This is a genomic window from Pseudoalteromonas sp. Ld20, from assembly GCF_045064175.1.
Classification (GTDB): Bacteria; Pseudomonadota; Gammaproteobacteria; order Enterobacterales; family Alteromonadaceae; genus Pseudoalteromonas; species Pseudoalteromonas neustonica.
Genome location: NZ_JBISHB010000035.1, coordinates 1 through 115,343, shown reverse-complemented (window position 1 = coordinate 115,343; position 115,343 = coordinate 1). Strand labels below are relative to the sequence as shown.

General features: G+C 39.4%; 90 protein-coding genes, 26 tRNA genes and 4 pseudogenes (1 of these 120 running past the window's edge). 65 read left to right on the top strand and 55 right to left on the bottom strand.

Annotated features, from left to right (window positions below; all coding sequences use genetic code 11):
* The 5 genes from ACJJVX_RS12130 to ACJJVX_RS12110 all read right to left on the bottom strand — a co-directional run.
* A protein-coding gene (locus ACJJVX_RS12130; RefSeq protein ID WP_054455019.1) for a hypothetical protein crosses the window boundary here: on the bottom strand, window positions 1-541 show its 5' portion. It extends 476 nt beyond the left edge of the window; the window shows 541 of its 1,017 coding nt (coding positions 1-541); its start codon is at window positions 539-541; the stop codon falls past the left edge of the window.
* Between the two features lie 92 nt (window positions 542-633).
* A complete protein-coding gene (locus ACJJVX_RS12125) occupies window positions 634-1,308 on the bottom strand; it encodes a tRNA (adenine(22)-N(1))-methyltransferase (protein WP_405631636.1) in 675 nt (224 codons plus the stop codon).
* The gene (locus ACJJVX_RS12120; RefSeq protein WP_405631634.1) at window positions 1,309-2,244 is read right to left on the bottom strand and encodes a class I SAM-dependent methyltransferase; all 936 of its coding nucleotides are present in this window, start codon (window positions 2,242-2,244) and stop codon (window positions 1,309-1,311) included.
* On the bottom strand, window positions 2,237-4,237 hold the full coding sequence (gene uvrB / locus ACJJVX_RS12115) for an excinuclease ABC subunit UvrB (RefSeq protein WP_405631631.1): 2,001 nt from the start codon (window positions 4,235-4,237) through the stop codon (window positions 2,237-2,239). The genes ACJJVX_RS12120 and uvrB overlap by 8 nt, the downstream gene beginning before the upstream one ends.
* The gene (locus ACJJVX_RS12110; protein ID WP_054455013.1) at window positions 4,234-5,613 is read right to left on the bottom strand and encodes an MATE family efflux transporter; all 1,380 of its coding nucleotides are present in this window, start codon (window positions 5,611-5,613) and stop codon (window positions 4,234-4,236) included. Before ACJJVX_RS12110 ends, uvrB begins: the two co-directional genes overlap by 4 nt.
* A gap of 1,086 nt (window positions 5,614-6,699) precedes the next feature.
* Between ACJJVX_RS12110 and ACJJVX_RS12105 the strand changes: the two genes are divergently transcribed.
* The 13 genes from ACJJVX_RS12105 to ACJJVX_RS12045 all read left to right on the top strand — a co-directional run bounded on the left by ACJJVX_RS12105 (window position 6,700) and on the right by ACJJVX_RS12045 (window position 17,302).
* Window positions 6,700-6,776 (top strand) — tRNA-Asn (locus tag ACJJVX_RS12105).
* A 21-nt stretch (window positions 6,777-6,797) separates the two neighbouring features.
* Window positions 6,798-6,874: transfer RNA gene (locus tag ACJJVX_RS12100), tRNA-Asn, on the top strand.
* A 23-nt stretch (window positions 6,875-6,897) separates the two neighbouring features.
* Window positions 6,898-6,974 (top strand) — tRNA-Asn (locus tag ACJJVX_RS12095).
* Between the two features lie 21 nt (window positions 6,975-6,995).
* Window positions 6,996-7,072 (top strand) — tRNA-Asn (locus ACJJVX_RS12090).
* Between the two features lie 157 nt (window positions 7,073-7,229).
* On the top strand, window positions 7,230-9,173 hold the full coding sequence (locus ACJJVX_RS12085; RefSeq protein WP_054205713.1) for an EAL domain-containing protein: 1,944 nt from the start codon (window positions 7,230-7,232) through the stop codon (window positions 9,171-9,173).
* 818 nt (window positions 9,174-9,991) lie between these two features.
* On the top strand, window positions 9,992-10,573 hold the full coding sequence (gene rsxA / locus ACJJVX_RS12080) for an electron transport complex subunit RsxA (RefSeq protein WP_054205712.1): 582 nt from the start codon (window positions 9,992-9,994) through the stop codon (window positions 10,571-10,573).
* A 1-nt stretch (window position 10,574) separates the two neighbouring features.
* Window positions 10,575-11,129 carry an electron transport complex subunit RsxB gene (gene rsxB, locus ACJJVX_RS12075; protein WP_054205711.1) on the top strand — a complete coding sequence of 185 codons (555 nt, stop codon included), beginning with the start codon at window positions 10,575-10,577 and terminating at the stop codon, window positions 11,127-11,129.
* An 8-nt stretch (window positions 11,130-11,137) separates the two neighbouring features.
* Window positions 11,138-13,561 (top strand): electron transport complex subunit RsxC, encoded by a 2,424-nt coding sequence (gene rsxC / locus ACJJVX_RS12070; protein WP_405631628.1) that lies wholly within the window; start codon window positions 11,138-11,140, stop codon window positions 13,559-13,561.
* Window positions 13,558-14,616: an electron transport complex subunit RsxD gene (gene rsxD, locus ACJJVX_RS12065; RefSeq protein ID WP_054455009.1), complete on the top strand. Its 1,059-nt coding sequence runs from the start codon at window positions 13,558-13,560 to the stop codon at window positions 14,614-14,616. The genes rsxC and rsxD overlap by 4 nt, the downstream gene beginning before the upstream one ends.
* Window positions 14,613-15,251 (top strand): electron transport complex subunit RsxG, encoded by a 639-nt coding sequence (rsxG, locus tag ACJJVX_RS12060; RefSeq protein WP_054455007.1) that lies wholly within the window; start codon window positions 14,613-14,615, stop codon window positions 15,249-15,251. Before rsxD ends, rsxG begins: the two co-directional genes overlap by 4 nt.
* Window positions 15,248-15,958, top strand: a complete 711-nt coding sequence (locus ACJJVX_RS12055) for an electron transport complex subunit E (RefSeq protein WP_054455005.1) — start codon at window positions 15,248-15,250, stop codon at window positions 15,956-15,958. Before rsxG ends, ACJJVX_RS12055 begins: the two co-directional genes overlap by 4 nt.
* Window positions 15,959-15,994: 36 nt before the next feature.
* The gene (gene nth, locus ACJJVX_RS12050) at window positions 15,995-16,627 is read left to right on the top strand and encodes an endonuclease III (protein WP_054205706.1); all 633 of its coding nucleotides are present in this window, start codon (window positions 15,995-15,997) and stop codon (window positions 16,625-16,627) included.
* Between the two features lie 252 nt (window positions 16,628-16,879).
* Window positions 16,880-17,302, top strand: coding sequence for a hypothetical protein (locus tag ACJJVX_RS12045; protein ID WP_054205705.1), 423 nt, complete (start codon window positions 16,880-16,882; stop codon window positions 17,300-17,302).
* A gap of 474 nt (window positions 17,303-17,776) precedes the next feature.
* On the opposite strand, the gene ACJJVX_RS12040 is transcribed toward ACJJVX_RS12045, so the two are convergent.
* From ACJJVX_RS12040 to ACJJVX_RS12025, 4 genes are all read right to left on the bottom strand, one after another.
* Entirely contained in the window at window positions 17,777-18,505 is a 729-nt protein-coding gene (locus ACJJVX_RS12040) for a hypothetical protein (protein ID WP_404676414.1), read from the bottom strand.
* Window positions 18,502-18,918, bottom strand: a complete 417-nt coding sequence (locus ACJJVX_RS12035) for a hypothetical protein (RefSeq protein ID WP_404676415.1) — start codon at window positions 18,916-18,918, stop codon at window positions 18,502-18,504. Before ACJJVX_RS12035 ends, ACJJVX_RS12040 begins: the two co-directional genes overlap by 4 nt.
* A gap of 530 nt (window positions 18,919-19,448) precedes the next feature.
* Window positions 19,449-20,129 (bottom strand): hypothetical protein, encoded by a 681-nt coding sequence (locus ACJJVX_RS12030; protein WP_405631623.1) that lies wholly within the window; start codon window positions 20,127-20,129, stop codon window positions 19,449-19,451.
* Window positions 20,130-20,701: 572 nt separating this feature from the next.
* Window positions 20,702-21,676 carry a transposase gene (locus tag ACJJVX_RS12025; RefSeq protein ID WP_405631621.1) on the bottom strand — a complete coding sequence of 325 codons (975 nt, stop codon included), beginning with the start codon at window positions 21,674-21,676 and terminating at the stop codon, window positions 20,702-20,704.
* Between the two features lie 72 nt (window positions 21,677-21,748).
* Between ACJJVX_RS12025 and ACJJVX_RS12020 the strand changes: the two genes are divergently transcribed.
* From ACJJVX_RS12020 to ACJJVX_RS12010, 3 genes are all read left to right on the top strand, one after another.
* Window positions 21,749-21,925 carry a helix-turn-helix domain-containing protein gene (locus tag ACJJVX_RS12020; RefSeq protein WP_405631618.1) on the top strand — a complete coding sequence of 59 codons (177 nt, stop codon included), beginning with the start codon at window positions 21,749-21,751 and terminating at the stop codon, window positions 21,923-21,925.
* Between the two features lie 575 nt (window positions 21,926-22,500).
* Window positions 22,501-22,863: a hypothetical protein gene (locus ACJJVX_RS12015; RefSeq protein ID WP_405631616.1), complete on the top strand. Its 363-nt coding sequence runs from the start codon at window positions 22,501-22,503 to the stop codon at window positions 22,861-22,863.
* 27 nt (window positions 22,864-22,890) lie between these two features.
* Entirely contained in the window at window positions 22,891-23,193 is a 303-nt protein-coding gene (locus ACJJVX_RS12010; RefSeq protein ID WP_405631711.1) for a DUF6988 family protein, read from the top strand.
* Between the two features lie 200 nt (window positions 23,194-23,393).
* On the opposite strand, the gene ACJJVX_RS12005 is transcribed toward ACJJVX_RS12010, so the two are convergent.
* Entirely contained in the window at window positions 23,394-24,290 is an 897-nt protein-coding gene (locus ACJJVX_RS12005) for a MipA/OmpV family protein (RefSeq protein WP_054206915.1), read from the bottom strand.
* A gap of 474 nt (window positions 24,291-24,764) precedes the next feature.
* Here ACJJVX_RS12005 and ACJJVX_RS12000 point away from each other — a divergent pair.
* The 5 genes and pseudogenes from ACJJVX_RS12000 to ACJJVX_RS11980 all read left to right on the top strand — a co-directional run.
* Window positions 24,765-24,872: pseudogene (locus ACJJVX_RS12000) on the top strand (endonuclease III); the annotation flags it as partial.
* A 170-nt stretch (window positions 24,873-25,042) separates the two neighbouring features.
* A complete protein-coding gene (locus ACJJVX_RS11995) occupies window positions 25,043-26,953 on the top strand; it encodes an aminotransferase class V-fold PLP-dependent enzyme (RefSeq protein WP_054206916.1) in 1,911 nt (636 codons plus the stop codon).
* Between the two features lie 156 nt (window positions 26,954-27,109).
* Entirely contained in the window at window positions 27,110-28,159 is a 1,050-nt protein-coding gene (locus ACJJVX_RS11990; RefSeq protein ID WP_405631613.1) for a serine hydrolase domain-containing protein, read from the top strand.
* Window positions 28,160-28,212: 53 nt separating this feature from the next.
* The gene (gloA, locus tag ACJJVX_RS11985; protein WP_054206918.1) at window positions 28,213-28,611 is read left to right on the top strand and encodes a lactoylglutathione lyase; all 399 of its coding nucleotides are present in this window, start codon (window positions 28,213-28,215) and stop codon (window positions 28,609-28,611) included.
* Between the two features lie 440 nt (window positions 28,612-29,051).
* Window positions 29,052-30,266 (top strand): hemolysin-type calcium-binding protein, encoded by a 1,215-nt coding sequence (locus ACJJVX_RS11980; protein WP_405631610.1) that lies wholly within the window; start codon window positions 29,052-29,054, stop codon window positions 30,264-30,266.
* A gap of 251 nt (window positions 30,267-30,517) precedes the next feature.
* On the opposite strand, the gene ACJJVX_RS11975 is transcribed toward ACJJVX_RS11980, so the two are convergent.
* From ACJJVX_RS11975 to ACJJVX_RS11950, 6 genes are all read right to left on the bottom strand, one after another.
* Window positions 30,518-33,385, bottom strand: a complete 2,868-nt coding sequence (locus ACJJVX_RS11975; RefSeq protein WP_054455314.1) for a pitrilysin family protein — start codon at window positions 33,383-33,385, stop codon at window positions 30,518-30,520.
* Between the two features lie 832 nt (window positions 33,386-34,217).
* A tRNA-Glu gene (locus ACJJVX_RS11970) sits at window positions 34,218-34,293 on the bottom strand.
* Window positions 34,294-34,329: 36 nt separating this feature from the next.
* Window positions 34,330-34,402, bottom strand: a tRNA-Glu gene (locus ACJJVX_RS11965).
* A 93-nt stretch (window positions 34,403-34,495) separates the two neighbouring features.
* Window positions 34,496-34,571: transfer RNA gene (locus tag ACJJVX_RS11960), tRNA-Glu, on the bottom strand.
* Between the two features lie 144 nt (window positions 34,572-34,715).
* A tRNA-Glu gene (locus ACJJVX_RS11955) sits at window positions 34,716-34,791 on the bottom strand.
* A gap of 39 nt (window positions 34,792-34,830) precedes the next feature.
* Window positions 34,831-34,906: transfer RNA gene (locus ACJJVX_RS11950), tRNA-Ala, on the bottom strand.
* Window positions 34,907-35,743: 837 nt separating this feature from the next.
* Between ACJJVX_RS11950 and ACJJVX_RS11945 the strand changes: the two genes are divergently transcribed.
* The 10 genes from ACJJVX_RS11945 to ACJJVX_RS11900 all read left to right on the top strand — a co-directional run bounded on the left by ACJJVX_RS11945 (window position 35,744) and on the right by ACJJVX_RS11900 (window position 41,892).
* Window positions 35,744-35,819 (top strand) — tRNA-Val (locus ACJJVX_RS11945).
* A gap of 132 nt (window positions 35,820-35,951) precedes the next feature.
* Window positions 35,952-36,027: transfer RNA gene (locus ACJJVX_RS11940), tRNA-Val, on the top strand.
* Window positions 36,028-36,077: 50 nt separating this feature from the next.
* Window positions 36,078-36,153 (top strand) — tRNA-Val (locus ACJJVX_RS11935).
* A gap of 35 nt (window positions 36,154-36,188) precedes the next feature.
* Window positions 36,189-36,264, top strand: a tRNA-Val gene (locus tag ACJJVX_RS11930).
* 19 nt (window positions 36,265-36,283) lie between these two features.
* Window positions 36,284-36,359 (top strand) — tRNA-Val (locus tag ACJJVX_RS11925).
* 43 nt (window positions 36,360-36,402) lie between these two features.
* Window positions 36,403-36,478 (top strand) — tRNA-Val (locus ACJJVX_RS11920).
* A 20-nt stretch (window positions 36,479-36,498) separates the two neighbouring features.
* Window positions 36,499-36,574: transfer RNA gene (locus tag ACJJVX_RS11915), tRNA-Val, on the top strand.
* Between the two features lie 286 nt (window positions 36,575-36,860).
* A complete protein-coding gene (locus ACJJVX_RS11910) occupies window positions 36,861-38,498 on the top strand; it encodes a response regulator (RefSeq protein WP_054206430.1) in 1,638 nt (545 codons plus the stop codon).
* A 67-nt stretch (window positions 38,499-38,565) separates the two neighbouring features.
* Complete coding sequence (locus tag ACJJVX_RS11905; RefSeq protein WP_054206431.1) at window positions 38,566-39,933, top strand: extracellular solute-binding protein; 1,368 nt, start codon at window positions 38,566-38,568, stop codon at window positions 39,931-39,933.
* Window positions 39,934-39,936: 3 nt separating this feature from the next.
* Window positions 39,937-41,892 carry an ATP-binding protein gene (locus tag ACJJVX_RS11900; protein ID WP_342884247.1) on the top strand — a complete coding sequence of 652 codons (1,956 nt, stop codon included), beginning with the start codon at window positions 39,937-39,939 and terminating at the stop codon, window positions 41,890-41,892.
* 92 nt (window positions 41,893-41,984) lie between these two features.
* Here ACJJVX_RS11900 and msrB read toward each other — a convergent pair whose 3' ends face one another.
* The 8 genes from msrB to ACJJVX_RS11860 all read right to left on the bottom strand — a co-directional run bounded on the left by msrB (window position 41,985) and on the right by ACJJVX_RS11860 (window position 51,189).
* A complete protein-coding gene (msrB, locus tag ACJJVX_RS11895; RefSeq protein ID WP_054206433.1) occupies window positions 41,985-42,425 on the bottom strand; it encodes a peptide-methionine (R)-S-oxide reductase MsrB in 441 nt (146 codons plus the stop codon).
* A 12-nt stretch (window positions 42,426-42,437) separates the two neighbouring features.
* The gene (locus ACJJVX_RS11890) at window positions 42,438-42,944 is read right to left on the bottom strand and encodes a peptide-methionine (S)-S-oxide reductase (RefSeq protein WP_054455316.1); all 507 of its coding nucleotides are present in this window, start codon (window positions 42,942-42,944) and stop codon (window positions 42,438-42,440) included.
* A 66-nt stretch (window positions 42,945-43,010) separates the two neighbouring features.
* A complete protein-coding gene (locus tag ACJJVX_RS11885) occupies window positions 43,011-43,451 on the bottom strand; it encodes a hypothetical protein (protein ID WP_054455319.1) in 441 nt (146 codons plus the stop codon).
* Window positions 43,452-43,479: 28 nt separating this feature from the next.
* A complete protein-coding gene (locus ACJJVX_RS11880) occupies window positions 43,480-43,977 on the bottom strand; it encodes a DUF2919 domain-containing protein (protein ID WP_054455365.1) in 498 nt (165 codons plus the stop codon).
* A gap of 96 nt (window positions 43,978-44,073) precedes the next feature.
* Window positions 44,074-46,095: an NAD-dependent DNA ligase LigA gene (ligA, locus tag ACJJVX_RS11875; RefSeq protein ID WP_405631605.1), complete on the bottom strand. Its 2,022-nt coding sequence runs from the start codon at window positions 46,093-46,095 to the stop codon at window positions 44,074-44,076.
* Window positions 46,096-46,186: 91 nt separating this feature from the next.
* Complete coding sequence (gene zipA / locus ACJJVX_RS11870) at window positions 46,187-46,942, bottom strand: cell division protein ZipA (RefSeq protein WP_054206437.1); 756 nt, start codon at window positions 46,940-46,942, stop codon at window positions 46,187-46,189.
* 39 nt (window positions 46,943-46,981) lie between these two features.
* Window positions 46,982-50,377 carry a chromosome segregation SMC family protein gene (locus tag ACJJVX_RS11865; protein ID WP_405631602.1) on the bottom strand — a complete coding sequence of 1,132 codons (3,396 nt, stop codon included), beginning with the start codon at window positions 50,375-50,377 and terminating at the stop codon, window positions 46,982-46,984.
* 80 nt (window positions 50,378-50,457) lie between these two features.
* On the bottom strand, window positions 50,458-51,189 hold the full coding sequence (locus tag ACJJVX_RS11860) for an RNA methyltransferase (RefSeq protein ID WP_054206439.1): 732 nt from the start codon (window positions 51,187-51,189) through the stop codon (window positions 50,458-50,460).
* 199 nt (window positions 51,190-51,388) lie between these two features.
* On the opposite strand from ACJJVX_RS11860, the gene ACJJVX_RS11855 reads away from it, so the two are divergent.
* From ACJJVX_RS11855 to ACJJVX_RS11845, 3 genes are read left to right on the top strand one after another with little or no spacing between them, the layout of a single operon-like run.
* Window positions 51,389-52,477 carry a YjgN family protein gene (locus tag ACJJVX_RS11855; protein WP_405631599.1) on the top strand — a complete coding sequence of 363 codons (1,089 nt, stop codon included), beginning with the start codon at window positions 51,389-51,391 and terminating at the stop codon, window positions 52,475-52,477.
* The gene (locus ACJJVX_RS11850) at window positions 52,477-53,514 is read left to right on the top strand and encodes a M48 family metallopeptidase (protein ID WP_054206441.1); all 1,038 of its coding nucleotides are present in this window, start codon (window positions 52,477-52,479) and stop codon (window positions 53,512-53,514) included. Before ACJJVX_RS11855 ends, ACJJVX_RS11850 begins: the two co-directional genes overlap by 1 nt.
* Window positions 53,511-53,804: a hypothetical protein gene (locus ACJJVX_RS11845; protein ID WP_054206442.1), complete on the top strand. Its 294-nt coding sequence runs from the start codon at window positions 53,511-53,513 to the stop codon at window positions 53,802-53,804. Before ACJJVX_RS11850 ends, ACJJVX_RS11845 begins: the two co-directional genes overlap by 4 nt.
* 104 nt (window positions 53,805-53,908) lie before the next feature.
* On the opposite strand, the gene ACJJVX_RS11840 is transcribed toward ACJJVX_RS11845, so the two are convergent.
* From ACJJVX_RS11840 to ACJJVX_RS11825, 4 genes are all read right to left on the bottom strand, one after another.
* The gene (locus ACJJVX_RS11840; RefSeq protein ID WP_054206443.1) at window positions 53,909-54,280 is read right to left on the bottom strand and encodes a hypothetical protein; all 372 of its coding nucleotides are present in this window, start codon (window positions 54,278-54,280) and stop codon (window positions 53,909-53,911) included.
* A 153-nt stretch (window positions 54,281-54,433) separates the two neighbouring features.
* Window positions 54,434-55,357, bottom strand: a complete 924-nt coding sequence (speB, locus tag ACJJVX_RS11835; protein ID WP_054206444.1) for an agmatinase — start codon at window positions 55,355-55,357, stop codon at window positions 54,434-54,436.
* A 1-nt stretch (window position 55,358) separates the two neighbouring features.
* A complete protein-coding gene (gene speA, locus ACJJVX_RS11830; RefSeq protein WP_054206445.1) occupies window positions 55,359-57,275 on the bottom strand; it encodes a biosynthetic arginine decarboxylase in 1,917 nt (638 codons plus the stop codon).
* 624 nt (window positions 57,276-57,899) lie between these two features.
* The gene (locus ACJJVX_RS11825; protein WP_054206446.1) at window positions 57,900-58,367 is read right to left on the bottom strand and encodes a GNAT family N-acetyltransferase; all 468 of its coding nucleotides are present in this window, start codon (window positions 58,365-58,367) and stop codon (window positions 57,900-57,902) included.
* A gap of 253 nt (window positions 58,368-58,620) precedes the next feature.
* Here ACJJVX_RS11825 and ACJJVX_RS11820 point away from each other — a divergent pair, with 253 nt between their 5' ends.
* Window positions 58,621-60,021, top strand: a complete 1,401-nt coding sequence (locus tag ACJJVX_RS11820) for a hypothetical protein (RefSeq protein WP_405631596.1) — start codon at window positions 58,621-58,623, stop codon at window positions 60,019-60,021.
* 6 nt (window positions 60,022-60,027) lie between these two features.
* Here ACJJVX_RS11820 and ACJJVX_RS11815 read toward each other — a convergent pair whose 3' ends face one another.
* Both ACJJVX_RS11815 and ACJJVX_RS11810 read right to left on the bottom strand, forming a co-directional pair.
* Window positions 60,028-60,657 (bottom strand): sulfotransferase, encoded by a 630-nt coding sequence (locus tag ACJJVX_RS11815; RefSeq protein WP_082379070.1) that lies wholly within the window; start codon window positions 60,655-60,657, stop codon window positions 60,028-60,030.
* 75 nt (window positions 60,658-60,732) lie between these two features.
* Entirely contained in the window at window positions 60,733-60,966 is a 234-nt protein-coding gene (locus ACJJVX_RS11810; protein ID WP_405631594.1) for a hypothetical protein, read from the bottom strand.
* Window positions 60,967-61,210: 244 nt separating this feature from the next.
* On the opposite strand from ACJJVX_RS11810, the gene cysZ reads away from it, so the two are divergent.
* Window positions 61,211-61,918, top strand: coding sequence for a sulfate transporter CysZ (gene cysZ / locus ACJJVX_RS11805; protein ID WP_211842031.1), 708 nt, complete (start codon window positions 61,211-61,213; stop codon window positions 61,916-61,918).
* A 44-nt stretch (window positions 61,919-61,962) separates the two neighbouring features.
* Here cysZ and ACJJVX_RS11800 read toward each other — a convergent pair whose 3' ends face one another.
* The 13 genes from ACJJVX_RS11800 to hemA all read right to left on the bottom strand — a co-directional run bounded on the left by ACJJVX_RS11800 (window position 61,963) and on the right by hemA (window position 74,408).
* Complete coding sequence (locus ACJJVX_RS11800; protein WP_054206450.1) at window positions 61,963-62,316, bottom strand: YkgJ family cysteine cluster protein; 354 nt, start codon at window positions 62,314-62,316, stop codon at window positions 61,963-61,965.
* A 280-nt stretch (window positions 62,317-62,596) separates the two neighbouring features.
* Entirely contained in the window at window positions 62,597-63,682 is a 1,086-nt protein-coding gene (rlmM, locus tag ACJJVX_RS11795; RefSeq protein WP_054206451.1) for a 23S rRNA (cytidine(2498)-2'-O)-methyltransferase RlmM, read from the bottom strand.
* A gap of 64 nt (window positions 63,683-63,746) precedes the next feature.
* A complete protein-coding gene (locus ACJJVX_RS11790) occupies window positions 63,747-64,115 on the bottom strand; it encodes a DUF423 domain-containing protein (RefSeq protein ID WP_054206452.1) in 369 nt (122 codons plus the stop codon).
* Window positions 64,116-64,148: 33 nt separating this feature from the next.
* Window positions 64,149-64,784: an alpha/beta family hydrolase gene (locus ACJJVX_RS11785; protein WP_054206453.1), complete on the bottom strand. Its 636-nt coding sequence runs from the start codon at window positions 64,782-64,784 to the stop codon at window positions 64,149-64,151.
* A 1-nt stretch (window position 64,785) separates the two neighbouring features.
* Complete coding sequence (locus ACJJVX_RS11780) at window positions 64,786-65,682, bottom strand: transcriptional regulator GcvA (protein ID WP_054206454.1); 897 nt, start codon at window positions 65,680-65,682, stop codon at window positions 64,786-64,788.
* Between the two features lie 384 nt (window positions 65,683-66,066).
* Window positions 66,067-66,921 (bottom strand): 3-deoxy-8-phosphooctulonate synthase, encoded by an 855-nt coding sequence (kdsA, locus tag ACJJVX_RS11775; RefSeq protein ID WP_054206455.1) that lies wholly within the window; start codon window positions 66,919-66,921, stop codon window positions 66,067-66,069.
* A gap of 9 nt (window positions 66,922-66,930) precedes the next feature.
* The gene (locus ACJJVX_RS11770; RefSeq protein ID WP_054206456.1) at window positions 66,931-68,184 is read right to left on the bottom strand and encodes a DUF819 domain-containing protein; all 1,254 of its coding nucleotides are present in this window, start codon (window positions 68,182-68,184) and stop codon (window positions 66,931-66,933) included.
* A gap of 15 nt (window positions 68,185-68,199) precedes the next feature.
* Window positions 68,200-69,027, bottom strand: a complete 828-nt coding sequence (locus ACJJVX_RS11765; protein ID WP_054206457.1) for a tetratricopeptide repeat protein — start codon at window positions 69,025-69,027, stop codon at window positions 68,200-68,202.
* Window positions 69,028-69,203: 176 nt separating this feature from the next.
* Window positions 69,204-69,578, bottom strand: a complete 375-nt coding sequence (locus ACJJVX_RS11760; RefSeq protein ID WP_054206458.1) for a SirB2 family protein — start codon at window positions 69,576-69,578, stop codon at window positions 69,204-69,206.
* A gap of 43 nt (window positions 69,579-69,621) precedes the next feature.
* Entirely contained in the window at window positions 69,622-71,160 is a 1,539-nt protein-coding gene (locus ACJJVX_RS11755) for a response regulator (RefSeq protein WP_054206459.1), read from the bottom strand.
* A gap of 53 nt (window positions 71,161-71,213) precedes the next feature.
* A complete protein-coding gene (gene prmC / locus ACJJVX_RS11750; protein WP_054206460.1) occupies window positions 71,214-72,056 on the bottom strand; it encodes a peptide chain release factor N(5)-glutamine methyltransferase in 843 nt (280 codons plus the stop codon).
* Window positions 72,057-72,058: 2 nt separating this feature from the next.
* Window positions 72,059-73,144, bottom strand: a complete 1,086-nt coding sequence (gene prfA, locus ACJJVX_RS11745; RefSeq protein ID WP_054206461.1) for a peptide chain release factor 1 — start codon at window positions 73,142-73,144, stop codon at window positions 72,059-72,061.
* Window positions 73,145-73,151: 7 nt separating this feature from the next.
* Window positions 73,152-74,408, bottom strand: a complete 1,257-nt coding sequence (gene hemA, locus ACJJVX_RS11740; protein ID WP_054206462.1) for a glutamyl-tRNA reductase — start codon at window positions 74,406-74,408, stop codon at window positions 73,152-73,154.
* Between the two features lie 83 nt (window positions 74,409-74,491).
* Here hemA and lolB point away from each other — a divergent pair, with 83 nt between their 5' ends.
* From lolB to ACJJVX_RS11660, 16 genes are all read left to right on the top strand, one after another.
* The gene (gene lolB, locus ACJJVX_RS11735) at window positions 74,492-75,079 is read left to right on the top strand and encodes a lipoprotein insertase outer membrane protein LolB (RefSeq protein WP_405631589.1); all 588 of its coding nucleotides are present in this window, start codon (window positions 74,492-74,494) and stop codon (window positions 75,077-75,079) included.
* 1 nt (window position 75,080) lies between these two features.
* Window positions 75,081-75,938, top strand: a complete 858-nt coding sequence (gene ispE, locus ACJJVX_RS11730) for a 4-(cytidine 5'-diphospho)-2-C-methyl-D-erythritol kinase (protein ID WP_405631586.1) — start codon at window positions 75,081-75,083, stop codon at window positions 75,936-75,938.
* Window positions 75,939-76,037: 99 nt separating this feature from the next.
* Window positions 76,038-76,985, top strand: coding sequence for a ribose-phosphate pyrophosphokinase (locus ACJJVX_RS11725; RefSeq protein WP_054206464.1), 948 nt, complete (start codon window positions 76,038-76,040; stop codon window positions 76,983-76,985).
* A gap of 160 nt (window positions 76,986-77,145) precedes the next feature.
* Window positions 77,146-77,751, top strand: a complete 606-nt coding sequence (locus tag ACJJVX_RS11720) for a 50S ribosomal protein L25/general stress protein Ctc (RefSeq protein ID WP_054206465.1) — start codon at window positions 77,146-77,148, stop codon at window positions 77,749-77,751.
* Between the two features lie 16 nt (window positions 77,752-77,767).
* The gene (pth, locus tag ACJJVX_RS11715) at window positions 77,768-78,352 is read left to right on the top strand and encodes an aminoacyl-tRNA hydrolase (RefSeq protein ID WP_405631582.1); all 585 of its coding nucleotides are present in this window, start codon (window positions 77,768-77,770) and stop codon (window positions 78,350-78,352) included.
* A 54-nt stretch (window positions 78,353-78,406) separates the two neighbouring features.
* Entirely contained in the window at window positions 78,407-79,498 is a 1,092-nt protein-coding gene (gene ychF, locus ACJJVX_RS11710) for a redox-regulated ATPase YchF (protein WP_169326929.1), read from the top strand.
* Window positions 79,499-79,896: 398 nt separating this feature from the next.
* Window positions 79,897-79,973 (top strand) — tRNA-Met (locus ACJJVX_RS11705).
* Between the two features lie 64 nt (window positions 79,974-80,037).
* A tRNA-Leu gene (locus tag ACJJVX_RS11700) sits at window positions 80,038-80,122 on the top strand.
* Window positions 80,123-80,160: 38 nt separating this feature from the next.
* Window positions 80,161-80,235 (top strand) — tRNA-Gln (locus ACJJVX_RS11695).
* A 5-nt stretch (window positions 80,236-80,240) separates the two neighbouring features.
* A tRNA-Met gene (locus ACJJVX_RS11690) sits at window positions 80,241-80,317 on the top strand.
* A gap of 87 nt (window positions 80,318-80,404) precedes the next feature.
* Window positions 80,405-80,489: transfer RNA gene (locus ACJJVX_RS11685), tRNA-Leu, on the top strand.
* Between the two features lie 40 nt (window positions 80,490-80,529).
* Window positions 80,530-80,604 (top strand) — tRNA-Gln (locus ACJJVX_RS11680).
* Between the two features lie 45 nt (window positions 80,605-80,649).
* Window positions 80,650-80,734 (top strand) — tRNA-Leu (locus ACJJVX_RS11675).
* 40 nt (window positions 80,735-80,774) lie between these two features.
* Window positions 80,775-80,849, top strand: a tRNA-Gln gene (locus ACJJVX_RS11670).
* Between the two features lie 42 nt (window positions 80,850-80,891).
* Window positions 80,892-80,976 (top strand) — tRNA-Leu (locus ACJJVX_RS11665).
* A gap of 38 nt (window positions 80,977-81,014) precedes the next feature.
* Window positions 81,015-81,089: transfer RNA gene (locus ACJJVX_RS11660), tRNA-Gln, on the top strand.
* Between the two features lie 23 nt (window positions 81,090-81,112).
* Here ACJJVX_RS11660 and ACJJVX_RS11655 read toward each other — a convergent pair.
* Complete coding sequence (locus ACJJVX_RS11655; RefSeq protein ID WP_405631579.1) at window positions 81,113-82,681, bottom strand: putative bifunctional diguanylate cyclase/phosphodiesterase; 1,569 nt, start codon at window positions 82,679-82,681, stop codon at window positions 81,113-81,115.
* A gap of 226 nt (window positions 82,682-82,907) precedes the next feature.
* Window positions 82,908-84,077, bottom strand: coding sequence for an FAD-dependent monooxygenase (locus ACJJVX_RS11650; protein WP_054455338.1), 1,170 nt, complete (start codon window positions 84,075-84,077; stop codon window positions 82,908-82,910).
* Between the two features lie 268 nt (window positions 84,078-84,345).
* Between ACJJVX_RS11650 and miaB the strand changes: the two genes are divergently transcribed.
* From miaB to lnt, 5 genes are read left to right on the top strand one after another with little or no spacing between them, the layout of a single operon-like run.
* Window positions 84,346-85,791, top strand: coding sequence for a tRNA (N6-isopentenyl adenosine(37)-C2)-methylthiotransferase MiaB (miaB, locus tag ACJJVX_RS11645; protein ID WP_054455340.1), 1,446 nt, complete (start codon window positions 84,346-84,348; stop codon window positions 85,789-85,791).
* 49 nt (window positions 85,792-85,840) lie between these two features.
* On the top strand, window positions 85,841-86,902 hold the full coding sequence (locus ACJJVX_RS11640; protein WP_054455342.1) for a PhoH family protein: 1,062 nt from the start codon (window positions 85,841-85,843) through the stop codon (window positions 86,900-86,902).
* Between the two features lie 4 nt (window positions 86,903-86,906).
* Window positions 86,907-87,365, top strand: a complete 459-nt coding sequence (ybeY, locus tag ACJJVX_RS11635; RefSeq protein ID WP_054206472.1) for an rRNA maturation RNase YbeY — start codon at window positions 86,907-86,909, stop codon at window positions 87,363-87,365.
* A gap of 22 nt (window positions 87,366-87,387) precedes the next feature.
* Window positions 87,388-88,272: a CNNM family magnesium/cobalt transport protein CorC gene (gene corC / locus ACJJVX_RS11630; RefSeq protein WP_054206473.1), complete on the top strand. Its 885-nt coding sequence runs from the start codon at window positions 87,388-87,390 to the stop codon at window positions 88,270-88,272.
* Complete coding sequence (gene lnt / locus ACJJVX_RS11625; RefSeq protein ID WP_169326934.1) at window positions 88,253-89,842, top strand: apolipoprotein N-acyltransferase; 1,590 nt, start codon at window positions 88,253-88,255, stop codon at window positions 89,840-89,842. The genes corC and lnt overlap by 20 nt, the downstream gene beginning before the upstream one ends.
* A gap of 49 nt (window positions 89,843-89,891) precedes the next feature.
* Here the strand turns inward: lnt and ACJJVX_RS11620 are convergent, their stop codons facing one another.
* Both ACJJVX_RS11620 and ACJJVX_RS11615 read right to left on the bottom strand, forming a co-directional pair.
* Window positions 89,892-90,155, bottom strand: a complete 264-nt coding sequence (locus tag ACJJVX_RS11620; RefSeq protein WP_169326935.1) for a hypothetical protein — start codon at window positions 90,153-90,155, stop codon at window positions 89,892-89,894.
* A gap of 179 nt (window positions 90,156-90,334) precedes the next feature.
* Complete coding sequence (locus tag ACJJVX_RS11615) at window positions 90,335-91,051, bottom strand: enoyl-CoA hydratase/isomerase family protein (RefSeq protein ID WP_169326936.1); 717 nt, start codon at window positions 91,049-91,051, stop codon at window positions 90,335-90,337.
* Between the two features lie 234 nt (window positions 91,052-91,285).
* Here ACJJVX_RS11615 and ACJJVX_RS11610 point away from each other — a divergent pair, with 234 nt between their 5' ends.
* The 4 genes from ACJJVX_RS11610 (at window position 91,286) to ACJJVX_RS11595 (ending at window position 94,246) form a co-directional block, all read left to right on the top strand.
* Window positions 91,286-91,870, top strand: coding sequence for a hypothetical protein (locus ACJJVX_RS11610; RefSeq protein WP_405631573.1), 585 nt, complete (start codon window positions 91,286-91,288; stop codon window positions 91,868-91,870).
* Between the two features lie 27 nt (window positions 91,871-91,897).
* Entirely contained in the window at window positions 91,898-92,641 is a 744-nt protein-coding gene (locus tag ACJJVX_RS11605) for a hypothetical protein (protein ID WP_249118465.1), read from the top strand.
* On the top strand, window positions 92,638-93,306 hold the full coding sequence (locus tag ACJJVX_RS11600; protein ID WP_405631571.1) for a hypothetical protein: 669 nt from the start codon (window positions 92,638-92,640) through the stop codon (window positions 93,304-93,306). The genes ACJJVX_RS11605 and ACJJVX_RS11600 overlap by 4 nt, the downstream gene beginning before the upstream one ends.
* Before the next feature lie 286 nt (window positions 93,307-93,592).
* Window positions 93,593-94,246 carry an NAD(P)H-binding protein gene (locus ACJJVX_RS11595; protein ID WP_405631569.1) on the top strand — a complete coding sequence of 218 codons (654 nt, stop codon included), beginning with the start codon at window positions 93,593-93,595 and terminating at the stop codon, window positions 94,244-94,246.
* Window positions 94,247-94,454: 208 nt separating this feature from the next.
* Here the strand turns inward: ACJJVX_RS11595 and ACJJVX_RS11590 are convergent, their stop codons facing one another.
* The gene (locus ACJJVX_RS11590) at window positions 94,455-97,640 is read right to left on the bottom strand and encodes a PDZ domain-containing protein (protein ID WP_405631707.1); all 3,186 of its coding nucleotides are present in this window, start codon (window positions 97,638-97,640) and stop codon (window positions 94,455-94,457) included.
* A gap of 190 nt (window positions 97,641-97,830) precedes the next feature.
* Entirely contained in the window at window positions 97,831-98,568 is a 738-nt protein-coding gene (locus ACJJVX_RS11585; protein ID WP_054206479.1) for a hypothetical protein, read from the bottom strand.
* A gap of 98 nt (window positions 98,569-98,666) precedes the next feature.
* Between ACJJVX_RS11585 and ACJJVX_RS11580 the strand changes: the two genes are divergently transcribed.
* Window positions 98,667-99,194: a CIA30 family protein gene (locus ACJJVX_RS11580; protein WP_054206480.1), complete on the top strand. Its 528-nt coding sequence runs from the start codon at window positions 98,667-98,669 to the stop codon at window positions 99,192-99,194.
* A 544-nt stretch (window positions 99,195-99,738) separates the two neighbouring features.
* Here ACJJVX_RS11580 and ACJJVX_RS11575 read toward each other — a convergent pair.
* Together ACJJVX_RS11575 and ACJJVX_RS11570 are read right to left on the bottom strand one after the other, a co-directional pair.
* The gene (locus ACJJVX_RS11575) at window positions 99,739-101,247 is read right to left on the bottom strand and encodes a serine hydrolase domain-containing protein (protein ID WP_405631567.1); all 1,509 of its coding nucleotides are present in this window, start codon (window positions 101,245-101,247) and stop codon (window positions 99,739-99,741) included.
* A gap of 53 nt (window positions 101,248-101,300) precedes the next feature.
* Window positions 101,301-102,134, bottom strand: a complete 834-nt coding sequence (locus ACJJVX_RS11570; protein WP_405631565.1) for a helix-turn-helix domain-containing protein — start codon at window positions 102,132-102,134, stop codon at window positions 101,301-101,303.
* Between the two features lie 775 nt (window positions 102,135-102,909).
* Here ACJJVX_RS11570 and ACJJVX_RS11565 point away from each other — a divergent pair.
* The 3 genes from ACJJVX_RS11565 (at window position 102,910) to ACJJVX_RS11555 (ending at window position 109,713) form a co-directional block, all read left to right on the top strand.
* Window positions 102,910-104,376 (top strand): basic secretory protein-like protein, encoded by a 1,467-nt coding sequence (locus tag ACJJVX_RS11565; RefSeq protein WP_405631563.1) that lies wholly within the window; start codon window positions 102,910-102,912, stop codon window positions 104,374-104,376.
* A gap of 368 nt (window positions 104,377-104,744) precedes the next feature.
* The gene (locus ACJJVX_RS11560; protein WP_405631561.1) at window positions 104,745-107,576 is read left to right on the top strand and encodes a TonB-dependent receptor domain-containing protein; all 2,832 of its coding nucleotides are present in this window, start codon (window positions 104,745-104,747) and stop codon (window positions 107,574-107,576) included.
* 61 nt (window positions 107,577-107,637) lie between these two features.
* Window positions 107,638-109,713: a basic secretory protein-like protein gene (locus ACJJVX_RS11555; protein WP_054206485.1), complete on the top strand. Its 2,076-nt coding sequence runs from the start codon at window positions 107,638-107,640 to the stop codon at window positions 109,711-109,713.
* Between the two features lie 587 nt (window positions 109,714-110,300).
* Here the strand turns inward: ACJJVX_RS11555 and ACJJVX_RS11550 are convergent.
* From ACJJVX_RS11550 to ACJJVX_RS11535, 4 genes and pseudogenes are all read right to left on the bottom strand, one after another.
* Window positions 110,301-111,064, bottom strand: a pseudogene (locus ACJJVX_RS11550) (transposase); the annotation flags it as partial.
* A 201-nt stretch (window positions 111,065-111,265) separates the two neighbouring features.
* Window positions 111,266-112,043, bottom strand: a pseudogene (locus tag ACJJVX_RS11545) (transposase).
* 186 nt (window positions 112,044-112,229) lie between these two features.
* A pseudogene (locus ACJJVX_RS11540) lies at window positions 112,230-113,203 on the bottom strand (transposase).
* Window positions 113,204-113,377: 174 nt separating this feature from the next.
* The gene (locus ACJJVX_RS11535) at window positions 113,378-114,982 is read right to left on the bottom strand and encodes an SEC-C metal-binding domain-containing protein (protein ID WP_405631559.1); all 1,605 of its coding nucleotides are present in this window, start codon (window positions 114,980-114,982) and stop codon (window positions 113,378-113,380) included.
* Window positions 114,983-115,343 lie beyond the last annotated feature (361 nt).

Sequence of the window (115,343 nt, the reverse complement as noted above, 5' to 3'; positions counted from 1 at the left end):
GCGCGATAATGGCATCAATGTCATTAGCCGGATAATTTTGATTACAGATCAATTCCGAATTTTGCGCCATTAAAGGCAAATCATGATGGTTATTAAATGGCGTACTTAAACCACTTTCGTGTGTTAACTGAAAAAGTTCACGTACTTCGTGCTCTCTTGCAACTTTTAAAGCCAGCAAAGCAGTTTGAATGAGCTCTGACGTAGGCAAGTTTTCTTCAACATACCAACGCCTACCAAACAGCAGTTTTTTAGCTTTGTTGCCGCTTTGGTAATTATCAGGGCTAAGTATCGCAACTTGCAGATAAATTTGATTGTCTTTTTTTGCAGCAAGCACCCTAAAGTGAGCTGAAAATTCAATATTACTTAGTACTTCATTAACACTGTCGAGAGAGTGTTGGTAACGTAAAAAGTGCTGCGGTACAACCCAATTTTTATTAGCAAGTTGTACCAACGGTGCATATGAAATTGGCTGCTCAAAGCTTTGTGGCCATTTAGTGTTATTTTTTGGATGTGAACCAATCTGTGTGTTTTTATCGAGCATAAATAAACCAAATATATTTGCGCAAGGCAGGCGTAAATTATATGTACTCTACGAGAGTAATATGACAAATAGATCACACAAGACCTGTTATTTTAGGTTTTTAATTCAACTAATTGTTGATAATCATTGAGCACGTTTTGAAAATATACAGGGTCTTTATTTATCATACGTGTGTAATGCTTAATTAACTGGCAAAGATACATTCTATGAGCTGTGTTGTTTTCTTCCCACATAATTGTACCTGTTGAGCTAATAGGTTGTTCGCTTTCAAAACTAACGTGTAAAACTTCATAAAAACGTTTATTTTCTAATACTATTTGCTCTGTAGCTAAGCCTAAGCCTAATTTATGCAGCCCTTTTCTCAAGCTATAAGTATGATGTACTGGGCATAAAATAAAGCTTAATTTTGATAAATCATGATTGGTGTTATTTATTATTATTTGCTGTACTAACTTAAGCAATAATTCCCCTCCCACACCAGCAATAATAACAAGTTGCTTTGCTGAAGGAGTTAGTTCAAGACTGCCAACGTCCTGACACTTTACCTGCCACTGTTTAGCTGTTTGCGCGCAGCTAAAACGAGTTAATGTTTTGCTCAAGTCAGCCATTAATGCAGGCACAATATCAACAAAAATAATTTTATCCGCAAGATTGCGCTTTAAAATCGCCATACCTAAAAACCCATGATCACAGCAACAATCCCAAATGACATCGTAAGACTCTGTGATCAATGTGTTTATAGTATTAAGGCGGTTACTCAATTTCATCTATAGTGACGATTGCGACGTTTTATAGATCAACACTTTTAAGCTTCTATCACTGTCTACATCAACAAAACCTTGCGTAGGTGCTAAACGTTTAACAAACTCAATTGCACCTTGCGTATGCTCGCTAATGAGCATTTTAAACGACTCTTCGCTTAATTCTGGGCTGTTAGCGCATAACAATAGCTGCGTGTTGCTATTGAGTACCTCTGGCAAGCGACGCAATACTTTTTGATAATCTTTAGTGAGTATAAAGCTGCCTTTTTGAAAGCTGGGTGGATCAACAATAATTAAATCAAAAGGCCCTGCTTTTTTGAGCTTGCCAAACGATTTTAAAATATCGTGCGGTAAAAAACTTACGCCGCGATCAAAGCCATTTAATTGGTGATTTTGTTTGCCAGTGCGTAGCACTCCTTTATTCATATCCATGTTTACAACACTATCTGCACCACCATGCATTGCCGCCACTGAAAACCCACACGTGTACGAAAATAAGTTAAGCACCTTAGCGTGTTTACTCTGCGCTTGCACAAACTCTCGACCACTGCGCATATCAGGGAAAATACCGGTGTTTTGGCGGCTCATTAAGTCAACTAAAAAGGTGGCAGCGCCTTCTTTTACTGTATGCGGTTGTGGTAACTCGCCATATAACAAGCTGTTTTTTGTTTGCTGGCCTGCGCGCTGTTGAAACACCAGCGACGTAACGAGTTCTTTTGCGTGCGTTTGTGACCACTGCCATACAAGCTCGCTTAACTGCAATAATGTTTGATCATCCACTTCTTCATACGATACTAAAAATAAACATGGCGGATAAAAATCAATATTTAAATGACTTAATTGCGGCGTAGTGTGCCCACGGCCATGAAAAACACGGCAAAGTTCATTGTTTGCCAAAGGCGCACCTTCGAGTGCTGTAATAAGGGGTGTAAAATTATGCATTTTTAATTAACTGTTGTTGTAGTTCATGGATTTCATCACGTACAGATGCGGCTTTTTCAAATTCTAAGTCACTGGCATAGGCATGCATTTTTGCATCAAGTTGCTTGATTTGCACTGCAATCTCTTTAGCGCTTAGCACTTGTTTACTTTCTTTACGGATCAGTTTTAAATTGTCTTTTGGACCCGCTTGTTCGCCGGTATCCATAATATCGGTGATTGTCTTAATTAACGCTTGTGGCTCAAGGCCATGCTTTACATTATAAGCATGTTGGATCTCACGGCGGCGCTGCGTTTCGTCAATCGCTTTAGCCATTGATTTAGTCACGCGATCGCCATATAAAATTGCACGACCATTAAGATGACGAGCGGCACGGCCAATCGTTTGAATAATTGCGCGTGCTGAACGTAAAAAGCCTTCTTTATCTGCATCAAGTATCGCAACAAGCGACACTTCTGGCATATCTAAACCTTCTCGAAGTAAGTTAATGCCCACTAACACATCAAATACACCGGCCCTAAAATCACGAATTATCTCAATCCGCTCAACAGTATCTATATCCGAATGCAAGTAACGCACTTTTACATCATGCTCAGCAAGGTAATCGGTTAAATCTTCTGACATACGTTTAGTCAACGTAGTTACTAATACCCGTTCATCAATCTCAACGCGCTTGTATATCTCCGACAGTAAATCATCAACTTGTGTAGCTACTGGACGCACTTCAATTTGTGGGTCAAGTAAGCCCGTTGGGCGAATAACTTGCTCAGCAATGTCATCACCGCAGCGTTCAAGCTCAAAATCACCAGGGGTTGCTGAGACATAAATAGTTTGCGGTGCAATTGCTTCAAATTCTTCAAAACGCAGTGGTCGGTTATCCATTGCTGATGGCATACGAAAACCATATTCTACGAGGTTTTCTTTACGACTACGGTCGCCTTTATACATGGCGCCTATTTGCGACACTGTAACGTGGGACTCGTCGATGATCATCAATGCATCATCAGGTAAATAATCGAGTAAAGTTGGTGGTGGATCGCCCGGTGTACGCCCTGATAAATAGCGACTGTAGTTTTCTATGCCTGAGCAATAACCCAGCTCGGTCATCATTTCAATATCGTACTGAGTGCGTTGTGCAACTCGCTGCTCCTCGACTAACTTATTCGCACTGAGCAACTGCGCACGACGATCTTTTAATTCAGCCTTGATATGCTCAACCGCATCAAGAATTTTTTCTCTAGGTGTCACGTAGTGCGTTTTAGGATAGATAGTTGCACGGACAATGTGTTTCTCAACAGCGCCCGTTAATGGGTCAAAAATGCTCAAGCGTTCTATTTCATCATCAAACATTTCTACTCGTACTGCAAACGTGTCTGACTCCGCAGGGAAAATGTCCACAACTTCACCACGAACGCGATAAGTACCACGACTAAAATCAATATCGTTACGTGTATATTGAATTTCAGCTAAGCGACGCAGCATATCGCGCTGATCAACTTTTTCGCCTACTTTTAATAACAGCATCATCTTCATATATGATTTAGGATCGCCCAAACCATAAATAGCTGATACCGATGCCACAATAATCGTATCCCGGCGCTCTAATAACGCTTTTGTTGCACTGAGCCGCATTTGTTCTATGTGTTCGTTAATTGATGCATCTTTTTCAATAAATGTGTCACTTGAAACTACATACGCCTCAGGCTGATAGTAATCATAATACGATACAAAATATTCAACTGCGTTATGAGGAAAAAACTCTTTCATCTCGCCATATAGCTGCGCTGCTAACGTTTTATTATGTGCCATGATGATCGTTGGACGATTCAAATCACTTATTATGTTAGCCATTGTAAACGTTTTACCCGTGCCCGTTGCGCCTAACAAAGTTTGATGAGCAAGGCCAGCTTCTAGCCCTTCACACAACTGAGCAATCGCGCTTGGTTGGTCGCCACTAGGGGTAAACTTTGATACCAATTGAAAATGGTCACTCATGCATGGCACTCCTTAATTGGTTGATTACTTATTGCATTAAGCTCTTTCATAAACCATTTATATGCCACTATACCGGTAAAAACATTACCAATAGCTGCACCAATTAATAGCCCCTTCAGACCTGCAAGCTCATTACCTAAATAAGCAAAAGGGATATAAAATATAAATAATCTAATCACACTTAAAAACAATGCATTCATTGGTTTATGCAACGCGTTGAATGACGAATTTGATAAAATAATAACACCTTGAAAACCATAACTCAGCGGCAAAATATATATAAATAATTGTATAACATCGATAACCACTTGCTCTTTACCGAACAATTGACTGATTACCCCCGCGCATGCAATCAATACTAAATAAATAATAAATTGCCAGATCATCACAAACTTTAAAGTTGTTGTGTAAGCTTCTTTAACTCGTCCAAGTTTACCTGCTCCAAAGTTTTGGCTGATAAACGGCGGTAAAGTCATCGATAAAGCTAACACCACTAAACTAGCAATTGACTCAATCCGACTTCCGACCCCAAATGCCGCAACGGCCTCTGGCCCATGAAACGCCACAAGCATCGTCATGATCGCCATTGCAATAGGAGTAAGCATATTAGCGCCCGCTGCTGGTAATCCAATTTTTAAAATTTTACGAATTGAACTTATCGCAGTTTGTTTTTTTGCTTTTAAACTAAGAAGCCTTTTTTTTACGGCTAGTAAATATAAAATGATCACTACAGCCACAGACCACGCAATGACACTGGCTATTGCTGCGCCTTGAATACCTAGTGCGGGAATGGGTCCGAAACCAAAAATAAGCATTGGATCAAGCACCGCGTTAATCAGCCCTGCCCCGCCCATTACAATACTGGGTGTTGTTGTATCACCACTGGCCCTCAACACTGAGTTACCAACCATTGGCGTAATTAAAAATACACTACCAATAAACCAAACACTCATATAATCATGGATAAACGGCAATACCTGTTCACTGGCACCTAATAAAGTAAATATTGGATTGATCAGCACATAACCCAGCAACGATAAACACAACACCATTACCACTGCAATTAACAATGCCATGCTGGCATCAAAACGTGCTTCTTCTAATTTATTACTCCCCAGCGCTTTAGCAATAACAGCTGATGTACCAATGCCAAGCCCGATCGCCAAACTAATGACGGTAAACGTAACCGGAAAGGTAAAACTCACCGCAGCTAAGGGTTCTGTTCCAAGTAAACTAATAAAAAATGTATCAACGATATTAAACATCATTAACGTGATCATGCCGAATATCATCGGGATCGTCATTTTTTTCAATGTTGGTAATATGGGGGCATTTAATAAATCGGGAGATGTTTTGGTCTGCAAGGTTGCACGCATGAGAATAAATAAGCCTCTTTTACTAAGCAGACTATTTTAAAGCATCATCGCTTTGCAAGCCACGCATTTATACACTGAATGTAAATTGAGTTAGAAAACCGCTGATAAAGTAAGGAAAACTTACTTTTTTACGCCCTTCATAAATAAATTTGTATTAAACCCCTATTAAAACAATAAAAATACATTTAGATAACTAAAATTACAAAAACGCTGCGTGAAACGCTGATTTTTTACACAATAATTTTGTATATCAAATCGTCACGAATAAATTTACTCATCAAAGGCGCTACTTTTACAATGCTTTATTAAACCACTGTTTTATAAGCATTAAAAAAAACTGATTTTAATGCTTGATATCCTTACAGAGCCCTAGAACAGTAGTCCCGCAGATGTTCTTAAAGTTTCATAAACAGAGTTATCCACAGAAACCGTGGATAACTCTCTCAAAGCCGCATTTATAAAGGCTTCTGAAGCAACCTCAAATACTGCTCTATAACTTAGTTGGCAAATACTAACTTTAACAGAATTGACTTAAACAGCTCAAAAAACAAACTTAGCGTGTAAATACACTATCTTTGAGTCTCACTAAACCTCTTTTCTGTACACTCCATATAAGCTAGTTAGCTGTTTTTAAATATAACTACCACAATAATTTGAAATGAAAGCATGCCACCGCGTTACTAACGTATTTTTATTAAGGCTCTCTTTATTTTACTTGTTCATCTATAAATACAGTTCGGAACAAATCAAGAAGTTAATATTTAATCAATAAAAAGTACTGAACACATTATTTTAATTCTCATAGAAAAAGACTGATTTTATAAATTTGACTCCATTTAAGTATCCAAATAATCATTTACGTGATTATTCAATTATCGTGTTTGTTTAAATAACAGCCGCTTTTGTGGTTTTGCCTGTTTTTAAACCGCGGGTAACTAATCAATAAACAGGCAATCTCTGTCATAAAACCATCAGATCGAACATAAAAACATCGAATAGACTTCTTTTTTTAATTTATGACTTTTATGTGTTGACAGTTTGCGGCGCGGTCATTAATATTTCGCCCCGTTGAAAGGCATATACGCTTCCCCCTTAGCTCAGTTGGTTAGAGCGACGGACTGTTAATCCGCAGGTCCCCCGTTCGAGTCGGGGAGGGGGAGCCAAGTTTTTCAACCATAAACGATTCCCCCTTAGCTCAGTTGGTTAGAGCGACGGACTGTTAATCCGCAGGTCCCCCGTTCGAGTCGGGGAGGGGGAGCCAAGTTTATGTAATATGATTGTAGTTCCCCCTTAGCTCAGTTGGTTAGAGCGACGGACTGTTAATCCGCAGGTCCCCCGTTCGAGTCGGGGAGGGGGAGCCAAATCATATAAGTTATTGTAGTTCCCCCTTAGCTCAGTTGGTTAGAGCGACGGACTGTTAATCCGCAGGTCCCCCGTTCGAGTCGGGGAGGGGGAGCCAACTTAACTTGCACAAATCAAATAGACTTTCCTGTATAATTCCACTACCCTACACATATCAAATTAATACACTCTGTTAATCATACTGACAAGTATAAGAAATTTTGATTGATCAAGGATTTGACTCCTTCCCTTTTGGACGACTGAAAGACTAAGACATGGCTGGCTTTAAAAAACTTATATTTATACAATTGTTATCTTGGCTACTATTTGCAAGTGTTGGTGGTTACTTTATAGCTGCGGCCTTCGACGGTGCTGCAAGTAATGCCCAAAAGAAAGCACAACTCGTAGTTAGTAACTATATTAACTCTCATTCTATCTCTGAAATAAACCCAGAGAAAATTCAGCGCGCACTTGCTGATGGAAATACATTTTCTTCTTTTATATTGCGTGATTACGACGGTAAAGAAGTAATTAATATCCAATCCCCTATTCAACTACCCGCTTTTGCTAAATTTGTTGAATCAAGGTTTAATTCTATTCGGCCACAATTTGCCGTTAATAGCGCCGCTGACATCAAAGTAGAATTTACAATCAACGCTGTTAGCCTTGCTTCCCTGTTACAACAAGCCCTATTTATCGTTATTTTGATTTCAGGCATTGTAGCAATCATCCCTGTTATTTTTATGAAAGCGATGTTCAAACGCTTAAATAGAAATATCAGTATGACCGTAGCAGAAGTTATTGATGTTTATATTAATCAAAACCAAGTAGAAGCAGGTCTTGAAACAGCGATTGATAACAGTAAGATAAAACGACTGGGCGCAGATTTAATTCCGAGCTTTAATCGTTTATCTCACTTTTTACAAAGTAAACATGACGATATTGAAAATGCCGCTCATTCTATAAAACAAGAAGCATATAAAGATGTAGTAACTGAGCTGGGCAATCGTAATATGTTTGTAGAGTATTATGAAAAGAATATCGAAAGCAGTGAAAAGAGCACCTTTGGTTCGTTAGCCATGATACGTTGTAGTGAATTACAATCAATAAACCAAACACGCGGTTACCAAAGAGGTGATGAATACATCAAAGCTGTTGCTGATATTATCAAGCATATTAGTGGCACATACACTGACAGCAAAGTGTTTCGCTTAAATAGCTCTGATTTTGCGGTTGTTTTACCCAATGTCCCGCTTAAAGAATCTGAACGTTTTGGTGATAATTTACAATCACGCTTTACTCAATACCAACAAAACCAAGAACTAAGCTCGGTGGCAAACACAGGCATTGTTGGTTACGAGAAAGGTAAACCATTGGGAGAGTTACTCTCAATTGTAGATAATGCTATGAGCATGGCACAATCAAAACAAACAAATGCATGGCATGTACAGCGCGAAACTGATTTAGTAAATAATGTGAGTGCTGGTTTTGGTAATCAAAATTGGCGTAAAGTTATAAATGAAGTAATAGAAGCCGAACGTGTTCATTTAGTAATGCAAAATATAATGCCAATTGGTAAAAGTATTAAAGCCTATGCTGAAATACAAGTGCGTTTTAAAACCGCTGAAAACCAAGTTCTTCCTACGGCCTCATTTTTAGCGATGGCTGAAAAACTGGATATGGCGATTGAAATTGATCGTTTAATTATTGATACTTCTCTTGAAAAAATAAAAAGTCGTAATTTCTCTGAAAAATATTTTGGACTCAACGTTACTGCATCCAGTGCCCATAATGATCAATTTGTTATTTGGTTAGAAAGGCGCTTACTTAAAGAGACGAATATTGCTTCAAAGCTGGTATTTGAAGTCAGTGAGTTTGGCTTACAACAAAATATTAAAGCCAGTAAACGCTTTATTGATATGATACATCGTGTTGGTGCGCGTATTACAGTTGAGCGGTTTGGTGTTGGTTTAACCTCATTTAAATTTTTCCGTGATTTGAAACCTGATTTTATTAAAATGGATGCAAGTTATACTCGCGGCCTTGAAGAAGATAAAAACAATCAGTATTTCATGCGTTTAATGGTAGATTTAGCACACCGAATTGGGGTTAGCGTTTTCGCTGAAGGTGTTGAAAGCCAAGAAGAAAAACACATTGTTGAAACTTTATGTTTAGATGGCGTACAAGGTTATTACATCGAAAAACCAAAAGATATATAGAAACACCTTAAAAGATTCAACGCTTAGTTATATAAAAAGGGCTCCAGCATATGCAGAGCCCTTTTTGCTATCTCAGGCTTAAGATCCCCCTCTGTAGCAAAATCGTATCTAACTTTTAACGCACTCGTTAGCTTAATCCAATAGCTATACCCAAGCCACCTCAAGATGCGAGTTTCAGTTGGAATTAAAAGCAATTTAGGCAAGGCATTGATTGCAAATAATGGTTGTTCCCTTGTTAAAATCAATAACGCAGTATAAATTGCTTTTAAACCAACCCGTTGGGCGTTTCACAGGCGCTTACTCTCAGCGTTGTTACTTCTTAAAAGGGACTGCCATTGTTGCAAAGTAACGCCTTGATATTAAACACCTGTGAAACGCTGAAGTCTGCATCTTGAGATGGCTTGGGTATATCATAATTATCATATGCAACTGTTATATGAGTAATTAATAATCCCAGGGCAATTAATACCAATCGTGTAAGTTACTGACCACTTATAGCGACAAGTAAATACAGTGATAACAAGGCAGAAATTTTGACATGGTGTTGTTCTCGGCGATTGCTCCTGCATTGCTCTAACTCCTGCATCCATGCATTCGTACATGAAAAATTACTAACGCTGTTAGCGCTTTATTTAGCCCGCTAGAATGGTTAAATATTTAAGTCGATTGGTATAACCTGTGTAGGAACATGCTCATTGTATGAATAACTATGGTATGAAATTATATATTGCATTGGTTTTGTATATTTGCCTTCTACGTGTTGTTAAACAGCCAATAAAAAAGGATAATGTCGACGTTTATTATAGCTTGAGGCGAACATGACAGAATATGTCTTGCTGTTGATCGGCACTGTGTTGGTTAATAACTTTGTATTAGTACAGTTTTTAGGTTTATGCCCATTTATGGGGGTATCTGGCAAGCTAGATACCGCTATAGGCATGTCACTTGCAACCACTTTTGTATTAACTCTTGCCTCGGTAACAAGCTATTTAGTCAATCAATATATTTTGATCCCGCTTGATATTACCTTTTTGCGTACTATGAGCTTTATTTTAGTCATTGCTGTGGTCGTTCAATTTACTGAAATGGTAGTTAGAAAAACCAGCCCGACACTTTATCGCTTACTCGGTATATTTTTACCTTTGATCACCACCAACTGTGCGGTATTGGGTGTTGCCTTGCTAAACATCAAAGAAGATCACTCATTTTTACAATCAGCGGTATATGGCTTTGGTGCTGCCGTTGGCTTTTCTATGGTACTTGTTTTATTCGCAGCACTGCGTGAACGTTTGGCTGCTGCAGACGTACCTACCCCTTTTAAAGGCGCATCAATTGCCATGATCACAGCTGGTTTGATGTCTATGGCCTTTATGGGCTTTACAGGATTAGTGAAATTTTAACATGACCTTGTTTTATGCATTAATTGCGCTTGGTTCACTTGCGCTCATCTTTGGGTTGATATTAGGGTTTGCCGCTGTGCGCTTTCGTGTACAAAGTAACCCTATTGTAGAACAAATTGACACTATTTTACCGCAAACCCAGTGTGGTCAGTGTGGCTACCCGGGTTGTCGTCCTTATGCTGAAGCTATCGCCAACGGTGACGAGATTAATAAATGCCCTCCAGGTGGTGAGTCAACAGTAAAGAAACTAGCTGATTTAATGGGTGTTGAAGCCAAACCATTAGCTGGCGGCGAACAAGCTGAGCCGGTTAAAACTGTTGCCTATATTCGTGAGGATGAATGTATTGGTTGCACAAAGTGTATTCAAGCCTGCCCTGTAGATGCCATTGTTGGTGCTACACGCCAAATGCATACAGTGCTTATTGATGAATGTACTGGTTGCGACCTGTGTGTTGAACCCTGCCCTGTAGACTGTATTGATATGCTACCCATTGAGCAAACTAAGCAAAATTGGAAATGGCAGTTAAATACAATTGAAATCACGCAGGTAGATTAGGAAGCCACATGGAACAATTACTAAATCAAATAAAAAAAGGTAAAGTGTGGCCATTTCCAGGTGGGATCCACCCACCTGGGCAAAAAACACTGTCTAGCACACAGCCCATTACTCGCCTACCCCTGCCTGATAAACTTGTTGTGCCTCTTAAGCAACATATTGGTGCCAATGGACAACTTATAGTTGAAAAAGGCCAACGCGTATTAAAAGGACAAGCGCTTACACAACCTATCGCTAATTGGTCAGTACCTGTTCATGCACCTACATCAGGCGTGATAGAAGATATTTGCCACGCCCCATCTGCGCACCCTTCTGCACTGCCAGAACTCAGTGTAATTATAATACCAGATGGCGAAGATACCTGGTGTGAGCTGCATGTAGCTTCCGATCCGAGTAAATTATCGCATGAACAACTTATAGATATCATTCATCAAAGTGGTATTGCTGGTATGGGGGGAGCTGGTTTTCCTACTTACATCAAAGCCGATAGTAGAAAGGCCATTGAATATTTAGTTGTCAATGCTGTTGAATGTGAACCTTATATAACCGCTGACGATCTACTTATGCAAGAACACGCACAAGGGATCATTAACGGAATTGAAGTGATGCAGCAATTACTCACTCCAACCCTTACTATTGTTGGCATCGAAGATAATAAACCCGATGCAATTGCAGCGATGAAAAAAGCCGCACAGCACGCTGATAACATCATCGTTCAGACTGTGCCGACTATTTATCCGTCAGGCGGCGAAAAACAGCTGATTAAGTTGCTCACAAACAAAGAAGTACCTAGCGGTGGGATCCCTGCTGATATTGGCGTGCTCGTACAAAATGTGGGTACTTTATTCGCGATTAATCAAGCCGTTTATGAAGGTAAGCCACTTATAGAACGCGTGATCACCGTAACAGGTAATACGATTCATAAGCCCGGCAATGTCTGGGCACTCTTGGGCACAGAGATAAAACACTTACTCGACTGCCAAGGTTTCTCACCTGTACCACAGCAACGTGTTGTAATGGGTGGCCCAATGATGGGGTTTACATTACCCACCGTGCGTATTGGTGTAGTCAAAACGACCAACTGTATTTTAGCCCCTGATCATAATGAACTTGCAGAGCCCGGCCCTGAAAAAGCCTGCATTCGCTGCAGCGCATGTGCAGATGCTTGCCCTGCCTCTTTATTGCCTCAACAATTGCAGTGGTTTGCTAAATCTCAAGAGTACGACAAGTTAAAAGAGCACAACTTATTTGACTGTATTGAATGTGGCGCATGCGCCTATGTTTGCCCAAGTGAGATCCCTCTTGTTCAATACTATCGCGTTGCAAAAGCTGAAATTAAAGAAAAACAAGAAGAGCAAATTAAAGCTGAACGCGCAAAAGTACGTTTTGAATTGCGTAATGCCCGATTAGAACGCGAACAAGAAGCCCGAAAAAACCGCCATAAGCGTAAACCTGCCACCGAAAAATCAGCCGATGAAAAACAAAAGATAGCCGATGCGTTAGCTCGCGTAAGTAATAAGCCCGCAAAAGACGATGAAAAATCGGCTGTTGCCGCAGCAATTGCTCGCGCTAAAGCAAAAAAACAAGGCGATCAGCTAGAGCCTGATAATAGCGAAGTAGCAAAAGAGCGTGCCGCACGTAAAGAGCAAGCGCGCCTTTATAAAGAACAAAAAGCCGCTGATACTAATGAGGCTACACATTCAGATGCCCCTGTTGATGACAAAAAGTCTGCTGTGGCTGCCGCCATTGCTCGCGCTAAAGCTAAAAAAGCCGCACAAGCTGATGCATCAACAACTACCGGGGATGCTCCAGTTGATGATAAAAAAGCGGCTGTAGCTGCTGCCATTGCGCGCGCTAAAGCTAAAAAAGCCGCGCAAGCTGATGCATCAACAACGACCGAGGATGCTCCAGTTGATGATAAAAAAGCAGCTGTAGCTGCTGCCATTGCGCGTGCTAAAGCAAAAAAAGCCGCACAAGCAGAGCAACTCGCTGCATCAAAGAATAATAATACTGAAGAAACGACAGTAGAAAACACACCAGCGGATGACAAAAAAGCGGCCGTGGCCGCCGCCATTGCGCGTGCTAAAGCTAAAAAAGCCGCGCAAGCTGAGCAAATCGCTGCATCAGAAAAGGTAAATACTGAAGAAGAAACAGTAGAAAATACACCAGTGGATGATAAAAAAGCGGCAATAGCTGCTGCCATTGCACGTGCTAAAGCTAAAAAAGCCGCGAAGGAGCAAGCTGATGAGGCAAATCCTCAAACTGAGACAAGTGAAACATCCGCAACATTCGAGCAAAATATAGAAGCTCAAGCACCCGTAAAAGAAAAACCTGAATTAACAGCTCAAGAGAAGAAAAAAGCCGCTGTAGCTGCCGCCATTGCGCGTGCTAAAGCAAAAAAACTACTAAAAGAAGGAAGTGATAAGTCATGAAGCTAACTATGGCCAGCTCGCCCCATAGCCACAGCCATAAATCACTCAGCAGATTAATGCTCACAGTGATTTTAGCCTGCATTCCTGGACTTATTGCCCAACTGTATTTTTTTGGTACTGGTGTATTAATTCAACTTATTTTAGCGTTAGTGACCGTCAGTGTGTGTGAAGCTATCATTATGCGTATTCGCAAGCGCGCTATTTGGCCTGCACTTAGTGATGGTAGTGCATGGTTAACTGGCGTGTTGTTAGCCCTAAGCATTCCGCCATTAGCCCCATGGTGGGTAATTGTAATAGGTTGCTTTTTCGCTATCGTTATTGTCAAACAGCTTTATGGTGGCCTTGGTTTTAATTTATTTAACCCCGCTATGGCTGCGTATGTGCTATTGCTTATCTCTTTCCCTGTGCAAATGACAAGCTGGCTCCCCGTTAACGAATTACTTGGTAAATCAATCGACTTAAGCCAACAGCTAGCACTGATTTTTAATGGTTTTACGAGCAGTGGTTTCAGCCTAGATCAGATGCGTGTTGGCGTTGATGGCGTAACAATGGCCACACCGCTTGATACGATAAAAACCGACGTAGCCCACGGATTAACCGTGTCAGAGAGTATGCAAAACCCACTATTCAACCAATGGACAGGCCTTGGTTGGGGATGGGTTAACCTTGGTTTCTTAGTCGGTGGTTTATACCTAATTAAAGCAAAAATAATTAATTGGCATATTCCAGTTGGTATAATTGCCATGCTTAGCGTATGCAGTGCAATAGGGTATATCGCATCCCCTGGCACCGAGCCTGGAGTGGTATTTCATTTATTTAGTGGCGCGACAATGATGGGGGCTTTTTTTATTGCAACTGATCCCGTATCGGCCGCCACAACAAATCGCGGACGTTTAATTTACGGCGCATTTATTGGTTTATTGGTGTATTTAATTCGTACTTTTGGTGGTTTTCCTGATGCCATGGCGTTTGCCGTATTACTGCTTAATATGGCGGTACCATTAATTGATTACTACACCCAACCACGCACTTACGGACACGGGGTAAATAAATGATTTTATCGTCGATGGGAAAAAATGGCGCCATTTTAGCCTTGTTTGCACTGTTAACCACAGGTGCAGTCGCCACTATTTTTAGCTTAACCAAGGACAGCATTGCAGAGCAAGAGCGCAAACAGCTCTCATCACAACTGCAAGAAGTGCTTGATGCCCACTTATATGATAATGCCCTCTACGAAGATTGTGCACTAATCGAGAATGATTTACTCAGCGCACGTGACTCGCAAACCGTGTATCGCGCGCGTAAAAATGGCCAAAACATTGCACTCGTTATGCGCCACGTTACGCCTAAGGGTTATAGCGGAAATATAGATTTATTAACCGCGGTATTTGCCAATGGTGAAATCGCAGGCGTGCGTGTAACAAAGCATGAAGAAACGCCCGGTTTAGGGGATAAAATAGAACTTAGAAAATCACCGTGGATCACCGTTTTCAAAGACCAAACAGTGTTAAGCACCGACGATAAGCGTTGGGCCGTAAAAAAAGACGGTGGTAACTTCGACCAGTTTACAGGCGCTACCATCACCCCTCGCGCCGTTGTAGGTTCAGTGAAAGACGCAGTGCTATTCGCTCAACAACACTTTGATGACGTTTTTGCGGCAGAAAACGCATGCTTGGCAGGTCAACTATGAGTCAAACAAATAACCCGTTAAAAGAACTAATCAACGAAGGCATGTGGAAAAACAACCCCGCTCTCGTTCAACTTCTCGGTTTATGCCCATTACTGGCAGTCACCTCCACAATTACCAATGCGCTAGGGCTTGGCTTAGCCACATTACTGGTACTTGTGGGCTCAAACGTTACTATTTCAGCCGTGAGAAATTGGGTACCAAAAGATATTCGTATCCCTGTTTTTGTGATGATCATTGCTGCATTTGTAACGATTATTCAATTATTAATGAACGCATACACATTTGGTTTGTATCAGTCATTGGGGATCTTCATCCCATTGATTGTCACTAACTGCGCCATCATTGGCCGCGCTGAAGCGTATGCCTCTAAAAATCCTGTGCATTTATCAGCGTTTGACGGCCTAATGATGGGCTTAGGGTTTATGGTTGTGCTAGTTGTTTTAGGCGCCATGCGTGAATTAATCGGCCAAGGCACTCTATTTGATGGTGCTGATTTATTACTTGGCCCATGGGCATCCGTTTTACGTATTGAAATTTTTAGTTTTGATAACCAATTTTTGTTAGCTATTTTACCACCCGGCGCATTTTTAGGCTTAGGTTTACTGATCGCCGCTAAAAATGTGATTGACGCACAAATAAAATCAAAGCAAGTTGCTCCACCAGAGCCTGAAAAAGGGCCGCGAGCAAGGGTCACCAGTTTAACTTAAGGGGAAGCGCATTATTTTATAATGCGTTTAAGTTGCATGAATAAAGAAAAACGTCACCAAATACTCACGCGCCTGCGCGACGATAACCCACATCCAGAAACCGAGCTTGAATATTCAAGCCCGTTTGAGCTACTTGTTGCAGTAACGCTATCAGCGCAAGCAACCGATGTGGGCGTAAATAAAGCCACACGTAAGCTGTTTCCGGTTGCCAATACACCACAAGCTATTTTAGATTTAGGTCACGATACACTGCGTGATTACATTAAAACTATCGGTTTATTTAATTCAAAAGCCGCCAACGTTTATAAAATGTGTGAAATTCTCGTCAATCAACATAATAGTATTGTGCCTGAAAATCGCGAAGCCCTAGAAGCCCTACCCGGCGTTGGCCGTAAAACTGCGAATGTAGTGCTCAACACCGCCTTCGGCTGGCCCGTAATAGCGGTAGACACACATATTTTTCGTGTTTCAAACCGAACTAAACTCGCCATGGGTAAAGATGTAGTAGCCGTTGAGCAAAAGCTTGAAAAGGTAGTCCCAAAAGAGTTTAAAGTAGACGTGCATCATTGGCTGATTCTACACGGGCGTTATACCTGTGTAGCGCGTAAGCCAAAATGTGGCAGCTGTATTATTGAAGACTTGTGTGAGTTTAAAGATAAAGTAGAGTAAATTAGTGACTGCTTTGAGCGACAACCGGACGCTGAAAAATTCGTAGCAACATCCAAAATGCGAGACCCGTCATTGAAACTCTATCATTTGGTAAAAATGATATTCTTATTTTATAGGGACAATTGAAACCAACGACGAACATAAATCATCACTGGCTTTTAAAATTAAAAGGTACAACTCAGTTTAATATATGTAATTATTGAATAACGACCATTTTATAATGGAAATTTTTAGCTAATAAAGGATTGATGAATGGCTCTTCTACGAATTTTTTTCACTGTTATTTTTGTTATATCTATCTCAGGATGCATAGGTGCAGGTGTTGTGTACTCTTATGATGAGGAGGAGAGTGTTTCTTTAACTAAATCAGAAGTAAAAAAGCAATTTGGTGAACCTTTAAAAGTAAAATCTGACCAAAAGAAAGAAGTTTGGTATTACAAAGCCAAAGACGAAAGCGTTAATGGTTTTTTTATTGGCCTTGGTATACCATTACCGCTATTTATTTTTCTAGATGAAAAACTTATCGTTGAGTTTGAAGGCGAAACAGCAACAAAATTGATATATAAAAATTCACAGCAAAAAACAGTTGGCGCATTTTGCAAGTTTGTACCAGCTCTGCACCATGGTCCAAATACTTGGTCTTGCCATTTGGGTACTAAATCTGGAGTGGTCTAAGTAATATCTTCCGTTCATAATAGCGATATTATAAATCATGAAACTACTGGTCTTAGAATTGGATTAGTTGATTTTGCTCAGCTTTCACAATCGTCCGCTTCTGGCACTTAGCTGAACTTCGGCAAAGAGCGAATAGCAGGCGGCCGATAAACTCGTTTTTGGACAAAAACGTGTTAGAGTATTTATTCGGTAACGTGGCTGTAGAATAACTCCAACAGCCAAATTCAATTAAAAAACGAGTTCCTTTAATTAACTCTAAGCGCTTTTAAAGCATTAGGTAATGCATTTGGACCCCATAAAACAGGCTGTTTTTCTTAAAAAAGAGTAATTCTACAGCCGCAATGCCCTGTTAAGGTGTGAGTGTTCTGGTCAACTAATACCGATGCCGCCGTATACCACCTTAAACAACAAACACTACGCATAGTGAAAATGCCACGCGTTGCGAATCACTCTTAAACAGTTTGTTAGCAATCTTTATTTGCAAAACGATTTCTTAAAGTTGTTGTACCACTTTGTACTCCAAGACATTTGCTGACAAAGGAACAGTAACTCTTTTTCATCGTTTACATTATTCCTAGTTATTAGGTCATGAGTGGACTTATTGACAATTAAACCATTATTCAAATAGTGGGCAATTTGAGGATAGGCACTTTTGCTACGTATGTGTGAAAACTCAGCTGTCCTTATATTCAAATCATCTCCAGTCAACTCATCCTTAGTTATTTTATGGGCTTTGATTCTTATTGATTTTAGTCTTTTCAGCTTTTCTGAAGTTTGCTCATAGCGTCTAGCTCTAAGTTCTCGAGCTCGAGAACATCGGCGTGTCGCAACCAATAGCGCACAGGAATACTCCAAATAGTCTTCTGTATTTAGTTTCCCTGCGTAATTTACTCGCTCGTCCAAGTATTTACACAATGAAGAACCACTAACATAAATACCCCCATTTGTTGCTACAATTTTTTCATTTTTCTGCAGCTTTGAAACCCAGTATTTTGCGCTTCCCTTAGTGGTTCTAATTACTGTATGCAATTTGCTTGATTCAACCCAAACAGTACCCTCATCATTTATTATTCCAATTTTATCCCAAGCATTATCAATACCTTTTATGGTTTTAGAGTCTAAGTGCTCAAACTGCTCCATGCTTGGTTTTTTATACAACCCCTTAACGCTTTCACCCTTGAAAGGTAACAACTCACGCATCATTGCACCATTTCATTATAAATATCATTCAAAGCCCTTGTTGCTGCTTCTGAACGACTATCACTGCATACGTCAGGATGTATTGCTTTCATCACTTTATTTCTCCATCTTTTAGCAACAGACTTATCTTTATAATGATTAACATCTACTTCTAAAAAATCGAGCCTAATCTTTCCGGATGTGTATAAGAGTACAAAGATGTACTTATTACTTTCAGATATGAAATCTCCATCTACTTTTTTGGGTTCTGAAATGTACAAGGCGCGAAGAGATGTTATTTTATCGAATAGTTCACTCCACCCTCTTGCATTAATTGATGAAATATTTTCAAGGTCACAATTTATCTTTTCCTTTACTGATTTAAAACTTCCCAACTTCTTTAATGCTCTGAGTGAGTCGCAATCCCTCCAGTCCATTATTATCTCCTTACTATAAATACTGCTAACATTTTAGTATTTATGCTACACGCAGTTTGTGTTGCATATGCTATGGGAATTTGCTTTTTGGAGGCTCTCACTTTCCTAGCTAGTTTAATCAGCTTAGCCCTTGTTATGTAAACTTTTTCTGCATTGCTCAGCGCTTATTATATATTCATTACATCTAAATTGGCTAGATTAGCAATTATATTTGTTACACGTACAGATGCTGCTAGCCTGAGCAATTAAGCAGGTTAACTAATTGATTTTAAGCAGCTACCGAGTAGCTCACTCGTTCTGCTTTGGGTAACTTTCGTAGTTTTCTCAAAGTCGACCCAAGAGTATTTGCTCTGAATGATTTTGGGGCAAAGGCGAGTTGTATTTATAGCCCGTCGATGGACAGAAATCATTTAGGTTCATTGAAAACAGAAGTACTTATAATTGTTTCGTTTCACTTAAAAAATGAGTAAATCGGTACGGTTTTTCATATCCTATGCTAACCATAACAAAACCTAATATTTACGATTAAGTCACAACATAACCACTTCATTGTCTTTAAACCATGATTGGATTGCATTAGCTTTAACCGCTTCTGGATTATTAGTATATGCGACTATAGCCAGACTTTTTTCAGCCCGACTACATATTACATAAAACAGTCTTCTTGTTCTTAGAGGGGTAGAGTCTTTTCCGTCAGCTTCGTTTTTCATGTCAGTGCTACTCAGTGGTTCTGCACCAAGTAGCTTTTCATATTTAAAAAGAAAGCCTCCTGCACTGTCATCATCCAAAACAGCCATTACTCGGTCAAACTCCAAGCCTTTCACACCTTGATGGGTCGCAAAACCCGAACTTTCATTTATATAATTCGAGTAACTTTTAACGCTAGGCATTTTGGCTCGAAGAGCTAGCCCCCATGCTATATATTCTTTTTCTAACTCCTCTCGTTCCTCTTCCGAAAAGCTAGATATATCTGTATCCATATGTGTATTTAAACGTTCAGGAACATCCAGTAATCCACTTCTCGAGAAGTATTCTATGACTTCACGTAAAGTTAACTCTTCATTAATTAGTTTAAATTTAAACTTCTCAATACTGGTGTCTACCTTCTTTATACATTTAATAGGCTCTCTTACAAAGTCTGTGTTTGAGCTACTCATCATTGTTGAACCAAGTTTGATAAGCCTAGTAATTTCAAAATGCTTATCACTCACAATTGCCTCAACCAGAGGTAAAACAAGATTGATTATGAACTTAGGAACAGCGGTGACACCCATCCTAAAGTTATGAGTTAACCTGCTTAATTGCTCAGGCTAGTAGCGACTGTGCGTGGTGAAAATATCATTGCTTAACAGTTAAATATTAGGTTTAATAGGGACATAATAAACGCTGAGTAACGCAGAGATAGCTTAGATACACAGGCATGCCGATGAAATTGGCTTGATATAGCTTAGGTCATAAAAAGCCTTTCTATATATGTAAAGTCCATAGCATAAACAATACCAACGCGAACACACCGAGCAGGTAGCGCCTCAGTCCAACAAGCGATTATGCAACACAAACTGCGTGTTGCATAAACACTAAAGGGATTAAGGTGACACTCATCTTAATTATTTCTTGGAAAGAGCATAGCCCCCCCCCTGTAAAATCAGATATCAATGTTCTAAATATCTAAAATCACCACTGTATTCACTTTAATATAAGTACATCATCACCAAATCCTAAATTACAGGCATGCGAATTTCTGCCTAAGGGCAGTTTTTAACATTTGAATGTGTTTTTACAACTATGCGAGTAGTTTTTCGCAATTACTGAGGTTGCTGCGTCGTTTTCTGTTTAAATTTTCACAGTAACTTGTGTGTGATGACGGTCTACCAACTGCGCCATGAAATACGCGGGTAAAGTGTGTAGTGAGCTTTAACCAGTTTTCAGGGGAGATATTGATGCGCGCTAAAAGTGGTAAGTTCGCCTCTTCAATGTGGCCGCGTTTATCTTCACGCAAACATCGTCCTGTGAGCTCTACTAATTCTAAGTAAGATTTTAGCTCAAACGGTAATCCTTTTGCCATGTGTTGTCTGGGCATGCCTGCAAAGCGCAGGAGTTGTTTTGGTTGTTTGCCGTCCTTTGCACTTTCAATGCGTTTTTGTACGCTGGTGTGGGCTGACTCTTCAGGGATATTCGCCATTTTGGCTCTGATGGGGTTTAAATCGACATAAGCCATGCAAGCAGCTATGGCGGCTTCATCTAATAATGCGTGTGATTTGAATCTTCCCTCCCAGAATCGGCCTGTACAACCATCTTCTTTATTAGCTTTACGCGCAATGTCTTCATTTAATAGTCGCATAAACCAACTGATGCTTGCTAAGCGCTCTCGATATTGCTCAACCGTTTGGTTAAAAAATATGCGCTCTGTTTTACTTAGCTTTTCACCTTGCATGTATTTTTGAGTAAACAAAGTGCCCTTACAGAGTTTATGCCAGCGGATAATAATGGCTTTATCATTCAGCCTCTTTGCTTTTTTATCATCAACATAGAGCACTAAGTGCGTGTGGTTACTCATTACTGCATAAGCACATACATCAATACAAAATACCTTGGCTAGACTCAGTAGTTTCTCTTCAACCCACCCTCTGCGGTACTCATAAGACTTCCCTGTAAAGCGGTCTTCACCGCATAAAAATGCTCGGCGTACACAGCGAGAAATGCAATGATAGTATTTTGTATCAACCAAGCTTATTTGACGCTTTCTTGCGATAGCCATAGGACACCTTGTTTATTTTTCGCACTAATTAAAAGTTAGTGCAAAATATAAAAAATACAAACTTTAGAGTGGGTGTTATCTTTGTTAGCTAAGTACAGGCTTAGTAGGGTTTTAGATGAACTCGAATCCAACACCGTTAGTATCTTAGATATTGTTACCCGATTGGAATATGTTGATCAATCTCACCTTATTCGAGACTTTAAAGAAGTTTTAGGAATAACTCCAAACAGATACAGCAAACTAAAGTGAATTTTTTATATCCTATTAGGGTCAATATCTTTTTGCACACAGGCGTACTTCAGCAAAGAGCGAAAACCAGTCAGTCAAAAACTGTGATGCATGAAGTCAGTGTTTGTTTGTAGCTCTCTTTGATTTATCAATTGACCTTGCCCTCACTGTCGGGTTGGCATATTGCGGCTTTTTGGTGTGATGAATTTAGATGTGGCGATAAATAAAATAGCGCGGACGAGTTAGCAGCCTTGCTTTATCAAATCAACTAGTTAACCTGCTTAACTGCTCAGGCTAATAGCGACTGTGCATGAGAAAAATATCATTGCTTAACTGTTAAACATTAGGTTTAATGAACTCATAATAAACGCTGAGCAACGCAGGAATAGCTAAGATACGGCAGGCACGCCAATAAAATTGGCTAGATATCGGTTAGGTCATAAAAAGCCTTTCTATATATGTAAAGTCCATAGTATAAAGAACACCAACTCTGGCACACCGAGCAGGTAGCGCCTCAGTCCAACAAGCGATTATGCAACACAAACTGCGTGTCGCATAAATACTAAAATGTTATACACCTAGGAGAATAAGTGGTTATGAAGCGACCAATAAAAAGCATAATTTTTAGCACTGCTCAACTAGACTTGTATGACCGTAATGGAATCAAGTGGCTTCATGTTAACACCTATGGTGAAGGTCAAATGGTAAATATGTTTGACCTATCGAAAGCAAAAGTAGTAACAACTTTGCCACTTGAAACAAATACACTGGACTTGCCTTCATATTGGCAAATAAGCTCCAGTACTTTCACTGTTAAAATCAACTTGAAAAAACTAGAAAACTCCCTCATCAAAGGAAGTATCACTATTTTCTTGTTTGGGTTTTTACCAATGTACTGGTGTTTACTTTCGGGTAAGCAGAGTTTATTCAATCAGCTACGTGAGCTAAACAGTGTTTAATGTAATGGTTTATATCACTCCTTAGTAATAGAGCATCATCGAAGTATTATAGTCTTGTGTGAAAGGCAACTATATGGCTCAGCAGCAAGTTTATTATGTTGTGTTTTTGAGTCTTATGTTAAGGGGCTTTGGTTCGCAGAATTTGCAAATGAGTCTGACTTTGACAAGCTAAGAAGTGATGAGTTTAAAAAAGACTTTTTCAAAATGGTAAATGCATTAGAAAATAAAAATAATAATGGTCTAAAAACAGCAAAAGAACGTTATTGGCCTAATTTAAATAGTTTTACCCATTCTGGGACTGCCCAGTTATCTAGACGAAAGGAAATTTAAGATGACACCCATCTTAAGTTTTCATCGCCGTTAAGTGTTGTTTAAGGAATGTGTTCGCCTATCGATTTTTTTGGAGAAATAATGTTCATACGTGACCTTTTAGCTTAAATCTCACCTCGAACGTTCAACAGATCCTAGCTAATATGTTCATATGATAGATGAAGCCAAAAGGTGTTAGCTTCTTTACCAAGTCAACCTATCTACTTGGCTAGCAGAACACTCTTACCAACACGCCAAACTAATCCGACCCCAACACTGTAGGTAACATCCTTTTCAAATAGTGGACTGTCTTGATTTGCTGCGCCATGATGGAAATTGATACTACCTCCAGCAAAGCCCCTAATATTGTCATAAATAGGAAAGGATACTCCTGCAGATAGTTCGGCGCCTAAATAACCACTAGATGCATCAAAAGCAGCCCTATCAGTTGTAACAAATTCAGGAGACACACCGTAAAAATAATCTTGTAACTTGTCAGAAGCAAACACCAAGCTTAATGAGGCGTCCATTGCTGTATTGGTAAACAGTACGTTTCGTTGTTGGTAAGATATTTCCGGTTCGAATACATAACCACGGCTATCAATGGACTCAAAATCGGTTGAAAATACGCTACGTAATTGCAATCTTAAATTCAATCTGCCTTTCCCCCCTTTTGTAAAGTTGACATCTCTTAGCCGATAAATTAATTGCGGTCCAACTTCAAATAAAAAATCGAGCTCTGGCATACCATCACGAAGGGAGTTATTGTCAGCATCCGCAGCTAAGGCTCCATCTATGGACAAATCAAGTTCGAATTTCTGCTCTTCTACTACAACAGCTCTTGCACCTTCTTCTCCTATTCGAAAAGTATCTCCACGATAAATGAAATAAGGAAGTGCTAGCGGTGTAAAGTTTCGCTCCGATGACGAAGGGTAGTTAGGTGCGTCGATAACACCCGTGGCTAAACCATACTCCCATTTTGGTTGCGCCACATCCACATCTTCAAAGCCAGTATAACTGCGATCAGGTGATTCTGTCGTTTGAGCAATGGCTGTGAGATGAGTAATACAAAATAAAGATAGTGCTAATGAATAAGGTAAGTATTTTAAATATGACATTCGTTTCTCTAGATATAAGGAAATACCACTGCAGTCTAAATACATTGTACTTGGACATATTGAATAATTACGCCAAATGCATAACAAGTGAATTACCTACACCTTTAAGTCAGACAGACTAAGTGAAAAAATGATCTCGAAGAATCGAGGGGGTCAAACCTTGCCTTCAGACACCATATTACTGAGCAGCTTATCTGAGCTGATTTAAAACAACCGATAATGCTACTAAATACTGGTGCTAATTTGGTTGAATATTGTTTCGTTGAGTTTCGCTATCTTCAATCCAACCTACGTCGCTTAATTTAACACTCAGTAAACTTAATGCTTACGACTTACAGCATAAAGCTCTTATTGAGACATAAAGCTAAATCTAGACTTTATACATCACATTATTGACCGTGTGCTACTGACACAAATCAGCCTTGTGCAATTAGAGATATTTTATATCTACCTTAATCATTCTTTGGCTAGCTAACTAAAGCCGTAAATACGCATATTTCCCGTCTATTTAATCGTACCAAACTTGCTATGGATAAAGATGTTGCTGCGGTTGAACAAAAACTTGAAAAAGTTGTACATAAATAATTTAAAGCCGATGTGCACCATTGGCTCATACTCCATGGGCGTTACACCTGCGTGGCGTGTTACTGAAATAGCATAATTAATGAAACATTTTAAAAGTATTAATTTCACAAGTCTCAGTCCTTTAGTTATGCTGTTGAGCATTATGAAATTTTATTGCGAAAACGCCTATGTTACCTTTACTTCGTATCTTGTTAATTGAGCAAGACCCTGCCACCTTGCAAGAGCTTTCTACGAATTTGTCGAAAACGATCCCTAATTTTGAACGAAGTGATGTTCATATTGATATAATTGAACGCCTTGAACTTAAGCAAGCATTGGAATGTGTTGAGGAAGATGGTGATATTCAAGCCGTTGTTCTCAGTTGGGATGTACACAACAAAGTTGGCGAACGAACGTATAGCCGCTTTATCGAGCAGTTAAAAGGTATCCGTCTTGAATTGCCAGTTTATGTTATCGGCGACGATACGAAAGGACTGGAGATAGTCAACGAGTCGGGGGAGATCGAATCATTTTTCTTTAAAGATGAGGTGATTTCTGATCCAGAAGCGATTTTAGGTTATATGATCAACGACTTTGATGACCGAGCAGAGACCCCATTCTGGACGGCGTATCGCCGTTATGTTGGCGAATCTAACGACTCATGGCATACACCTGGACATAGTGGCGGTTCTAGTTTTAGAAACTCCCCTTATATCAAAGATTTTTATCAGTTTTATGGCCGCAATGTATTCGTTGGCGACCTATCCGTATCAGTTGATTCGTTAGGTTCATTGTCAGACAGCACCAATACGATTGGCCGTGCTCAGGAGTCCGCTGCGGCGACCTTTGAAGTTAAGCATACTTATTTCGTGACGAACGGGTCGTCAACCTCAAATAAAATCATCTTGCAGACACTGCTGCGCAAGGGCGATAAAGTGATTATCGACCGCAATTGTCATAAATCTGTGCATTATGGCATCTTGCAATCAGCTAGTTTCCCTATTTATTTGTCGAGCATTTTAAACCCTAAATATGGCATCTTCGCGCCGCCGTCGTTGGCCGACATTAAACAAGCGATAGAACAGAACACCGATGCTAAATTACTGGTTCTCACTGGTTGCACCTACGATGGCCTACTGAGCGATTTAAAACAAGTGGTAGAGTTTGCCCATCAACATGGTATTAAAGTGTTTATAGATGAAGCGTGGTTCGCTTACTCTCTTTTTCACCCTAGCTTACGTTATTATTCTGCTATCCATGCTGGGGCGGACTATATCACCCATTCAGCGCATAAAGTGGTATCGGCGTTTTCTCAGGCGTCTTATATTCATGTAAACGATCCTGATTTCGATGCCGATTTCTTTCGAGAAATTTACAGTATTTACGCCAGCACATCGCCAAAGTATCAGCTGATAGCGTCGCTTGACGTGTGCCAAAAGCAATTGGAGATGGAAGGCTATAAATTGCTTAATGCCTTGTTGAACCACGTGGAAGAATTTAAACAACAGATGGCCTCGCTCAACCACATTAAAGTGCTAGGTAAGCAAGACTTTATGGAAATATTTCCGCACTTTAGTGGTGATAACATGGGTCACGACCCACTAAAAATTCTCATCGACATTAGCGAATTACCTTATTCATTAAAAGATATTCATAAATTTCTGTTAGATGAAATTGGCCTAGAAATAGAGAAGTACACTCACAGCACCATCTTGGTTTTACTCACGCTTGGCGGCACGCGTTCAAAGATCATTCGTCTGTACAATGCGCTAAAGAAGCTCGACAGCGGTAAGGTAAAACTGTCAACATCGACGAGACGCTCTCGTTTACCAGAGAGTTTACCCGCCATAGATTTGGCGTGTATTCCAAGCGATGCTTTCTATGGAGAGCGCGAATCTGTGCCTATTAGCAAAAGCAACAACCGTATTTGTGCTGGCTTAGTTACGCCCTATCCACCGGGCATTCCACTGTTGGTTCCGGGTCAGCATATCACTGAAGATCATATAGAATATCTGAAGGAGTTGGCGGGACAAGGGTTGACAATTCAGGGGAGTTTTGAGGGCGAGATCTATGTTCTTAAGGGCAAGGTTAAGAAGTAAAGGTACCCTTTAACAATCACAACTCTTATAGCTGTGCAGCAGTGTCGTTAGGCATTGCTGCTACTAAGTTCGTGCCATCAATAGCTGCTAAAGCTATGCCTAGTACATTAAGTAACGTCACCCACACACTAAAATAATAAATGAAGCGGGAATACAATGATGCAATTAAAGAACAAAAAAACGCTCACACTTATGCGTATTACTGCTCTGATTGTTACCCTCACTAGCATATACTTTTTTGCCCCTTGGAAGTTTGCTTTATATTATTTATCCCCTTTGCCCACGACCGTTCAAGATCAAACAATCGATGCTATTGAGCAAGGGATGGATGGCATTATTGTCTATGTTCAAAAATCAGGGCAACAACCTGAATATTTTGTGCAAGGCTGGCATGATCGAGATAAAAAAATAGCTGCCTACGCTCACGCATTGTTTAAAATTGGCAGCATTCGTAAGCTGTATGACGCATCGGCATTAACTAAATTGGCTGGTGCTGGGCTTATTGATGTGGATAAAACCCTGGCTGACTATCTACCCTCGTTAAATGGCCGAATAGAAAACGCAGATAAAATCACACTGCGCATGATGGCACAACATCGCAGTGGTATAGCTAATTACACAGATACACCTAACTATGATTGGTCAGTTTCATACCCTGATCCCTTAGCCTTGATACTAGACACTCCTGCTGATTTTAGCCCCGATACTGATTACGGTTATTCAAATACCAATTACCTACTACTGCGTAGGATCATGTCTAATGTGCTGGGTTATGATCACAATCTATTTATTAAAGCTGAAATATTAGCTCCTAATGGCTTAACGAATACGTTTGCTTCTATTAATGACGTAAATATAGATCAGCTAATGAGTGGCTATTATGTTGGCTATAAGAATGATTTTAAAACACTTGATCAAGGCTATGTTGCTACTGCTAGCGATGTAGGTCGCTTTATACTTGCATTAAATAACGGCACACTTTTCACCTTTGAAGAGCAAGTATTATATGCTTCGCTTTACGAATATGAGCATACAGGCTGGGTTTTGGGGTATTCAAGCATTGCGCGTTATCATAAAGATATCGACACTGTTGTTGTGCAATTTATAAATACTAATGGTAATGATACTGTCATGCTCTCAGGTATTATTTATAATCGAATTATTGATATTTTAAGAACACGAAGAAGTCAGAGCTCTGAACTATAAGTTATGGATTTGGTGTTATTAAAATAATTTAAATACAAAATAAGGATGCTTAAATGCGTTTATTACATACCATGTTACGGGTCGCTGATTTAGACAAATCCATTGCGTTTTACACTCAAGTATTGGGCATGAAAGAATTACGTCGTGCTGATAACCAAGAATACCGTTACACGCTTGCCTTTGTAGGCTATGGCGATGAAAAAGATAACACTGTGTTAGAGCTAACCTACAACTGGGATACAAACAACTACGACTTAGGCAATGCATATGGTCATATCGCGATTGAGTTTGACGACATTTATAAAGCCTGCGCAGATATAAAAGCCGCTGGTGGTAATGTTAGCCGAGAGCCTGGCCCTGTAAAAGGTGGCACGACTGAAATTGCTTTTGTAAAAGATCCTGATGGCTACGCCATTGAGCTGATCCAAACAAAAGATAACACGACCCTTTGATTCAATCTGGTAAAGGTATTTACGTACCTTTACCTGTTCGCCTTAGTATAATTATACTAACAACTTATATAAGCATTGCACAAAACATCAAACTCAAGCAACTCTCACACCTACCCTACCCGCAACAGGTTAAGCAAAGTTCAACATTCTTTAGTTACTAATAATCAGTGTATATTAAACAGCCCACCCTAATGGCTCACTCGTTATTCTCCCTTGTTTAATTGCCTATAAAAACACACTATTCTTTTTATATTTTTTGCCCTCTCTAACCTACTGTTTCAGATAGAGTGTTTAGTCAAAAAATAAAATAAACCCTTATTATTGCGAAAACAACCATGTTTAACATTTGACCAACACTTAAAGATGCAACACAATAGTACTATATTAAGTAATTAAATTGTTAACAAAATCAGATTTATTAGTCTGACAGGAGAAATACCATGAAAAAACCAATCTTTAAGTTTGCAGCTCTACCTTTATTACTTGCGTCAACATTGACAATGGCCGGCCCTAACCTAGTTGCAAACGGTTCTTTCGAAGACACTGCAGACTTCTCTGGCTCTTGGAGCTTGTTAGATGATCTTTCTGGATGGCAGCGCTCAGCTAACGCTAAATTTGAAATCCAAACAAATGCACTTAATATTGTTGCAGCCCAACATGGTACTAAATACATCGAGCTTGACTCAACGGCTAACTACAGTGCATTTCAAACACTTGTTACTGAAGAAAACCACAGCTATGAAGTAAGCTTTTATTACTCAGCACGTATAAACGGTAACGAAACAACAAATGAAGCTGAAGTTTATTGGGATGGCCAGTTACTTGACACTCTAAATGCAACAACGAAAGGCTGGAAAAAATTCACGTACACTGTAAAAGCAAGCTCAACAGCAACTGAGCTGAAATTTGTAGGTGCGGGTGATTCTGATAAGCTGGGTGCATTTATTGATGATGTAAAAGTAACTGCAACATGCGCATCAGGCTTATACGGTATTAATAACTTTGGCTCTAACGAAGACGGGTTTGTTTACCATTTCGATACACAAGATAACACGTACTCTACTGTTGCCGGTTTATCTAATACAGCATCAAACATTGCATCACACGATGGCGTGTTGTACTTCATGGAGCAGTTAGATAAGTCGACTAAAGCGTCACAAATCCTGTCACTTGACCTTGCCACTAACGAACAAGCACTTGTTGCATCTGCTACGTCATACCCTATCTACCGCTCTGCAATGAGCGCTGATGGCATGAACTTACGTGCAACGAGCAAAACGTACATGTATGACTTTAATATCGAAACGGGTGATAAAACAGTTTTGGGTAAATTAACATTCTCTGGTGATTCGTTCGCTGATGGTGATATCGCTTACTCTGCTGATAACAACGTATTGTATGTATTAACGGGTAAAGCGTTGTATACCCTTGATGAAGGCGCTATGGAACTTGCATTAGTGGGTGAGCATGGCGTTGCACAAGCATCCGGTATTGCTATTGCCACTGACGGAACTATCTATGTATCTGGTCGTGTAAAAGGTGAAAATGCAAACATCTTCAAACTAGACCAAAATACAGCGGTAGCAACTTTTGTAATGGCTGGCCCTTCACACGTTAATGACTTAACATTTGTTGATGGTAACTATTGTAACTAATACACGCCCTGTTCATCACTAAGCCAGTCTATGACTGGCTTTTTTGTGCTTACTATAAATCGCTTTCGAGCTAATCTCCTTATACGGTAGTAATCCCTCTAATCTTAATACGATTAGGATAAGTTTTTGTCACTTAAGTTTAGGTAATAAAAAAGCAGCGAAAGGCTGCCTTTTTATTACTGTACCCAAGTCACCTCAAGATGCAGAATTCGCATATTGAGGTGGTTTAGGTATACGAATGACTACTTAGTTTAAAAAGTATAATCAACTACTTTCATACCCAGTTTTTCTAGCTGAGGTTTAAGTGTCTTAGCATCGCCTACTACTAAGTAAACCATCTCTTTGGTATTTAAATGCTTTGCAGCCAACGCGTTAATTTCGTCTTTGCTTATTGTGCTTACGATCTCATTACGGTCTTTAACAAAGCTTGGCTGTAAATCATGTTCCAATATCTGAGCAAGGAAACCTAGCTTAGCATTAGGTGTTTCATATTTTAGCGCATCTTTTTGATTGATCGCTTGACGCATAAAGCTCAACTCATCATCTGTAATACCATTTTGAGCATAATTATTTAGCTCATTAGTAAATTCAACAATAGAGGCTGCTGTAGAGTCTGCACGTACTGCAGCAGATGCTGTAAAACCACCTGATGTTGCATCGCCCCAAAAACGCGTACGTGCACCGTAGGTGTAACCTTTATCTTCGCGTAAATTTAAGTTTATACGACTATTAAAATTGCCACCAATTGCAAAGTTCATTAGGTTAGATTTAAAGAACTCACCAGTTATGTCTTCAATCATACCGCGCTTACCAATGCGAATTTCAGACTGAGGTGCATCTGGTTTATCTACTAAGTAGATTACATTTCCTGCAATTTTTGGCTCTTCAAACTTAGCTGTAGATACAGGCGCTTTGCCTTGCCAATTATCTAGCGTATTTTTGATTTTGCCTTGTAATGCAGATTGATCTAAATCAGATACTACGATTACTTCACTGCCCTGAGGTTTAAAGTTTGATTGATAAAACCCTTTTACATCATCAAGGTTAATAGCGGCTAAACTTTCTAACGTGCCACCATTTGGCAATGCTGCAATGCTATTGCCATAAAGCAATTTACTGTACGCGTTACTTGCTAAATAACCTGCATCTTTCATTGCATGTTGAATGTTCTGAATGCTTTGTTGTTTGTTACGATTAAAATCATCTTCACTAAAAGCTGGATTAAATAACTTCTCTTCAACCAAAGCTAAAGTCGCATCAAGGTTTTTTGTTAAGCTTGAAACAAATATATTTGTGTGCGTGCTATTTGCAGAGATACGAATGCTGCTTCCAAGTTTTTCAAGCGCGTTACTCATTTCCTCTGTTGTATAATTTTGTGTTGATTCACTTAACAATGCGGCGGTCACAGAAGCAAGACCCACTTTTTTAGCTTGCTCGTTATATTGGCCACCAGGCACTTTAATAAGTAAAGAAGTCGTTGGCGTTTCAGTACTTTGAGTTCCTAATACCGCAATCCCATTGTTGGTCGTGGTTTGCCATAATGTAGGTACATCCACAGCTGGGTTTTTACCTGCCGTTGGTTGTTTACTTCTATCAAATGTATCAACTGCCTTACGAGCAACTAAGTCGTCTGCACTTGTTGATGATGGACCACCGAAATCATGAGAAATTGGAGTGAAATTATCTTTAGCTGCAATTAACTGAGGTTGCCCTTCAGGCACTACACTCATGATCACTGCAAATTTGTCTTTAACATATTCATTAAATACACGCATTACATCCGCTTTTGTAACGCTATTATAGCGAGCGATGTCATCTTTAATGTAATTAGGGTTACCCGTGAAGGTTTCAAATGCTGCAAGCTGAGAGACTTTACCTGAGACGCTTTGCAATCCAAAAATTGCACCCGATTCTATTTTTGCTTTCACTTTATCTAAGTCATCTTGCGTTACACCGCGTTGTTCAAACTCAGTAAATGAATCACGAACAATTTTTTCCATATCAGCCAGTGTTTTTCCTGATGCTGGATTTGGTAAAGCATAGATACTTAATGAACATGCAAGCTCACGACATGGGTGGCTAACGCCCGCCTGTACTGCAAGTTGGGTTTTTACTAAGTTTTTATATAAGATTGAATTATTACCGCCACCAATAATCTCAGCGAGTATATCAAGTGGTGCTTCATCTTCGTGACGTGCATAGGCTGTTGGATAATTAATACTCAACAATGGTAAGTGAACCTTATCTTCCATTGAAATATAACGATCAGCATCAAGAGTTACCGCTCGTTTTTCTGCATTATCAACCTCTGGTCCACGCGGGATCGGTGCAAAATATTTGCTAACTAACGGTAATACTTCTTCCGCGCTGATATTACCACCAATTGTAATAGTTGCGTTATTTGGACCATACCAACGTAAAAAGAATGCTTTGAGATCGTTAACATTGACGCGATTTAAATCGTCCATAAAACCAATTACCGGCCAAGAATATGGGTGACCGTCTGGGTAAAGAGCTTGTGACACGCGTTCATTTAAACGACCATACGGGCGATTATCTACACGTTGGCCACGTTCATTTTTAACTGTTTCTCGTTGTACTTCAAACTTTTCTTGCGTTACAGCATCAAGTAAAAAACCCATACGGTCAGCTTCTAACCACAACATTTTTTCTAACTGATTTACCGGTACTGTTTCAAAATAGTTAGTGCGATCTGAGTTAGTCGTACCATTTAGCGTACCACCGGCTTCAGTGATAATTTTAAAATGCTCTTCATCCGCTACATTTTCAGAGCCTTGAAACATCATATGCTCAAAAAAATGGGCAAAACCTGATTTACCAAGCTCTTCACGGGCTGAACCAACATGATACGTCACATCCACATGGACTAAAGGGTCTGAATGATCTTCATGAACAATCACCGTCAGGCCGTTGGCTAGTTGGTATTTTTTATATGGGATATTAATCTCAGCTGCATTTGCTGTAACTGATTCTATAAGTGTAATACCTGGGAGTAGACTTGCTGCGGCTTGTGTATTTTTATCTGTTGTATCTGTGCTATTACAAGCAGCCAGGCCTGTGGTGAGTAAAACGGCTAGAGCAATTTTTGTGAGTTTCATTTTTTTATCCATTTTTAATTAACTCATGGAGTTTATTATTTAATTAAGCTGGGTACAAGTGAATGAAAACGAACAACTACCGTAGTTTGTAACTAAGTGTGACTGTAATAAAACATGATTGCTCTAGGGCGTGTTGACCTTTGTGGATTGAAATTTGTTCAACCTAGGGCCGATTTAATCGCGGCGCGAGGTTTGTAACAGCGGGCTCAATAACTGCTCCAGCGTTATTCTACTGGCTCACATCCATGTGAGAATAAGTAAAAACCGAGCAAAGCTTCCGCGTCCTGCTCACGCCCCTTACCTACTTCCATGTAGGCAACAAAGAGTTAATCGCCCCTTGGAAGAACCCTTTGGGCAGCGCATGTTTGGCATTTATACTGCGTTATCGCCTATTTATGGGGAACAACCACACTGCATAGGCGCTGCCTTGCCTAAATACCAAACATACTGCTGCAAAATCAATCACGAAAGGTCAACACGCCCTAGTACACAAAATAAATTTAAATTAATACATCAATAAGGGGTTTGATAGATAAGTAAAATCTAAATTAGTATTATTTATCGGTGTTTATTTATTATTTTTCAGGAGATTAAATTTATTTTATTTTTGAATTAAATAGAATGGTTTTAAAGCGTATTGGTTTAAAAATATTATATAGATAGGATATATAGCTAATTGGTGTTGTTCTTAATAAAACTTGACTTGCTGTTCATTCATTTATATAAAAATATATAAAGCAAGTGGCGTCCGCAAGAGATTAGTACTCTTGTTAACGTCGTGCATAGAGAGTGCGGTGTCACACTGCCTTATACATTACTTAAAATAAGTAAGTGGCGTCCCCAAGGGGATTCGAACCCCTGTTACCGCCGTGAAAGGGCGGTGTCCTAGGCCTCTAGACGATGGGGACACATAAATGTGTCACTAGGACAACTGAATGGTTAAACGTCCCCAAGGGGATTCGAACCCCTGTTACCGCCGTGAAAGGGCGGTGTCCTAGGCCTCTAGACGATGGGGACACATAAATGTGTCACTAGGACAACTGAATGGTTAAACTCGTTTCAGGCGAGCTTTATTAATAACACTGCACTTCCCTATTAAAAATAAGCAAGTGGCGTCCCCAAGGGGATTCGAACCCCTGTTACCGCCGTGAAAGGGCGGTGTCCTAGGCCTCTAGACGATGGGGACACATAAATGTGTCACTAGGACAGTTGATTAGTTAAACTCACATCCTGAGCTGTTTAAGGTATTGCGATATATACAAATTAAGACTCGAGCTTAATCTGTTCGCTATTCTCTCGGTAAAACCGCCTTTAACTAATAAAAGCTAAGTGGCGTCCCCAAGGGGATTCGAACCCCTGTTACCGCCGTGAAAGGGCGGTGTCCTAGGCCTCTAGACGATGGGGACACAGAAAACTGCTACCCTAGGACATACACTAAAATAAATTGGTGGAGCTATGCGGGATCGAACCGCAGACCTCTTCACTGCCAGCGAAGCGCTCTCCCAGCTGAGCTATAGCCCCAATTTATTCTGCTAAACACTTACTCGGTAAACCGTGTGGTGTATTGCTTAGTGCGGGGCGCATTCTATGCAGCACCCCAAATAAAGTCAACAGTTTTTTATGTAACTTTATTTAAATGATTTAAATTTCAACAAACTGGATACTGAATAAACAACAGATTCAAATATACAGTACATTTCCCCTTAAAACGCGTTTAAATCATAAATAAACGAGCGCTAAATAGAAAGGATTGCCGTTAAATAATCATAATGAATCTAATTTATAAGGTATACATCTATATGCAAATCAAATTATGAAAAAGTCACTCCTGCAATTAAGGCCCTGATGATATTTTTTATATTGAATAAATAAACCAAGCACACGTTATTAGAGCTCACTAAACTTCAAGGCCCCCTCACTTTCGTATCGCAATGAAATAACCATTCTAAAAATGGCTGTTCTGCAACGTAAAAAAGTGTAATTACACCACGGTGTGTTGAATAATTATTAGATCACGCATACCTGCTGTTTATAATTACAATAAAATAGCTTCCCTGCCTGCCCATCATTTAATAATTAGCTAATCTTCTTTCAGCTCATTAAAGGTAAAAGGTAATTTATTGGCGTTTACCTGGTTAATAAACTAATCATTTAGCTTATGCACTAATGAGTTATGCGAGTAACTTTACGTAAGCGCGGCTTCAAATGCAGAGAAATGTTTATTAATTAGCCTCAAAAACGATTGTTTGCTTATAAAACCCGCATCTAAAACATTTTTCACATTCAAGTGTTGACACATTTAGAACTCTATCTATAATAGCGCCCCACAACAACGCAGCAATGTGTTGTATTAGATGTGGGTGATTAGCTCAGTTGGGAGAGCATCGCCCTTACAAGGCGAGGGTCACTGGTTCAAGTCCAGTATCACCCACCACATCTAATTCTATATGAGTTGTTAGCTCAATTAGAAAAAAGAGAGCATCACCGCTATTTACAAATAACGGCGAAGTTCACTGGTTAAAGTCCAGTACTATTTATTTTGATAGTAGCGTTTTAATTTATATGTGGGTGATTAGCTCAGTTGGGAGAGCATCGCCCTTACAAGGCGAGGGTCACTGGTTCAAGTCCAGTATCACCCACCACATATAAAACCTATTATTTTATTAATAGTCGCGTTTTAAAATTGTAATATGGGTCGTTAGCTCAGTTGGGAGAGCATCGCCCTTACAAGGCGAGGGTCACTGGTTCAAGTCCAGTACGACCCACCATTTTTTATATGGTGCATATTACAAGATATCTAAATGGGTGATTAGCTCAGTTGGGAGAGCATCGCCCTTACAAGGCGAGGGTCACTGGTTCAAGTCCAGTATCACCCACCATTTAGATATAAAACTTTACGGGTCGTTAGCTCAGTTGGGAGAGCATCGCCCTTACAAGGCGAGGGTCACTGGTTCAAGTCCAGTACGACCCACCATTTATAAAATGGTTATCGTAAAGTTTAGTTAATTGATTATTTGGGGTCGTTAGCTCAGTTGGGAGAGCATCGCCCTTACAAGGCGAGGGTCACTGGTTCAAGTCCAGTACGACCCACCATTTAATCAAAAATTATATGTGGGTGATTAGCTCAGTTGGGAGAGCATCGCCCTTACAAGGCGAGGGTCACTGGTTCAAGTCCAGTATCACCCACCACATATAATTCAATTCAATTCAAATTATCACCAACTCCATACAAACATATAAATAGGTTAAAAATTTTAATTACTTATTCATACACGTTAAGAGTTTTATCTTTATGATATCTAAGACAAACTAACTACTAAACAGTTTATATAATACGTAACGATTACTTATTGCTCGTATTTTCTTATATATCCGAAATAAACCCACTACTTACAATGATTAAATTTTAAATTCCCTTGTCAGCGACTAGACTGTTTATTATAGTCACTGATACGTTTAATTGGTCGCAAGTTTAATGCCAACAAAGATTTTTTCTAAAGCCAAAATACTCATAGTTGAAGAGCAACCACTTGCCCAAAGCTATATGAAGCAATCTCTCGAAAAACTTGGCTTTGAGCAACTTAGCTTTGCTGAGCATGCCAGCTCGGCTAAAGAACAGTGCCTCTCAGAATCATTTGACCTTATAGTATGTTCTTTTAATTTAAGTAAAAATCAAGATGGCTACCAGCTATATGAAGAACTGCGTGTAAAAAGATTAATTAAGCACTCTACTGGTTTTATATTCATTTCAGCTGAAACAACAGGATCTTTAGTTCATAGTATGCTTGAACTACAGCCTGATGACTTTCTTGTGAAACCTTTCACTATTCACGAACTAAAAACACGAATAGAACGGATTTTATTGAGAAAGCATAAACTACAAAAAATTTATAGCCTAATAGATGATAATAACGATTCTAAGGCGCTCAAGTTCATTAATGCTGCTTTAAATGAAAAAGGCAGCGCTAATAGCGCAATTTTACTAAGGTTAAAAGGTGATCTTTTAATTCGATTAAAAAGAAATGAAGAAGCAAAAAGCTACTTTAAATCGGTTTTAAATATTCAAAAGTTTACATGGGCTAAAGTAGGTTTAGTAGAAGCCCTTATTGCTAACAATGAGCATATTTTGGCTCAACGTATGCTTAAAACAATGCTAGAACGACATGAAACTAGGCTAGTGGCATTAGATTTACTTGGCCGCTTAGAAATAAAACTAAATAAATTTGAACAAGCACAAGATTTTTTAAGTAAAGCAGTAGAGATTGCACCGCGAAATATCGATCGTCAAAAATCATTAAGTCATGTCACACAGTTAAATCACGATTATGAAAAAAACTACGCAACACAAAAAGATATTGCAAACTTTGCAAAGCACTCCATACACGATCATCCCGATATATATTTAAATGCAGCGCGAGCTGGTATTGATTTCGCCCTGACTACAGATCAAAGCGATCAGGTTCAACGTATTTCGAGACAAACAAATAAATATTTAAACGACTTAAAAAGTCAATTTCCAAATAGCCATAACCAAGCACAAATTGATGTATTAAATGCTCGTTTACATTACCTTAAAGATGAGCACCAAAAAGCTAAAAAACTTATAGAACAGCTTGATGTCGATGACACTCAAATTCGCTCCGTCGACGGTGCACTCGACAAAGCGAAAGCATTTCATGAACTCGGGTTTCATCACAAGGCACAATCATTATTCTCCCAAATTATTACACATTGCGAACGTCACCCAAACATCAGTGATCCTATTTATCTGCAATATATCCAACAGCAGCAAAGAGAACGCCGAGATATTAAAATGGGGCCTAAAGAACTAAATAATCATGCTGTTACACAATTTAACCGTGGACAACTCAATACGGCCCTGGAAGCTTTCACACAGGCATTTAGGATCATGCCTCGCAATGCTAGCATTGCTTTAAATTTATTACAGTGTCAGTTTGATAACAGCAAAGAAAGTAGCCAAACAATGAATCTAACAATCGCTAAAAAATGCTTTGCACTTCTGTCTTCTACACAATTAGATGATGAGCAGCAACAGCGGTTTGAAAAAATATCACAGCAAGCGAATGCCATGGGGTTAATTTTAACTAAATAAAAATAATTTCCCTATTTACGCGCTAGCGCATTCTATACTCGTATAAACCATCAATAAGGAAGTCCAATTGCAACATATTGCCTCTCACTTAATATATTTGTTAATGGCTAGCCTATCATTGAGCTTTACGTGTGCTTTAGCAGCTAAAACTAAGCTCTCAAACTGGCAAGAAGCTGATATTGATTGGCGTGCCTTTGAGGGTACGCATATTAATGTTTTGGCAGATCAACAGCCTGCATTCATGGCTTTAAAACCGTACTTGCCTGTTTTTAAAGAATTAACAGGTATTAATGTTGGCTTTCATGCATTAGAACAGTCAAAAATGCGCCGCAGACGAAGTAAAGACTTAGAGAAAGGATTAGGCTTATATGATGTATTACCCATGGGTGTTACATTTTTAGGTCAAGCATATGAAAAAAATTATATCGACCCCATTGCCCCTTACTTAAATAATCCCGCCTTAACCGATAAACATTGGTATAAAATTGATGACATTAGCCCTAACAGCTTAGCGTTGTGTCAGATAAACGGTACATTATTATCACTGCCCTTTGACTTTTCGGCACCAATATTTTTTTACCGTAAAGACCTCTTCGATAAGTTTGAATTACAAGTGCCCAATACTTATGAAGAACTTATACAAACCAAAATTGCACTTCAAAAAGCAATTGATTTAAACCCTGAGTTAGCAGGAATGAGTGCATTCGCATCTCGTACATTACCAGGCGCTGGATTAAATACTTGGACTGTTTTACCTGTGATGCGCGCATATGGCGCGCAAATATTAACACAAGAAGGAGAAGCGCTTAGTAACTCGCGTGAGGCTCAAAAAGGTATTAAAGCCTATCGAGATCTAGTTGTTGGCTATGGTAATCCATCAAATAGCCGTACATTACATTTTTATGATATTAGAAAGCTATTTAAAGAAGGTAAATTGGCATCAGCTTTTATCGCATCTCATTTTTATAATGAAATAGATACACCTAAAGAGTCAGACATATGGGATAAATGGGAGGCAGCCCCCTTACCTAAGGGTCCACAAGCACGTGAGACATCTCCTTGGGCGTGGGCATTTGCTATTAATTCAAAATCATCTAAAAAATCTGCGGCTTGGCTTTTTATTCAATGGGCAACAAGTGCCCAAACAGCGAGTTTATTAAGTACCGGAGGCTCACCACCACGGCAACAAATATGGCAAGAACAGCTTTTTACGCTGGTAAATAAGCCCGGATTTAACGCGACAATGCTGTGGGTTTTTGAACACGCAACACCTGCTCACATTCAATCTGGGATCGCGCAATTTCCAGCCATTGGTGAAATTATATCTCATGCCTATAGCCAAATTTTTTATGGTGCAGATATTCACCAAACGTTAAATAATAGCAACGATAAAATTACCGTTGTACTTGAGACTAATAATTTAAAGCAGAAGTAGCCTATGTATATAAGCATTGCTCACAAAATACTATTAATTATCGGCTTTACTATCAGCTTAGTATTAGGTGTTAGTACAGCTTTGCATGTTATTGAACTAAAAAATCAAACTTTATTAAATATGAGTGAGAAAGCATCCGCGATCGTCTCACCGATGCTAGGTGAAATAAAAAAATTAAGCAAAGATGGTAATGTTGGTAACTGGGTGATGCAAATTCAAACCATCGCGATTGACCAGCTACTAGAGCAAAATAGCTTTAATGACCTCACTAATGTTTTTTTTATAGATAACGAAGCACATATAGTGGCGCATCACGATATTGAACAAGTATCGAGCGATGTTATTAATCAAACATTGTTACAAGCCCTCGATCAACAACAAAGTATTATTATCAATGATGATAATATTTATCACGTTGTTATTCCCGTTAAAGGATATCAAAACGACAATCTAGGCTTTGTTGTTGTTAGTTTTTCTGATGATGGACTCGCTGAAAAAATTGCCTCTATTATCACCAATGCCGTCTCATTATTTGCATTATATTTATTAGCTGCACTCGTGATTGCTTATATCGTTATTCGTAAAATAATCCTGCAACCTATTGAGCAACTCGTTGAATTTTCACACTCGATCACCACAGGCGATCTTGATTGCCCCATTAATATTGCTAGTCAAGATGAAATTGGTACACTTGCAAGTGGTTTTAAAATGATGCGAGCAGCAGTGCGACAACAAATAAACAACATGCATCAGCAACAGTCTATTTTAGAAGAAATGGTCGCAACACGCACACAAGAATATTTAGCGGCCAAAGATCAGGCTGAACATTCAAATCAAGCTAAAAGTGTTTTCTTAGCTAATATGTCCCATGAACTAAGAACACCGCTTAATGCAGTGCTTGGTTTTAGTCAATTGCTGCAAGACAGCGAGTATGACAAAACAAAGCTTCGATATCTGGAGGCTATTTCCGTTTCAGGTAACTCTTTATTAGGTATTTTGAATGGTATTTTAGACCTATCGAAAATTGATGCGGGAAAAATGCAGCTTGAGCTCGAAGACGCTGATTTAAATTTAATGTGTAATGAATTATCGATGATGTTTATGCAGCAATGTGCGCAAAAAGATCTAGCACTGACAATTCGATGCTCTGAGCTCATTCACACCGCCCTACACCTTGATGGTAATAAATTACGACAAGTAATGATCAACCTAATTAGTAATGCCATAAAGTTTACTGAGCAAGGTCACGTGTGTGCATTGTTTGATTGTGAGCAAGGCTCAACAAATCAACATATCAATTTAGTGATCAGTGTCCAAGACTCCGGCAAAGGGATCCCAGATGATCAACAAAAATGTATTTTTAATGCGTTTGAGCAAGTGGAAGGACAAAAAAGTTCTGAGTTTGGCGGTACTGGATTAGGTTTGGCTATCTCACTAAAATTCATTAAGTTAATGGGTGGCACATTACAAGTAAATAGTTGTGAAGGTCAAGGCAGTGAATTTATTGTTCGTATCCCCGACATTAAATTAACTCATTCAATCAGAAGGACTAAAAAAGCCTATTATCCCCCTATTAATAGTTACCAATTTAATCCTGCTCGAATATTAATTGTTGATGACATTGCTTATAACCGAGATTTTTTAATTTCATTTTTATCTCGTTGGTCTTTTGACATTGAAACGGCTGAAAATGGTCAAACAGCAATAAAAAGTGTCAGTCAAAAAATCCCAGATTTAATCATAATGGATATGAAGATGCCAATTATGGGAGGCCTTGAAACAACTCAGTTTCTACGCAATGACGCTAAATATAAACATATTCCAATCATTGCGGTAACAGCCTCAGCCCTGCAAAATGAAAAAATGAAATTCACACAATTAACTGATTACTGCATAACAAAGCCTATTTGCAGAGAGCATTTAATTTTTGCTATTGCACAATTTATTGACCCAATTTAGCGTATCTATAAACCATACTTAATGCCTATGTAACCACTTTAAGTCAGCTTTTATAAAGTGGTTATGGCGTTCGTTTTTTTACATAAAGCTGCTTACAGCTTTTTCAGGGATACCGCATTGATACAATAACGCAGTCCACTGGGCATTGGCCCATCAGGGAATACGTGACCTAAGTGCGCATCGCATACATTACAAACCGTTTCAACTCTTTGCATACCGTGGGTTTTGTCACCATTGTAAGCGATGGAATTTATCTCTGCTGGTTGCGTGAACGATGGCCAACCGGTGCCACTATCAAATTTCTCGTCGCCATCAAATAATAAGTTATCACAGCATATACAGGCATACTTTCCTGGTTCAAACAACGTGCAACTATCTGAGCTATGTGGGCGCTCAGTGCCTTTATTACGCGTCACATAAAATGCCTCTTCTGATAGCATCTCTTGCCATTGTTGCATGGTTTTCTCTACTTTACGGCTTGGCTCTGGGTTACCTTTACTGGCAAAATTTAAAATATCATTCCAGTTCAACATAATTGACCTCATTTATACAAGATGGGTTAATTTACTGCTATCCACATTATCATGGTAGTGCGTTAATAACATTGCGAGTTTTGGATTTATCCGTACCTCACAAAATGGTTTGTTAGGATTTGAAAAATAGTAATTTTGATACTGGCTCGGTGAATGTTTAAACTCCCCTGCCAGTAAAATGTGTGTAATTAATGGCTTGTTATAATCTGCTTGCTTTAAATCTAACGCGTGCTGTGCAGCTTCACATTGCGCGCTCGTATAAGCATAAATTGCAGAACGATATTTCTCACGCATGCTATGTTCACTCGTTGCACTGTGGGTATCGATATGGATTGCAATTAAATCAGTTAAGCTTATTTTATGAGGATCAAAGCGCAATCGAATCGCTTCACTAAATTGGCTGCTGTTCTCTGAGCTTTTAAACCAACCTTGCTCAACACTCTCAACACCTTTTAATGAACTGAAAATAGCTTCGGTGCACCAATGGCAGCTTCCACCTAAACCGATCTGTTGTTTCATGATACCTCCAAAAAGCAACGACTAACTTGATGCGTTTAAGTATACCGCTGTTTTAAAGGTTTTATTTCATTGTATCAAAATAGATTGCTTTTCACGGGCTGTAAAAAGTGAATCTAAATACGCTAAAATCTCAGCTTTCGTTGCCGGCAAGCTGACAGATAATTGTCGCTCTTTACTAGAGTAAACAGACAATAAATCATCATGGCATTGTATTTTTTCAATCGTATTTATAACCAGCCATTGCGGTCCGTGTGTGCGATCAAAAAAGCCTGTCAGTGTAAATAATAATAAGTTTTCTTGATCGCGTTGGATGAATTTATCAAGGCTATTACGTGTTTTAAAAAATGACGTTAACCGATAGCAGCACGAGCTAAATACGAACACCCATAAAGCTATTAAAAATACAAACCAAGGCTGCTGTAATAGCCCAGTAAATAAGCTCAACAATAATAGTACGATGCCAAAACAAGCGACGATCAGCGCCAGTCGTTGATTAATTTTTTGCATTGATAGTCCTTACTAACCAAGATTGATGTTAGTGCTTCTTGTCATCCGTTTCAGGATCGGGCCAGTCATTAAAAAATACCGTTAAATAACGGCTTTTGGCTAAATACAGAAGCACCCATAACACTGTTACCATTTGTAGCGCTAAAAACATCGAAAATTGATAATAACTATGTGCTGCTTGAATGACTAACCAAGCTAAATCAGCGGCTGCGCAAACAAGTAATGGCCAGCGCATGAAGCGCCAAATTCGTGCTAATTTCGCAGCACCAGCAGTGCTTTTTTGTGGCCTGCGTAAACAAAATATAACCGCTGGAATAATTGCAATTGCGCCGATGGCCAAAGCACTAAAAAAATCATTTTTTGATCTAAAAACCAACGACATTATATCCAGCTCAGGACGACGGCTAAGCGCTGCAATAATCCAAATAAAATAAGCACGTAATAATACAAGTAAACTCAAATGAAATGCGATTGGCGTACGGTATGTGCCGTATTTATCCCAATACTCCGGTCCGTAACGCATCAGCACTTCCTATCTTTATTAAACTCACTATAAGTACAGCGGCACTTATAGTGATCAATAATGGACTGCTGTTGAGCTTTAACTGCATTGGCAGTTAAGTTACCCATTATGCTGCGCCAAAAGTGCAATTAAATCATCTTCGGTTAGTATCTCAATGCCTAAATCTTGCGCTTTAGTGAGCTTAGAACCTGCTTTTTCGCCCGCAATCAACGCATCTGTTTTAGCTGATACACTACCTGACACTTTCGCGCCTAATTGCTGTAGCCGTGCTTTCGCATCATTACGATTAAGTACACTTAAAGTACCTGTTAGTACATAGGTTAAACCTGCCAATGGCTGCGATTCTTCACTCGGTGGTATTAGTTCAGGCCAATGTATTCCTTGTGCAATTAATGCTTCTACTACGTCTAAATTGTGCTGCTCTGCAAAAAAACCTCGCACATGTTTTGCAACGATCTCACCAACATCACTTACCTCAACTAAGGCTTCTGCCGTTGCTGTTGTCACCATTTCAAGTGTTAAAAAATGGTTCGCTAAATTTTGCGCCGTTGCTTCGCCAACTTCGCGAATACCGAGCGAATATAAAAACTTAGCAAGCGTTGTTTGCTTTGCATCATCAAGCGCTGCAACAAGGTTTTTAGCTGACTTAGGTCCCATGCGCTCTAATGACTCAAAATGCCCTTGTTTTAAAATAAACAAATCTGCAGTCGTTTTAATAAGCTCTCTGTCCACCAGCTGCTCTACAATTTTATCGCCAAGCCCATCAATATCAAATGCTTTGCGAGAGGCAAAATGTTTAATCGCTTCTTTACGTTGTGCTTGGCATACTAAGCCTCCTGTACAACGCGCTACAGCCTCGCCTTCAATACGCTCTACATGCGAGTCACAGATTGGGCAAGTCGCTGGAAACTCAATATCCTTTGCATCAGCTGGACGGCGATCTAGCACCACTTGAGTAATTTGTGGGATGACATCACCTGCACGGCGAATAATGACTGTATCGCCTACTTTTACGCCTAAGCGCTCTATTTCATCGCGATTATGCAGTGTTGCATTTGATACTGTTACGCCACCAACAAATACAGGCTCTAAACGTGCAACAGGTGTAATTGCACCAGTACGCCCTACTTGAAATTCAACATCGAGTAATTGGGTTATTTCTTCTTGAGCAGGAAACTTATAAGCAATTGCCCATCGCGGTGCTCGTGCAACAAAGCCTAAACGTTCTTGCATGGCTTTATTATTTATTTTTATTACAACGCCATCTATTTCATATTTTAAGTTGCTGCGCCGCTGTAAAATATCGTGATAATATTCAAGCGCGGCTTGCTGGCCTTCAACTAACTTAGTTTCTGGACACAGCGGCAAGCCCCAATCTGTTAATTTAGCAAGCTGTTGATAATGATCGCTAGGAAGCTCGCCGTCCGCAACCATGCCTGTGCTGTATGCATAAAACATCAATGGGCGCTTAGCTGTTATTTTAGAATCGAGCTGGCGTAAGCTGCCGGCAGCGGCATTACGCGGGTTTACAAATACTTTTTCGCCACGCTTTTCGGCTTCAACATTAAGCTTGTCAAATCCTGCGCTATCCATAAAAACTTCACCGCGAATTTCAATTTCGCCGGGGTAATCATCGCCACGTAATTTTAATGGCACATTACGAATTGTTTTTACATTCTCTGTGATATTCTCGCCAGTATGCCCGTCACCGCGAGTAGCAGCCTGCACTAATACACCATTACGATATAAAATAGACACAGCTAAGCCATCAAGCTTTGGTTCGCAGCAAAAGGTCAGTTCGTTGGTGTCCATTAAACGTTCTTTAACACGGCGGTTAAATGCGGTAAATTCATCTTCGCTAAAAGCATTATCTAACGACAGCATCGGCACTTGGTGAGCTACTTGCTCAAATTTAGCAAGCGCAGCCCCGCCTACCTTTTGTGTTGGTGAATCCGCGCTTGCATACTGCGGGTTTTCGCTCTCTAAAGCACTTAGCTGTTGTAATAAACGGTCATATTCCGCATCAGGGATACTAGGGTTATCGAGTACATAATAGTTGTGATTATGATCTTCTAATTGCTGACGTAGCTGCGTTATTTGCGCAAGCACTAAAGTGGACATACTGACCTCAAAAATATAAAAAGCCACTTAAACGAATCATCGCCAAGTGGCTTATAAAAATCTTAACTAATTAATTTTACATAGCAGGTAATTAAACTGAAAAACGTCTCACTTTTTCAACGTAATCACGTACGCTATCAACCGTCATCTCTTCGCGCTGTGAGTCTAATATAGCGGCGCCAAATTCATCCGCCAGTTTCTTCGCTGCACTATGGAGCATATTAAATGCGGCAAGCCCATCGCCATCACAGGGTAAGGTCATAAATAAACTAATCCCTGCAGTACTAAATTGTTCCATGTTATCAACATCGAACGTTCCAGGATTGTACATATTCACTAACCTAAACAGCACTGGACCATGGCCAGCAGGGTCTAAGTGGCGATTAAAAAAGCCTTCTTCAGAATATTTAAAACCAAGCGTATTTACAGCGGGTAGTAATTTACTACCTTCCATTGTTAAGCCTTCAGGCATTTGGATATGCACAATAATAAAGTCTTCTGCTGCTGGCGCTTCATCTGTTTTTTTACATTCTTCGCTATTAGTGTCTTCCTGCGCTTTTGTTTGCTCAGTAACCGTATCTTCAACTACCTCATCTAGTTTAGGCTGCTCATCTGATGCACTAAAACTAAGATCACCAAACTGCGGCTCATCACGCTGCGAGGTATGTGTTGCTATTGGTTCTGATATTGGTTGGCGTTGCACTGGGGGCTGCTCAGTAGGTTCAACCCGCTCATTTGTTGCAATAGGTGCATCTTTTTTACGAACTGACCACAGGCCATGTATTAATAATCCACCAATGACAACTACACTGATAATGATTAAAACCCATCTTAATTCTTCGGCCATCCCCTCACCTTTATTATTTATCTACTTAACTATTAATAATTATGCATGTGCCATTTGCACTGCTTGTTCGATATCAACAGCAACCATACGCGATACGCCTGGCTCTGCCATTGTAACACCCGTTAACCTTCCCGCCATTTCCATGGCAATCTTGTTATGACTGATATAAATAAATTGCACCGATTGTGACATTTCCTCCACTAATCGGCAAAACCTGCCAACATTCGCATCATCAAGTGGTGCATCTACTTCATCCAGCATACAGAAAGGAGCTGGATTGAGCCTGAATATTGAAAACACTAATGATAATGCGGTCAGCGCTTTTTCTCCACCACTTAAAAGGTGAATTGTTGAATTTTTCTTACCTGGTGGTCGTGCCATTATACTAACACCACTTTCTAGTAAGTCATCACTGGTTAATTCAAGATATGCACTGCCTCCACCAAATACTTTAGGGAATAACTCACCAAAATCATGGTTTACCTGATCAAATGTCGTTTTAAAGCGATTTTTTGTTTCTCGGTCGATTTTTGCAATGGCACCCTCTAGGGTTGATAACGCTTTAGTTAAATCTTCCAGTTGCTGCTCTAAATACTGACTGCGTTGCTGAGCTTGTTCAAATTCATCAATCGCGGCTAAATTTACGGCTCCTAATTCACTTAAACTTTGTGTAACTTTATTTAAATGTCCCTGATACGTTGTTGCATTGGCCTGCTCTGGTAATTGCGCCAAAATATCTTTCAGGTTTTGCTGCAACTCATCTAGCGGCTCTAACGCCAGCTGTGCTTTAACTAACAAGCTTTGCTCTTCCAGAGCATGTTGTTGCAACTGATCTTGTAAAATAACAAGTTCTTCTTGCGAACCTTTGAGCATCACTTGTTTATCTGCTAAAGCTGTTTTAGCCTCACCTAATGCTATTTGCAAGTTTTTAAGTTCAATTTCACCTTGCTGATTTTGCTTTAATAACAATACTATTTGTTCTGCGGCCTCTTCTAATGGCATGACCAAATCTTCTAATTGTATTGTTAATTCAGTTACAGCTTCACTCGCAGTGTCACAGGCTGTAATGGCATGCTGTAATTTAGCAACACTGAGCTGACAATCACCGCGCGCTTTTTGCTCAGCCAAAGTCGCTTGATTTGAAATAGTTTTGTAGCGTTCAAGTTCAGCGTTAATGTGTTTAAATTGCTCATCACTTTGCTGCTGAACTATTTTTGCCTGTTCAAGCCTTGCACTTATTAGTGCCTTTTGCTTCGTTAAATCAATTATAAGCTGTTCTTGTAACGTAACTTTACCTGCCACAACACTAAATTCATCATCCAATAATTGCAACTTTCCTTGTAACTTATGCTGTTGATTTTTAAAATGCAATTGTTGTTCTTTTAGCATATCTCTACGCGTACTCGCCGCAGCTATTTGCTGTGCCAACTGATGCACTGCGCCTTTAAGCTCTTCCATTTGAGCGCAAAGTTGATCGCATGTTTGTTGCTGCGTGTTTAATACATCGCTGTGACTAATTAAATCAGCCGTTAATTTTGATTCTAATAACTGAGCGTCAGCAAGTTGCTTATGTTTAATCAGTAATGAATTATCAGTATTCTTATTCGTATTTTGGTGCCAGTTACGGCCATACATATTACCTTGCGCATCTATAACAGCTAACCAAAAGTCATCGATTAAATCATCTACTGTAAAACTATTTTTATAAGCAATACGGTGTAATAATTCAGGGTAAACACCACTTTCGATTAATGCAGCTAATGAGCCTTTGCGCGCGACTAACGAAATAGGCCAAACGGCATTGCTTTGAGCATCCTTCGTCACATTTAAATGTTCAAGCCCCTGCAAAGCATGCTCAATCAAATGCTCATAACCCGTTTTGACACACAGCTGAGCAAGCATATTATGCTTACTTTGCGCATCGTCACCAACTAGCATTGAGTTTAAGCCAACTACTTTGGCTTTATTCTCATTTAATTGCTGAGTAATGTCGTCATGTCTTTGTTGGCTGTCGGCTAAACTGGCTTTAGCCTGCTGCAAACTAACGTGTACTTTATTTAACGTCGTTTGTTTTGAGGCAAGCTCTTGCGTAAGGGACTGCATTAATTGCTGTTGCTGCGCCACTTGTTGCTCAACTGGGTTGGTGCTCAACTCGACCAACTCGATTTTAAGGGTATCTTGCTGCTTTTTTATATATTGCTGGCTTTGAATATGTTGAGTGAGTACATTTTGCTGATTATTGTGATCGGTGTTTATCGATTGAAATTGCTCATAAATACTTTGCCACGCACTGCTACTTTGCGCTTTACTCTTATCTAACAGCGCAACTTGCGACGCCACTTCGTTCACCTGCTCGGTGCATAGTAACGTGTGTTCAATCGCGCTTTGCAGTACGTTTTCCAGCTCTTGCGCATGACTATTTTGATATCGCTGTGATTCCTGACTTTGCAGTTGTATTTGTTGTTGTTTGATCAGGTTTTGGCTTAAAGCCTGCTGTTGCTGTTTTAACCCTATTTGTTGCTGCTCAACACGTGTAAGTGCTGTATGAATTTGATGCTGCTTTTGTTGGGCTTCGTTGAGGCGCTCAATACGCAGTTGGACTTGGCTTTCAAGGGTTGCCAATACATCATCATGACCTGAGTGAGCCGTTTTAAAAAAACTAATTTGCTCATTCAATTTAGCCATTTTATCGGCTTTAGTCACTTGTTGCTGATGCAATTTTTGCCATTTCAAAACAGCAAGTTGACCTTTTAATGTGCGTTCTTGCGTTTTTAACTCGCGATATTTTTTGGCTTCAACTGATTGCACTGCCAGCTTATCAACCTGTGCTTGCAGCTCTTTTCGTACATCAAGTAAACGTTCTAAGTTTTCGCGGGTACTTTTAATACGAGTTTGCGTTTCACGCCGACGCTCTTTGTATTTAGACACGCCGGCAGCTTCTTCTAAAAACACGCGCAAATCAGCCGGTTTACTCTCGATTAAACGTGAGATCATGCCCTGCTCTATAATTGCGTAACTGCGCGGGCCAAGGCCTGTGCCTAAAAATATATCAGTGATATCACGTTTACGGCATTTACTGCCATTGAGAAAATACAACGATTGCCCGTCGCGTGTTACTAAGCGCTTAATTGCCACTTGGTTACGATCAGCAAAGGTATTAGGTAAATGGCCTTGAGTGTTATCAAAAATCAGTTCAACTGATGCTTGCGAAATAGGTTTACGATTAGTTGAGCCATTAAAAATAACATCCGTCATGGCATCGCCACGCAGATTTTTGGCCGAGCTTTCGCCAAGCACCCAACGCACGGCATCAATCACATTGGATTTACCGCAACCGTTCGGGCCAACGACACAAGTCATTTGATCAGGAAATGGAATTTTAGTCGGCTCTACAAAGGATTTAAAGCCCGCTAATTTTATGGTGCTCAAACGCATCTAGTTGGTTTACCGACTCTTATTGTTATAGCTTCAGTATTTAATTTAACCGTTATGGGCGGCAAAAGTAAGTACAAAGGTTACGCTTGGCGTTTAAAGTTATCTAAAATAATACCCGTTGCCATGGCTACATTTAACGATTCAGCCTCGCCAAATGCCGGAATAGTTATTTTGTTAGTGACCAACGCTGCACATTGGGTGCGAATACCATGAGATTCACTGCCCATCAATAACACGCCTGATTGGGCTAATTTAGTATGGTGCAAATTTTCACCTTCTAAAAAAGCACCATAAATAGGTAGGTTAAGCGCAACTAAATAATCAGCTAAATCAACTTGGCTGACAGCAACACGTACAAATGAACCCATTGTCGCGCTAATGGTTTTTGGATTGTAAGGATCGGCGCTATCAAGACTGGTTACTATATGTTTAATACCGTACCAGTCAGCAACGCGGATAATTGTGCCTAAATTACCGGGGTCTGACACACCGTCCAACGCTAAAATTAATCCCTCAGCTTTGGGGGCATTTACCTGTGGCATTTCAACAATCGCAATTGCGGCATTATTTGAAACTAGCGTACTGGCTTTAGTGAGGCTTTCTTCATCGGCTGGCGTTACTTTTACGTAGCCAATTTGCTGTTGATACTGCTCAATAAAAGCGGGGGTAGCAAACAGCTCTACCATTGTTAAACCACTTGCCAATAACTCAAGTACGTTTTTTTCACCCTGTACAAGGTATTGATTATGTTGCTTTCGGTATTTTTTTTGACCTAATGCACGAATTAACTTGAGTTGGTTTTTTGAAATCATAGCTGCCCCATAAAATGATGGCCAGAGTATAGCAGATTTAATCCTAAATCCTGAACTTGAAAAAAACAGAAAAACATTAAAACACCTTTATAAACATCTATATTTAATATGAACATGGGATGACTGTGTCGTGTTTTTTATTGCTTAATATGGCGGAATTTAGTAAATTCCAGTCTAATTTAGGAAAATGGAATTTCATATGGAACCCACAATACAGACTACACCACCATCAACTGATAACATTCTTTTCAAAGGAAAAATACAATTTAACGGTAAAGTCGGAGAGTTTTTTGGCATTTGGATCGTTAATATTATGTTAAGTATTTTAACCCTTGGTATTTACTCTGCTTGGGCAAAAGTACGTACTTATCGTTACTTTTATGGCAATACACATGTCGATAACCATAGCTTTGATTATTTAGCAACACCTATGCAAATACTCAAAGGCCGTATTTTAGCAGTAATAGTTTTTATTATTTATAGCTTAGTCGTACAATTTTTGCCTGTCATCGGGTTATTATTTGCACTCGGTTTTTTGTTTTTAATGCCATGGATAATCAATCAAGGCCTGCGCTTTAATATGCGTATGACGCGCCATCGTAATGTACGCTTTGCGTTTTCTGGTAACTACGGCGATGCCTTAATTAACTTTGTATTACTCCCTATTGCAAGTGTATTCACACTGTACTTATTAATGCCTTATGCATTAAAGCGCATTGATCAATACATACATGAGAATATCAGCTATGGTGGCAAACCATTATCTGTAAATCTTAAAGGCGAAACTTATTATATGGCTGCATTGATTACCATCGGTGTTACCTTTGCTGGTTTAATTGGCTTTGCTATTTTCGCTGGGATTGCAGGTGTAGCGATGAGTTTTAATGGTTTAGATACCAACAGCTTGAATTTTTCCACTTTACTTTTCCCTGTGCTAATGGCTGTAATGTATATTGGGATGCTCACGTTAGTTAGCGGAATTTATCAATCTATTATTCGTAACCATATTTTGAATAGTAGCGAGTTTGAAGACATAGCCAGTTTCAAGTCAGACCTTAAACCCGCAGCTTACGGTTTCCTTTTATTTACTAATGCAGTGGCAATTATTTTCACTTTAGGTCTTGCTTACCCGTGGACAAAAATACGTAAAGCACATTTACTTGCCGCTGCCACAGAGGTCACTATTTATACAGGCGCGCTTACGCTTATGGATACTGTACAAGAACAGCAATCATCATTTGCTGAAGAAGCCGCAAATGTGTTTGACATCGATATTTCACTCACTTGATGAAAGCACTTCATGTAACAGGCTGCTATTACTTCCCCAATAGCAGCCAGCATCAATATTGCACGGCTCAAGTCAATAATGAGCAAGTGCAACTGCTTAATCAAAATAATGACTTAATCCATAGCGCATCAACCATAGATTGCATATTAGAAAGCCCGATCCCGGGGGTAGCCGCACAACTTAGTTTTTGTAATGGCGGGCGCTTTATTCCTGATGATGTGGATTTTCGTTGGCCGTTTGGCAATAAAGTATATTCAATCAGTGAGCGTTTAGAGAAAAATAAACTCCTTATTTTGCTCAGCGTTGTTGTCGCACCTTTATTGCTTTGGCTTATTCTCTATAGAGGGATCCCTGCAATTGCCGTATACAGCGTTAATGTAGCATCTCCTGCGGTGGTTGAAAGTATGGGCGAGCAAAGCTTGGCTGTGATTGAAAAAATAGCGCTAGAGCCAACTCAACTTTCAATAGATCAACAAGCTGATTTACAAAGTAAATGGGCCCAAATGCTCACAGCACTCGAATTGGACAACACAAAGTTCAGGCTGTCATTTTATCAATCTGATTATCTTGCAGCGAATGCATTTGCCCTACCACATGGCCGAGTAGTTGTTACTGATGAGCTCGTTACGTTACTGGCAGATAAACCCGATGCACTACGCGCTATTTTATTACATGAAATTGGCCATGTTGAGCATCATCATGGTGTGCGCCTATCTGCGCAAGCTGTTGCAAGTACCGTTGTCTTGGCTGTAATTTTTGGTGACTTGGAAGGTATTACAGAAGTAGTACTTGGCTCTGGTTCTTCATTTTTGCAACAAGCATTTTCACGCGATATGGAAAGAGAAGCCGATAATTATGCAATTGAAAAGCTGGTTAAATTGGGCTATTCCAATCACGATTTTGCAGATGCTATTGAAGCATTACAACAAAGCTTAGAAGAACAACATGCTGAACTTGAAGATAATTGGTTGAAGTATTTATCAACCCACCCAAGCAGCCAAGAACGAATTGAGCATGCTAGGCAATATAAACCATGACCCCTGAGCTCACTTTACTGATCTTAGCTGTCACGGTCATCAGCCTAGGATATGGTTTTATTTATCCACGCTTTGCTGGGAATGACTTTAAAAAAGTATCAATGCAAGACTTAATTGCAACGGGCATAACCTTAATGATTGCCGGCAGTCTTTATTATAATTCTGGTATTGAATTTAGTTGGTTAGCATTCAAGGTTAACTGGTTTTGGTTTACCTTTTTAACCTATGTAGTTATTGAGATCCCCGTATGCTTAGTTTATGCGAAAAAGCATAATATGAAATTTTCATAACACCATTTCATAAATAAACACTACTACGAATATATAAATGAATTTAAACATATAGAAGCACCAATGATAATTGGTGCTTCTTATCTGAGCATCACTTAATACTATTAATGGCCTGTTTCATAACTCATACGTGCAATATTTGTAGTCTCATATGTACCATCTTTATATAAAATCAGAGCTGAAGCGCTAGTTGATCGATAAGCTCTTACATTAACAGTACATGATGTTCCACCTGAACAAGATGCGTCACCTTGCCAAATTACTTGATTGATCGGTTTTGAGATATTCTGTAGGTAAAACTTACCTGTTGTACTATTTCCAAAACTAAAGTCGAATGCATCACATCGTGCTGTTCCATTACTACTATACCCATTACTACCTTTAGGGTAAACATCACACACTAAGTCAGTTGCAAAAACTGAATTTGTAGTTAGTGCAGCGCCAGAAAGTAATAATATTCTAAGTATCGTTTTCATATATCTTCCTTAATTATCATTATTGCTCACCAATAGAGCAAACAATAAATTAACATTTAACAACAAAAAATCAACAAAAATAACTAAAAAGAAGACAAAAAAATAAATGACAAAAAAGCGCCTAGATGGCGCTTTTTATTTTCCATGAAAATATCAGTACTTATGCTTTAACGTCCATAAGTGCAATAATTCACTGGCAATGGTTGCTGCAGCGATTGCTGTTAATTCACTTTGATCGTACGAGGGAGATACTTCAACCACGTCCATACCAATTATATTAATGCCCTTAAGCGCACGTAATATTTTAAGCACTTTGTCGCTGGTTAAACCGCCACACACAGGCGTACCAGTACCTGGGGCAAACGCGGGATCTAAACAATCTATATCAAAGGTGATATACACAGGTAAATCACCCACGCGCGCTAAAATTTGCTCAGCAATGCTTTGCGCTGATAAATCATTAGCCGCCATGGCATCAATCACGGCAAACTCATGTTTACTTTGATCAAAATCAGTACGTATACCAATTTGAATACTATGATCAACATCAATCAGTCCTTCCATCGGTGCATGATAAAACATGGTACCGTGGTCATAGCGTGAACCATTACTATAAGTGTCTGTATGAGCATCAAAATGTACTAGCGCCATTTTACCAAAGCGTTTAGCGTGCGCTCGTAATAACGGTAAGGTAACAAAATGATCGCCACCTAGACCTAAAATAGCATTACCTTGGTTTAAAATGCCCGCAGCTGCCTGTTCAAGCTTTGCAGTAAAGTATTCAGCATCGCCGACTGGGTACGTAAAATCACCAGCATCCGCTAACTTTAAACGTTCAAACAACTTGAACGTCCATGGGTATTTAGTCTCTTCCCATGCTAAATGTACTGATGCTCTGCGAATAGCATCTGGGCCTAAACGAGCGCCCGGGCGCCCTGAGGTTGCCATATCAAATGGCAATCCCAGTACGACAACATCAGCATTAATGTCTGTGATATTTTGTACCATTGGCTGACGTAAAAACGTCATGCCATTGGAATACAATGAGTGATCAGGGTGATCAAACAAAGTGGTCATATTAAAGCTCTTCTAAATAAGTATAACCGTCTAAACCCGCTTGTAATTCATCAAGCACGCTTTGTTGCTCAGCCTGTGGTAATTTTGCAGCCACCAGCTGTGCATATGAAGATTGAAAACCTTCTACATCAAGGTGAACATAACGCATCATGTCGGCTACCGTGTCACCTTGGTTTATTTCTACAATACTTGCCTCACCTTGCTCGTCCATGTGCACCATAGCGCTGTGAGTGTCGCCAAACAGGTTATGCATGTCACCTAAAATTTCTTGGTACGCACCCACTAAGAAAAAGCCCATCAAATAAGGTGTGTCAGCACTAAATTCAGGCACTGGTAACGTACTTTCAATACCTTGGCCATCAACATAATGATCAAGCGCGCCGTCTGAATCACACGTAATATCTAACAATACAGCACGCTTTTTAGGCGCCTCTGTTAAGCCGCTTAATGGCAATACCGGAAACACTTGATCAATACCCCATGCATCAGGCAATGACTGAAACAAAGAGAAATTAACAAAAAATTTATCCGCTAAACGAGCATTTAGTTCATCAATAATCGGGCGATGAAAACGATTTTTGTTATCCATGTGTTTATTAAGTTCATAACATACACGTAAATTTATTTGCTCAGCCCATGCGCGTTGCGTTAAATCGACTAGGCCCATTGCAAACTGGTTATGCGCTTCAGCTAAGTCACCTTGGCTGTCATGATAAATTTCAATTAATGCACGGTCATCCGTTAATACATGAAGTTGCTGCCACGACATCCACATATTTTTCAAAAGGATTGGTGCATCTTCTGCCGGTGCTTGAATATCTTCAGGCACGTAGCTTTCTGTACCAATAACATTTGAAATAAGCACTGCATGATGCGCAGTTAACGCACGCCCTGACTCTGAAATAATCGTCGGGAATGGCTGCTCGTATTGCTTACAAATATCACCAATGGTGTAAACAATATTATTTGCGTATTCTGCCAAGCTGTAATTCATTGAGTTATGTGATTGGCTGCGTGTGCCATCATAATCAACCGCTAAACCGCCGCCTACGTCAAGACAATCAATTTGTGCACCTAATTTACGTAACTCACAGTAAAAGCGCGCAGCTTCGCTTACACCTAGACGGACATCGCGAATATTAGCCATTTGCGAGCCTAAGTGAAAATGCACCAACTCAATTAAGTCAAGTTGATCGGTTTCTTTTAAACGATTTACTACATGTAATACTTGTGACGCTGATAAACCAAATTTTGACTTTTCGCCGCCACTCGCTTGCCATTTACCTTTACCTTGTGATGCTAAACGCACACGTATACCAATACGCGGTTTTACGTTTAGCTCTTTAGCTTGGCTAAGCACCATATCCAGCTCAGAGAGTTTCTCAAGCACGATATACACTTTATGACCTAGCTTTTCGCCAATAAGTGCTAAGCGCACATATTCTTTATCTTTATAGCCATTACAGACAATCACTGCACTGGTTTTTTCAGCTAATGCTAATACGGTCAATAACTCAGGTTTACTACCAGCTTCTAAGCCAAGCTGTTTCTTTTCTATATTAGCTTGGCTGGCAACTATCTCTTCTACAACTTCACGCTGTTGATTTACTTTAATTGGGTAGACTAATAAATAGTCTTTTGGATACCCATAGCTTTCTATTGCGGTATTAAATGCAGCACATAAACTGTGAACGCGATGATGCAATATTTGCGGAAAACGTACCAAAGCAGGTAAGCTCAAGCCTTTATCTTCAAGTTGTTTAGCGATATCTATAAGTGCGATGGTTTGCTCTGGGGCATCAGCCTTTGGCGCAACATACACATCACCTTGATCATTAATACCAAAAAAACCTTGGCTCCAATGACGAACATTGTAACTCGTACGAGCTTGTTCTAGTGATGATGTTGTCTCTTTCATTTATCTTTCTCTTTTATTTAATGAGTGCCGTATCGGCTAATTGCGCGCATTAAAAGAAAAATAAGCCCCTAAGTCCAACAAGTATTTTTACTCGTAACGAATAAATTTTAATATCAATAATTTTAGGTCGAGCAACATGGCATACAAGACGATAATTATGAGCTAAAAATCATTAATAATGCGGTGTTTTACTCATCGGTAGCGTGGTGATATTCGGTATTTGCAGGAAGTACCCAAACCACCTCAAGATACGAGTTTCAGTTGGAATTAAAAGCGATTTAGGCAAGGCATGGATTGCAGGTAATGGTTATTTCCTTATCAAAATCAATAACGCAGTATAAATCGCTTTTAAACCAACCCGTTGGGCGTTTCACAGGCACTTACTCCCTGCGTTGTTACTTCTTAAAAGGGACCGCCATTATTGCGAAGTAACGCCTTGATATTAAGCCCCTGTGGAACGCTGAATCCTGCATTTTGAGGTGGCTTGGGTATATTTTTGTAGTTTTACAGATAAAATCAATGTCAGACTTATGAAACGTTTTCACTGCATCTTGTCGCGACGACCTATAATAGGGTAGATAGATCGTCTTTGTTATTAAGTTATCTTAATAAAAATCTCATATTTTAGGAAGGTTGACTAAGCCCTAATTCCATAAATAAACTTTGTGGATTATCTTTATATTTACCAAAGCTTAAACAGCGTTGAAACCCTAGATTTTCATACAAGCTGATTGACTCAGCTTGTTTAGGGCCTGTTTCTAATCTGATCAATGGAATTTCTTCTTCTCCTGCATGATGCAATAAAATTTGCATAATACGACGAGATAAACCCTTTCCACGATAACTTGGTTTAACATATAAGCGTCTAATTTCACCATAAACCTTATCGTCAAATTGTTTTACAATGGCACCACACGCTACTATCCCGTCCTCGTTTTTTAATCCAATGGCATAAACATTGGGTTTATTTAAATCATTTACCGTAAGGGACTGAGCAGTTGCAATGGGGTACAAAGTGTTCATTAGTCGGTCGATATCAGCAAAAACATTAATCACATCCTGGTCATTTGGTTTTAAATCAACTAACTGCATAGAACATCTCAATTTATATTAATAATTTGTTGGCAAACTATACCGAATTGTAACAAATGAACAACCGCGTTTAGCCTATTTTTAATGTATTTAAACTTTTATATGCGTATCAGCCACTATTTTACAGGTAAAAATATTTTTAAAATTCACTCTTTATTTGTGTACTACCACTCACTTTGCTCTGTTTAGCCTAAAGATCTGTCATTACAGGTCGATATATAAACAAGTGCATTGGCAATGTTAAGGAGCAACAGTGAAAATACCAAGCCTACCCCAAGCTCAGCGTCTATTTACGCAACCGATAAAACCCCACCTTGGGGATAAATTTAAAGCCGCTATTGAGGTCTTTACCTCTTCACCTGTAAACAAAGAACTAAACACGATAGAAAATGCCCCTGTTATTGCTGTTGATGACCCATTTAAAGGTCGAAAGCTTAATCATGATGATCTCCCTCATTACTTTGGTATGGGCCTTTATGGGCTAAGCAGTAGTGCTATAGAAATGAATAAGCCATTTACAGAGCGAACCTATCGCTATGGCGAGTTTACTGATCCCGACGATATTAATGCTTTTTTGGATCAACTAGACAGGCTCGACGGCGAGCATCGAAGAATGTTTCAACATATAAAACCCACACAAGAGCTACTCGATTTAGCGCAAAAGATGAGTGATGAAGAATTAAGCCTGTTCGCCGAGTTTGCAGTCACAACATCAAGCCTACGGTTTGGTATGCAAAACAAAGATATTAGCGAGCAGTTAATTTCATCATTAAGTAAGCTCTCTGATGAGGCGTTAAGCAGTACCGTTAACACGATGGCGGCAATACTTAAACAAGGCGATGATTATAAAAAACCAACGTCCCCCATTGGCGATGACATCAATGGCAATGAGCCATTAGTAATGCAAAGCAGCGACGAAAATATCGATTGGTTTAAATCAAGCTATAAAGCCAATAATACAAAGACTGATTTAGCAATAAGCTACGCGAATTTATTGATGAATAAAAACCAAAGTGATGAACAACTAACGCAATTAAATTCCCATTTAGCTGATACAAACCTGCAACAAAGCAGCGGTATTATCGATATGATGAGCCTTATAAAAACACATCAAAACGATGAAATGTTAGCTATGTTGAGTGAAGTAGACAAAGATAATCAAAATGATGTATTTACTTACCTTGCACAACAAACTAATTACCAAGCAAATAAGCAGTATTATCAACTTGGTAATGGTAAACATGTTGCTCAACAAGACAATATTAGTGATCCATCAAGTCGCCGAATACTCTATGATAATATTTTAGAAGCATACAATGACATAGGCTTGGGCTGGATAAACGATACCCTAGACGAGATAAAAGAATCACCTGCCCAAATACAAAACCAAATATGGGAAAAGCTTTTAGCCGATAAAGAAAAATCACCTGATCAATTCATTCATTCTGACTCCGTACAAAAGTGGGTTACAACGAATGTACCGAGTATGCAAATGAACTTTCACACACAACAAATAAATAAAATTTATGATTATAATAGTGAACGATTAGTACCTGATTTATTGGGTAGACTCACCTTTTTTAGTAGTGGTAACAGTGCCCACTCATCAACAAAAAATGATGTGAGTTATATTAAAGAGCCTGCGGTTACTTAATGCTGGTTAATAATCAAAGTATTTACGATGCTCTACACCTGCTAAGTTAGAATTCACTTTATTCGGATGCTTATACTCACGCCAGTTAGCAACGTTTCGGCCAACATTTAACTTAGGGAAGTCGGCATCTCCTTCGATCGGTAAACCTAAAAATGCCTTTAACTCACGCAAACTTCCCGGCTCGCTAACGTCTATCGATAAAAAGTCATCTCGGTCTTTAAAATATGACAATACGCCCTGCTGATGCTGTAAGTAACAGTCAACTAATACACTCTGTGTTAATGGCTGTCTCAGGGGGGCGCTAATAGGAAAAACATCATGAAAACTGCGCTTTAAAACTGGGCTAAATCGCCCTGCTTTCAGCTCTAAATGAGGCATCATTTTTTCAAGCAGCATGGATATTGAGGGCACCCATTTATTTAAATCTCGACTTAAATAAACAAATTTAGAATTGGGGAATAACTTATCTAAGTGCATATAGTCACTAAAACAAGGCGCATCAGATATCGCATCAGCAACTTCAAACGCTTTTTTGGTAAACGCAGTATGAGCAACTAACAGCCCCATTTCTAATAACGCAACACTGATACTGGTCGTGCCGGTTCTTGGTAGGCCAATAATAAATAGCTTAGACATTAAAAGTGACTCATTATAAAAATGGCCGCTAGTATATACCCAACCGTCCTAAATTACAGACATTAACGCTCAGCTTTAAAGATCATTTTCATTTACCTTATTTGATAAGTGCAATTGCAGGATCGGCACTAGTTCAGCTACTAATATAATAACAGTATCATTTGTTTTATCTAACTTTACCCAACCATCTGTACCCATAATTTCAATTGACGTTACGCTAAACACCTCTGCCTTTAATGAATCCCATAAACCTGACAGGCGAAAAACGCCCATTGTCGTATCAATACGCGTAATATTAAATTTATCCAATCGACCTCTCATTTGCTAAGCGCTATAAACGATCTCATAACTCTTTTACTTAATACCTGAATCCAAGTCGAGTAAAAGCAGAGCGGAGTCATTTTTAATTTAATTAGTTGATCAGCGCTATTTTCAACTGCACTCATTATTAAACACTTTGTTACCTAAAAATGCTGTTCAAAATACCTGAGCAATTTATACTAAAACCAATATAGCTAGGATCTGAGGTTTTAACGTGCAGTTTACGCAAGGTATGGAATATTTTTTTTCGGGTTTTAAATTGATCACGCAAAAAGGCTTAAAGCGCTTTGTATTTATTCCTTTGTTAATCAATATAGTGCTTTTTGGTAGTTCATTGTTTTTTTTATACGGCTGGCTGACTGATGGGTTTGCATATTTAAATAACCTATTACCTACATGGTTAAGTTGGCTCGAGTGGCTAATGTGGCCGATAGCAGTATTAGTCATTTTATTTAGTTACAGCATGCTCTTTACAGTAATAACTAATTTTATTGCAGCGCCCTTTAATGGTTTACTCAGTGAGAAAGTGGAACTGTACCTTACTGGCCAAACAGTCAATGATGATGGCTTAATGGATACACTAAAAGATGTTCCTCGTATGCTCTCTCGTGAATGGATTAAACTGTGTTACTTTTTACCCCGCGCAATTGGCTTTTTTATTCTTTTGTGGGTACTCCCAGTGATTGGGCAGCTAATCTGGGTGATGTTCACCTGTTGGATGTACGCAGTGCAATATAAAGATTATGCTTTTGATAATCATAAAATTTGTTTTAAACAAATGAGGCAAGATCTGAAGCAAAAACAAGGTCTGTCGTATGGGTTTGGTTTTGCGGTAATGTTACTGACGGCCATACCAGTGGTAAATCTAATCGTTATGCCAGTTGCTGTTTGTGGGGCAACCCGCTTATGGGTAGATAACTACCGCCCTAACTATCGCTAATACTCAATGGGGAGCTCAATACACACTGTTATTAACTCCCCTTTTTATACTAATACCTGGCGTGTATTGGCAATAAAATGATGTACTTCACGCTCAATCTTAGGATCTACAGGTTCTTCTGGCGCACGATCGTTCGGGCAAGGCATTCGCGGAGTAGTACCAAAAAGGCGGCAAATCAATGGGCGCTCGTCATACACAGTGCAGCCCTTTGGACCAAGATGCACACAATTAAATTCATTTAACGCCGCTTCATGTTCTGCATCTGTTTTTACCGGTAACCGCGACATTTCTTCAGATGATGTTGTCACCGGCCCGCAGCAATCATGGCAACCTTCAACACATTTAAATGATGGAATATTAGCCCGCAATCGCAATATGACTTTTTGATTTTTATACATCTATATCTTCTCTTTATTTTTCAGTGCGCTTATACAGCAACTTCACTCATTCCCTATTAACCGTATATTACGTGTTATACGCAGCAATTTGCAAGGTTACGTTAGTGCTTATTTACGCCATAGTAGCTAAAAGTAAAGCGTAAAATTAGTTAAATAATAAATAAAAGTAATTAATTATATTAAGTATCACCGCTCTAGCTATATAAATTAATTACACTTTGATACTTAGCAAAAAGCACAGTAAATACTGTGCTTTTTAATCACTGTAATTTACAAACTTTTAGCTATATAAGTTTTGCGGCACTTTAGTCACGTTTAAGTGCACCGTCACTTCTTCACGATCGTGGTATAAGTGCTTTGCTTGAAGCTCATAACTAATACCATACTTTGCAAGCTCTTCTCTGATCATGGTTAAACACTCATACACACTGTCAAAGCGTTTTTTCATCGGTAACTTTAGGTTGAAGATCAGCTCAGTTGCATAAGCATTAACCGCCCAATCAATCATTAGGCTAGTAACTTTAGTTGGTTTTTCAACCATGTCACAGACTAACCATTGAATATTGCGCTTTTCTGGGCGGTATTTAAAACCATCAGCTCTAAAGTGCTTAACTTGCCCCGTTTCCATTAAATCATCGTTCATTGGGCCATTATCAATCGCGCTTACAAACATACCGCGGCGAACTAATTGATACGTCCAACCACCTGGACACGCGCCAAGATCAACGCTGCGCATTCCAGCTTGAACACGGCTTTCGCGCTCTTTTTCTGGGATAAACACATTAAATGCTTCATCAAGTTTAAGTGTTGAACGACTCGGCGCATCGCTTGGCATACGTAAACGTAAAATACCCATAAAAAATGGCGAATTATTATAGCTATACGAGTGACCAACATAAGCCGTATTGTTGGTTAAAAACATGATATGCATTACTGGGCGATTTGCTTTTGGCTCACGTAAAACCGTATTTTGCTTTTCAAGTGCTTTTTTAAGCGGCGTTGATATTTTTTTGCAAAAGGTTAAAAGCTCTTTGCCTTCATTTGTATCTGGCGTTTCTACTCGTAGCTCTGAGCATAAAGGAAAATCGATAGCGGCTTTAACTATCTCACCGACGCGATCTTCAACGGGCATATTTTCAAGTAAAGTACCCGCAAACCATTGGCGAGCAAACACCATATTTTTAAAATCGACTTTTTTAATAATTTCGTCACTGTGTGATGCATCAAAGCATTCATAAATAACATAGCCAGTGTTAGGTTTTGCTTTTACATACCCTGCAAAACCTTGCTCTGCGGCATGGAAAGTTATTTCAGCAGCGGCATCATTTTCAAAACCACTACGACAGTAAATTACTACACTTGACATAAAAACCCTTTAATAGCTTACTTTTCATCCAAACTGAAGAACGCAAAGCTAAGCTTATTCATTATTAAAATTTAAATCGTGCAACTTGCACTAAAACAATAGCCCACGCGATGATAAAACACACACCACCAATAGGTGTAATTGGTCCAAGCCACTTAAAGCCTGTTATTGCTAATAAATACAAACTACCACTGAATAACACCGTACCTGCGATAAAAAACCAACCAGCAACGGTTAAATTTAGACCCCATTTAATTAAAATGGCCGTGGCTATCAGTGCTAAGCCATGCATCATTTGATAATCAGCAGCTGTTTTAAACACCCCAAGCGCATACTCTGATAATCGGCTTTTTAAACCATGTGCTGCAAAAGCCCCCAGTACAACCGACAACATACAAAATAAACTGCCAGCCATTAAAAATAATTTAATCATGTATTCCCCTTAGAAAAACGACTACACCAAAATTTACTGTACAGCGAGTTTGATCATAAAGTTTGCAGCGTTTTCTGCCGCTTCACTTAAGTTTTGTTCAACAGTGAAACCGCTACGCTTACGCGGCTTTAAAGAATGATCTCCATCATTTAACCACACAAATTCTGGGCGCTTTGCAAGCTCAAGTGTTGCGAGCTCTTCACGTGTGCCAAAGGTGTCTCGCTCACCTTGCAGTACTATAAATGGGCATGCAATATCCCCAAAATGATCTATGCGTAACTTTTCAGGTTTACCTGGGGGATGAAATGGGTAACCAAATGCAACTACACCGAGAATTGGCTCTTTGCTTTGGCATGCAAGCATTGAAGCCATCCGTCCACCCATTGACTTGCCACCGATAAATAAAGGTAAGTTTGGCTGCGCTAGGGTCAGTATATGTGCATAATAATCGAGTAATTTAGGGGCGCGATCAGGTGGCCTGCGCTTATTCGTTTGCTTCGCTATTTGCATGTATTCAAAATCAAATAACCCAACATCAATCCCTTTTTTACCAAGTAATACCGCCATATGCTGCATAAACTCGGAGTCACTGCCAGCACCCGCTCCATGCGCAAATATAAATTGTGCCTGTGCAGGCTGCTGCGTACTTTTAAACCATTGTATTGTCATATTAGTATTCTTGCTCTTGTTCTACTAAGCTAAGCATCCACTGTTTAAAGGAGACAATTTTACCCAGTTCTGATTGTGACTCTCGGCTTACTAAATAATAAGCATTTTTACTCTCTAGGCTGTGGTTAAAAGGGATAACTAATCGCCCCGCATCAATATCTGGTTTTGCCAATACGCTGTTACCTATTGCCACGCCCTGCCCATGTACTGCCGCTTGTAAGACCATCGATGAGTGACTAAAAATAGGCCCTTGGTTTACCTGTATATTACGCACGCCAGCTGTTTTCATCCATGTTTTCCAATTTTTTCGCGTTGTATCATGCAATAACGTGTGATTGGCTAAATCACTCGGCTGGTTAAGTGGTTTTAAACCCGTAAGTAACATGGGGCTACATAACGGCACTAAGTATTCAGTATGAAGCTTATGTGTTTGCACACCACTCCAATGACCACGGCCATAATAAATAGCAACATCAACGTCATCGGTAAGCGAGTTTTCATCTTGATCTTGGGCTTTTATTCGCACATCGATTTCAGGGTGTAACTCATTAAACAAACTTAATCGTGGCACAAGCCATTGAATTGCAAAACTTGGGGTTAAACTTACCGTTAATGAGCCCTTAGCACCTCGGGCTAATAGCTTTTCGGTTGCATCAATAAGCTGTGTAAAAATTTCTTTAATATCGAGGAAGTAACCTTGCCCTTCTTCGGTTAACAATAACGAGCGATTTTTACGTAAAAACAACTTCAACCCTAAGTGTTCTTCAAGTGTTTTTATTTGATGACTGACAGCCGCTTGCGTTACATAAAGCTCTTCTGCTGCTTTTGTAAAACTTAAATGACGCGCAGCCGCTTCAAAAGCTTTTAGTGCGTTTAATGGAGGTACCCGTCTTGACATGATAACCAAGCTTAGAATTAGTTTTTCTTATGCGGTGAATTATATACCTATGCTAAGAAAGAGTATATTTAAGGCGTAAAAAAAGCGACCTTAGTCGCTTTTTAAATATATACCCAAGCCACCTCAAGATGCAGAATTCAGCGTTTCACAGGGGCTTAATATCAAGGCGTTACTTTGCAATAATGGCAGTCCCTTTTAAGAAGTAGCAACGATGAGAGTGAGCACCTGTGAAGCGCCCAACGGGTTGGCTTAAAAGCGATTTATACAGCGTTATTGATTTTAACAATAGAACCACTATTATTTGCAATCAATGCCTTGCCTAAATCGTTTTTAATTCCAACTGAAACTCGCATCTTGAGGTGGCTTGGGTATAGACGTCGCTAATTATAAATCGCTTGCACTGGTATCCAGTGGTGCAAAGCTTTTAATTAAATCATCAACCGCTTTCATTTGGCTCAAGTAGCCTTCAAGTTTACTCAATGCTAACGCACATGGGCCGTCACATCTGGCTTCGTTTGGATTAGGGTGAGCTTCAATAAATAGTCCAGCAAGTCCGAGCGCCATTCCACTGCGAGCAAGTTCAGCCGCTTGAGCACGGCGTCCATCAGCAGAGTCTGCACGTCCACCAGGGCGTTGTAATGCATGGGTTGCATCAAAAATAACAGGAGCCATTGGCTTCATGTCATCCATACCTAGCATATCGACAACAAGATTATTATAACCAAAACTAGAACCACGCTCACACAACGCTATGTTGTTATTACCCGCTTCATTAAATTTAGTAATGATATGGCGCATTTCGTGTGGAGCTAAAAACTGTGGTTTTTTAACATTAATAACAGCGCCCGTCTTAGCCATTGCTACAACGAGATCCGTTTGACGTGCTAAAAATGCAGGTAGTTGGATAACATCAACGACTTCAGCCACAGGCGCAGCTTGATGAGGTTCATGAACGTCTGTGATAAGCGGAACATTAAACGTTTTTTTGATCTCTTCAAAAATTCTCAGCCCTTCTTCCATACCTGGTCCACGGTATGAATTTATTGATGATCGGTTTGCTTTATCAAATGACGCTTTAAATACATAAGGAATATTAAGCTTGCTGGTCACTTCCACGTAATGCTCAGCAATTCGCATCGCCAGATCGCGAGACTCAAGTACATTCATGCCACCGAACAACACAAACGGTTTATCATTGGCCAGTTCAATATTACTAATTTTAATCAAATGGTTATTCATTATTATTCCTCAAGGTGCAACTGCTTGCATCATTAATCCACAAATATATGCCATGTACGTACCTACTCCGTAGCCCATAACCGCCAATAGCACACCAACGGGCGCAAGCGATGGGTGAAAAGCAGATGCCACAACAGGGGCAGATGCGGCGCCGCCGACGTTAGCCTGAGAACCAACGGCCATATAAAATAGCGGCGCTTTTATAATTTTAGCCACAATTAGCATTAAACTAGCGTGCGTTAACATCCAGATTAAACCAATTACAAAATACATAGGCGACTCAAAAATAGCCGTTATATTCATATGTAAGCCAATCGATGCCACTAAGATATACAAGAAACTTGACGCAACCTTCGACGCGCCAAACGCTTCAATATGTCGCACTTTGGTAAATGACAGGCTAATGCCGATCGTGGTAGAAATAACGATTAACCAAAAAAACTTGCTGTTTAAGCTGTACTCTTGCGCCCATGGGAAATTAGCCCCAAAGAAAGGCCCTAAAAAGTCAGCGCAAAAATGCGCAAGGCCTGTAATACCAAAGGCGATTGCGATTATCATCATATAATCGTTTAACGTGGGTGTGCGCGCATGCTCAGCTTGGTATTTTTCAACACGATTTTTTAAGTCTTCGATTGCACTGGTATCTGCGCCCGTTTTTGCATCAATCGCTTTATGATTGGCGGCCATTAATAACAACACAGCCATCCACAAATTAGCGACAATCACATCAACGGTTACCATAGCAGAGAAAATATCACCGCCGACTTCAAACATTTCTTTCATAGACGCCTGGTTTGCACCACCGCCAATCCAACTACCTGCGATTGTTGTCATTCCGCGCCATACGGCATCAGGACCATGACCACCGACAGCTTCTGGATACACCGCACTCATGATCAAAATAGCTAAAGGACCACCAATTACAATACCCACTGTCCCCGTCAAAAACATAATGAGTGCTTTGGGGCCAAGATTAATAATGGCACGTAAATCAATGCTGATTGTCAGTAAAATTAAACACGCTGGTAGTAAATAGCGCGACGCCACATAATAAACATTAGAGGCGCTGCCATCGACAATACCAAATGTATTAAGCAGTGACGGTAAAAAATAGCAAAGGAGTAATGCGGGGACATATTTGTAAAACTTTTTTAGTGCACTGTGCTCACTATGAGATGTTTTAAAAATAAAACCTAATATTACAGCCAACAAACCAAATACAACGGCATCGTTGGTAATTAATGCGGTATTAGTATCAACCATTGGAATTCCTTAAAATTAATGGTGCGTTTTATTATTATCTTCGAGTTCTTCTAATTGGTGCTGAATTATTTCTATTGCTGGATCATCTGGACATTCATCAATAAAAAATTGTAAGTCGTCACGCGCCATTTGCGGGCAATCTAGCTGGTTTAATAAATAACCTCGATCACGTCTTTCATATGGATCATCACCAATGAGTTCCATGAGCATTTCGACGCAGTTCAAAGCATGACCAAATTTATTACCGCTGATAAATGCCCATTTTTGTTGCGCTAAATAAAGTTTATAAACATCTTCATCAAAAATAAGCTCTAACGGTTCTTGTTCGTCACCATTTTCTTCACTGGCGTTTTCAGGAATGATATACCAGCTTTGCTGACCAGTACTGGGTTCGAGTAAATACCCTTCCTCATCACTGATTGCAATATGTACGTTTACTTCACTATTGTTAATAGTCACATTAGCATCAAAATCAGCATGATTGAGTAAATGACATAATAATATTGCCAACGTCGTTTCTGAACCACTGCGCATACTGAGCATATAGCTAAAACTATTCAGAGTGTATTCTGGTACTTTTAGACTTGAGACACTAAATAGCCACTGCGTGAAAAACATATCAACTAATGCGTCAAAGCGCTCGTGAGTATCAATATGTTGCTGGCATAGCTCAGTTACCTGACTTTCAAAATCGCTCAATGTAGCAAAGCTATCGCTTAGATCTGCTTGAGGGTCCCACTTTGCTTCAGCGCTGATACAACGATACAACGCTTGGGGAACGAATGTGTCAAAAGCCTCATCTTGATAGGACTCATTTTGATCTTCAAACCAAGGGGTGGTCATTAATACTGCAACATCTTTTTTAGAAAACGAATCACTAGTTTACCTAGTTTTTAGGCGAGATACCAACGCCGCGCGTTAGTTTATACCCGCGTATTCTCAAATCACTTGATTCAATGTTTTGAGATCACGCGGATATTTAGTGCAAAGACTCAATATGTCTTTGCACATTCAGAGAGTTAAAGAAACAAAGCTGTCTTAGTAACTGCTAATTTACCTATTAATGCGATTACAGCTGTTGTAACAACCAATAGGACTACTTTAATGCTGGTTTTTTGCTGCTTACTTGCAATAACGCCCAGTACAATATAAGCCACAACTAAAATAATTTTTTCAAGTAGCCACATCTGCTCCAATGGGTTCATTTTTGCAATGGCCATTAACGCAAACGCTGAAATAAGTAAGAATGTATCTGTAGCGTGGCTACCAATAAATACCACCTTATTCTTTGCGATTGTGCCACTTCCCATTCGTGAAAATGAACGTACATAAAATAAAACGATGCTTAAAACGGCGATTGCCATGTGAGTGTGTTTTACTGCTAAATATTCCATATGCCCCTGTACTACTTTGTTTTATAAAATTAAACCGCGCCCCCTAGTCAGGATAACGCGCTAATACTTGCTCTAATTCATCAAGATTGTCATTAAATATATCAACTAATTTAGGCTCAAAGTGTTTACCTTTTTGTTGATTAATTTCTTCGACTACTTTCTCACATGTCCACGCCTCTTTATAACAACGCTTGTGGCGTAGTGCATCATAAACGTCAGCAAGTGCGACTATTCTGCCAAAAATGTGGATGTTTTTTTCTTTTAGCCCCAGAGGATACCCAGAGCCATCCCATTTTTCATGATGATCACGGGCAATTAATGCACCTGCATTCACAATTTCACGTGTTGAATCTTTTAAAATTGCATGCCCTTTTTGAGTATGCGTTTTCATGACTTCCCATTCAGCATCTGTCAGTTTAGATGGCTTATTAAGTATCGCATCTGGAATACCGACTTTACCTACATCATGTAAAGGCGATGCTAAACGAATAAGTTCTGCTTCACGTTTTGATAAACCATAACCCAGCGCTAAAATATGACAAATATGAGAAACCCGTTTTACATGGTTTCCCGTTTCTGTTGAGCGTTGTTCAAGCGCTTCACTTAAACGAAGCATCAATTCTTGTTGTGTCGCTTCTATTTCTGATTGTAATTGCACATTTTCATACGCTAGTTGCACGTTTTGTGAAAAAATCTTAATTAGATGACGTTGTGTATCCGTCAAATGTTGCGGAATACCTGAAATGAACAACATTGAATTATGGTTATACTCACTACAACAATACGCAAATAAATAATTATCTTTATAAATAATTGTTTTACCTTGTAATGCTTCTTTGCATGCGAGTAATTGATCAGTACTTAATACTTCTTCAATCGCTTTACCCTCACTGCGTTCAAAATCGCCGCGACCAGAAAAAACAACCAGCTTTTTTTGGTTATCTTGTGGGTTACCTGCAACTAAACTGGTTGCATACATTGCTTGATCTACGGTGCCTATCAAAGAAGTTAATTGTTGCATAACGCCCTCAATAAAACTCTCAATTGAGTGAGCTGAAAAAATATCTCGTGATGCTTTAATTATTTTTTCAAGACCTTGGCGAGATTGCTCAATCGATAATATATCGCGATAAGAACGTAAGCTAGACATCACAACGGTGAATAGCTTTTGTGCCGTCAGTTCAGTCTTCGATTTATAATCGTTGATATCATAATTAACGATAACTTGACGCTCTGGTGCTTGCCCTGGTTGACCTGTACGCAGAATAATACGGATATGATTATTTTTAGCGACTTCACGAATATACTGTGCAACTTTAAGCCCGGCGTCATCCGTTTCCATCACTACATCTAGAAGTACAATTGCGGCATCTGGATTATTGTCTATTACTTTTTTTGCTTCCGCACCTGAATAAGCACTAATAAACTCTAAGCGCTTATTTTGAAATTCAAAATCACTCAACGCTAATTTAGTTACTGCATGAACTTCAGATTCATCATCAACAATGATGACTTTCCAGGTCCCCTTAATTACTTCTACTTCTTCTTCTTGCGGTTCATCCGAAAATAAAAAATCATCCATTCACTTAGTCCTCAAAGGCGGTTTTCGTTGCTCTCGCACTGCAATTTTTATAATTATCCAGGCCACTGTGCAAGCGTTACACGATCGTTATTTGCTAAATCTTTAACTGTAAGTATATTTGTATACGCCATTTGTGCAAAAAAACTATGCACTTTAGTACTTTGTTGATAACCATGCTCTATCAGAAGATAGCCATTTGTCGTTAAATAATCACGCGCTTGAGTAATAATGTACTTGATATCGGCCATACCGTCATCGTCAGCTACTAATGCTGACAGCGGTTCAAAACGAACATCACCTTGATTTAAGTGGATATCATCTTGTTCAATATAAGGCGGATTACTAACAATTAAATCAAACTGTTGCATTGCTACTTCACTAAACCAATCACTTTGCACAAAGCCTACATTCGTAAACCCTAAGCGCTGCTTATTCGTATTAGCAAGTGCGACAGCCTCGCTCACTCTATCAACACCCGTTATCTGCCAATGTGGCATTTCGCTGGCAAGCGCAAGTGCAATTGCACCTGTGCCCGTGCCCAAATCAAGCACATTAGCAACTGTCGGTAACTGTAAACCTAAGGCATGTTCAACCAATGTTTCTGTATCTGGGCGTGGGATCAAAGTGCTTGCATTAACTTGTAATGGTAAACTCCAAAACTCTCGCAAACCTGTTATATGGGCAACAGGTTCACCATTTAAACGTCGCTGACAATACTCATCAAATTGCAACTGTTGAGCTGCACTAAGCTGCTTTTCAGGCCAACTAAATAAATAGCTATGTGGTTTTTGGAGCACATCAAGTAATAAAACTTGTGCATCTAGTTTTGCACTGTCGGTGCTACTTTGCAATAGCAAAGCAGCCCGTTTAATTGCTGAGTCAACCGTGTCTGTCACGATTATTCATCACCCATTGCGGCTAATAAATCAGCTTGATATTCTTGCATAAGCGGCTCAACCACACAGCCTAAATCACCTGCTACTACTTCATTTAAGCGATATAAAGTGAGATTGATACGATGATCTGTAATACGTCCTTGCGGGTAGTTGTAAGTACGTATTCGCTCTGAACGATCACCGCTTCCCACTAAGTTACGACGCTCTGATGCTTCTGCTGCATGGCGTTTCTCATCTTCGGCTTGCTGTAATCTAGCTGCAAGTACTGACATCGCTTTAGCGCGGTTTTTATGCTGTGAACGTTGATCCTGACACTCAACCACAACACCAGTAGGTATATGCGTAAGTCGAATAGCTGAATCGGTTTTATTAACGTGCTGACCACCGGCACCTGATGCACGAAAGGTATCAACTTTTAAATCCGCGGTGTTAATTTGTATCGCTTCGGCCTCTGGTACTTCCGCCATCACCGCTACAGTACACGCTGACGTATGCACGCGCCCCTGAGACTCAGTTTCTGGCACACGTTGTACGCGATGTACACCTGATTCAAACTTTAATTGCCCGTAAACACCTTCACCACTGATATTCGCAATCACTTCTTTGTAACCACCGTGCTCACCTTCATTGGTGCTCACAACTTCTACTTTCCATTTTTTAGTTTCTGCGTAACGGCTGTACATACGGAATAAGTCACCTGCAAAAATAGCCGCTTCATCACCGCCCGTCCCAGCGCGTACTTCAACAAACACGTTGTTATTATCTCGCGGGTCTTTTGGCAACATTAATACTTGTATTTGATCTTCAATTACCAGAATTTGTGCTTTTGCTTCTTTATATTCTTCTTGCGCCATTTCACGCATATCTGGGTCTGAATCTTTCAGCATTTCTTCTGCAGCAACAACATCATTTTGTGTTTCTTGATAGCCTAAAAATGCTTTAACGATTTCTTCCAGCTCAGAATATTCTTTAGAAAGAGCACGAAAGCGGTTTTGATCGCTAATAACCGACGGGTCACTTAGTAACGCTTGGACTTCTTCATAACGCTCAACTAAGGTTTCTAATTTATGATAAACGGACTCTTTCATGTAACTGTTATTCCTGATCAATACCTAACATTTTCTTTAATTGGCTTAACTGAGCAACTTCACCTTTTTTAGCCGCATCTTGAATTGCACGGGTAGGCGCGTGCATCAAACGGTTGGTTAATTTGTTGGCCAGCTCTAAAATAATTTTTTCTGCGTCTTTACCAGTATTTAATTGGCTAATTGCCTTATCAACCAATTCAGACTTTATATCATGTACATCTTGACGATATGTACGAATCAAATCGACTGAGTCGAGTGAACGCATCCACATTACAAATTCAGCACAGCGCTGAGTAATAATAACTTGCGCCTCGTCAGCGGCTTGTTCTCTTGAGGCGATATTTTCGCTTACTATTGCCTGTAAGTCATCAACCGAATACAAATAGGCGGCATCTAATTCACCAACTTGACTTTCAATGTCACGCGGCACAGCAATATCAATAAATAACATTGGCTTATTACGACGTTGTTTTAGTGCTTGTTCAACCACACCTTTACCAATAATAGGGAGTGTACTCGCAGTCGAACTAATAACGATATCTGCTTGATGTAATCGCTCAGGTAACTGTGCTAATGCAATAACATCCGCATTAACGTCTTGTGCTAATAATTTAGCGCGTTCAATAGTACGGTTTGCGACTGTAATTTGCTGTGGCTCATTTTGGTATAAATGTTTAGCGACTAGCTCTATTGTTTCCCCTGCACCTATTAATAGCACATTTGTTTTATCTAACTTTCCATAAATATGCTTTGCTAAATTAACTGCAGCGTATGCAACTGAAACAGCGCTTGCGCCTATCTCGGTCTCTGTTCTGACTTGCTTTGCCACTGAAAATGTTTTTTGAAATAAACGATCAAAAATCAAGTTAACCGAATTATGGTTTTTAGCGCTGTTATAAGCCTGCTTAATTTGCCCTAAAATTTGCGGCTCCCCCAACACCAGTGAATCGAGCCCACACGATACGCGCATTAAATGATTGATAGCGTCTTGGTCTTCATGACAATATATATTGTCACTCAGCTCTTGTTCATCTAAACCATGGAAACTTGCAAGCCACTGTAACAGTGTTTGGGAATTTTGCTGAGCAAGGCTACAATAGATTTCGGTGCGGTTACAGGTTGATACTATAACGGCTTCATTAAACTGTTCATGATCACTTAGTTGCTGTAACGCCTCTGATAATTGCTCAGGCGAAAAGGCGACCTTTTCTCGTAATTCTACGGATGCGGTTTTGTGATTAATACCAAGTGCTACTATGGTCATATTTGCCAAATATTGCTAAGCCATGCTCGAAAGGCAATAATTTTACCAAAAATCAGCTGAATATGGAAAGTAAGGAACGACATTTGATTCGACTATATTTGATTTTACTCACATTTTTTTTATTTTTAAGCGGTTGCGCTCACCGAATTGATCAACAAACAGCCCTTTATGCCAATTGGAAGGACCAATTATCGCAACAAAGTAACTGGCAAGTTGAAGGTAAGATGGCATTTATCAGCTCACAAGAACGTCAATCTGCTAATTTAAACTGGCAGCAAAAGGAAGAGTTAAATCAACTTATTCTCACAACATTTATTGGAACACGAGTATTAGCGTTAAAACAATCGGCTGAAGGGGCTGAGCTTGAGTATGACGACCAAGTTTTTTATGATCAAAACGCCTCAGCGTTATTGCATCGATTAACTGGCTTTACTATTCCTCTTGAAAATGCTGAGCACTGGCTAAAAGGAACGGCTACAGATGAGTCACTGCAAGTAGATGAATTAGGTCGAGCGAAAAGTATTACCTGGCAAGATATCGATGGCAGCCAATGGGATATTAGCTACGGCGATTATCAACAACATGCTGGGTTTTGGTTACCAAAAAAATTAACATTAAAACATCGAGACATTAAAATAAAAATTCAACTCTACGAGTGGCACTTTAATTAATATGACTAAGCAAACTATGACTTCTTTTTCATTATTGGCACCAGCCAAACTTAACTTATTTTTACACATTAATGGTCGCCGTGAAGATGGCTACCATGAACTGGAAACCCTATTTACTTTTTTAAATTATGGCGACGAACTCACCTTCACTTTAACAAATACAGCAAGCATTGAAGTCACAGGTGACACCCAAGGAATCCCCTTAAATGATAATTTGATCTATAAAGCAGCCATTTTGTTACAAAACCACTGTCAAATATCGTTTGGTGTAAAAATAAATTTAATTAAAATATTGCCTATGGGGGGCGGAGTCGGTGGCGGTTCATCCGATGCTGCAAGCACGCTTTTAGCGCTTAATAAATTATGGAAATGTCACTTATCACTGAATGAATTAGCCCAATTAGGAATAAAACTTGGAGCCGATGTGCCCGTGTTCATAAATGGTAGAAGCGCCTTAGCACAAGGCATTGGTGAGAAGTTAGTCGATGTTGAGCTAGAAAAAAAGTGGTTTTGCGTCGTTCATCCAAACGAACATATAAGTACGGCTAAAATATTTACTCACCCCAATTTAAAACGTGATACTCCTAAGCTCAAAGGCGATTGGCAGCAACAGACTTTACGCAACGATTGTGAGTCATTAGTTAAAAAGCTTTGTCCTGAGGTTGAAAAGACCCTCCAGTGGTTGCTAAAATACGCTCCGTCAAAGATGACTGGCACAGGTTCATGTTGTTTTGCTGAATTTGCAACGCAAAAAGAAGCGCAACTTGTTCTTGAAAACCTCCCCAATACATGGAGTGGTTTTATTGCCAGTAGCGTTAATATCTCTCCTGCCCATACGCAGCTGAACGCTATACATTGAAGCAATGAAGTAACGTACAAGTAAATAAAATTAAAGTTAACATGCGACGCGTTTGCATCGCTTGTTAGTCCAAAAATTCAGTGCCTGAGGAACCCTACCGTGCCTGACATGAAGCTCTTCGCTGGTAACGCAACACCTGACTTAGCTCAAAAAGTTGCAAAACGTTTATATATTGAAGTTGGCGATGCTGTTGTTGGCCGTTTTAGCGACGGTGAGATCAGTGTTCAAATTAATGAAAATGTTCGTGGCTCGGATGTTTTTATTGTGCAATCAACCTGCGCCCCTACTAACGATAACTTAATGGAGCTTATTGTTATGGTTGATGCATTACGTCGTGCATCAGCAGGTCGTATTACAGCCGTCATTCCTTATTTTGGTTATGCGCGTCAAGACCGTCGTGTACGTTCTGCCCGTGTTCCAATCACAGCTAAAGTTGTTGCAGACTTCTTATCAAGTGTTGGTGTTGACCGCGTTCTTACGGTTGACTTACATGCTGAGCAAATTCAAGGTTTCTTTGATGTGCCAGTAGATAACGTATTCGGTAGCCCTGTATTACTAGAAGACATGAAAGAACGTAAGTTTGATGATGTTGTTGTAGTATCACCTGATATTGGTGGTGTAGTACGTGCTCGCGCAATTGCAAAATTATTAAACGACACAGATTTAGCTATCATCGATAAACGTCGCCCACAAGCGAACGTTTCTCAAGTAATGCATATCATTGGTGATGTTGAAGGCCGTGACTGTATTATTGTTGATGACATGATCGACACCGGTGGTACATTGTGCAAAGCTGCAGAAGCACTTAAAGAACATGGCGCAAAACGCGTGTTTGCTTATGCAACCCATCCTGTATTATCAGGACAAGCGGTAGAAAACATCCGTAATTCTGTCATTGATGAAGTCATTGTTACTGACTCAATTCCACTGTCTGCTGAATTACAAGCAATTGATAAAATCAAAGTGTTAACTCTTGCAGACATGCTAGCTGAAACAATTCGCCGTATCAGCAACGAAGAATCTATTTCAGCAATGTTTGAACACTAAACTTATTAGTTACAGACACACTGATTATAATAAAGCACCTTTAAGGTGCTTTTTTTATACCCGTTGTTTATTTTAGTTAGGGGTGGTGTTATGATAGCGCGCCTTTTGGCTAGGGACCTTGGTCGCAAAGGCCCTAACTCTTTTAATTATTGGAGACATCATGTCTAACGAAACATATACATTTAATGCAGAACTACGCACAGAAACTGGTACAGGTGCGAGCCGCCGCCTACGTCGCGAAGACAAAGTTCCTGCTATCCTTTACGGTGCAGATAAAGAAGCTACGACTCTTACTTTTGAACATAAAGATATGATCAAAGCACAAGAAAGTGAAGGTTTCTACACTCACATTCTTACTCTTGATATCGCTGGTGAAAAAGTTGAAGCTATCCTTAAAGATATTCAACGTCACCCGTTCAAGCCTAAGATCACTCACCTTGATTTCCAACGTGTAGATGCTGCTCACAAACTTCACACTAAAGTGCCTGTTCACTTTATCGGTGAAGACGTAGTAACTAAAGCTGGTAACACGGTTGTTCACCAATTAACTGAAATCGAAATCACGTGTCTTCCAAAAGCACTTCCTGAGTTCGTTGAAGTTAACGTTGCTGCTTTAGTAGCCGGTGATTCAATCCACATCTCTGACGTTAAACTTCCTGCAGGTGTTTCATCTGTTGATTTAGCGAAAGGTGCTGATCACGACCAGTCTATCGTAACTATCAAAGCTAACAAAGCTGCGCCAGTTGAAGACGAAGCTGCAGAATAATTTCTAGGTTTGCACCTTGAATTCTATTCAAATGCTTGTGGGCCTGGCTAATCCAGGCCCCGAATACGCAAACACACGCCACAATGCAGGTGCTTGGTTCATTGAGCAACTCGCTGCACGCTATAACTGCACGCTAAAACACGATCCTAAGTATCACGGCCTTACAGGTAAAGTGATCATACAAGGTCAAGAATTCAAATTACTGATCCCCACTACTTATATGAATTTAAGTGGTAAAGCAGTCGGTAGTTTAGCCAACTTTTTCAAAATCCCCGTTGAGAGCATTTTAGTTGCTCACGATGAATTGGATCTCGATCCCGGTGTTGCCAAATTAAAAAAAGGTGGCGGACACGGTGGCCATAATGGGTTAAAAGACATTATTGTAAAGATGGCAAATCAAAAAGATTTCATGCGTTTACGAATAGGTGTAGGTCATCCTGGACATCGTGAAATGGTGACTGGTTGGGTGCTTGGAAAAGCAGCCAAAGCAGACCAAGAAAAAATGGATGCCGCAGTTGATGAAGCAGTTCGCTGTATGGAAATACTTGCAAAAGACGGTGTGTTAAAAGCACAAAACAGACTACATTCGTTTAAACCCTAGTAGCTTAGGTATTAAGTAAAACCGTTTAAACGAATCTAAACAAGGTATCTTACTATGGGTTTCAAATGTGGCATCGTCGGTTTGCCTAATGTTGGTAAATCAACACTTTTCAATGCATTAACCAAAGCGGGTATTGAAGCCGCTAACTTTCCTTTTTGTACCATTGAGCCTAATACGGGTGTGGTACCGGTGCCAGATCCTCGCCTAGACGAACTTGCAAAAATTGTAAATCCACAGCGCATCCTTACAACAAGTATGGAATTTGTGGATATTGCAGGTCTTGTAAAAGGCGCTTCAAAAGGTGAAGGTTTAGGTAACCAATTTTTAGCTAACATTCGTGAAACCGATGCTATTGGCCACGTAGTTCGCTGCTTTGAAGATGAAAACATTATTCACGTTGCAGGTACTATTGATCCTGCAGATGATATTGATGTGATCAACACCGAGTTAGTACTTGCTGATATGGATAGCGCTGATAAAGCACTTTTCCGTAATGCGAAAAAAGCCAAAGGTGGCGATAAAGACGCTAAAGAACAAAATGCCGTACTTGAAAAAGTAAAAGTACACCTTGATGAAGGCCTAACTTTACGTTCTTTAACATTAACTAAAGAAGAAAAAGCAGCTATTGCCTCAGTTAACTTCTTAACCATCAAACCAACGATGTATATTGCAAACGTTGCTGAAGATGGGTTTGAAAATAATCCATATCTTGATCGCGTTCGTGAAATTGCCGCAGCAGAAGATGCTGTCGTGGTTCCTGTATGTGCCGCAATCGAATCTGAGCTTTCTGAACTTGATGACGAAGACAAGCTTGAGTTTATGGCCGATCTAGGTCTTGATGAGCCTGGTTTGAATTTAGTGATCCGTGGTGGCTATGAACTACTGCATTTACAAACCTACTTTACTGCAGGTGTAAAAGAAGTACGTGCATGGACAATCCCTGTAGGCGCAACAGCACCACAAGCCGCAGGTAAAATTCATACTGACTTTGAACGTGGCTTTATCCGTGCACAAACTATCGCTTTTGATGACTTTGTTGCCTTCAAGGGTGAAAGTGGTGCAAAAGAAGCAGGTAAAATGCGTCAAGAAGGTAAAGAATACATAGTTAAAGATGGCGACGTAATGAACTTCTTGTTCAACGTTTAATAATCTCTTCTTTTATTAGTATTTAAAAGGCTCATTTACGAGCCTTTTTTATTTTTAGCCCCAAAATTCTATTTAATACTTTCAATATCGATTACATCATTACACTCTTGGTCGATTAAACAAGCCCAAACGTCTATTTTATTCACCAACACAGCAAACTCTTTATATAAGATCCAACTAAAAGATATTCTTTTCTCAACCTAGTTCCTAAAAAATGCAAAATGAACTTAATACAGCAGTCAAAAAACCATCATTTTTATTAAATTTTAGCCGCTTAGCTTATTTTTCCTGCAAACAAACAAAGATACGTGTTTTTTTGCAAAAAAGGTGTTGACGAATTTGGGTCATATCAGCATAATACGCCCCGCACTCAACGATGAAGTGCAAACAAAAAAGATGGCTAAGTAGCTCAGCTGGTTAGAGCACATCACTCATAATGATGGGGTCACAGGTTCAAATCCCGTCTTAGCCACCATTTATTTTTTGTTGCTCAATGAAGAGTTTAAAATAACTACCAAGTGTTTAATTACACAAAGTATGCGGGAGTGGCGGAATTGGTAGACGCGCTGGATTTAGGTTCCAGTAACTTAGGTTGTGAGAGTTCAAGTCTCTCCTTCCGCACCATGTTCTGATAAGAACTAAAATTATCACTTGTTTATTGTTGGGATATCGCCAAGCGGTAAGGCACCAGGTTTTGATCCTGGCATTCCCAGGTTCAAATCCTGGTATCCCAGCCAACAATGGCTAAGTAGCTCAGCTGGTTAGAGCACATCACTCATAATGATGGGGTCACAGGTTCAAATCCCGTCTTAGCCACCATTTCTTTTGAAATGGCTCTGCAAGAGTTAAATTGCGGCTCAATAAAGAGTTTAAAATAACTACCAAGTGTTTTATAACACAAAGTATGCGGGAGTGGCGGAATTGGTAGACGCGCTGGATTTAGGTTCCAGTAACTTAGGTTGTGAGAGTTCAAGTCTCTCCTTCCGCACCATGTTCTTGATAGGAACTAAAATTATCAAATAATTCTTTGTTGGGATATCGCCAAGCGGTAAGGCACCAGGTTTTGATCCTGGCATTCCCAGGTTCAAATCCTGGTATCCCAGCCAACTTTTCTCTACCAAGAAAAGTTGTAAAAGAATGAAAAATAGTATGCGGGAGTGGCGGAATTGGTAGACGCGCTGGATTTAGGTTCCAGTAACTTAGGTTGTGAGAGTTCAAGTCTCTCCTTCCGCACCATGTTCTTGATAAGAACTAAAATTATCAAATAATTCTTTGTTGGGATATCGCCAAGCGGTAAGGCACCAGGTTTTGATCCTGGCATTCCCAGGTTCAAATCCTGGTATCCCAGCCAACTTCTTATACCAAAGTAAGTTGTTAAAGAATGAATTAGTATGCGGGAGTGGCGGAATTGGTAGACGCGCTGGATTTAGGTTCCAGTAACTTAGGTTGTGAGAGTTCAAGTCTCTCCTTCCGCACCATGTTCTTACTTAGAACTAAAACTAGTAAAATTTAGAGTTGGGATATCGCCAAGCGGTAAGGCACCAGGTTTTGATCCTGGCATTCCCAGGTTCAAATCCTGGTATCCCAGCCAATTTTATATCTTCTTAGTATTACCTATCTTAAATACCTCTTTCTAAAGCAATCTATACTCAATGCTTTACTGTAGAAAAAACCTTGAACATAATCACAGTTTAACTTAATTAATGCCTGTTCAACTTTCTTTTCTTCGATACCTTCAGCAACCACATTACAATTAAGCCTACTCGCTAAAAATATTGTAGATTCAACGATTGCATATGCAGCTGGCTCATTGAGCATGTTTTTTATAAATGATTGATCTATTTTTATTTGGTCTATTGGCAATTCTCTTAATAAGACCAGTGAAGAGAAACCAGTACCGAAATCGTCCACACTGAACTTAAAACCCATTTGACTCAATTTAGACATCATTTTACGCGCAGCATTTAAATTCGTCATCATCGCGTTTTCAGTGATCTCAAAAATAATTGATTTACTCACACTTGGATCCAATTCAACTAGCATTTCAATAAAATAATAAAACTCCTCGCTTTCCAAATCTTTAGGTGACAGATTTATATGAAGAAAACCATAAAACCCGTGCGCCTTTAGCTTTTTCAACTGTTTGAACGAATTTAATACAATCCATTGAGATAAAGGTAAAATCAACCCTGTTTGTTCTGCCACAGATATCAATTTATTTGGTGGTATAAACTCCCCATTTTTTTGAGGCCAGCGTATAAGGACTTCAGCACCATGTAACTGCCCACCAAAAGCCGATAATATAGGCTGCAAGTGCAACTCAAATTCATTATCTTGCAATGCTTTTTCAATCCGTGTAGACATCTGACTTAATTCACGCGCCCTGTGTCCTAATTCCGGAAAGTAAGCAACAACTTGCTGAGCCGTCCTTTTTGCTTCATACATAGCCAAATCAGCTTGTATCAGCAGCTCATGCTGGTGTTGGCTATTATCTGGAAACCGACTCACACCAATACTCAGCATGACCGTTATTTTTTGCTCCCTGATTGAAAAAGGTAGACTGATTGCTGTATTAATAGCAGTGACACAATTGACATATTTTTTTTCTGTTCGTGAAAATAAAATAAGCGCGAATTCGTCGCCACCGATTCTATATACCTTAGCAATTCCGGATAAGTGCTGACGCAAGCTTTGAGAGAGTAAACTTAATAGCTCATCACCGTATTGATGGCCGAACCTGTCATTTACCTGCTTAAATCCATTCAAATCTATGAAAAATAGCGTAAATGAATTATTGAGACTGATTTGCTTTTTAAGAATGCGGAAAAACTTATTTCTATTTGGTAGGCGAGTGAGGACATCATGCTCAGCTAAAAAACGTTGCTGTGCGCTTACTCTTTCTATTTTAATAATACTGCTTAAACTTAATCGAGTAACTAGTACAACAAAACCACTGCCACCAAATAAGATCAATGACACACTAGAAGCAACAAAGGTATCCACACCCTGAGTAAAGAAATAATAAATCACCCACCAATAAGCCATTATAAAAAATATAATTAACAGCAATAGTAAGCCCCACTGCGAGCTATTTGTCTTTTTATAAATCAAAAAGGTAGGCTTTAAACTCACACCTAAAAGAAAAGTACCTGCTAAAATTATGAAAATAAAAAAATTATTCACATTTACGCTTCTATAGTCAGGTTGCGTGCAATTTAAAGATGATTAATGAACTCGTAAATTTCCGAACGCTTTAAAATGCAAACAAGTGGCAAAAGTTAGCAAAAAAGCTTTGTATGCTCGGGTATGAGAAGGTCAATTTTTTGTGTCTATAATAAAATGCACGAAGTGATTCGTGCATTTATAAAATTGAAGTTCAGACTAAAGCTTTCTTACCGATAACTTTAATCTAGTTCAATTGTCCACTTATTGCGTATTTTAAAAGCTGATTTTTTAAAAAGCCTGAGTCATTCGCCATTTTTAAAAATTGGCTACGTGCCCATTTTAATGGCGCAACTTGATTTGAAAAACCAAAGTAGCACGCGTCCATCATGCTCATCATGAGTAAATTTGCCTTTCTACGTGTTTGCTCATAATGCTTTAATTGTATTTTAGCTCCAACATCATTGCAGTTGTGCAGGATTTTTGCCAAGGCAACAACATCTTGAAAACCTAAATTAACCCCCTGCCCAGCTAATGGGTTTATGGTATGTGCCGCATCACCCACTAAAACAATTCGCCCGTGCGAATAGCTATTTGCATGTTGACGCGCTAACGGAAAAACAGCGTGGTCAATCACGTCAAAATCCCCAGCTAAAGGTGGAAAATGTTTAAGGATTTGTTGCTTTAGTTCGACCGCTGAAAGTTGTTGCCATTGTTTGAGTTGCTTTGCATCGTGGTAACAAATTAAATTAGCGTAAGGTGCTTGCATGGGTAAAAATGCGACGGGGCCAGAGGGTTTAAATTGCTGCCATGTTTTAACTTGCTGGGGGGCATCTAACTTTATTAAAACCCCCATACAATGCTGCCCATACTGCCAACCTGTTACACCTATACCTGCTTTTTTACGTAGTAATGATTGCCCGCCATCGGCTGCAACCACTAAATCAGCACTAAATTGCTGCTCGCCATAATGTAACGTGACGTACTGATCCGTTTCTTCAATTTTTGACAGCGGCTGGGTTATTTCAATCACCTCAATATTATGCTCAGCAAACTGTTGCCAAATGCTTGCTTGAATTAAATTATTTTCAATCAAATGACCTAAATGCGTGGTATTGATATCGTGACAATCAAACAATAAGTTATCGCCTGAACGCTCAAATGCTTCTAATTGTTGGTAAGCGGCATGACGATGCGCTTTTAAAATAGGCATTGCGCCTAATTCATCTAATAAATGTTCTGAAAAGCGATTGATTGCAGAAACACGAATATCAACCTTTGCACTTGCTAAAACAGCAACAGGGTTTATTACACGGTGCTCAATTACTTTAACCTGACACCCTTGTTTAGCAAGCTTAACAGCCGTGGCAGCACCAACCATGCCGCCGCCGACAACAATAACCTTATTTTTCATCATTTTTAAATCGCTAATTTGGCTATTTTCAGTACGTTTGATTGTATCGTATTTCTATTTACAAGTGCCAATGTGTTTACTGTTAATACATCGCAAATAAGGCTTTGTTTGATTTCAAATCACAAAGATAAAAACTATACTTGGATCTGGGCGGGTATCCAGATAAAATACGCGTCCTTTAAGTTCGCGAACAGTAAAATTTCGCATCACTTAATCCTGTTTCTAGCACATTTTTGTGCCACTACCGAATTGAAAACGAGGCTATATTTCAATGAGTAAAAAGCTGCATATTAAAACCTGGGGTTGTCAGATGAATGAATACGACTCTCAGAAAATGGCTGATCTTCTCGATGCAACTAACGGTTACCAGTTAACCGATGAAGCTAAAGACGCAGATGTAATCTTACTCAATACCTGTTCAATTCGCGAAAAAGCACAGGAAAAAGTATTTCATCAGCTTGGCCGCTGGAAATTATTAAAAGATGATAAACCTGATCTTATTATCGGCGTTGGTGGCTGTGTTGCATCGCAAGAAGGTGATTCAATTCGCCAACGTGCGCCATTTGTCGACGTTATTTTTGGCCCGCAAACTCTGCACCGCTTACCTGAAATGATCAAACAAGTGCAAGGTAACAAAGGCAGCTCAGTGGTTGATATTTCATTTCCAGAAATTGAGAAGTTTGACCGTTTACCAGAGCCAAAAGCGGATGGCCCGTCAGCGTTTGTATCTATCATGGAAGGCTGCTCTAAATACTGTACCTTTTGCGTAGTACCTTATACTCGTGGCGAAGAAGTAAGCCGCCCGCTTGATGATGTATTATTAGAAATCGCCCAATTAGCAGAACAAAACGTACGTGAAGTAAACTTACTGGGTCAAAACGTAAATGCATATCGCGGTGAAACTCACGATGGCGAAATTTGTTACTTCTCTGATTTAATTCGTTATGTTGCAGCGATTGATGGTATTGACCGTATTCGTTACACCACATCGCACCCGGTAGAATTTACACCAGATATCATTGAAGTTTATGCCGATGTACCTGAACTTGTCGATCACTTACATTTACCAGTACAAAGTGGCTCGGATCGTATTCTTAATCTAATGAAGCGTGGACATACCGCGCTTGAGTACAAATCGACAATTCGTAAATTACGTAAAATTCGTCCTAATTTAAGTATGTCATCTGACTTTATCATTGGGTTCCCTGGTGAAAGCAAAATGGATTTTGAAGCGACAATGAACCTTATCAACGATATTGGTTTTGATATGAGCTTTAGCTTTATCTACAGTGCGCGCCCAGGTACACCTGCCGCGGACTTGCCTGATGATGTATCTGAGCAAGAGAAAAAAGAACGTTTATACTTGTTACAAAACCGTATTACTCAAATGGCGCAGCAAATTAGCCGTCAAATGTTTGATACCGAACAACGTATTTTAGTGGAAGGCCCATCAAAGAAAAACCCGATGGAATTGCGTGGACGTACTGAAAATAACCGCGTTGTTAACTTTGTTGGCCCACACACGGTGATCGGCCAGTTCGTTGATGTACGTATCACAGAGGCGCTGCCTAACTCTTTACGTGGTGACCTAATTCGAACAGAATCAGAAATGAACTTGCGCCGCGATGTTGCACCTGCTGATATTTTAAGCAAAGCTGCACAACCTGAACCGCAAGTAACACCTGACGAATTAGGTGTCGCAACTTTCGTTCCTTAGGCGATATTGACGTGCCAGCCTCGCTGGCACATTAAAATAGGAAGCAATTTTGAGTAATCAATTAAAAAAATTAGAGATTTATTTAGAACCCTCCGACAACAAGCGTCTTTGTGCTTTATGTGGCCCGTTTGACGAAAATATCAAACATATTGAGCGCCGTTTAGGTGTTGAAATTACTCACCGCGACAACTACTTTAAAATCACAGGTAAAACAACCAGTGCCTTTGCAGCCATGGAAATCGTTAAAGATTTGTATGTCGATACCCAGCCTGTGCGCGGTGTTATTACTGACATTGAAGCTAACGCAGTACATCTAGCAATTAGTGAATCAAAAGCATTAGAGCAAGACGAGTTAAGTGAATATGGCAAAGAAGTTGTCATCAAAACGCGTCGTGGCGTTATAAAACCACGCAATGATAACCAAGGTCATTACGTCTCAAATATTTTTCGTCACGATATCACTTTTGGTATTGGTCCGGCAGGAACGGGGAAAACCTATTTAGCCGTAGCCGCCGCCGTTGATGCCTTAGAACGTCAAGAAATTCGCCGTATTTTACTAACCCGCCCTGCTGTTGAAGCAGGTGAGAGATTGGGGTTTTTACCGGGTGATTTAAGTCAAAAAATAGACCCATACCTGCGCCCGCTTTACGATGCACTATTTGAAATGCTTGGTTTTGAAAAAGTAGAAAAACTACTTGAGCAAAACATCATTGAAGTTGCACCACTGGCTTTTATGCGCGGTCGTACACTTAACGATGCCTTTATTATTTTAGACGAGAGCCAAAATACCACGGTTGAACAAATGAAAATGTTCTTAACTCGTATTGGCTTTAATTCAAAGGCAGTGATCACCGGCGATATCACTCAAGTAGATTTACCTCGTGGGGCACGTTCAGGACTTCGCCACGCCATTGAAGTACTTAGCGATGTAGAAGAAATAAGCTTTAACTTTTTCCAGTCCCATGATGTAGTTCGCCATCCTGTTGTTGCGCGCATAGTTGAAGCGTATGAGCGTAATGATGAAGCGGATCGCCTAAAGCGTGCAGAAAAACAGCGCGCCAAAGATTTGCTAGCAAATAAAGAGCAAGATCAACTTGCTACTAAAGAGTAATGCCGTGAACACTGAACTTGATTTACAAATAGCCTGTGAGTTTGACAACTTGCCTACCCTTGAGCAATTTGCGCTATGGGCGAATAAAGCATTAAGCCAATACCGTGATGAATCAGAACTAAGCATTGTTATTGCTGATGAAGCACAAAGCCAGCAACTCAATAATGACTACCGTGGTAAAGATAAACCAACCAATGTGTTGTCGTTTGAATTTGAAGCACCACCTGGCATAGATATACCTTTAGTCGGTGATTTAATTATTTGCCCAGCCATCGTATTGGCTGAAGCAATTGAGCAAGAAAAGACATTTCATGACCATTTTGCCCATATGGTGATCCACGGATGCTTGCATTTACTTGGATTTGACCATATAAAGGATGAAGATGCGAATGAGATGGAAAGCATAGAAAAGCAATTACTAGCTGATCTAGGCATAGCAGACCCATATCGGGACGATATTTAAATTTACGGAGCAAATAGACGCAATGAGCGACGATAACTCGCAGACTAGCCAGGGTTCTTCTGGCAAGACCTGGTTGGGTAAAATTACCCAAATGTTGCAAGGGGAACCCCAGAATAGAGAAGAGCTGGTTGAGGTAATTGCCGACGCGCAAGAACGGGATGTAATTGATCCTGAAACCAAAGAGATGATTGAAGGTGTGCTTGGCGTGTCTGAGCTTAAAGTGCGAGACATCATGATCCCGCGCTCACAAATGATCACCCTTGAAGTTGACGCTCCACTGGAAGAACTAATTCCAATGATGGTCCACTCAACACATTCACGCTTTCCGGTGGTATGTGAAGATAAAGATCATATAGAAGGTATTTTACTAGCAAAAGATTTACTGCCGTTAATTTTAAATAAAGATGATCAACTGCCATCACTGCGCGATTATTTACGCCCAGCGGTAGTTGTACCTGAAAGTAAACGTGTTGATACATTGCTTAATGAATTTCGCCAACAACGCTATCATATGGCACTTGTTATTGATGAATATGGCGGTGTATCCGGTTTAGTTACCATTGAAGATATTCTTGAACTCATCGTTGGTGAGATTGAAGATGAACATGATGAAGAAGAAGAGCAACAAGATATTCGTCAAGTTGCAAAACATGTGTTTATTGTTCAAGCGCTAACACCCGTTGATGACTTTAATGAAAAATTTAAAAGTGGCTATAGCAGTCAAGACGCCGACACAATAGGTGGTACAGTGCTACATGCCTTTGGTCATATGCCTGGACGCGGCGAAACCATTTTAATCGATGGTCTACAATTTAAAGTCACTAATGCAGATAGCCGACGCTTACTGCAATTACAAGTGACCGTACCAAAGGCTGATGACAGCGATAGTGAAGACAATACTGACTAATTGCCTAAACTTAGCAAAAGATAAAAAAGCATGGCTCGCATTATTTGCGGGCCTCTTTTTAACGCTAAGCTATGCTCCTTTTGAGATTTGGCCCCTCACCTTTGCCTGCATAGCAGTAGCAATCCATAGTACACATACATCAAAAAACCAATATGGTAAATTAGCCAGCAAACATGCCGCTAAATATGGGTTTATATTCGGCCTTGGCTGGTTTGGTGCAGGAATAAGCTGGGTGCATGTATCTATCGCCACCTTTGGCGGAATGCCATTAGTAGCCTCATTGCTATTGATGGTGCTGTTATGCGCTTATTTAGCTATCTATCCGGCACTTGCCTTTGCGCTCTCTGCACGCTTTGCCAGTGGGCCTAATAGCTACGGTTTATTACTTATTAGCACCTTTGCTATAACTGAGTACCTACGTGGTGTAGTACTTACAGGTTTTCCTTGGTTAAGTTTTGGCTATACCCAAACCGACAGCCCACTTAATTATTTAGCCCCTATAGTTGGTGAGTTTGGCTTAACATTAATATGTATAACCATTGGTTTTTCGCTGTATCGCTTAATCTTTGATAAAGAAATAAAAACCACGTTGATCAGCACTGCGATCATTGGACTTATCAGCGTTATAGGTGTTGTAGGGCATGATAATAAATACAGTGATAAAACGATTAACACACTGCTCGTACAAGGTAATATCAAACAAAACCTACGTTTTGAACCCAGTGAATTTTGGGCCACCATGAGCAAATATCAAGACATGACTCGGCCAAATTGGAATACTGATTTAATCGTTTGGCCAGAGGCCGCAGTCCCCGAAATAGAAGCCCTCGCTGATAGTTTTTTAGCGGGTCTTGATAGTGCTGCATCCTTTAATAATACAGCGCTCATAACGGGTATTGTTGACTATCAGCGCCATACTCGCGCTATTTTCAATACTCTTATAGTACTTGGTAATAAAGAGCGTGATGATGAGCATGGCCATTATCAATACCTAGGCAATAACCGCTATCAAAAGCATCAATTACTCCCTATTGGTGAATTCGTACCGTTTGAAGAGATATTGCGCCCTATCGCACCATTATTTGATTTACCCATGTCATCATTCACTCGCGGCGATGAAGTGCAAAATAACCTACGTGCTAACGGTTTAAATATCCTGCCAGCCATTTGCTACGAGATAGCCTTTGCCAATTTAGTCCGAGGTAATTATCGCAATGACTCTGATATTTTATTTACCGTCAGCAATGATGCATGGTTTGGTGCCTCACACGGACCCCACCAGCATATGCAAATAGCACGAATGCGTGCCCTTGAGTTACAACGCCCACTTATTCGTGTTACTAACAACGGTATCAGCGGCGTGTACGATCCTATTAGTAACACTCAATTAAACATGCCACAGTTTAAAGCTGACGTACTTAAAGCTGAAATTAAATTAATCGAAGGCGACAGTATTTATAGTCAATATGGTAATTTGCCAGTGTGGATTGCAGTGGTATTGATGGGGGTTGGTGGGTGCCTGCTAATGTTCAGTAAAGCCTACTCTGAAACCAAGCCTTCTAACAATTAAAAAATAGCATCACCTAAAGATGATGCTATTAACAATCAAAAGTTTATTATTATTGTTGTGTTTGACCAATTGCATTGCAATACAAAGTACCTGAATACATATCAAAACTAGGGCGTAATCTTACCTCAGTAACATCACTGTACTGTGCTCTTAAGCTGCTCTCTGCACGCGCACATACTTCATTGTGATCTGCAGGAGTGCTTGCAGATGCCTGAACCGACACAGTACGCCACCAACCAGTAGAGGTTGCAGCTATTGAGCTTACAGAGATAAAACCAAGTGCCAATGTCATTACTATAATTTTATTTTTCATTTTCGTTCCTTTGAGTTACACAATATATACATAGCAACAAAATGTTAACTACACGGAGAGTGTACAGGTACAAAAACCTGATGCAATTGAATAAATTTAATACAACCATATTAGTTTTTCACTAGGGCGTGTTGACCTTTGTGGATTGAAATTTGTTCAATCTAGGGGCGATTTATAACTTAAACCATCAAGGCTAGCTTATCGATGAATGGCTTATTTTCTTCATCAATGATCTGAATAATGTCTTTGTGTAAGCGCTTTTTGTGCTCGGCAAAAATAGTGCGCTTTTTATCAAACGTGGCTGCAAACTGCATTGCATCGGCTAATAAGTTTTCTTGGTCAGTTGAGGCTTTCTCAATAACGTGATCAATAGCCAGCTCGGCTCCAGATACTCGGCGCCCTGTTAGCTTCATTTCGTTAAAACGATAATAAGGTATCGCTTTTTTTACAAAAGCTATCATCCCCGGTAAAAATGGAATAGATAAATCCACTTCAGGGAAACAAAAGAACCCACGATCGCCGCGCATAAATCTAAAATCACAGGCGCAAGCTAAAATTGCACCGTTACCAAAAGCATGGCCATTAATAGCAGCAATCACTGGCATTGGGAAAAGTAGTAACGTTTTAAATACATCGTCCATATCGTACATAAAAGTACGAATTTCATCGGCATTTTTTGCCTTCATTGCAGGTAATAGCCAGTCAGTGTCAATACCTAAGCTCCAGCACTTTTCATCGTTTGAAGTGATCACGAGCGCTTTGTGGTTTTGATTTTCAACAACCTTTGCAAGCATCTGTTTGAGTTGCTGCGCAAATTGTGGGTTCTGACGATTTTCACCATTTGTTAAAGTTAAAATCGCAATATTATTGTGAGTCGTTAAAGTTATGATACTCATAAAGTGCCTTTTCAATTTTATAGTTATTTTTAAATACGTTTATCCATATTTGCAAGTATGCTTCACTTTGTTTCTTGTGTAGTTAAATACCACCGATTATTTGGAGTAACACAGCTTCCCCCCCCATAATTTGTTTAATTTCATTTACATTGTGTCACATATTCAAGTTTTATATATTTTAGTCTTGTTCCAGATTAGGTATTATTTACACATAAATAATACCTAATAAAAGTTATGAAAAAATTAGCGACCGCATTGATCTTACCTCTGTTCTTATCTTCTTGCGCTAATTCGCCTGAAAGTGATCTAGTCAAGTTAAATAACCGTACTGCATGCTGCTCGGACTTAAAATCGATTAAATTTGTAGCCCAACAACCAAAGCAGCTTACTTACTTTGATTTAGAAAAACAGCCAGTCAGGCTTTTTAACGAGGCTAAAAGCCCATTCATTGCGATTGAAAAACCACACAATAGTCGCTTTGCTCAAGTTTTTAGTCACGCCAATGGTGCTTTTATTCAAACTGCAACACTGGTTTATCCACAGTTACTGATTTTAGATAAATCAAAGCAGGTTATTAAACTCCTTAAACCTTATGAAGCATGGGAATATGGCTTACCAACAACCTTAGACTTGGATGGTAATCTATATTACAAAACACAATTTACTCTACCAGAGGAAGCCAAATACTTAATTTTTTATACTGATAGCAGCTTGAATAATAAAAAAGCCACAATCAATTGGCGCTCACAAGTCGGAGGAAGTGAATACAGGCACCTTACCCTCACTTCGTTCGCTAAAATTGGTATCAAGTTATTTTAATTTTACACTCATTTTTCAGGAATTATTATGAGATATATTTTTACTATTATTATCCTTATCACATTAAGTGGCTGTAACTCTTCACCTAATTACATGAATACGGCACAATTAAAATCAAACCATCAGGTACTCGGATTTGGCGGTTTTTATGTTGAAGAAGATCTCACTTACTTTGAACAACAATTAGAAAGTCATTATAAGACACCTATAAAAAAAGCACTTGAAGAGCGTGGGTTTAAAGTAGTAGATGCCAGCGAAGTTTATACTGTATTTCATCAATTATTAGACAACGCTGACAACTTATATGACCCGCTTACTGGTCAAGAAAATGAAAACCTACGTAATGAACTCTGGAAAAAAGCCCTTTTCACAACAAAAACTAAGCTAGGTATAAATGCATTTGTATTTGCAGGTGTTGATACCGTACGCGCACATTTTACTAACAGTATTTTATTAGGCCACGTAGCCAAATGGTATGGCCAAGAAGAGTCTTACCTTGAAGGTGGTGCCGATGGTGGTGATATATTTGTATCACTATTTCAAAACGAACAAGGTTATGTGCCAGGCAGCAGAGTGTATATCCGCATTCGAGATGAGTATGACACACTTTTAACTATGGGCTCTGGAGGCATTGAGTTAGTAGCGCAATTTAATAGCGATGAAGAAATTATTGTTAAAGATGCCGACAAATTATTTAAAGACCCTGCAAAATTGGATAGCGCGTTACAATTCGCATTAGAGACAATTGACACTTGGAAGACGAAAAAATGATTAAACACATTTTTATCATCATCGCTTTGCTAAATTTAGTCGGTTGCAAACTAGTTCAATACAATAGCGACCCCAAAGTGACAGCGAATACAATTACATTCGCCAAGCCCGCAACCCATAGCAATCTAGCCTATATATGGTTACCAACAGCAAATATCGGTAACAAAGTACTCTACCGAGAAGCATTTGATAATAACGTTGCCAATTTCTCAAAAAAACATACATTGACCAACTTAAACCCTCAAGCACAAACAGTGTTTAATGACTTTATTATTGAGCAAGGCGGCGCTTTTGATACCAACACAGGTAAGCTCAACGCTGAGTTAATACAAACAGCAATGCAGCACACGTTTAATAACATTACAGCGGCATACCCAAGCGTTGACACTCTGTTAGTTATTCATCCAAAAGAAATCTCTATCAAAGTGGTTGATGGCACTGCTAATTGGCATGGGGTTGAACAACATATCGCGACTATAAAATCAGTTGAATTCAGGTCTGTTATAAGCCTTGCCATACAATATTATGTTCCAGATAGTAAAACTTACAATCTCGAGATTGGCTTAGATCTGCATACGCCAGATTTATCCGACAATAGTAAATATGAGCAAGTCCTCACACATATTTTAGAACCTATCGTTATTTTAAATACAGCAACAAAATAGCTAACCTGAACTCGGGTTAAGATATTTACTAACGTATTGATTTAACATTATAAAAACTTACTCAACTCTCCTGTCGGTGATTTTCAGGGATAACAAGGCGAATTTACGCGCCAAAGCTTGTCTATTGCAAGTAAATTCAACGTAGTTAGCGTTGCAAATAGCCACTGGAAATAGGTTTATTATTCCGGGTTTGGGTTAGCTAATAACCTGCGAGTAAGCTAAATAGTTAGCTCACTCGCAGGTGCTTATTAGCAACTACATATCAAATTTATACCTAAGGATACCTATGCTAAATAAAGTCGCGGTTGTTGTAGGTGCAACGGGGTTAGTTGGCCATCATTTAGTTGAGCAATTAACCGCTGCAAGTCACATAGAAAAAGTGATAACGCTAACGCGTCGCCCGGTTACTTATAACAATGACAAAGTAGTTAACTGCGTGGTTGATTTTAATAATTTAACGCAACATGCAGACCTACTCAAAGCAGATGTATTATTTTCATGTTTAGGCACAACAAAAAATGCTGCAGGCTCTATTGGTGCACAACGTAAGGTGGATTTTGATTACCAATTACAAATAGCAAAGCTGGCAGCAAATATGGATGTTAAGCATTATGTATTAGTGTCATCAAGCGGAGCAAATGCTCACAGTAATAGCGCCTATTTAAAAATGAAAGGCGAGCTTGAAGATGCAGTAAAAACGCTGACTTTTAAGCGTATTAGTATTATTCAACCTTCGTTGTTATTAGGGAACCGTGACAACGACTTTCGCATTGGTGAAAAGCTAGGCAGCGTGCTTTTACCTATATTATGCATGCTACCGGGGCTTAAAAAGTTTAAGCCAATTGCAGGCCAACAAGTCGCAAAAAAGATGAGTAATATCAGCAAACAATCCGGTGATGGTGTTGAATATTTTAAATTAGATGAGCTGTTTAAACGTTAGCAGATATTTATACGTCCTTTTCGCCATAAAAAGCGTTCTACAATATTTAATATCAGTTCCTCTAAGCTTGAGTTTAATTCGCACTTGTATTGTAAAACCTCATATTTGCTTGGCATAAAGCCCCGCCTACAGTAAATTTAAACACGCCCTACCGTAAAAACATAAAAAAGCCAGCAAATGCTGGCTCAATTATTAATGCCTATTAACCTTACGACTTGCCAAACTCAGTTGGTGCCGGTGGCACAACAAGTGGCTTTTTCGGGTTCGCTTTAAGCTCTTTTAATAGCTCTTGAACGGCGCGCTCAATCGATGGATCTTGGCCTGCCTGAATAAGCTCTGGACGATCAATCACTTCGATATCAGGGCTGACACCTTCATCTTCGATTATCCAGTTTCCGTCGTTATCAAGTATTCTAAAGGTCGCTGCAATTACAGAGCCACCATCAACAAGACTTGGATTACCTGAAATACCAATTAAGCCACCCCACGTACGTGTACCAATCAATTTACCTAAGCCAGCTTGGCGGAAGTAATACGGTAGCGCATCACCACCTGAGCTTGAGTAGCCATTGATCAACATCGCTTTTGGACCATCGTGAGCAAATTGTGGTGTTTTAGTTGGCTCAACACCACGGCGCTTCCAATAGTTTAGCGGTTTACGCGCCAGCCAAGTGATCATGTGCTCTGGAATAAATCCGCCACCGTTATAACGATCATCGATGATCATTGCATCTTTGGTTGTTTGCGGTAAAAAGTTTTTAAATAACGAACGATTTCCCTCGTAATGCGTGTTTGGCAAGTGTACATAGCCAATACGCCCATTTGAGAGTTTATTAACGTAATCAGCACGTGATTGCGCCCATTGTAAATAACGCAGGTCTGTTTCGCTTGCGATTGGTTCTACGGTTACTTTCCAGCTTTTTTTCAAACTTGGTGACTTACTAAGCAATAACTCAACCGGTTTGCCTTGCGTGTTTTCGAGTAATTCATAAAAGTTGACAACATCTTTTACTGAACGACCATTCACCTCAACAATATAGTCACCAACGCTTGCGTTAATACCTGTTTCGTTAAGTGGTGAACGGAAGTTTTCGTGCCAGTTTTCACCTTTAAAAATGTTTTCTATTTTTACAAAACCCGATTTATGCGCACTAATTTCAGCACCTAATAAACCATGTTGTAAACGTGTTGCTCTTGGCATATCCCCAGAGTTTACATAGATATGACCAGAGTTAATTTCACCAGCTATTTCACTTAATACGTGATCAAGGTCTGCACGGTGTGCAACGGCATCTGCCATTGGTTGATAGCGTTTTAAAATTGCGTCCCAATCTTGGCCATGATGATTTTCATCATAGAACCAATCGCGCAAAGTACGCCAACCTTCACGGTACATTTGCGCCCATTCTGTTTGTGGATCAATTTTAAGTACCATGTCTTGCAGGTTTAATGCGGTGGCTTTTAAGTCTTGCTTAGGCGCTGGTTTTATAACACTAAAACTATCACCTGCTCGCGCAATAATATGCTCTGCGTTGGCTGATATTTTATAACTATTAACACCCGCTGCAACGCTCGCTATTTCACCATCAACCGCAATCGGGATTAATTTAAGCTCACCGGATGAAAGTGTTAGTACGCCTTCTTTAACACCGGTTAGTGCGCGGTAATTGCCAGCAGGCGCATTTAGTGCAACAACACGGTCCATAAAGCCGTCACTTTCAATGTGATTGCTTGGCGTGTTTGCTGATTTTTCATCGTCTTTATCCGCTTTAGGATCAACGATGCTTGTTTCATCAGTAAGTGGGGCATTAAGTGGCTTAATGTTACTGTTTACCGCAACCGAATAAAGGCGCGTTGCGTTGTTAAACATGTAATCAAATTCGTAGCTACTAAAGGTTAAATTAAAGTCTCGCTCTGAGGTAAAATATAGCTGTTGTCCATCAGGCGAAAACGCCGGATTTGTTTCACTGCTCATATCGTCTGTTAGGCGAGTAACTCGCTTACCTTTAATATTGTAATGCCACAGCGACGCATAGCGGTTTTCATTATTTTTAACAAAAACAATGTCTTTACTATTAGGTGACCAAATATACGTGGTTAAGCTATCTTCTTCATATTTTGCGGTATCAATTTTGTGCTGTTTACCCGTTTTGATATCAAGCCACCAAAGCGTATGATTTTGATCAGCAAACAATAGCTTTTTATTATCTGGCGACCAAATAGGGTCAAAACGCCAAATACTGCCATTACTGGTAAGTTGCTTAACCTTATTGTTGTTGGCTCTGTCTTGTATGTAAATTTCATACTCGCCGCTTTCATCACTCATATATGCAATGTAACGGCCATTTGGTGACCAAGATGCCGCTATTTCACGTCCTTTAGGCGTATGGCTTAAATTACGTGTTGGGCCATTTTTAACTGGCACAGAGAATAATTCGCCACGCGCACTAAACACTACACGCTTACCATCATGAGATACATCCATTGAATCAATGAAATCGCTGACATTTTTGCTGTAAGGCATGGCATATTCACGACTGCCTTGTACATTGATGGTCAGTTTTTCTTCGCGCTGGGTTGCATCATCAAAGCGATACAAGTAACCGCCATTTTCATACACTATGGCGTCAGGCCCAGCTGATGGCCAAAGTACGTCAAAATCTTTGTGATGGGTGACTTTTACTGGCTTTTTACCGTCTTGATGCTTGTACAAGTTTAACGTGTACTCTCGATCCGACACATAATAAATGTTGTCGTTCACCCATGTAGGTTGTTGATCGGTTGCCCTGTCAGTGGTCAATTGCGTTGATTTATTATTTTCTAAATCGTATACCCATACATCTTGAGCACGCCCGCCACGCGAACGTTTCCACGTACGAAATTCACGATCAATTGGGGTATATACATACTGTTTTCCATCTGGCGATAACATACCACCGCCAGTTTCAGGAATTGCTAATGGTTGTTCTAAGCCTCCCTCAGCGGGTACCATATATGGGCGACCCACACGTTTGCCATGCGGTGTACGATTCGCTCTAAATACGATATGTTTACCATCGGGTGTCCAATCAAGTACACGGTAGTCAAACCCACCTCGAGGTGGCATAACACCTACGTCGTTATAGTAAGTCAGCTGCTTTAGTTCGCTGCCATCGCGGTTCATAACATACACTTGGCGGCTGCCATTGTATTGCGCCGAAAAAGCAATTTTTGCTCCATCAGGAGAAAATTTAGGAAAGGTTTCAAAACCAATATGATCAGTTAAACGCGTGCTTTTTCCGGTTTTTGTATTGGCGATATAAATATCACCGGCATAAACAAACGTCACTGACTCTTTATGAATATCAGGGAAACGTAATAAACGCGTATCTTGTGTGTCATAAGCAAAAGCCATTGGCGATATTGCTGGTGCAACTGCGACGGCTACTGCTGTTAATAAAGTGCGTAATTTCAACTTTACTATCCTTATGCTGTTATTTTATATCATCATAACAACATAAATACGGATTGCAGCTTTGTTCGAAAAATTACTGTAACAGAGTGTAAATAATAATCACGCACTTTAATTTATCATACTGTAATTATTATATTTTCCCGACTTTAGGAAGTTGCTTTTTATTCGTTATTTTAAACGTTGTTAAATCAACTAGCATTGAAAACACGTCACTATTATCTATAAATAGTACAAATAAATTGCCATCTTCATTTACATCATACTCAAGGACACTATCGTAGCCTGTAATAATCTCGTTATAGTCACTCCCATCCGTTTTACTTAATGCAAAAGTGCTTTTGTCATCGCTGTTTAAAAGGCCATCGTTATTTGTGTCGTTTTTAATAACATCATAGGCAATACCAGCCGCACTTGATTGCGAGTCAAATTCAGATAAATAAAGTGGCTGGATATCAAGAATCAATTGATCTGTCGTACTAAAAAGCCAATTTGAATGGTTTGTTTTGCCATTTATAAACATCACATTTTTTGAGCGTGTTGCATTGTATTTATAATAAGAAGAACCATTAAAATTTTCTGTAACCTGGCCAAACTCACGTTCTGTTTCCGCTTCAATCGTTAACTTTTCAGATTCAAGCTCTATAAAGTAAAAGTCCGTTTTTCCTATTCTTTGCGGGTAGCCCAAGCGCCATTTTTCTTCTTCGTTTTTGTCATCGGCTAAATTTAACGTCGGTGGCTCAATATAATTATCGCTAAATATTGTTTGAGCGAGTTGATATGAGATTAACAAAGTCCCTATTACAATTCCTAACAATAAAATTAACCCATTTAGGTTCCATACCCATTTAAAAAATGTCTCTGATTTCATGTTTTTCCCAACATATTAAAAAATAATTGAACAATTTTAGTAAACATACGTATTGATAGGTTTGTATACCTAAACCACTATACCGCTGAGGCGTACCAATGAAAATACATAATATTGCATCCGTAGTTGCCGTAAGTTTGCTTTTGCCGTCGGGGTTTGTAAGCGCAAATCAAAGTTGGTATATAGTCAATGACTCTGTAATGGGTGGATTATCAACAAGCCAAGTGTATGAAAAAGATGACGCATTAGTTTTTTCAGGTACTGTATCACTTGAAAACAACGGCGGGTTTGCATCGGTTCGCACAGCCATTAACACCAATGAGCAAGCCGCTAACCAAATTTCATTACGCGTTAAAGGTGATGGCCAAACTTACCAACTTAGATTAAGAACAACACAATATTTAGATGGTCCAGCCTATACAACTTCATTTAAAACCACCAAAGATGAATGGCACCTAGTGAACTTTACACCTTCGGATTTTAGCCTAACTTTTCGCGGGCGCATACTTGAGCAAAACCCTAACTTTTACTTTAAAGATATTAGGCAGCTAGGCATCATGATAGCTAAAAAACAACAAGGCGACTTTAAACTCGAAATAAACCAAATAGCCTTTAATAATAGTTAATCACAACAAAATTCTATCCCTGAAAAGTGTGTGGGAGTAATTCTATTAAGTATGGGCTAAAACGTATTACATATCACACTAACAGGCTTTATTAATCACTTGTTAGCGCTTTGTGTAATCACCCACAACCTCCAAAATAGATCTGAGATAACTCGCAGTTTTATCTGCTATTTTCTGTCTAAATATAAATAAAATAAAAAAGGACTGCATATATTTTGTCAGAAAATCCCTGCACGAACTTAAACGTATTAACAGTAAATACGGGGTAATCACTATGTGTACTAGCGGCAGGCAAGACATAGCTGCTATTTTTGAAGCACTTTAATTTATAGAGTGTTTTTGGATCATTGGCCAAAAGTAGCAGCGTAATAGTTGAACTAAAACAAAATAAGGAACATGGCGCTTAAAAGTGTGTTCCTTTTCTTGATTTTAATCTTAAGTCCCTGCTTTAAAATATATTTTAACTTAAAGTTTAATACACTCAGAGCTTCAACCACTTAAGTTATTGATTTACTTTAAATAAAGTAACTTTAGATAAGTAAGGTCAGAGTTTATTTTCTACGGTTTTGTTAAAAACTATCCCGCCATAAGACAATGAATTTACATTTTCAGTCACATCAAAACGAATCACTGTTCCTGAAGTCGGCTCCATTTGAACCCTTATTTGCTCTACTTTATCCATCCCTGTAGATCTAGAGTGCATAACACCCCACGTGACATCAAACCGACCCTCAATGTTCAATTTAACCGTCATTGTGCCAAGCAAACGATGAGTATATTCCCCGACATAATTTTCTTTTGGTAGGCTAAGTAAAAACTCTCTTTTATTTAATTTATTTTGCTGGTTCGCTAACATTGTATCTATTGCGCTTAGTTTACCTTTGAGCGATGCAATTCTTTGCGCTATAGACTCTTTAATGCCTGTCTCTTGTAAAAGTGAGCCATATACGTAATCAGCAATAACACTGGTTAAACGACTACTTAAAAAATCTTCATTATTTAAAATTACAAGGCCAATTTTCTTTTCAGGCATAAATGAAACATGTGCATGGGCTCCTGCAAAGCCACCAAAATGATGTAACATTCTCTGGTTTTTATAATCACCAGTGTACCAGCCCCATGCATAGCCATCGCGCTTAAAATCTAAAAAAGCAGTATCTGTAGTTACTTGCTGAGTATGGGATTTTGCAATTACCTCTGACGGAAAAACGCCTTTACCATCAATATACCCCTGATTTAATTGAGCAATTAAAAACCGCCCTAGATTTTTAGAGGTCGCGTACATCCCCCCAGCAGCATGCATAGTGCTATCTTGCTTTTCTAAATAAAGTGCTTCACTACTTTTGGGGTTAGTTAAAGAATAGGGTTTAGCAATGCGCGATTTATCTTTAATGTGGGAGGATTTAGCACTGGTTGAAAGCATTTTAGCGGGCTCAAAAATTTGATTTTGTAACTTTTCCTGCCAGCTTTGCTTAAAATAACGATCTGCAAAAACACTGTAAATATTGTAACCAACATTTGTATATTTAAACTCACCCACCGCTTCTTTTGATAAGCTTGACTCTTGTATTACCAGCTGTTCAATAGACTGCGCTGTGTGCTCACCGCTAAAAGCCGTAGCTAATACCAATGGTAGATTATTAATTGAAGCCGTATGAGTCAGTAAGTCTTTAGCCACAATATTTTCTCGCCCTGGTAATATTAACTCAGGAAACATCGCCTCTAAGGTAGTGCTCTGTAACGTTGTATTACTCGAAGCATCAAGTAGATGATTAAGTGCTAGAAATGGCTTGGTTACAGATGCAATGTAAAAGCGAGTATCAGCATCAGTTTTTAACCCTTCTTGAATATTACGATAACCCCAATAGCCTTCATATATTATTTTATCTTCATAAACAACAGCAACCGCAGTCCCTGACGGTAATTGTGCTGTTTCTTTAATATTATTTACAAATGAGTTTAAAAACTCACTATCAAATTGATTTTGCTTTGCCTCTATACCAAATGACGATATTAAAATAATAAAACTTAACGCCTGTATTATATAATTCATTTATTTATCTACCTTGATTAGTTTTGTTTATTTCATCATGGATATAAGCCTATTTATAGAATAGATGTAACATCACCTCGCTTTGATGAAAAAAGTTTTGCTAGCTGGCGTGGTGTTATATTAAATTGGTTTTTAAGTGTTCGCGTAAAGTGACTTTGATCTGAAAAACCGCCAAAAGCACTCGCTGAACTAATACTATTTTGGTCACATAAAATAGCCGAAATGCTTTTTTGCAAGGCTAATCGTTGTCGATATTGTGAAATTGACATACCAAAATAGGTTTGAAAAATACGACTCAGGTGTACTCTGTGCACCCCCACACTCACTGCTATTTGCTCGATGCTCATATCACTTTCGTTTAAGGCCTGCTCTGCGAGTTTTAGCCACGTAGGCGGATACCTTAACTTTTTGGCGTAAAGGATGGTGGCGCTAAAAATGCCAAGCACACGCTCTTCATAATCAATGTGTTGTGAACAACTTGGTTGCATCAACATACCGCTCATACCATGCCATTGCGCTGACATTTGACTTAGTTCACTAAAGCGATGATTTAACGCGCCATATTCATCAAAAAAAGCCGATTGCTCCGAGTCAATATTGACTGATAGAAAAAAAGCGCCATAGGGACCAATAACGTTACTGTGCCTATGCGACAACGGTTTATACTCAACAACACCTATTTGGTTTTCTACTTCTGAGGATCTACTTTTTTCTATTGCTTGACCTGATACAAGCGAAGAAAATTGGCTCACTTTATGGCTATGCATAGGCATAAAAACATGAGGAAAATAATACACCAATTTGACTGTTTTAATTACCTCACTGTTGGCAGGAACAACTGTAATAGCACGATGTTCTTCATCTTCGCTAAATTTAAACGTATTCATTATTAATATTCCCATACAAAACTCGAAGCTTGACAAAAACAGCATTATTGGTGCTATTTAAGAGTCAGTAATACGTTATACAATGAGTGGTCATTTATTGGTTCAGAGCCACCAGCATTTTAAATAACTGTTAATAAGAAATGCATGATGCGTTGTGTAAGAGGCTTAAGGTTAAAAGGCTCATACTACCCAACTATAGGTCGATGTCGAGAGCAATAGTATCACCCTTATTACCCGACAAGATCCTAAATAAACGACCAAGTGTACGGAAAAACCATATGATAAATTCAATAAGAAACTCAACGATAAGTTCAAGTATATCAATTTTGGAGTTTTCTGAATCACGCTTTCCACGTTTTTTACTTGACCAAATTGTATAGGCGAATAGATAAAAAAGAAAACCTGCAAGTATGTATTTCCAGTCGAACTGAACGAGAAACATATCCATAATTAATAATGTCATGCTATGAATCCCAAAGTAGCCAAAGTTATTCTTAAAAACCATATATATTTAGTCCTATAAGAGGTCAATAAACTGGACAGCCACTTTAATTGAGTAAATAAAGCTGTGCTACCAAACATTAGGATGGGTGTTATTTTTGTTATTTGTTATCCCATCTTTGTTATCATCTTTTATCTTCATCTATAAAGGTCAACACGCCCTAATACTTTCAGTAAAGTTTAATTGTAAAAGGAATATTCTGAGGTCAATTAACCTTGCTATTTTTGGAACGTTGCAATAAATTACTACAAAAATCACACTAAATTTAAAATAATGATGAAAAAACGACTTTCTATACTGCCTATTTTTTTACTAACTGGCTGTAGCTTCACACCTACAATAAATAATAATGACCTTGTACTGATTGATATCACTGATCCCCTTTCAACGACAAGTAAAGTGTCTAGTCAATACCCTGATGAAATAGCCGGTGAAGGGTTAACCCAATTATTTGATGATTCAAAAAGTAGTAAATACCTATCAAAACAAAGTAGCACTTGGGTTCAGTTTGATTATGGCGCGCCTATCTCAGTAAAAAAATACCGATTAACCTCAGCGCAAGATGCACCAATGCGCGACCCAAGCAATTGGACGCTACGTGGCTCAAATAATCAGACTGACTGGCAAACACTGCAAACAATCAGTGACTTTAAATTTGCACAGAGGGGTTTTACCGCAGAATTTGAGCTTGATAATGAAAGTAGCTATCAGTTTTACCGCCTTGAAATGACCCAACGCGGTAAAACACAATGGGGAGACAATTATCTTCAGTTGGCGGACTTACAGCTTTTAGCCCCTACCAAGTTACCTGTTGTTGACTTTCTGGTATCAAAACAGATTGTAAAACCAAATGAAAATGTACAACTACAAAGCAATACGCTTAACAAACCAACCAGTTATGTATGGCGCGCTAATAAAACCATACTCGCTAAAAACGCACCATCCCCAACAGTGAGTTTTGCTGAACCTGGCAGTTATAATTTATCTTTAAAAGCGATTAATAATTATGGTTCAGACACCTTAACCAAATATAATGCAATTAAAGTACTCGATAAAAGTAAGCCATGGCAAGGGTTTAAAACTCCAACTGTAAAGTTGAATTTTATTGATAAAAAATCACCGGGTTATCATCGTCTAATTGCACTATTTCCTGATTTATCCCAAACAATTGATGATGTTACACATCAATTAGTTAAAGAATTATATAAAAATTTTGCAGAAGTACCAGAGTTTCGCCAAGTAGAATTTAAATTAGAGTGGATGGATACATTAGCGTATCGCAGCGGTGATGAAACCAATATGGTTATCGCCTTTAGCTCAAAATATATTACTGAAAAACTCAAAGATCAACCCGATGAAGTCGTCAAATATGAGTTGCTCGGTGTGCTTTGGCATGAGCTTACCCATGGTTACCAGCTGTTTCCTGCAAACACCAGTTATGCATCTGACGACACTCACGCCTTTATTGAAGGCATGGCCGACTTGATCAGAATTGAAGCTGGCTATCATAAAACACGCTCACCTAAAACCTCACAAACATGGCTTGGTGGTTATACTAATACAGGGTTTTTCTTAAAGTGGTTATCTGACAACAAAGTGGATGATTTTGCATACCGATTTAATCAAACTGCAAAAAATATTGAACCGTGGTCGTTTCAAACTGCCATAGAATCACTCACTGACGAGCCTCTTTCTTCACTTTGGGAACAATACCAGCAGAGCCTAATCACTGCTCAATAAACTAAATAATAAAAAGCATATAGCCAATTATATGCTTTTTACTAATAAATATGCATATCCCCACCCTCTTTGTTCGCCAAGTAGCCCTCCAACCCCCTCTAAATTACTGCCTCAAAGTTACCTGCCCTTACATTTTAAATTGACCTTAAAATAGAAAGCTTTGTGAACTAAATGTAATTTTTGTTTGACATTGTTTATTTTCTAGCTGATTATTGGATCGTTCCTATTTCTGGGTTTGTTTTTAATAAATAAAATTGATATACGAATAAAATATAAATATTTATTAGCCTGTAGCTATGCAAATTTAGTTTTTTTTAGCTTTAAATTGGAACGTTCTAAACTATATAAATAATAAAATGGGTGGGGATATGAATAAGTTACCAAAAAGATATTTTTTTTCTAAAATCTGCATAGCGCTGTCATGCGCCTTGTCAATTCCGGTTATTGCGGCTGAACAAAATACTGAAAATAACGTCGCAGAGACTGAAATTGAACGTATAGTAACAACTGGTTCGCGTATTAAACGTACCGAACTTGAAGGGGTTGTGAACGTATTTTCGATCACCTCTGATGATATGATCAAAAATGGATTTTCATCTGTTTATGATGCGCTGGCAAATAATACAGCAGCAACGGGCGCTGTTTTAGGTGAAGTTAACACAGGCTCTTATACACCTGGTGCAAAAGAGCTCAACCTACGAGGTTTAGGCCCTGAGTACACTTTGATCCTCGTTAACGGTAAGCGTCTAGCATATTACCCTATGCCTTTTGGCGGCCAAACAAACTTTGTTAACCTAGATATGATACCAACTGCAATGGTTGATCGTATTGATATTCAAACGGGCGGCGCGTCAGCTATTTACGGCTCAGAAGCAATGGGTGGCGTTGTTAATATCATCACCAAAAAAGGAATTGAAGGTCAATATATCGATATTGACGGTGGTGTAGATACGTATGGCTCAAATCGCCGTAAAAGCGTTAGTTTTGTAGGTGGCTATAGCAAAGATGCATGGACCCTTGATTACGCATTAGAATACAAAGATAACGCAGGGCTTTTTTCAAGTGATCGTCCTTATCACGACAGTCTGTGGGATAACCCTGCGCCAAATGGAAACCGCGAATTAAACCGATCTATTACTGTTTACTCGCTTGATACACCAACAATCAATAACTACAGTACACAATATTGCAACACCGAAACTAACCCTCACCCAAAGGCTGTGCAACACTTTATTCAGCGTAATAATTATGGCATGAGCTGTGGCTGGGATGAAACAGGCGACAACCATTTAATAAATAAAAATCAAACATTTAGTGGTTACTTAAATTCAGAATATGAATTAAGTAATGACCTTACCTTATTTGCAAATGGCTTTTATATCAGCCAAGAAAAGAAAGGTAGCCGTGGCACATTATTCTTTAACGATACTGAGTTTTGGGATCCTGATCTAGCAAACAAAGACGGCAGTCAAGGCGCTAGTGTAAAATACATGTGGCGTAAAGTGCTCGACAATGAGTACACCAATGATGGTTATGGTCGTACATTTAAAGACACTTCTTATTCATTTAACTTTGGTGTTATGGGCCAATTTGCTGACTTAGATTACTCACTAGGCTTTTCACGCTCAGAGTATGACTTTTCTGACCGCTATTTGCATAACACCAAAACAGGTCTGTCATCTGTTCTTGGTGCGAAACTCGGCGAAGTTAATAACCTACCAATACACCGCCCAAATTACGGGTTGTGGTTTGGTGAGCTAACCCCTGATTCAGCACTGCAAATTGCTGACTGGGCAACTTACCAAGGTAACTCATTCAATAACACGTTTACTGCGGATATCACAGGCGATTTATTCGAACTTCCAGCTGGGCCAGTGGCGTTTTCAGCCTATATAGAATTTATGAATGAAGGGACAGAAGCAATCCCTGATGAACGAGTTCTAAATAAAGAGTTTGAAGGTCTGACAGGGGTAACAACAAAAGGCGAGCGGGATCGTTATGCCGCGGCAATTGAAGTATTAGTTCCTGTGACTGATACGCTTGATATCGAATCCGCTGTACGTTATGACTATTATGATGATGACTCTAACGTAGGCGGCGCATTTTCCACACAATTAGGTTTAAGCTACCGTCCTGTTGAAGAAGTCGTTTTTAGAACAGCAATGGGCACAACATTCCGTGGGCCTGATTTAGCGGCTGTTTATAAAGGCTTTAGTGGTAACTTTGGCGCAGGCAACGACCGCATCCTTGCAGATGCATGTAAACAATTAGCCAACTCAGACGAAGCACTAGAATATGACGCCAGTGCTCTGGCAACTAGTTGCGCAAACGCAGACCTTCAAAGCAACCCTGATCAACCCAGCTTACAAGTAAACTTTGAAAGTGTATCAACTGGTGATAAAAGCTTAAAAGAAGAAACCGGAAGCACCTTTACTGCGGGTATCGTCTATGAGTTTAACGAATACCTTTCGTTTAATATCGACTACTACGACATTACAATCAAAGACAAAATTCAAGTCCTCAGTGCAGGCTACATTATGTCGATTGACTATGACTGCCAAACAGGCGTATTTGATAGTAACTCTGAGCGCTGTAAAAACATGGCTTCGCGCATTCAACGCTACGACGGCGCAGGCAATGGCACTGACCGACTAGGTAACCCAATCTCTGGCGACCCTTACACACCGCATACAATTACTGAAGGCTATATTAATGCATCTGAACGTCAAGATGCTGGTGTTGATATTGGCGTTAAAGGCCTAGCTGAAACTGACCTTGGCTCGTTCAAGTATCAGTTTAACTTAACTCGCACACTGAAAAAGAAAGAGCGTTTGCGTGCTGGCGATGAGTTACTTGATTTACTTGATGACCAAAACAACATGGATTTTCGCACATTAGCGAATGCGAGCGTTACCTGGGAGCACGATAATACTGCTATTTCTGTATTAGCGAATTACAAAGGCGCCCTGTGGAATAACGCCAATTATGGTGATCGCGTAAAATTGCCCGCATGGACCCGCTACAACCTAACTTTAGGTCAACAGCTAAATGAAGATGCACGCGTTATTTTCACTATTAATAACCTATTTAATGCGATGCCTCCACAAGATGAAACGTTTACAGGCTACCCATTTTATCGCATGGGCGCATACGACACACTTGGGCGCCAATTCTCGCTGCGCTTAACTTACGCCTTTTAAAATACCACAGGTGCTTAATATTAATTAAGCACCTAATAATAATTAAAAATCAGGTAATATCATGAAAAAATTACATTTATCAACAATCGCTTTGTGTGTAACAAGTCTGCTAGTCGGGTGCAATGACGGCTCTGGGTTTGTTTCAACAGCAAAACCAAAAACAGATACCCCTGCGGTTGTAACAGAAACCGCGGTTAGAAACATGAGCACTGATGCAGGCCGTGAAATCTCAGCGATTGATGCAGACTCGCCACCAGCTGAAACAGTTAGCAATTTATTTGATGGTAATAAAGGCACTAAATTTTTAACGTTTTCAAAAAATGCGACCGTCATATTTAAAGCCAGCCAGGCTTATGAGCTCGTGTCGTATAACTTCATTTCAGCAGATGACGAACCCAACAGAGATCCAAAAAACTGGGTACTCAAAGCCTCAAACGATGCTAACGAATGGCTTGAAATTGATAGCCAAGCTAACCAAGTATTTGCTAAACGTGGGCAATTAAATAGTTATGAGATTGAAGGCGAATTAAGTGCTTATCAATATTATAAATTTGAACTCGTTCACGGTGGCACTGATAGCTATGGGAACGATATTTTGCAACTTGCTGAAATTGAGCTTCAAGTAAAAGCAAAAGCCCCGATAGTTAGCTATAACGTCAATGATAAAACGCCAGAAGTTGACCAATTTATCATTTTTAAAGACACCTCTTTAGCTGGCGCTACAAGCTGGGAATGGCAATTTGAAGATGGAACACCAGCAACAAGTACAGCGCTAAGCCCTCTAGTCAAATTTAGTTCGTTAGGGCCTAAAACAGTTACACTCACGGCAAGTAATGATAAAGGCAGCACGACGTTAGTAGATAAAAATGCGATTCGTGTTTGGGACCCTGCTACACCATGGGCTGGCTTTCCAAAACCTGCGGTTAGTTACACTAAAAACTTAGCAGATCACCCTGGGCAACTCGCATTAGAGCGTGTAATGCCTGACTTAACAGACATTATCCATCAAATTTCATTAGGCGTTGCGCAAATTCTTTATACTAACGTAACTGAAATCAATGTATTCGAAACACTGAATTTTGAAACAGGTGAATATGACTTTCCCGCAGCAAAAAGCGGCACAGATAAAAATATGATTTTATATTTTGATCTAAACCACTTAGCTAACCTAGAAAGTAAAGGCGATGAAGCATTACGTCAAGAGATCATGGGTATACTGTGGCACGAATTAACCCATGGCTACAATAACACGCCAGCAAACGGCGAATATAAACCCGGTGCAGAGCTTCACAGCTACCTAGAAGGCTTAGCTAATTATGTGCGTATTAAAGCAGGCTTTTTAGAACATCAACGCCCACAAATTAGCTGGATCGATAGCTGGAATGAAGATGCCTACAATCAAACATCGTTCTTTTTAGAATGGGTGGCGAATACAAATCAAAATACTGATTTTATACGTTTATTTAATGCCTCAGCCAATGAAATTGAAGAATGGAGTTTTGACGCTGCATTTAAATCAATTTTTTCAGCGCAACGCGGTATAGATGTTGTTTTCGCGCAGTATCAGCAGTATTTAAAAAATGACTTAGGGTTAACTCCCTCTTACCCAACACCGGTAGAAGGTTACCGTAACTTTGCACAAGATGCCGGCATGACAGTAACGGGCTACGCCACTGATGTAGGTATTTGGGGAGAAGGGGTTGATAAAACAACGGATAATAACGTTAAAAATAAATATAACGCGATCATTGAAGCGCCGTGGTGGGTAGCAGAGCACGCCCCTACACTACTGCCCATACAAGTCGTCTCCAGTGTTGATGTTGATTTTAGTTTTGAACAAACTCAGCTACTTAACCGCTACAGTATTGCAACGGGTAACGATAACCCACAACGCGATCCAACTAGCTGGCAAGTATTTGGCTCAACCGATGGTGCCAACTGGCAACTTATTGATACCGCCATGTTCCCCGATAATCCTGCACGCTTAGTTACCTATCAATTTGAAGTACCGAGTAATACAACTGCTTATGCATATTACCGGTTCAGCTTTTTAAATGAGCAAACAGGCGATGGTGTTGGAGGCGATGAAGGCCGCCTAGTTCAACTTGGCGAAATTGCATTACTAACTAAAGAATAAATTTTTGTGAAACCCCGGGTAAACAAAAAGCCTTAACGTCAATGTTAAGGCTTTTTTATTTTAAAGCTAAAGTAACCACCTCAATAAAAAGGAAAGTAAAAATAAGACCAAGTTGATACAAATGATTATTAATAATAATTTGTAAAAGAAAGATCGCTCTCAGTAGCACCTGACCAACGCCATCCGTCACAGTAAAATACCTTACCAATTATTATCAACATCTTATGTTGTCGAGTGGCTGGAGAGTGCCATGAGCGGACGGTCAGGAATTATAATATCTGAAGTCAAAATTTGATCCCATTGGCTTTAATCGAGTGATTTTCGTGATCAAAGCTTAATGAGAATATGCAAGTGGGTCTGCATTCAAGACAACACCTACAGCAATGAAATAAACTAGACAGCCACTTTAATTGAGTAAATAAAACTGTGCTACTAAGTTTACTCTTTTAGGCTAAAAACTTATCTCTTTTTATATCATCACTTGCACATCGTTCATTAAGCGAGCGCCTATACTGTGAAACCTAAATTACGCGCATGAAAATAACTGCATAATTGCAGTTTTAACTTTTTACTGAGGACTTTTAACTTTATGCCAGTAGCTTTTCGCTGTTACTGACGTTGCTACGCCGTTTTCTGCTCAAGTGTTCACAGTAACTCTCTTGTGAGGTCGTCCTACCTACTGCGCCATGAAATACGCGCGTAAATTGCGTGGTCAATTTTAACCAGTTTTCTGGGGAGATATTGACTCTTTCTAGTAAAGGTAAATGTGTGCTTTCAATATACCCGCGTTTGCCTTCTCGTATACAACGCCCTGTTAATTCAACCAATTCAAGGTAAGATTTAAGTTCAAACGGTAGCCCTTTTGGCATAATTTGACGTGGCATACCGGCAAAACGCAATAATTTTTTTGGTTGCTTGCCCTCTGTTGCGTTTTCAATGCGTTTTTGTACACTGGTGTAGTCAGATATTTCCGGTGTTTGCGCCATTTTTGCTCTGATTGGGTTTAAATCTACATAGGCCATACAGGCGGCGAGTGCGGCTTCATCTAATAATGCTTGGGATTTAAAGCGGCCTTCCCAAAATCGGCCTGTGCAGTTATCTTCCTTATTGGCTTTACGCGCAATGTCTTCATTTAATAATCGCATAAACCAACTGATACTTGCTAAGCGCTCTCGGTATTGCTCAACTGTTTGGTTTAAAAAGATGCGCTCTGCTTTACACAGCTTATGCCAGCGAATAACAATCGCTTTATCATTTAGTCTATTGGCTTTTTTATCATCAACATACAAGACTAAATGAGTGTGCAAAACACCTTGGCTAATCCAATCAGCTTATCTTCAACCCAGCCTCGAAATAAACTAGACAGCCACTTTAATTGAGTAAATAAAACTGTGCTACTAAGTTTACTCTTTTAGGCTAAAAACTTATCTCTTTTTATATCATCACTTGCACATCGTTCATTAAGCGAGCGCCTATACTGTGAAACCTAAATTACGCACATGAAAATAACTGCATAATTGCAGTTTTAACTTTTTACTGAGGACTTTTAACTTTATGCCAGTAGCTTTTCGCTGTTACTGACGTTGCTACGCCGTTTTCTGCTCAAGTGTTCACAGTAACTCTCTTGTGAGGTCGTCCTACCTACTGCGCCATGAAATACACGCGTAAATTGCGTGGTCAATTTTAACCAGTTTTCTGGGGAGATATTGACTCTTTCTAGTAAAGGTAAATGTGTGCTTTCAATATACCCGCGTTTGCCTTCTCGTATACAACGCCCTGTTAATTCAACCAATTCAAGGTAAGATTTAAGTTCAAACGGTAGCCCTTTTGGCATAATTTGACGTGGCATACCGGCAAAACGCAATAATTTTTTTGGTTGCTTGCCCTCTGTTGCGTTTTCAATGCGTTTTTGTACACTGGTGTAGTCAGATATTTCCGGTGTTTGCGCCATTTTGCTCTGATTGGGTTTAAATCTACATAGGCCATACAGGCGGCGAGTGCGGCTTCATCTAATAATGCTTGGGATTTAAAGCGGCCTTCCCAAAATCGGCCTGTGCAGTTATCTTCCTTATTGGCTTTACGCGCAATGTCTTCATTTAATAATCGCATAAACCAACTGATACTTGCTAAGCGCTCTCGGTATTGCTCAACTGTTTGGTTTAAAAAGATGCGCTCTGCTTTACACAGCTTATGCCAGCGAATAACAATCGCTTTATCATTTAGTCTATTGGCTTTTTTATCATCAACATACAAGACTAAATGAGTGTGCAAAACACCTTGGCTAATCCAATCAGCTTATCTTCAACCCAGCCTCGAAATAAACTAGACAGCCACTTTAATTGAGTAAATAAAACTGTGCTACTAAGTTTACTCTTTTAGGCTAAAAACTTATCTCTTTTTATATCATCACTTGCACATCGTTCATTAAGCGAGCGCCTATACTGTGAAACCTAAATTACGCACATGAAAATAACTGCATAATTGCAGTTTTAACTTTTTACTGAGGACTTTTAACTTTATGCCAGTAGCTTTTCGCTGTTACTGACGTTGCTACGCCGTTTTCTGCTCAAGTGTTCACAGTAACTCTCTTGTGAGGTCGTCCTACCTACTGCGCCATGAAATACACGCGTAAATTGCGTGGTCAATTTTAACCAGTTTTCTGGGGAGATATTGACTCTTTCTAGTAAAGGTAAATGTGTGCTTTCAATATACCCGCGTTTGCCTTCTCGTATACAACGCCCTGTTAATTCAACCAATTCAAGGTAAGATTTAAGTTCAAACGGTAGCCCTTTTGGCATAATTTGACGTGGCATACCGGCAAAACGCAATAATTTTTTTGGTTGCTTGCCCTCTGTTGCGTTTTCAATGCGTTTTTGTACACTGGTGTAGTCAGATATTTCCGGTGTTTGCGCCATTTTGCTCTGATTGGGTTTAAATCTACATAGGCCATACAGGCGGCGAGTGCGGCTTCATCTAATAATGCTTGGGATTTAAAGCGGCCTTCCCAAAATCGGCCTGTGCAGTTATCTTCCTTATTGGCTTTACGCGCAATGTCTTCATTTAATAATCGCATAAACCAACTGATACTTGCTAGCCGTTCACGGTATTGGTTTACTGTTTGACTAAAAAAGATAAGTTCAGCTTTACTTAGCTTTTCACCTTGCATGTATTTTTGAGTAAGCAAAGTGCCCTTACAGAGTTTATGCCAACGAATAACAATCGCTTTATCATTTAGTCGATTCGCTTTTTTATCATCTACATACAGGACTAAATGAGTGTGGTTACTCATGACTGCATAGGCACACACATCAATGCAAAATGCCTTCGCCAATGTGAGTAGCTTATCTTCAACCCAGCCTCTGCGATGCTCAAAAGACTTCCCTGTAAAACGGTCTTCCCCGCACAAGAAAGCACGACGAACGCAACGTGAAATACAGTGATAATACTTTGTATCAACCAAACTTACTTGACGCCTTCTTGCTATTGCCATGTGACACCCAGATTATATTTTGCACTAACTCAAAGTTAGTGCAAAATATAAAAAATACAAACTTTAGGATGGGTGTCATCGTTGTTCGTTTCACTAACTCAAAGTTAGTGCAAAATATAAAAAATACAAACTTTAGGATGGGTGTCATCGTTGTTCGTTTCATCGTTGTTCGTTTCAAGCACAACACTTTTTGAACTTTTTACCAGAACCACAAGTGCAAAGAGTGTTCCTACCAAGTTTTCTAGTCGCTTCCTTGGGACTTTTATTAGCTATGCTCTTATAAAATAACTTGTGGGCTAATTTAGGCCTTTCTCCCACCGAAGCTAGCTTATCTAAAAATACTTGCGACTCAAAAACCTTTCCTTCAGGATTAAAATTTAGTAGGAACTTGGTATGTTCTTTATATGCTAACCCTAACAAGGTTATCGCTTCATCATATCTTGCTAGCCATTTCGGGGATAACGTATTTAATTTTCTTTTTATTTTTATAGGTGTAGCATCATATCTAAAGAGCTGTATTAGTCTACTTATACCTTCCTTCATGATATTTATATCATTTTTATCTGATCCATTACTAAATAAGTATTCTGCTCGTTCTAAATGTATTTGATAATCGTCAGGGTATCGTTCCAAATAATCCTTATAAATGAGCCTTATAGTTTCAACAGGATGTGAAGACTCACTAAATATTTTCAGATACAGCTTGTATGCATCCCGGCTCCCTTTTTCGATTGCTAATTCTAACCTTTTTAATGATTGCTCTACATCCTTATCAGTCAAGTGTGGGTTATTGAGTACAGATCTTGCTTGAATAAAAATGGCATTTACATTTTCTGATTTTAATGACTTTTCATACCATTGAGAGGATAGCTTATCGTTCTTCAAACCAAACTTCGATGAGGAGTAAATCTGACTAAGCAAAAATTGTGCTTGGCTTTCTCCATCAGATGCAGCCTCATCAAGAAAGCGAACTGCCTCTTCAATATCATCTTCATGCGGTTCATCGGAATCATGAATCAACTGTCCGAATGCAACTTTAGATTTTATAAACCCCCTGCATGCAGAGGTATAAAGATAGCCTTTAGCCTTCTCAATATCTTTGTCGCGATGTATCTGGTTCAGTATAATATGGCTGTATTCAAATAAAGCTTCGGGATGTAAATCCCTAGCAGCTTCTTCTATTAAGTCTATTGACTTCATAAGTGATGATTGCTCAAAAAAATACTTACCCTTATCTTTAAACTGCTCTTGGTACTTATTAAACAAGGCCATTGCGACTTCAAATTTTGCATTTTTATCATTATTAAATAGCGCCTGATAGCACCACTCTTTTACCAACGAATCTGTTTCTTTAATGAATGTATAAGCTGGAACGTTTGATGTTTTACACGACCAATAATCTTCAACTAAGGCGCAAAAACAATTGAGTGTCGCTAATGCAAGCTTTTGATATTCTTCATAGGTGATGTCGTATTGTTCTCTATGGGCACCTTTATTACCTGCGTCTCTGACTAAATCTATATTATCGATTATAGATGAACGAAATGATTTAGATGATTGAATATCCTTTTGCTTATCGAAAAGGGATTTACCCGTTATTTGTATTTTATATTCATCAATAATTTCATCACATAATAAGACTAACAATCCCCTTAGCTCGACTAAGGTTTGAATTGGTGCATCAATATATAAGTTTTTCGCCTTTTCATAGCATTCAGAAAAGCTGGCATTAAATTTTGAAACGAACTGTATGTCCGTTAGTGGAGCTGGAGTAGTCATGAGTAACATCCGTATTCTTTTTTATATTTGCGGTATTTTAAAATTAAGCTCTATGTAAGCCCATATTCCATTTGCTGAAACTTTAACAAAACAAACTTTTTTTTACTAATTGTAATTCAAAGTGTTTCTAGTAAATACGTAAGCGTTATTTAAAACGAATAAACGTTACTTCAGTTAAAAAGTGAATAAGTGTATTGGCAAAGACAATAGACCTCAATTATACTGTATAAATAAGGCTATGTTGTATTTCAGTGTTGGTGAACTATATTTAATATACTGAAACCTAATAACGGTAGGTGCAACATGGCTTCCAAGCAGTTTCAAAATATACTACATCACATTACCAACTTAAATTACGCTC

Excerpts from the sequence above, each read along its gene's own strand:
- hemA (WP_054206462.1), bottom strand. The coding sequence starts at position 74,408 with ATGACCATAGTAGCACTTGGTATTAATCACAAAACCGCATCCGTAGAA.
- ACJJVX_RS11590 (WP_405631707.1), bottom strand. The coding sequence starts at position 97,640 with ATGGCTTTTGCTTATGACACACAAGATACGCGTTTATTACGTTTCCCT.
- zipA (WP_054206437.1), bottom strand. The coding sequence starts at position 46,942 with ATGGCCGAAGAATTAAGATGGGTTTTAATCATTATCAGTGTAGTTGTC.
- speB (WP_054206444.1), bottom strand. The coding sequence starts at position 55,357 with ATGACCACTTTGTTTGATCACCCTGATCACTCATTGTATTCCAATGGC.
- ACJJVX_RS12045 (WP_054205705.1), top strand. The coding sequence starts at position 16,880 with ATGGCTCTTCTACGAATTTTTTTCACTGTTATTTTTGTTATATCTATC.
- ACJJVX_RS11585 (WP_054206479.1), bottom strand. The coding sequence starts at position 98,568 with ATGAAATCAGAGACATTTTTTAAATGGGTATGGAACCTAAATGGGTTA.
- corC (WP_054206473.1), top strand. The coding sequence starts at position 87,388 with ATGAGCGACGATAACTCGCAGACTAGCCAGGGTTCTTCTGGCAAGACC.
- msrB (WP_054206433.1), bottom strand. The coding sequence starts at position 42,425 with ATGTTGAACTGGAATGATATTTTAAATTTTGCCAGTAAAGGTAACCCA.
- rlmM (WP_054206451.1), bottom strand. The coding sequence starts at position 63,682 with ATGTCAAGTGTAGTAATTTACTGTCGTAGTGGTTTTGAAAATGATGCC.
- ACJJVX_RS12015 (WP_405631616.1), top strand. The coding sequence starts at position 22,501 with ATGAAGCGACCAATAAAAAGCATAATTTTTAGCACTGCTCAACTAGAC.
- ACJJVX_RS11980 (WP_405631610.1), top strand. The coding sequence starts at position 29,052 with ATGAAAAAACCAATCTTTAAGTTTGCAGCTCTACCTTTATTACTTGCG.
- ACJJVX_RS11850 (WP_054206441.1), top strand. The coding sequence starts at position 52,477 with ATGAAAGCACTTCATGTAACAGGCTGCTATTACTTCCCCAATAGCAGC.
- ACJJVX_RS12025 (WP_405631621.1), bottom strand. The coding sequence starts at position 21,676 with ATGGCTATCGCAAGAAAGCGTCAAATAAGCTTGGTTGATACAAAATAC.
- ACJJVX_RS11855 (WP_405631599.1), top strand. The coding sequence starts at position 51,389 with ATGGAACCCACAATACAGACTACACCACCATCAACTGATAACATTCTT.
- ACJJVX_RS11825 (WP_054206446.1), bottom strand. The coding sequence starts at position 58,367 with ATGCAGTTAGTTGATTTAAAACCAAATGACCAGGATGTGATTAATGTT.
- rsxB (WP_054205711.1), top strand. The coding sequence starts at position 10,575 with ATGACCTTGTTTTATGCATTAATTGCGCTTGGTTCACTTGCGCTCATC.
- rsxD (WP_054455009.1), top strand. The coding sequence starts at position 13,558 with ATGAAGCTAACTATGGCCAGCTCGCCCCATAGCCACAGCCATAAATCA.
- ACJJVX_RS12035 (WP_404676415.1), bottom strand. The coding sequence starts at position 18,918 with ATGGACTGGAGGGATTGCGACTCACTCAGAGCATTAAAGAAGTTGGGA.
- ACJJVX_RS11560 (WP_405631561.1), top strand. The coding sequence starts at position 104,745 with ATGAATAAGTTACCAAAAAGATATTTTTTTTCTAAAATCTGCATAGCG.
- ACJJVX_RS11765 (WP_054206457.1), bottom strand. The coding sequence starts at position 69,027 with ATGACCACCCCTTGGTTTGAAGATCAAAATGAGTCCTATCAAGATGAG.
- ACJJVX_RS12125 (WP_405631636.1), bottom strand. The coding sequence starts at position 1,308 with ATGAAATTGAGTAACCGCCTTAATACTATAAACACATTGATCACAGAG.
- ACJJVX_RS11780 (WP_054206454.1), bottom strand. The coding sequence starts at position 65,682 with ATGTCAAGACGGGTACCTCCATTAAACGCACTAAAAGCTTTTGAAGCG.
- ACJJVX_RS11595 (WP_405631569.1), top strand. The coding sequence starts at position 93,593 with ATGCTAAATAAAGTCGCGGTTGTTGTAGGTGCAACGGGGTTAGTTGGC.
- rsxA (WP_054205712.1), top strand. The coding sequence starts at position 9,992 with ATGACAGAATATGTCTTGCTGTTGATCGGCACTGTGTTGGTTAATAAC.
- ACJJVX_RS11760 (WP_054206458.1), bottom strand. The coding sequence starts at position 69,578 with ATGGAATATTTAGCAGTAAAACACACTCACATGGCAATCGCCGTTTTA.
- ACJJVX_RS11610 (WP_405631573.1), top strand. The coding sequence starts at position 91,286 with ATGAAAAAATTAGCGACCGCATTGATCTTACCTCTGTTCTTATCTTCT.
- miaB (WP_054455340.1), top strand. The coding sequence starts at position 84,346 with ATGAGTAAAAAGCTGCATATTAAAACCTGGGGTTGTCAGATGAATGAA.
- ACJJVX_RS11845 (WP_054206442.1), top strand. The coding sequence starts at position 53,511 with ATGACCCCTGAGCTCACTTTACTGATCTTAGCTGTCACGGTCATCAGC.
- ACJJVX_RS11650 (WP_054455338.1), bottom strand. The coding sequence starts at position 84,077 with ATGATGAAAAATAAGGTTATTGTTGTCGGCGGCGGCATGGTTGGTGCT.
- ACJJVX_RS11555 (WP_054206485.1), top strand. The coding sequence starts at position 107,638 with ATGAAAAAATTACATTTATCAACAATCGCTTTGTGTGTAACAAGTCTG.
- gloA (WP_054206918.1), top strand. The coding sequence starts at position 28,213 with ATGCGTTTATTACATACCATGTTACGGGTCGCTGATTTAGACAAATCC.
- uvrB (WP_405631631.1), bottom strand. The coding sequence starts at position 4,237 with ATGAGTGACCATTTTCAATTGGTATCAAAGTTTACCCCTAGTGGCGAC.
- ACJJVX_RS11615 (WP_169326936.1), bottom strand. The coding sequence starts at position 91,051 with ATGAGTATCATAACTTTAACGACTCACAATAATATTGCGATTTTAACT.
- kdsA (WP_054206455.1), bottom strand. The coding sequence starts at position 66,921 with ATGAATAACCATTTGATTAAAATTAGTAATATTGAACTGGCCAATGAT.
- ligA (WP_405631605.1), bottom strand. The coding sequence starts at position 46,095 with ATGTCCACTTTAGTGCTTGCGCAAATAACGCAGCTACGTCAGCAATTA.
- ACJJVX_RS11600 (WP_405631571.1), top strand. The coding sequence starts at position 92,638 with ATGATTAAACACATTTTTATCATCATCGCTTTGCTAAATTTAGTCGGT.
- ACJJVX_RS12005 (WP_054206915.1), bottom strand. The coding sequence starts at position 24,290 with ATGTCATATTTAAAATACTTACCTTATTCATTAGCACTATCTTTATTT.
- ACJJVX_RS11785 (WP_054206453.1), bottom strand. The coding sequence starts at position 64,784 with ATGACAATACAATGGTTTAAAAGTACGCAGCAGCCTGCACAGGCACAA.
- ACJJVX_RS11720 (WP_054206465.1), top strand. The coding sequence starts at position 77,146 with ATGTCTAACGAAACATATACATTTAATGCAGAACTACGCACAGAAACT.
- ACJJVX_RS11605 (WP_249118465.1), top strand. The coding sequence starts at position 91,898 with ATGAGATATATTTTTACTATTATTATCCTTATCACATTAAGTGGCTGT.
- ACJJVX_RS11575 (WP_405631567.1), bottom strand. The coding sequence starts at position 101,247 with ATGAATTATATAATACAGGCGTTAAGTTTTATTATTTTAATATCGTCA.
- ACJJVX_RS11860 (WP_054206439.1), bottom strand. The coding sequence starts at position 51,189 with ATGATTTCAAAAAACCAACTCAAGTTAATTCGTGCATTAGGTCAAAAA.
- ACJJVX_RS11565 (WP_405631563.1), top strand. The coding sequence starts at position 102,910 with ATGATGAAAAAACGACTTTCTATACTGCCTATTTTTTTACTAACTGGC.
- ACJJVX_RS11580 (WP_054206480.1), top strand. The coding sequence starts at position 98,667 with ATGAAAATACATAATATTGCATCCGTAGTTGCCGTAAGTTTGCTTTTG.
- ACJJVX_RS11570 (WP_405631565.1), bottom strand. The coding sequence starts at position 102,134 with ATGAATACGTTTAAATTTAGCGAAGATGAAGAACATCGTGCTATTACA.
- nth (WP_054205706.1), top strand. The coding sequence starts at position 15,995 with ATGAATAAAGAAAAACGTCACCAAATACTCACGCGCCTGCGCGACGAT.
- ACJJVX_RS11840 (WP_054206443.1), bottom strand. The coding sequence starts at position 54,280 with ATGAAAACGATACTTAGAATATTATTACTTTCTGGCGCTGCACTAACT.
- ACJJVX_RS12085 (WP_054205713.1), top strand. The coding sequence starts at position 7,230 with ATGGCTGGCTTTAAAAAACTTATATTTATACAATTGTTATCTTGGCTA.
- ACJJVX_RS11910 (WP_054206430.1), top strand. The coding sequence starts at position 36,861 with ATGCCAACAAAGATTTTTTCTAAAGCCAAAATACTCATAGTTGAAGAG.
- ACJJVX_RS11865 (WP_405631602.1), bottom strand. The coding sequence starts at position 50,377 with ATGCGTTTGAGCACCATAAAATTAGCGGGCTTTAAATCCTTTGTAGAG.
- ACJJVX_RS11990 (WP_405631613.1), top strand. The coding sequence starts at position 27,110 with ATGATGCAATTAAAGAACAAAAAAACGCTCACACTTATGCGTATTACT.
- ACJJVX_RS11790 (WP_054206452.1), bottom strand. The coding sequence starts at position 64,115 with ATGATTAAATTATTTTTAATGGCTGGCAGTTTATTTTGTATGTTGTCG.
- rsxC (WP_405631628.1), top strand. The coding sequence starts at position 11,138 with ATGGAACAATTACTAAATCAAATAAAAAAAGGTAAAGTGTGGCCATTT.
- ACJJVX_RS11755 (WP_054206459.1), bottom strand. The coding sequence starts at position 71,160 with ATGGATGATTTTTTATTTTCGGATGAACCGCAAGAAGAAGAAGTAGAA.
- ACJJVX_RS11800 (WP_054206450.1), bottom strand. The coding sequence starts at position 62,316 with ATGTATAAAAATCAAAAAGTCATATTGCGATTGCGGGCTAATATTCCA.
- ACJJVX_RS11620 (WP_169326935.1), bottom strand. The coding sequence starts at position 90,155 with ATGAAAAATAAAATTATAGTAATGACATTGGCACTTGGTTTTATCTCT.
- ACJJVX_RS12055 (WP_054455005.1), top strand. The coding sequence starts at position 15,248 with ATGAGTCAAACAAATAACCCGTTAAAAGAACTAATCAACGAAGGCATG.
- prfA (WP_054206461.1), bottom strand. The coding sequence starts at position 73,144 with ATGAAAGAGTCCGTTTATCATAAATTAGAAACCTTAGTTGAGCGTTAT.
- ychF (WP_169326929.1), top strand. The coding sequence starts at position 78,407 with ATGGGTTTCAAATGTGGCATCGTCGGTTTGCCTAATGTTGGTAAATCA.
- ACJJVX_RS11975 (WP_054455314.1), bottom strand. The coding sequence starts at position 33,385 with ATGAAACTCACAAAAATTGCTCTAGCCGTTTTACTCACCACAGGCCTG.
- ACJJVX_RS11815 (WP_082379070.1), bottom strand. The coding sequence starts at position 60,657 with ATGTCTAAGCTATTTATTATTGGCCTACCAAGAACCGGCACGACCAGT.
- rsxG (WP_054455007.1), top strand. The coding sequence starts at position 14,613 with ATGATTTTATCGTCGATGGGAAAAAATGGCGCCATTTTAGCCTTGTTT.
- ACJJVX_RS11995 (WP_054206916.1), top strand. The coding sequence starts at position 25,043 with ATGTTACCTTTACTTCGTATCTTGTTAATTGAGCAAGACCCTGCCACC.
- ispE (WP_405631586.1), top strand. The coding sequence starts at position 75,081 with ATGACTAAGCAAACTATGACTTCTTTTTCATTATTGGCACCAGCCAAA.
- ACJJVX_RS12040 (WP_404676414.1), bottom strand. The coding sequence starts at position 18,505 with ATGATGCGTGAGTTGTTACCTTTCAAGGGTGAAAGCGTTAAGGGGTTG.
- ACJJVX_RS11890 (WP_054455316.1), bottom strand. The coding sequence starts at position 42,944 with ATGAAACAACAGATCGGTTTAGGTGGAAGCTGCCATTGGTGCACCGAA.
- cysZ (WP_211842031.1), top strand. The coding sequence starts at position 61,211 with ATGGAATATTTTTTTTCGGGTTTTAAATTGATCACGCAAAAAGGCTTA.
- ACJJVX_RS12110 (WP_054455013.1), bottom strand. The coding sequence starts at position 5,613 with ATGCGTGCAACCTTGCAGACCAAAACATCTCCCGATTTATTAAATGCC.
- ACJJVX_RS11885 (WP_054455319.1), bottom strand. The coding sequence starts at position 43,451 with ATGCAAAAAATTAATCAACGACTGGCGCTGATCGTCGCTTGTTTTGGC.
- ACJJVX_RS11535 (WP_405631559.1), bottom strand. The coding sequence starts at position 114,982 with ATGACTACTCCAGCTCCACTAACGGACATACAGTTCGTTTCAAAATTT.
- speA (WP_054206445.1), bottom strand. The coding sequence starts at position 57,275 with ATGAAAGAGACAACATCATCACTAGAACAAGCTCGTACGAGTTACAAT.
- ACJJVX_RS11900 (WP_342884247.1), top strand. The coding sequence starts at position 39,937 with ATGTATATAAGCATTGCTCACAAAATACTATTAATTATCGGCTTTACT.
- ACJJVX_RS11770 (WP_054206456.1), bottom strand. The coding sequence starts at position 68,184 with ATGGTTGATACTAATACCGCATTAATTACCAACGATGCCGTTGTATTT.
- ACJJVX_RS12120 (WP_405631634.1), bottom strand. The coding sequence starts at position 2,244 with ATGCATAATTTTACACCCCTTATTACAGCACTCGAAGGTGCGCCTTTG.